At 43.0% G+C, this 115,343-nt stretch carries 87 protein-coding genes, 1 pseudogene and 1 riboswitch (1 of these 89 running past the window's edge); of the genes and pseudogenes, 82 read left to right on the forward strand and 6 right to left on the reverse strand.

The annotated features are described in order from the left end of the window. The 25 genes and pseudogenes from AB4114_RS12385 to AB4114_RS12505 form a co-directional block, all read left to right on the forward strand. Window positions 1–921, forward strand: a pseudogene (locus tag AB4114_RS12385) (cohesin domain-containing protein); the annotation flags it as partial. 154 nt (window positions 922–1,075) lie between these two features. Next, entirely contained in the window at window positions 1,076–1,315 is a 240-nt protein-coding gene (locus tag AB4114_RS12390) for a hypothetical protein (protein WP_441988741.1), read from the forward strand. A gap of 841 nt (window positions 1,316–2,156) precedes the next feature. Further along, window positions 2,157–3,104 carry an ABC transporter permease gene (locus AB4114_RS12395; protein ID WP_171632635.1) on the forward strand — a complete coding sequence of 316 codons (948 nt, stop codon included), beginning with the start codon at window positions 2,157–2,159 and terminating at the stop codon, window positions 3,102–3,104. Window positions 3,105–3,117: 13 nt separating this feature from the next. Beyond that, complete coding sequence (locus AB4114_RS12400) at window positions 3,118–3,987, forward strand: carbohydrate ABC transporter permease (RefSeq protein ID WP_441988742.1); 870 nt, start codon at window positions 3,118–3,120, stop codon at window positions 3,985–3,987. 71 nt (window positions 3,988–4,058) lie between these two features. After that, on the forward strand, window positions 4,059–5,645 hold the full coding sequence (locus AB4114_RS12405; RefSeq protein WP_441988743.1) for an extracellular solute-binding protein: 1,587 nt from the start codon (window positions 4,059–4,061) through the stop codon (window positions 5,643–5,645). 93 nt (window positions 5,646–5,738) lie between these two features. Then, on the forward strand, window positions 5,739–7,478 hold the full coding sequence (locus AB4114_RS12410; protein WP_441988744.1) for a sensor histidine kinase: 1,740 nt from the start codon (window positions 5,739–5,741) through the stop codon (window positions 7,476–7,478). Continuing rightward, window positions 7,475–9,100: a response regulator gene (locus AB4114_RS12415; RefSeq protein ID WP_441988745.1), complete on the forward strand. Its 1,626-nt coding sequence runs from the start codon at window positions 7,475–7,477 to the stop codon at window positions 9,098–9,100. Before AB4114_RS12410 ends, AB4114_RS12415 begins: the two co-directional genes overlap by 4 nt. Before the next feature lie 87 nt (window positions 9,101–9,187). Then, complete coding sequence (locus AB4114_RS12420; RefSeq protein WP_441988746.1) at window positions 9,188–11,413, forward strand: FAD-dependent oxidoreductase; 2,226 nt, start codon at window positions 9,188–9,190, stop codon at window positions 11,411–11,413. 7 nt (window positions 11,414–11,420) lie between these two features. After that, the gene (locus AB4114_RS12425; RefSeq protein WP_441988747.1) at window positions 11,421–12,629 is read left to right on the forward strand and encodes a GDSL-type esterase/lipase family protein; all 1,209 of its coding nucleotides are present in this window, start codon (window positions 11,421–11,423) and stop codon (window positions 12,627–12,629) included. 272 nt (window positions 12,630–12,901) lie between these two features. Then, on the forward strand, window positions 12,902–18,505 hold the full coding sequence (locus AB4114_RS12430) for a golvesin C-terminal-like domain-containing protein (protein ID WP_441988748.1): 5,604 nt from the start codon (window positions 12,902–12,904) through the stop codon (window positions 18,503–18,505). Window positions 18,506–18,807: 302 nt separating this feature from the next. Then, the gene (locus AB4114_RS12435; protein WP_441988749.1) at window positions 18,808–20,529 is read left to right on the forward strand and encodes a histidine kinase; all 1,722 of its coding nucleotides are present in this window, start codon (window positions 18,808–18,810) and stop codon (window positions 20,527–20,529) included. Continuing rightward, complete coding sequence (locus tag AB4114_RS12440; RefSeq protein ID WP_441988750.1) at window positions 20,526–22,121, forward strand: response regulator transcription factor; 1,596 nt, start codon at window positions 20,526–20,528, stop codon at window positions 22,119–22,121. Before AB4114_RS12435 ends, AB4114_RS12440 begins: the two co-directional genes overlap by 4 nt. Before the next feature lie 119 nt (window positions 22,122–22,240). Continuing rightward, window positions 22,241–23,590 carry an ABC transporter substrate-binding protein gene (locus AB4114_RS12445; RefSeq protein WP_441988751.1) on the forward strand — a complete coding sequence of 450 codons (1,350 nt, stop codon included), beginning with the start codon at window positions 22,241–22,243 and terminating at the stop codon, window positions 23,588–23,590. 372 nt (window positions 23,591–23,962) lie between these two features. After that, window positions 23,963–25,759, forward strand: a complete 1,797-nt coding sequence (locus tag AB4114_RS12450) for a cache domain-containing sensor histidine kinase (protein WP_441988752.1) — start codon at window positions 23,963–23,965, stop codon at window positions 25,757–25,759. Next, complete coding sequence (locus tag AB4114_RS12455) at window positions 25,731–27,167, forward strand: helix-turn-helix domain-containing protein (RefSeq protein ID WP_441988753.1); 1,437 nt, start codon at window positions 25,731–25,733, stop codon at window positions 27,165–27,167. Before AB4114_RS12450 ends, AB4114_RS12455 begins: the two co-directional genes overlap by 29 nt. A gap of 104 nt (window positions 27,168–27,271) precedes the next feature. Then, window positions 27,272–28,624, forward strand: a complete 1,353-nt coding sequence (locus AB4114_RS12460) for an ABC transporter substrate-binding protein (protein ID WP_441988754.1) — start codon at window positions 27,272–27,274, stop codon at window positions 28,622–28,624. A 101-nt stretch (window positions 28,625–28,725) separates the two neighbouring features. After that, the gene (locus AB4114_RS12465; protein WP_441988936.1) at window positions 28,726–29,595 is read left to right on the forward strand and encodes a carbohydrate ABC transporter permease; all 870 of its coding nucleotides are present in this window, start codon (window positions 28,726–28,728) and stop codon (window positions 29,593–29,595) included. A 20-nt stretch (window positions 29,596–29,615) separates the two neighbouring features. Next, window positions 29,616–30,464, forward strand: coding sequence for a carbohydrate ABC transporter permease (locus AB4114_RS12470; RefSeq protein WP_441988755.1), 849 nt, complete (start codon window positions 29,616–29,618; stop codon window positions 30,462–30,464). A 39-nt stretch (window positions 30,465–30,503) separates the two neighbouring features. Further along, the gene (locus AB4114_RS12475; RefSeq protein ID WP_441988756.1) at window positions 30,504–35,210 is read left to right on the forward strand and encodes a cohesin domain-containing protein; all 4,707 of its coding nucleotides are present in this window, start codon (window positions 30,504–30,506) and stop codon (window positions 35,208–35,210) included. 75 nt (window positions 35,211–35,285) lie between these two features. Next, on the forward strand, window positions 35,286–37,034 hold the full coding sequence (locus tag AB4114_RS12480) for an S-layer homology domain-containing protein (protein WP_441988757.1): 1,749 nt from the start codon (window positions 35,286–35,288) through the stop codon (window positions 37,032–37,034). A 241-nt stretch (window positions 37,035–37,275) separates the two neighbouring features. Further along, window positions 37,276–38,166: a carbohydrate ABC transporter permease gene (locus tag AB4114_RS12485; protein WP_441988758.1), complete on the forward strand. Its 891-nt coding sequence runs from the start codon at window positions 37,276–37,278 to the stop codon at window positions 38,164–38,166. An 18-nt stretch (window positions 38,167–38,184) separates the two neighbouring features. Then, on the forward strand, window positions 38,185–39,006 hold the full coding sequence (locus tag AB4114_RS12490; RefSeq protein ID WP_441988759.1) for a carbohydrate ABC transporter permease: 822 nt from the start codon (window positions 38,185–38,187) through the stop codon (window positions 39,004–39,006). Between the two features lie 32 nt (window positions 39,007–39,038). Continuing rightward, window positions 39,039–40,379: an FAD-dependent oxidoreductase gene (locus tag AB4114_RS12495; RefSeq protein WP_441988760.1), complete on the forward strand. Its 1,341-nt coding sequence runs from the start codon at window positions 39,039–39,041 to the stop codon at window positions 40,377–40,379. A gap of 107 nt (window positions 40,380–40,486) precedes the next feature. Then, window positions 40,487–44,539: a golvesin C-terminal-like domain-containing protein gene (locus tag AB4114_RS12500; RefSeq protein WP_441988761.1), complete on the forward strand. Its 4,053-nt coding sequence runs from the start codon at window positions 40,487–40,489 to the stop codon at window positions 44,537–44,539. A 149-nt stretch (window positions 44,540–44,688) separates the two neighbouring features. After that, window positions 44,689–45,477: a class I SAM-dependent methyltransferase gene (locus AB4114_RS12505; protein WP_441988762.1), complete on the forward strand. Its 789-nt coding sequence runs from the start codon at window positions 44,689–44,691 to the stop codon at window positions 45,475–45,477. Window positions 45,478–45,534: 57 nt separating this feature from the next. Here the strand turns inward: AB4114_RS12505 and AB4114_RS12510 are convergent, their stop codons facing one another. Continuing rightward, window positions 45,535–46,038, reverse strand: coding sequence for an Rrf2 family transcriptional regulator (locus tag AB4114_RS12510; protein ID WP_441988937.1), 504 nt, complete (start codon window positions 46,036–46,038; stop codon window positions 45,535–45,537). Window positions 46,039–46,273: 235 nt separating this feature from the next. On the opposite strand from AB4114_RS12510, the gene AB4114_RS12515 reads away from it, so the two are divergent. Both AB4114_RS12515 and AB4114_RS12520 read left to right on the forward strand, forming a co-directional pair. Continuing rightward, complete coding sequence (locus AB4114_RS12515; RefSeq protein WP_441988763.1) at window positions 46,274–46,735, forward strand: carboxymuconolactone decarboxylase family protein; 462 nt, start codon at window positions 46,274–46,276, stop codon at window positions 46,733–46,735. Beyond that, window positions 46,735–47,427 (forward strand): YjjG family noncanonical pyrimidine nucleotidase, encoded by a 693-nt coding sequence (locus AB4114_RS12520; RefSeq protein ID WP_441988764.1) that lies wholly within the window; start codon window positions 46,735–46,737, stop codon window positions 47,425–47,427. The genes AB4114_RS12515 and AB4114_RS12520 overlap by 1 nt, the downstream gene beginning before the upstream one ends. 243 nt (window positions 47,428–47,670) lie before the next feature. Here AB4114_RS12520 and AB4114_RS12525 read toward each other — a convergent pair whose 3' ends face one another. Continuing rightward, entirely contained in the window at window positions 47,671–48,501 is an 831-nt protein-coding gene (locus AB4114_RS12525) for a WYL domain-containing protein (protein ID WP_441988765.1), read from the reverse strand. Further along, entirely contained in the window at window positions 48,488–49,798 is a 1,311-nt protein-coding gene (locus AB4114_RS12530) for a helix-turn-helix transcriptional regulator (protein WP_441988766.1), read from the reverse strand. Before AB4114_RS12530 ends, AB4114_RS12525 begins: the two co-directional genes overlap by 14 nt. 168 nt (window positions 49,799–49,966) lie before the next feature. Between AB4114_RS12530 and AB4114_RS12535 the strand changes: the two genes are divergently transcribed. Next, entirely contained in the window at window positions 49,967–50,749 is a 783-nt protein-coding gene (locus AB4114_RS12535) for a nucleotidyltransferase domain-containing protein (protein WP_441988767.1), read from the forward strand. Window positions 50,750–50,783: 34 nt separating this feature from the next. Further along, window positions 50,784–52,010 (forward strand): RtcB family protein, encoded by a 1,227-nt coding sequence (locus AB4114_RS12540; RefSeq protein WP_441988768.1) that lies wholly within the window; start codon window positions 50,784–50,786, stop codon window positions 52,008–52,010. A gap of 247 nt (window positions 52,011–52,257) precedes the next feature. Here AB4114_RS12540 and AB4114_RS12545 read toward each other — a convergent pair whose 3' ends face one another. Together AB4114_RS12545 and AB4114_RS12550 are read right to left on the reverse strand one after the other, a co-directional pair. Further along, the gene (locus AB4114_RS12545; protein WP_441988769.1) at window positions 52,258–52,680 is read right to left on the reverse strand and encodes a hypothetical protein; all 423 of its coding nucleotides are present in this window, start codon (window positions 52,678–52,680) and stop codon (window positions 52,258–52,260) included. Between the two features lie 12 nt (window positions 52,681–52,692). Continuing rightward, entirely contained in the window at window positions 52,693–53,742 is a 1,050-nt protein-coding gene (locus tag AB4114_RS12550) for an eCIS core domain-containing protein (protein ID WP_441988770.1), read from the reverse strand. Between the two features lie 481 nt (window positions 53,743–54,223). Here AB4114_RS12550 and AB4114_RS12555 point away from each other — a divergent pair, with 481 nt between their 5' ends. From AB4114_RS12555 to AB4114_RS12640, 18 genes are all read left to right on the forward strand, one after another. Further along, window positions 54,224–55,507 (forward strand): glycosyltransferase family 39 protein, encoded by a 1,284-nt coding sequence (locus tag AB4114_RS12555; protein ID WP_441988771.1) that lies wholly within the window; start codon window positions 54,224–54,226, stop codon window positions 55,505–55,507. Then, window positions 55,480–56,196 (forward strand): glycosyltransferase family 2 protein, encoded by a 717-nt coding sequence (locus tag AB4114_RS12560; protein WP_441988772.1) that lies wholly within the window; start codon window positions 55,480–55,482, stop codon window positions 56,194–56,196. The genes AB4114_RS12555 and AB4114_RS12560 overlap by 28 nt, the downstream gene beginning before the upstream one ends. A gap of 2 nt (window positions 56,197–56,198) precedes the next feature. Beyond that, complete coding sequence (locus AB4114_RS12565) at window positions 56,199–56,603, forward strand: DUF2304 domain-containing protein (RefSeq protein WP_441988773.1); 405 nt, start codon at window positions 56,199–56,201, stop codon at window positions 56,601–56,603. Beyond that, the gene (locus AB4114_RS12570; protein WP_056608847.1) at window positions 56,597–56,935 is read left to right on the forward strand and encodes an EamA family transporter; all 339 of its coding nucleotides are present in this window, start codon (window positions 56,597–56,599) and stop codon (window positions 56,933–56,935) included. Before AB4114_RS12565 ends, AB4114_RS12570 begins: the two co-directional genes overlap by 7 nt. A gap of 5 nt (window positions 56,936–56,940) precedes the next feature. After that, window positions 56,941–58,023: a GNAT family N-acetyltransferase gene (locus tag AB4114_RS12575; RefSeq protein WP_441988774.1), complete on the forward strand. Its 1,083-nt coding sequence runs from the start codon at window positions 56,941–56,943 to the stop codon at window positions 58,021–58,023. Between the two features lie 42 nt (window positions 58,024–58,065). Next, window positions 58,066–58,731, forward strand: coding sequence for a class I SAM-dependent methyltransferase (locus AB4114_RS12580; RefSeq protein ID WP_441988775.1), 666 nt, complete (start codon window positions 58,066–58,068; stop codon window positions 58,729–58,731). Further along, window positions 58,724–59,572 carry a DUF3473 domain-containing protein gene (locus AB4114_RS12585; protein ID WP_441988776.1) on the forward strand — a complete coding sequence of 283 codons (849 nt, stop codon included), beginning with the start codon at window positions 58,724–58,726 and terminating at the stop codon, window positions 59,570–59,572. Before AB4114_RS12580 ends, AB4114_RS12585 begins: the two co-directional genes overlap by 8 nt. A gap of 116 nt (window positions 59,573–59,688) precedes the next feature. Further along, window positions 59,689–61,485, forward strand: coding sequence for an adenine deaminase (gene ade / locus AB4114_RS12590; RefSeq protein WP_441988777.1), 1,797 nt, complete (start codon window positions 59,689–59,691; stop codon window positions 61,483–61,485). Between the two features lie 144 nt (window positions 61,486–61,629). Then, window positions 61,630–63,456: an APC family permease gene (locus AB4114_RS12595; RefSeq protein ID WP_441988778.1), complete on the forward strand. Its 1,827-nt coding sequence runs from the start codon at window positions 61,630–61,632 to the stop codon at window positions 63,454–63,456. Window positions 63,457–64,635: 1,179 nt separating this feature from the next. After that, a riboswitch (cyclic di-AMP (ydaO/yuaA leader) is annotated at window positions 64,636–64,805 on the forward strand. 118 nt (window positions 64,806–64,923) lie between these two features. Then, window positions 64,924–65,385 (forward strand): hypothetical protein, encoded by a 462-nt coding sequence (locus tag AB4114_RS12600; RefSeq protein WP_441988779.1) that lies wholly within the window; start codon window positions 64,924–64,926, stop codon window positions 65,383–65,385. Window positions 65,386–65,599: 214 nt separating this feature from the next. Continuing rightward, window positions 65,600–66,013 (forward strand): hypothetical protein, encoded by a 414-nt coding sequence (locus AB4114_RS12605; protein ID WP_441988780.1) that lies wholly within the window; start codon window positions 65,600–65,602, stop codon window positions 66,011–66,013. A 287-nt stretch (window positions 66,014–66,300) separates the two neighbouring features. Next, on the forward strand, window positions 66,301–67,971 hold the full coding sequence (gene kdpA, locus AB4114_RS12610; RefSeq protein ID WP_441988938.1) for a potassium-transporting ATPase subunit KdpA: 1,671 nt from the start codon (window positions 66,301–66,303) through the stop codon (window positions 67,969–67,971). Window positions 67,972–68,008: 37 nt separating this feature from the next. Then, a complete protein-coding gene (kdpB, locus tag AB4114_RS12615; protein WP_441988781.1) occupies window positions 68,009–70,045 on the forward strand; it encodes a potassium-transporting ATPase subunit KdpB in 2,037 nt (678 codons plus the stop codon). A gap of 28 nt (window positions 70,046–70,073) precedes the next feature. Beyond that, window positions 70,074–70,637 carry a potassium-transporting ATPase subunit KdpC gene (gene kdpC, locus AB4114_RS12620; RefSeq protein ID WP_441988782.1) on the forward strand — a complete coding sequence of 188 codons (564 nt, stop codon included), beginning with the start codon at window positions 70,074–70,076 and terminating at the stop codon, window positions 70,635–70,637. Window positions 70,638–70,722: 85 nt separating this feature from the next. After that, window positions 70,723–73,026 carry a histidine kinase gene (locus AB4114_RS12625; RefSeq protein WP_441988783.1) on the forward strand — a complete coding sequence of 768 codons (2,304 nt, stop codon included), beginning with the start codon at window positions 70,723–70,725 and terminating at the stop codon, window positions 73,024–73,026. A gap of 5 nt (window positions 73,027–73,031) precedes the next feature. Beyond that, the gene (locus AB4114_RS12630; protein WP_441988784.1) at window positions 73,032–74,546 is read left to right on the forward strand and encodes a DUF4118 domain-containing protein; all 1,515 of its coding nucleotides are present in this window, start codon (window positions 73,032–73,034) and stop codon (window positions 74,544–74,546) included. Between the two features lie 40 nt (window positions 74,547–74,586). Then, window positions 74,587–75,285, forward strand: coding sequence for a response regulator (locus AB4114_RS12635; RefSeq protein WP_171631019.1), 699 nt, complete (start codon window positions 74,587–74,589; stop codon window positions 75,283–75,285). 439 nt (window positions 75,286–75,724) lie between these two features. After that, window positions 75,725–75,868 (forward strand): hypothetical protein, encoded by a 144-nt coding sequence (locus AB4114_RS12640; RefSeq protein WP_441988785.1) that lies wholly within the window; start codon window positions 75,725–75,727, stop codon window positions 75,866–75,868. Window positions 75,869–75,912: 44 nt separating this feature from the next. On the opposite strand, the gene AB4114_RS12645 is transcribed toward AB4114_RS12640, so the two are convergent. Continuing rightward, window positions 75,913–76,581, reverse strand: a complete 669-nt coding sequence (locus AB4114_RS12645) for a hypothetical protein (RefSeq protein ID WP_441988786.1) — start codon at window positions 76,579–76,581, stop codon at window positions 75,913–75,915. A gap of 253 nt (window positions 76,582–76,834) precedes the next feature. Here AB4114_RS12645 and AB4114_RS12650 point away from each other — a divergent pair, with 253 nt between their 5' ends. The 35 genes from AB4114_RS12650 to AB4114_RS12820 all read left to right on the forward strand — a co-directional run. After that, the gene (locus AB4114_RS12650; protein WP_441988787.1) at window positions 76,835–77,857 is read left to right on the forward strand and encodes an HD-GYP domain-containing protein; all 1,023 of its coding nucleotides are present in this window, start codon (window positions 76,835–76,837) and stop codon (window positions 77,855–77,857) included. After that, window positions 77,854–78,156, forward strand: a complete 303-nt coding sequence (locus tag AB4114_RS12655; RefSeq protein ID WP_441988788.1) for a helix-turn-helix domain-containing protein — start codon at window positions 77,854–77,856, stop codon at window positions 78,154–78,156. Before AB4114_RS12650 ends, AB4114_RS12655 begins: the two co-directional genes overlap by 4 nt. 213 nt (window positions 78,157–78,369) lie before the next feature. Next, the gene (locus tag AB4114_RS12660) at window positions 78,370–79,131 is read left to right on the forward strand and encodes a YveK family protein (protein WP_441988789.1); all 762 of its coding nucleotides are present in this window, start codon (window positions 78,370–78,372) and stop codon (window positions 79,129–79,131) included. Further along, complete coding sequence (locus tag AB4114_RS12665) at window positions 79,112–79,783, forward strand: CpsD/CapB family tyrosine-protein kinase (RefSeq protein ID WP_441988790.1); 672 nt, start codon at window positions 79,112–79,114, stop codon at window positions 79,781–79,783. The genes AB4114_RS12660 and AB4114_RS12665 overlap by 20 nt, the downstream gene beginning before the upstream one ends. Window positions 79,784–79,829: 46 nt before the next feature. Beyond that, window positions 79,830–81,113, forward strand: a complete 1,284-nt coding sequence (locus AB4114_RS12670; RefSeq protein WP_441988791.1) for an efflux RND transporter periplasmic adaptor subunit — start codon at window positions 79,830–79,832, stop codon at window positions 81,111–81,113. A 21-nt stretch (window positions 81,114–81,134) separates the two neighbouring features. Continuing rightward, window positions 81,135–82,850 carry a hypothetical protein gene (locus AB4114_RS12675; RefSeq protein WP_441988792.1) on the forward strand — a complete coding sequence of 572 codons (1,716 nt, stop codon included), beginning with the start codon at window positions 81,135–81,137 and terminating at the stop codon, window positions 82,848–82,850. A gap of 13 nt (window positions 82,851–82,863) precedes the next feature. Next, window positions 82,864–83,064, forward strand: a complete 201-nt coding sequence (locus AB4114_RS12680) for a hypothetical protein (RefSeq protein ID WP_441988793.1) — start codon at window positions 82,864–82,866, stop codon at window positions 83,062–83,064. Window positions 83,065–83,148: 84 nt separating this feature from the next. Continuing rightward, window positions 83,149–83,934, forward strand: a complete 786-nt coding sequence (locus AB4114_RS12685; RefSeq protein ID WP_441988794.1) for a hypothetical protein — start codon at window positions 83,149–83,151, stop codon at window positions 83,932–83,934. Next, on the forward strand, window positions 83,934–84,203 hold the full coding sequence (locus tag AB4114_RS12690) for a PqqD family protein (protein WP_171631034.1): 270 nt from the start codon (window positions 83,934–83,936) through the stop codon (window positions 84,201–84,203). The genes AB4114_RS12685 and AB4114_RS12690 overlap by 1 nt, the downstream gene beginning before the upstream one ends. Further along, window positions 84,190–84,645, forward strand: a complete 456-nt coding sequence (locus AB4114_RS12695) for a signal peptidase I (protein WP_441988795.1) — start codon at window positions 84,190–84,192, stop codon at window positions 84,643–84,645. The genes AB4114_RS12690 and AB4114_RS12695 overlap by 14 nt, the downstream gene beginning before the upstream one ends. Before the next feature lie 24 nt (window positions 84,646–84,669). Next, window positions 84,670–86,460 carry an ABC transporter ATP-binding protein gene (locus tag AB4114_RS12700; RefSeq protein WP_441988796.1) on the forward strand — a complete coding sequence of 597 codons (1,791 nt, stop codon included), beginning with the start codon at window positions 84,670–84,672 and terminating at the stop codon, window positions 86,458–86,460. Then, window positions 86,429–87,436 (forward strand): nucleotidyltransferase family protein, encoded by a 1,008-nt coding sequence (locus AB4114_RS12705; protein ID WP_441988797.1) that lies wholly within the window; start codon window positions 86,429–86,431, stop codon window positions 87,434–87,436. Before AB4114_RS12700 ends, AB4114_RS12705 begins: the two co-directional genes overlap by 32 nt. 187 nt (window positions 87,437–87,623) lie before the next feature. After that, entirely contained in the window at window positions 87,624–89,558 is a 1,935-nt protein-coding gene (locus tag AB4114_RS12710; RefSeq protein ID WP_441988798.1) for an asparagine synthase-related protein, read from the forward strand. Between the two features lie 14 nt (window positions 89,559–89,572). Then, window positions 89,573–89,704 carry a paeninodin family lasso peptide gene (locus tag AB4114_RS12715; RefSeq protein WP_441988799.1) on the forward strand — a complete coding sequence of 44 codons (132 nt, stop codon included), beginning with the start codon at window positions 89,573–89,575 and terminating at the stop codon, window positions 89,702–89,704. 101 nt (window positions 89,705–89,805) lie between these two features. Beyond that, window positions 89,806–90,732: an aldolase gene (locus AB4114_RS12720; protein ID WP_441988800.1), complete on the forward strand. Its 927-nt coding sequence runs from the start codon at window positions 89,806–89,808 to the stop codon at window positions 90,730–90,732. A 5-nt stretch (window positions 90,733–90,737) separates the two neighbouring features. Further along, a complete protein-coding gene (locus AB4114_RS12725) occupies window positions 90,738–91,034 on the forward strand; it encodes a lasso peptide biosynthesis PqqD family chaperone (RefSeq protein ID WP_441988801.1) in 297 nt (98 codons plus the stop codon). Continuing rightward, the gene (locus AB4114_RS12730) at window positions 91,031–91,477 is read left to right on the forward strand and encodes a lasso peptide biosynthesis B2 protein (RefSeq protein WP_441988802.1); all 447 of its coding nucleotides are present in this window, start codon (window positions 91,031–91,033) and stop codon (window positions 91,475–91,477) included. Before AB4114_RS12725 ends, AB4114_RS12730 begins: the two co-directional genes overlap by 4 nt. A 17-nt stretch (window positions 91,478–91,494) precedes the next feature. Then, window positions 91,495–92,682, forward strand: coding sequence for a nucleotidyltransferase domain-containing protein (locus tag AB4114_RS12735; RefSeq protein WP_441988803.1), 1,188 nt, complete (start codon window positions 91,495–91,497; stop codon window positions 92,680–92,682). A gap of 11 nt (window positions 92,683–92,693) precedes the next feature. After that, window positions 92,694–94,508 (forward strand): ABC transporter ATP-binding protein, encoded by a 1,815-nt coding sequence (locus tag AB4114_RS12740; RefSeq protein ID WP_441988804.1) that lies wholly within the window; start codon window positions 92,694–92,696, stop codon window positions 94,506–94,508. Between the two features lie 219 nt (window positions 94,509–94,727). Next, on the forward strand, window positions 94,728–95,756 hold the full coding sequence (locus AB4114_RS12745) for a glycosyltransferase family 2 protein (protein ID WP_441988805.1): 1,029 nt from the start codon (window positions 94,728–94,730) through the stop codon (window positions 95,754–95,756). An 18-nt stretch (window positions 95,757–95,774) separates the two neighbouring features. Beyond that, window positions 95,775–96,959, forward strand: a complete 1,185-nt coding sequence (locus AB4114_RS12750) for a CDP-glycerol glycerophosphotransferase family protein (protein WP_441988806.1) — start codon at window positions 95,775–95,777, stop codon at window positions 96,957–96,959. Next, window positions 96,946–97,362, forward strand: coding sequence for an adenylyltransferase/cytidyltransferase family protein (locus AB4114_RS12755; protein ID WP_441988807.1), 417 nt, complete (start codon window positions 96,946–96,948; stop codon window positions 97,360–97,362). The genes AB4114_RS12750 and AB4114_RS12755 overlap by 14 nt, the downstream gene beginning before the upstream one ends. A 15-nt stretch (window positions 97,363–97,377) precedes the next feature. Then, a complete protein-coding gene (locus AB4114_RS12760) occupies window positions 97,378–98,373 on the forward strand; it encodes a glycosyltransferase family 2 protein (protein ID WP_441988808.1) in 996 nt (331 codons plus the stop codon). Continuing rightward, window positions 98,370–99,476, forward strand: coding sequence for a polysaccharide pyruvyl transferase family protein (locus AB4114_RS12765; RefSeq protein ID WP_441988809.1), 1,107 nt, complete (start codon window positions 98,370–98,372; stop codon window positions 99,474–99,476). The genes AB4114_RS12760 and AB4114_RS12765 overlap by 4 nt, the downstream gene beginning before the upstream one ends. A 42-nt stretch (window positions 99,477–99,518) precedes the next feature. Beyond that, the gene (locus tag AB4114_RS12770; RefSeq protein WP_441988810.1) at window positions 99,519–100,709 is read left to right on the forward strand and encodes a glycosyltransferase; all 1,191 of its coding nucleotides are present in this window, start codon (window positions 99,519–99,521) and stop codon (window positions 100,707–100,709) included. Window positions 100,710–100,739: 30 nt separating this feature from the next. After that, on the forward strand, window positions 100,740–101,924 hold the full coding sequence (locus tag AB4114_RS12775) for a glycosyltransferase (protein WP_441988811.1): 1,185 nt from the start codon (window positions 100,740–100,742) through the stop codon (window positions 101,922–101,924). A gap of 48 nt (window positions 101,925–101,972) precedes the next feature. Then, window positions 101,973–103,526: a lipopolysaccharide biosynthesis protein gene (locus AB4114_RS12780; RefSeq protein ID WP_441988812.1), complete on the forward strand. Its 1,554-nt coding sequence runs from the start codon at window positions 101,973–101,975 to the stop codon at window positions 103,524–103,526. Between the two features lie 66 nt (window positions 103,527–103,592). Further along, window positions 103,593–104,600 carry a glucosamine inositolphosphorylceramide transferase family protein gene (locus tag AB4114_RS12785; RefSeq protein ID WP_441988813.1) on the forward strand — a complete coding sequence of 336 codons (1,008 nt, stop codon included), beginning with the start codon at window positions 103,593–103,595 and terminating at the stop codon, window positions 104,598–104,600. A gap of 63 nt (window positions 104,601–104,663) precedes the next feature. Then, complete coding sequence (locus AB4114_RS12790; protein ID WP_441988814.1) at window positions 104,664–105,803, forward strand: polysaccharide deacetylase family protein; 1,140 nt, start codon at window positions 104,664–104,666, stop codon at window positions 105,801–105,803. 255 nt (window positions 105,804–106,058) lie between these two features. Beyond that, window positions 106,059–107,351 carry a fibronectin type III domain-containing protein gene (locus tag AB4114_RS12795; RefSeq protein ID WP_441988815.1) on the forward strand — a complete coding sequence of 431 codons (1,293 nt, stop codon included), beginning with the start codon at window positions 106,059–106,061 and terminating at the stop codon, window positions 107,349–107,351. Between the two features lie 25 nt (window positions 107,352–107,376). Next, on the forward strand, window positions 107,377–109,941 hold the full coding sequence (locus AB4114_RS12800; protein ID WP_441988816.1) for a hypothetical protein: 2,565 nt from the start codon (window positions 107,377–107,379) through the stop codon (window positions 109,939–109,941). Between the two features lie 651 nt (window positions 109,942–110,592). Next, window positions 110,593–112,422: a polysaccharide biosynthesis protein gene (locus tag AB4114_RS12805; RefSeq protein WP_441988817.1), complete on the forward strand. Its 1,830-nt coding sequence runs from the start codon at window positions 110,593–110,595 to the stop codon at window positions 112,420–112,422. A 16-nt stretch (window positions 112,423–112,438) separates the two neighbouring features. Next, on the forward strand, window positions 112,439–113,314 hold the full coding sequence (galU, locus tag AB4114_RS12810; RefSeq protein WP_441988818.1) for a UTP--glucose-1-phosphate uridylyltransferase GalU: 876 nt from the start codon (window positions 112,439–112,441) through the stop codon (window positions 113,312–113,314). 11 nt (window positions 113,315–113,325) lie between these two features. Beyond that, window positions 113,326–114,492: a glycosyltransferase family 4 protein gene (locus AB4114_RS12815; RefSeq protein WP_441988819.1), complete on the forward strand. Its 1,167-nt coding sequence runs from the start codon at window positions 113,326–113,328 to the stop codon at window positions 114,490–114,492. After that, a protein-coding gene (locus AB4114_RS12820; protein ID WP_441988820.1) for a glycosyltransferase crosses the window boundary here: on the forward strand, window positions 114,455–115,343 show its 5' portion. The gene runs 173 nt beyond the window's last position; only the first 889 of its 1,062 coding nucleotides appear in the window; it begins with the start codon at window positions 114,455–114,457; its stop codon lies beyond the right edge, outside the window. The genes AB4114_RS12815 and AB4114_RS12820 overlap by 38 nt, the downstream gene beginning before the upstream one ends.

A 115,343-nucleotide genomic window follows, 5' to 3' on the forward strand; every position in this document is an offset into this window, starting at 1 on the left:
CTAAGAAATCATTTCAACGTGTTGGGGACCGCGATCAAGGCCGATAAAGGCCAGATTCTAATCATTATGGCCAGCGAGGGAAATGACACCGCGATAAGTACGATCGGAAATCTGTTAACCATACACGCCAAAACCAAAGCGGGGGTTGCAGTAGGGGAAACAACGGTGTCGTTATCCGATTTTAACGTTTCCCTCGCGGGTTCGGGTACGCCAGTTACCGGAGTATCTCTCAGCATTCAAATTAAAGATGTGGATAAAGCGGAATTGAACGCTGCGATTATTGCTGCTCAGAGCAAGCATGATGCAGCGACGGAAGGAAACAATATCGGCCAGTATTCAAACGGATCGAAAGCGATATTACAATCAGTTATTAACAACGTCAAAGCGGTACGCGATAACGCAGCATCAACCCAAACGGAAGTCGCGGATGCAATGAGTGCTCTAAATGCGGCGTTGACAACGTTCAATAATTCAGTACACACCGATYCTGGTACTGTAGACAAATCWGCATTGAGCAAAGCRATTASWGCTGCGCAAAGCAAGCATGATGCAGTGACTGAAGGCACCAAAATCGGTCAATACCCGGCGGCTGCGAGAACGGCATTGCAAGCGGCTATAACAAGCGCTAACGCAGTATTAAGCAGCTCGGCAGCAACGCAGACGCAAGTGAACACGGCGACAACAGATGTGAATACGGCACTGCAAACATTCCTGACGAAGATTGTTACGCTAGTTCCGGGTCAAACGAGTGTCACCATCAATGATCTGTCCGTCATCTCCAAGTATTATGGAACGAAGTCAACAGATGCCAACTGGATTGAAATCGAAGCAGCCGATATCTTTAATAGTGGCAAAATCGATATTCAAGTCCTTGCGGCAGTAGCAAGAATGCTTCTTGACGACTGGCTTTCGGAAAATTAATTCTTAATTCGGTTGTGGAAGCAGTTTGAATCAGCAATCATTTTACTAACAGTAAGATGGTAGTTAAAATATAAGCTGTCAGTCAGTACCCGCCTAGCCACGCGTTGACGCTGACCGCGATCACAATTTCGCTTATGGCGAAGCCATCGAAATTGTGATCGCAAGCAATCAGGCGAAGGCCGAGACGCAGCGCATGCTGCGCGCGGTGCAGCATGCGCTGCTGATTCTTCACCCGCCAGAGGAGGCAGGCGAAGAGGTGCGCAAGCTGACTCCGCTCGTGCAAGACAAGCTGCAGCTTGGAGGGCGGGCCACAGCGTATGTGTGCCAGAACTTCGCGTGTCAGGCGCCGACACAAGACATCGCGGACCTTGAAAATCTCTCCACACAACACTGATAATAATTATCATTATTGGTTACAATAAAGGTAGAACAGAAAAAGAGGCCATAAAGGCCTCTTTTCTAACTCACTCATTCATGTTTAGTTAGGTACTAGATCTTGGACTCGAATGTACGACAATCCGTTTCCTCTGGATTACGAGCTTGATTGCCACCGTGGTGACTCACGATCGAAATCGAGCTAGAGCTTCATAGGGTGGGCGAAAGGGACCTTTTTTTATACATGGAGCTAAAAATCTGTTTGCACTGCTTTTTGACTACTTAGAATCTCGGTCATTAGGGAAAATCCACTTAAGTAAATGAGGTTTATTGTGATCGATATGACACTAATCTCAAGATGAGAAAAATACAATTACAGAAGTTCAAAGGACAAGTGAAAGCACCTGATTAGGGTCGCGCTCACTCTGTCCGTTTTTTCATTTCTGGGGGTATGGGTAAGAGAAGGCCAAGCGAATAACTGGATTTTCTGCAGCTAATTCAAGCGAAATCACGGCATTTCGCAAAATAACTGGATTTCCTCCCGTTATTTCAGGCCGGTTTTGCCAATCTGGACATTTCGAGCAAAATTAGATGTAGAAAATCCAGTTAAACTCCCTAAAGGCTAGTTTTACCAGTTAATCCCCAAAAGCTACCCAGCCTGGGAAAGATAAGTTGGCTATATTTCTTGAGAAACGCTACCGTCCAATAAGGACGGCGTTAGACGTTTTTTTCATGCCAATTGTATTGGCATTCTCCATGGACCGACTACTTAATATCTTGTAAGAAATTCTAGAAATCACAGAAATTTATCCGATAGGCGGATGCTATTATACAAATATAAATAAAGACGAGGTGATGATATGCAAGCAAAACTGGCAACGGACGCCCTTCCCACCCCGAAAAAGCGGGATTCATGGATAAGAACGATAAGCAGATATAAAGTGATGTATGCGCTCTTATTTCCGGCATTAGTGTACTTTGCCGTATTCAAATATATTCCTATGGCAGGAATCATTATTGCTTTTAAAAACTATAACCTCGCCTTGGGACTATGGGATAGCCCGTGGGTGGGATTGAAAAATTTCAAAGATTTTATCAATGGCGTTTATTTCTGGGACATTATGAGAAATACGATTATCATATCGCTGTATAAGCTATTGTTCGGTTTCTCCGCTCCTATCGTACTTGCTTTACTTCTCAATGAAGTGTATACCCAATGGTTTAAGAAAATCGTGCAAACGATCACGTATTTGCCCCATTTTCTGTCATGGGTCATTGTTTATGGACTGATGGTGGCGTTATTAGCACCAGGGGATGGCCTTTTTAACATGATTTTTAAGGAAAATGGGATTCAGCCTATCTCCTTTCTAACGGAACCTGCCTGGGGTAGACTGCTGATCATCCTATCTGAAATATGGAAGGATATTGGCTGGGGAGCGATCTTATACCTTGCCGCATTAGCGGGCATTGATCCAAGTTTATATGAAGCAGCTCGAATTGATGGGGCTTCCAAGTCGAGACAGCTATGGCATGTCACATTACCCGGCATTCGAGGCGTCATTATTCTGATGCTGATCCTGAAATTAAGTCATATTCTGGACGCTGGTTTTGACCAGATATTCATGTTTGCGAATAGTTTTAACCAAGAGAAAATCGACATTATCGACACATGGGTATACCGTGAAGGGTTGGAGCGTCTGAAGATTGGTTTGGCTACGGCTGTGGGATTGTTTAAAGCTATCATCGGATTTGCTTTAGTTTTGGCTGCGAACAAGATTGCCAAAAAATTCGATGGGCAAATTTGGTGAGGTGGTTTTATACATGATTAATTTGACAGTCGGGGAAAAAATATGGCAAGTAGTCGTATATTCTATTCTTATTATACTAGCCCTACTTTGCTTACTTCCCTTTTTATATGTCGTTGCTGTATCAGTGACGCCAGAATCGGAAGTAGTAAGAAAAGGAATTGTGATTATTCCAGAAACCTTTACGTTCCTAGCCTATAAAGAAGTGTTCATTTCTCATGGTATAGGGCAGGCGTATAAAATTACGTTGTTTCGAACGATCGTAGGCACGGCGCTAAATGTGCTTTTTACGGTACTAGCTGCTTATCCGTTGTCCAAAAAATATTTGCCGGGGCGCAGCACGTTTTTAATATTCATTGTGTTTACCATGATGTTCAGCGGAGGTTTAATTCCGACATATTTGTTAATCCGCTCTCTAGGATTGCTAAACAGTCCGTGGGTATTGATTATCCCGCATCTAATTAGTGCATTTAATCTGGTCATTATTAAAGGCTTTTTCGAGCAATTGCCTGCTGAAATCGAGGAATCGGCGAGGGTCGACGGCGCAAGTGAACTTCAAGCGCTTTGGAGGATCATTTTACCACTCTCTATGCCCGTGCTTGCTACGATTTCCTTATTTTACGCCGTGGGGCATTGGAACAGTTATTTCGATGCCATTGTTTACTTGAATGATGCGAAGTTAATGCCGCTTCAAGTTGTCTTGCGCAACATTCTGCTTAACATTGCATCAGAAAGCGCTGAATCGATGGCCAATTCCGGAACGGTTAGCAAATTCGCTGTGCAAATGGCTGCTGTCGTCGTGACGACGGTTCCGATCTTAATCGTGTATCCATTTATGCAAAAGCATTTTACAAAAGGTGTGCTTATGGGATCGATTAAAGGTTAAAAGGCAATTCTTACCTAGGTTGTTACGGGGACACCGTGATAATATATATACAAGCAAAAGGAGAGGTCAATATGGAACGTAAAAAGATTACATTTACTGTTCTGGCTRCTGTCGTAGGGCTGGGAACGCTATTGTCAGCATGTGGGAATCAAGAAGAAGTTAAGCCTGCAGCTTCGAGCAGCCCTCAAACCGAGGCTAACAAGTTTGCGACCAAAATGAAAATCTCGATGTTTAACCAAGGGACTTTCAATGCTGCTGCTCCGATACCTCCACGTGAAGAAGATATTCAACGCCAAATGTTGGAAAAGGCGATGAACATCGATTTGGATATGACGATTCCTCAAGCTGGGCAGGCAACAACCAAACTGAATACGTTGATTGCAGGAGGAGATATTCCCGATTTGCTCTTCTTGAAGAGTCGATCCGATCTCGCACAATATTATGATCAAGGTGTGCTTGCGGATCTGACGCCATACTTGGATCAATTTCCGGAATTGAAGAAGCGTTTTGCTAAAGACTCCTGGGAGGCGACGTCCTATCTGGGCAAAACGATTGGAGTTCCAGGTTATGATAATGTAAACGGTATCAGTCGAAGCTACTTTATCCGGAACGATTGGTTAAAAAAGCTAGGCATGAAAGTGCCGACAACCCCTGACGAGTTGTTCGAAGTGATGAAAGCCTTTACGGAGAAAGACCCTGATGGCAACGGCAAGAATGATACGTACGGATTCATTGGCGGTATGAATAAAGAAGGCAATCTGCAAACCTACGGCTTCGATAGCTTGATGTGGATGTTTGGCGTCAATCCTCCCTCCGCCATTGATGTGAAAGATAACAAACCGGTGTACTTATTTATTGATCCTAAAATGAAGGAAGCACTCGCTTACATCAATAAAATGATGACAGCGAAAGTTGTGGATCCAGACTGGGTGACGATGAATACGCCTGATTTGTTGGACCAAAAGTTATTTAAAGGTAAAGTTGGCTTCATGATCAGAGATGCCCGCAGACTAGAACCGGATTATCAGCAGAAAATGAAAGAAATCGGCGGAGAAGTACCGGAATGGATCGTTATTCCTCCAATGAAAGGGCCATACGGCGATCAAATCGTAGAGAGAAAATCGTTCCAAGGCAATTCATGGGCCATTTCCAAGAAAGCGGATAAGGAGAAAATCATTCGGATCCTGTCTATGCTGGAATATATGTTTACGGACAAAGAAGCCTACCCGAATTTCGCATACGGAATTAAAGGAATTCATTGGGATGTCGTAGACGGCAAGATCAAAAATAAAAACTCTGAATTATCCAAGGAAGTGAAAGAAAAGTACCTATGGGTTGATCATTATAGAATGCCGCGTCGTGGCGATGATGCCGAGTACTTCAGCTTCCAGAATCCGAAGACAGCAGAAGCTTTCACGAACAATCAGAAATATGTGGGTCTTACTTTACCTGGTAACTTGTTGACGGCAGATCCGAGTGATAGCTTAGCAGCAGACCGCACACGTTTTATTAATGAAAGCTTAGTCAAATTTATGTCTGGTAAAGATCCTCTAACCAACTGGGATAATTTCCTCCAAACATTGGATACCAAGTTCGACATGCAGAAATACAAGGATACAGCAGTTAAACAATTTAAAGAAGCAGGCTTAATTAAGTAATCGACGAAGAGAGTGGCGATAAATCGCCCCTCTCTTTGTTGTCCTATACTATGCTATGCTTAGTTTAATCCAGATTTAAAAGGAAGATGACCGATGCGAAGAAGAATCAGCTTGCCTATAAAACTATTTATGATTGTATTTGCGTTTGTATTAAGCTGCATCATCTTGATAAGCCAATTGTCCTATCGCTATGTACAGAAGGAAATAAGAACCAATGACATTTATTACACAAACCAAATACTGGACAAAGTTGACCAGTATCTAACGGTTAACTTTTCTTCCTTCCAGACGATTTTGTTCTCGGTCGAGACTTCGGTGAAAGCAAACATTGCCAATACGGAAGTGATTAAAAAGCAATTAAGAGAGCTCTATGAACTAAACAGTAACTACGTGAGTAACATTTACTTGATCAATAGTGATTTATCTATTCTAGGCGGAAGTACGACTACGCGAATTTTCGATGAACCTTTATCGGACAGAAAACCCTTATTTGATGCGGCCGACAAGAACAAACGAACTACATTTGTCAGTGATCCTTATAAATCGAAGTATTCCGGTTGGACCGTTACGATGGTACGATATCTGAACGTCACTCCGACTCCTATGGCTATTGCTGTAGATTTGGATCTAAATGCGATTGAAGAAACCTTGTTTAAGATTAATAAAAAAGAACGAATGAATCTAGCTTTGATTACCACATCGGGTAAAATTATTGCTGGATTTTCGGAAAATAGAGGCCCCCTAAGTATTCAAGATCATACGTTTTCAATCGGGGAAATGTCGGCAGAACAAATTCTGGATACGACGGGAACAAGCCTACAACTCCATACCAAAGATGGCTTACCGGTCTCCATTCTGAAGAAACCGACGGAGAAATTCAATTGGTTCCTCATCTCGATGAATGATGAATCTCGCATGGAAGCTGCGTTGTCCAGATTGGAAAACTATTATCTTGGACTTCTYGTTGCAGGCTTACTACTAAGTTTGTTCATTTCCTTCTTTATTGCCAAATATATAAGGAATCCGCTCTATGCACTCAAAACAAAAATGAAGCGGGTAGAGCAAGGCGATTTGACAACGACAGTTACCATTAACCGAAACGATGAATTCGGTGACCTTTCCCTAGCCTTCGACCGTATGCTGCAGCAAATTGTGGAACTGATACGGCGAGCAGAGCTTCATAATGAACTGGAGCGGAAACTGGAAATCCAAGTGCTGCAATCTCAAATAAACCCTCATTTTCTCTATAATACGCTTGGATCAATCAGCAATGTCATACGTCTCGGACAAATAGAGAAAGTAGATGTGGTCATCGGGTCTCTAATTGCCATATTGGAATACGGGATCGCCGACGCTTCGGAGAAGGTTTCACTACGTCAGGAGTTGCGCAATGTATCTGACTATATCGCGATCCAGAACATCCGTTATAATAGGCACTTTCATCTGATTGAGCATATCGAAGAGGGGCTAATGGATTTTCCGGTTTTTCGTATGCTGCTGCAGCCCATTGTGGAAAATAGTATCTTCCATGGCTATAACGGCGGTGGAATCGAAGGCTCGATTACGATTCATGCGTACAGGAAGGGCGGCTTCGTCATGGTCGAAGTCATTGATCAAGGCGAAGGCATTCCAGCGGATCGCATACAGCATATTTTAATCGCAGACCCGAGTGATCTGGAAGTAAAAAGGAAAAGAATCGGGTTAAACAATATTCATGGTCGAATAAGACTTCACTATGGGGAGCAGTTCGGGCTCCAAATTATAAGCACGCCTCAGGAGATGACATGTGTTCGCGCTGTATTCCCTGTAGGTTCGTTTAAAGGAGATGTATGACGGTGAGAGACTACACCTGCTTCATTGTTGACGATGAAGATCTAATCATTCAACGCTTGGAATTATATTTTAGCGAGCTCTCCCATAAGGAAACGCGATTCCATTTAATCGGGAAAGCGAATAATGGGCTGAAAGGGATCGAGGAGATTTTAAAGCTCAAACCGGACATCGTCATCTCCGATATCGTAATGCCGCGAATGGATGGGATCGCCATGATTGAGCAGTTAAAGTTGGAGCTGCCTCAGACCCAATTCATTCTTCTGACCGCCTATTCGACGTTTGAATATGCACAGCGAGCTATCCATGCCAACGTCATGGAGTACATTGTTAAGGTTCCCTTGAATGAAGCAGATTTGGATCGAGCTTTGGGTAAGGCAGCTGGCATTTTGGATGAGGTTAAGAAAAAAGAAGAGGAATTTCAATCTTTAAACGTGTCCGTTCTTGAAAATAAATACAGGGTCCGCAAGCAATTTTTTAACGAACTGATTAGAGGCGAAATACCTTCTCATCGCGTATCGAATTTTGCCAATCGTATGGAGTCCCAGTTCTTTCAAGCCAACTACTGTTGCTTTATTGTTGAAATGAATCTGTATGAAAGTTTCCGAAATGAATATTCAGCGGTTGATCAAAACATTTTGAAATATGCGATTACGAATGTCATCGAAGAAACGGTGATGAATAGTGGCAGAGGTGTAGCTACAGATCTGTCCGATAATCGTTTTATTGGCTTTCTTTCGTGGGAACATAATCGCAGTGAAATGGATACGGAATTTGCTTGCCAGGAATTAGGAAGTCAGATCGTCACTCATTTACAGCAGTATTTGAATCAAAGGGTATCCGTAGCTTTTGGCGGTCCGCATCGAGGTTGGGAATCCATCAGACAAGCTTACACGGAAGCTCAAAATGTGAGTGAGGATTTCTATTATCATGCAGAAAAAGTAGTCAAAACACCCGCGCATCGGTTCCATTACCGGAATGACAAAAGAGAGGAATTCCAGCAGAAACTGGCTGATTTTCTTGTAGGGGTACAAAGACAAGTTTCCAAAGAAGAGCTGGAGAAAGAATTTGCTGAGTTAAATCAATTTGCTACGGATCATAAAATTCATAGGTCCATCATGGCACCTATGCTTCGAGACTTGTACAGAGACATCATTATGAAATTTAAATCGGGGAACACGTCGACCACGGATATAGCCGAGTTTCCTATAGAATTTATGGCATTTCGAGAGCAACTTGCCTATATTAGTGACTTCACATTCCAATATGTACACGCCGGTCAACTTTTACATCGGGCAGAAATCATGAGAGCCATGCGCTTTATTGAGAAAAATCTGAAACAGCGTTTAACCTTGGAGGCTATTGCTGAGGATGTAAACTTAGCGCCATCGTATTTTAGCAGCCTATTTAAGAAAACAATGAACGAAGGTGTAATCAGCTACATCAACCGTAAAAAAATCCAACTGGCGCTCGAACTGTTAAATGTTCAAGATTATTCGTTATTGGAATTGTGCGAGGAAGTAGGCATTGTCAATGAAGGATATTTCTGCAAACTATTTAAAGAATATACGGGTGACACACCTAAGCAATATCGGATCAAAATGACACGGTATGAATCTAAATAAAATATGATTTTTTCTTGAAATCATGTAAATAAACAGCGAACAAAAGGCTTACCATGATAGATGTATCTAATCATGGAGGTAATCAATATGGAGCTTATTAAAGCAGATGTAACCGTCGTAGGCGGGGGGATTGCTGGGCTATGCGCTGCGATTGCTGCTGCTCGTCAAGGGCTGCAAGTGTCGCTTATTAATGATCGGCCAGTTCTTGGGGGAAATGCCAGCAGCGAGGTTAGGGTTCATATCAATGGGTCGGCCTATCTTGGCAAAAGTCCATCCTATTATGCACGTGAGGGCGGATTGATAGAAGAGCTCAAATTGAAGATTTTCCACTATAATCCGTTATATAACAAAAAGCTTATGCTTTCGCTTTCAGATACGGTCTTGTTGGATATGGTTTATGCTGAGCCTAACATTTCTCTATTTCTGAATACGTGCGTGCATGAAACGGGGATGGAGAATGGCAGAATCAAATGGGTGGAGGGCCTCCAACTGGCTTCCGAAAGAAAATACCGATTTGAAAGCCGAACCTACATCGATTGCTCCGGGGACGGGGTTGTCGGATTTCAGGCAGGTGCTCACTTCCGATGGGGGAGAGAAGCGAAGCATGAATACAAGGAAGACTTGGCTCCAGAAGTGGCTGACCATTACACCATGGGAGACACGATCCTTTTCCAAGCACGCAACGTAGAATATTCGGTTCCTTACAGGAGGCCGGGCTTTGCGTATGACATTACGAAGTTGCCCTTTTTTGAAAGTATCAAAAAAGGTTTGAACCATCGTGCTTTTCCTAGAAAAATCAACGGACTCGGCGGCTTGTGGTGGCTGGAATACGGCGGGCATATGGATGTTATCGCTAATAATGAAGACATCGCATTGGAACTGCGGAAATTGGTTTACGGGATTTGGGATTATATCAAAAATAGCGGCGAATTTGATGATGTGGACAATCTCATCTTGGATTATGTTTGCCCAATTCCAGGAAAACGGGAATCAAGGCGCTTTATTGGGAACCACATGTTGTCTCAGACCGATCTTACAGAAAAGCCGCATTTCGATGATGCAGTATCCGTCGGGGGATGGTATATGGACTTACATGCTGCGAAGGGCATCTACGATGAGGGACCGGCTACAGCCTGGAATTTCGTGCCTGGCTTATACAATATTCCTTTTCGGAGTTTGTTCTCCCAAAATGTACCTAACCTCATGTTCGCTGGTCGCAATATAAGTGCTACCCATGTTGCTTTCGGATCGACAAGGGTAATGGCCACCTGCGGTTGTATGGGGCAGGCGGTTGGAACGGCCGCTTCGCTATGCCTGAAATATGAAGTAGACCCCGCAGATCTCGTCGAAGCGCATATGGGAGAGCTGCAGTCGTTGCTGCTTCGAGACGGGCAAACGATTGTAGGGCTGAAAGAGGAATTGGATCCTTACTTTGCTGACGGATTACAGATTCGTGCCTCTTCGCAGCGCAGCTATGACAATCTTCATCCAACCGAAGCGATTCCCTTGGAGCAAGGGTTATGCTTGGTTGTGCCGATTGAGACATCTGTGGCGGAAAGCGTACGGGTCAAAATTAAAAATAGCTCCGAGCATTCGGAAACGCTGCATGTGAAGTTGTTTGGCGGGGATCGGAAGGAAAACTATATTCCAACCAGTCAGTTGAAAGACTATAGCTTAGCTATTGCAGCGGGTCATGACGACTGGATTACACTGGACTTGGGCTTAGAGAAGCCGGCAGACGATAAAGTTTACATCGTGCTGGAAGGAACGGAGAGCCTTGCCGTATACGGCAATGAAGAGAAACTGACAGGAGCGGTCAGCTTCCATTATAGGCCGGAAGAGCCGTCGAAGCTAAAGAAATTCAATAAGAGTATTTGCTTTAAGGACCTACTGCCATCGCAGAATATGTATAAACCCGAGAATGTCGTTAACGGCTACTCTAGACCTTATGGTCTGCCGAACGGCTGGATTTCCGAACGTACGGAAGGACAGGAGTGGTTGGAACTCATCTTTGCAAGTCCTAAACATCTGGATGAAATTCATCTCGTTTTCAACTCACAGCTGGATTTGGAACATTTCGACGATCCGATCGAGCCGCTTATCCAAGATTATGATGTGACCTTGACCTTAGAAGATGGAACCGAGAGTGAAATCAGTATCCGTGGCAATTATCACACGTTGAATAAACATAAGGTGGATGCAAAGGGTGTTACCCAAATCCGGATTCATTTCAGCGCAACTTACGGTTCGCCTTATCATGAAGTGTTTGCTGTAAAATTGTTTGCTCCTAAAACGATCAGTGAGGTCAGGTGAAGTCGTGATGCAGGAATTATTCCCTCGAAGAGGGTTACCTAATGTCATTCAGAAGTTGGAAAATGGGGAAACGGTGACAATCGTCTATTTTGGCGGCAGTAATACGCGTTCTGCAGGATATCGAGTCATGACGGCGGACTGGCTTCGTGAGCAATATCCCGAGGCGGATATCCGCAGTGTGAATGCAGGCATTGACGGAACTGGCTCGGATTTGGGCTGTGCCCGTTTGGAGACGGATGTGCTTCGTCATCAGCCTGATCTCGTGTTTGTTGAGTTTGTCGGTAACGATGGCGGAGTGCCCGAGTCGAAAGCGCGGATCGAAGGAATAGTCCGTCAAATCCGCAAGATGAGCCGGTTTATCGATATCCTGTTCGTCTATACGGTGAAAGAGCGAGACGTGGTAGGATTTCAGGCTGGGGAATACCAGAAGGGAGCCCTCATGCAAGAGGAAGTAGCTGACTATTATGGTATTCCTTCGATTCATCTGGGCGTAGCGGTCAGTCAATTGGTGAGGGAGGGCAAGCTCGTTTTTACTTCGAAAGCAGGAGAGTCCATTCCCGGAGCTATTGTTTTTACGCATGATGCGATCCATCCAATCATTCCCGAAGGGCATCAGATTTACACAGATACGATCACCCGGTCATTTGAGCGGATTCGTGAACTTGGGGTTAGTTCGGGAAGCGTTGAACATAACCTGCCTCAAGCCACCTTGGTCCCGTCCAATCCGTGGGAGTACGCATCGATGCAGCCGCTGGATGGTAATGCCCATTTTTCGGCAGGATGGTCTTACGTGACGCCCGATGATTTTGAACTGGCCCGCAAGTACGATTGGTTGTTCCCCGGCCTATGGCGAGCAGTCGATCCTGGAGAGGCGATCACCGTGCAGTTCGAAGGCACGCACATCGGGCTGTTCGATATCGGAGGACCTGATTCCGGTAGATTGAAGGTGACGGTGGATGGTGGTGAGCCCTTCTTGGTCGACCGGTTCACATTCTATAACGATCATAATCGAAATCAGTTTGTTTACTTACCAGAGCTTCCGAATGGAAGACATACGGTTCGCTTCGAAATCGATAACGAGAAGACAGACAAAGCGGCTGTGTTTGAAGCATCCGGCAACGAGCGAAGCAGGCAGCATGTTATGGAGCATCCGGATTGGTACGATCAAACGGTGATCCAGCTTGGGAAGTTGTTGTTGGTGCAGCCGCCTGTATAATGGATAGGAGAGGCTTTGCTGCTTGGAAAACCTGCATGGTACCTGACTGCTGCCCAGCAGTCTATAACCATGTAGGTTTTTTCACTTAAAATCTTATAAGAAATTCTAGAAATCGAAGAAATTTCACAGCTAGGTTACATGCTATGCTACAAAAGACGAAGGCGATTACCAAAAGGATACGGTAAATCGCTTCGTAACGATCATTCTAACAAAGGGGGGTATTATTGTTTGTGTTGAAAGCGCTGTCAATATAGGGAGAGGATGTGAGTGATATGTTAAAAAGGAAGCTGCTTTTAATCGTTTTAATGATGACGATGATAGTGCCACTGAACTTTCTCGGAGTAAGCTCCACTAATGCGGAGTCCTTACCGAATAAGACGATCATCATCGATGATGGGAGCATCACGATTAATGGTGTTGTGACACCTGATGTGGATAACATGAATAACGGATACTCGGCTCCGAATTGGACCACAAGTACAGGTGTGAAGGGGTATGATAACTCCAGTTCCAAATATACAAGTACAGTAGGCAGAACCATAACGTGGAATCCACGATTGGACGCAGGAACGGCGAGAATATCGTTCTACAAGCTTGATTGGGCGGATAAAGCAGATAGCAATGTGAAAATCGAAATCGTTCATAATGGCACGACGGATGTTCAATTTATAGATTTGAGACCTGCATTCGGGGCGGCTGTGGGTTGGGTTGATTTGGGGGAGTACTATTTTTCCGGGATTGGTGAAGAATTCGTTAAATTGACCCGGTCTACCGGCAGTACCAGCACGATACTTACGCGCGCGGATGCGGTTAAATTCGAAGGGAATATTCAGCAAAAAGAGCCCCATAAGACGATCATTATTGATAATGGAAGCATTACGACGGATGGTGTCGTTACCGTTGATGTGGATAACAAGAATAACGGATACTCAGCTCCTTATTGGAGCACGAGCACGGGGGTGAAAGGGTATAATAATTCCAGTTCCAACTATACAGATGCTGTAGGAAGAAGCATTACATGGAATCCGCGATTGGAAGCAGGGACGGCGAAAATATCGTTCTACAAGCTGGATTGGGCGGATAAAGCAGATAGTAATGTGAAAATCGAGATTGTTCATAATGGGATTACGGATGTCATGTTTATGGATCTAAGGCCCTCATCAGGACCATCCGTCGGTTGGGTTGATTTGGGGACCTATTATTTCAGTGGTGCTGATACGGAGTTTGTCAGGCTGACACGAACACAACCTACGACCGGAACAATCATTACGCGTGCGGATGCAGTTAAGTTCGAAGGGAATATCCGGCAGCAAGCGCCACCATTGCCTCCGCTGCGCAGCCGCACATTGGCGAATCTCCATTATACGGAGAAAGGCAGCATTGAAAACGCAAACTATAAGGCGACTTTCTATGAAGCCGCTTGGGATGGCGGCAAATCCATCGTTCGTGATCTGTTCTACAAGGACACGGGGACAGGGAACTGGGTGCCAATGAATACTGTGCCGGAAAGACTTGAAGAACAATGGGTCTTATTGGATGGGAATGCGGGAAGTCGAACTAATTACTACGATACGATGAACAAACGCTGGATTACATTCGACGGGATCCATTTCCCTGATAGCCATACGGCCGTATTAACCGATTCTTTGCATGGAAGCGATTACGATTTACAAGTAAATTGGTCATTGGCAGGGGACAAACCTGATGTTTCCTTTGCTTTTACACCTCGCCGGAACGGGAATTATGTGATTGGCTATCAATCTTTCACAACAGAGCTGGTCTCTGGCATCAATGAAGTGTTAAGTGGTTTCAGGTCGCACGCGAAGATGGTAGGATCAGTTGAATCAACTAGCTTGAGGGAGTTAAGTGCTCCGATGAGTCTAGTTGAGAAGAATGATGGAGCTGGGAATGCGATATCGTATGGCATATTTGCACCATCTGAGGAGCTGCCGGTCGAGTTTGAACCGACGGGGGGCGTTTCCCAGCAACGGCTTGGCATGAGTCTTGTCAACAACGAAGGTAGCGTGCAGCCGATCCTATATGCGCCTCAACTAGGGACTTATTCACAAATGACCGCGGAAAGCACCTATCAGTTTCATATGGGGCTAATCGCTCAGAGAAGCAAACTGTATGAAGCCTACRAGGATATTCTCCGCAGTGAATACGACTATTCGGCTTACCGGGAAAATGTCGCGGATCAGTCGCTTACGGACGCGATGTTTAATATGATCGATCTGCTCAAGATCGAACCGCAGGGGGATGACTCTGTTAATTATGTCCCATCACCAAGCGGGTGGTGGAACCGTGCCAAGGGCTTCATCGATATCGAGAACGAGGATAGCGTTCGAACAACATCGAATGCGGCTCTTCTGGGGGCTTATTATTTGACTGGGGACGACCAGCTTTACAATACGAGGGCGTTGCCGTTGATTCAATACGGGGTATCACGAAATGGTATCGGTTGGTCGCCGACACAGAAGCCTGTATACAGCGTACCATCGTTATGGAAAATGGCAACATTGCCGTTCGACGTTTCAAGCGTTGCCGCTGTCAATCAAATGCTGGGCACTTCGGCAGGCATTGGGGCGCTGGGGCAGGAAGAGTACCTTGTACGAGATCCCGATCAGAAAGATCGGGGGCCTGTCATTCAGCCCCTTATGATGTATCGTATGACAGGTGATGCGCAGTATTTTCAGGCTGCCAAGGATGCAGCCGACAGCTATATCGCTCAAAATATCGATACGCCTGCATCCGTGAACGTGAGTAAAAATGAGTTTATTTATTATTATGGCAAGCTGTGGATGGAGATCTTGGAGCTGTACGAGGAAACGAAAGATTCCAAATATTTGAATGCCGCGTACAAGGAAGCCAAACAGTACGCTACCATGTTCGTTGCTCGTCCGGTTCCTGAAGGCACCGTTACGATTCCACAGCCGGAGACATATAATTACGCGGAATCGTTCCATTGGCCGGAAAGTGGCAAATACGCCTATCCTAGGAGCAAGCTCCCTGAAGATGTAGCCGGTGGCGTACAAGCGGACAGTTGGCTTGTTTCTCCCAATGGGTTGACGTTTGAAGCGGGAAGCACAACCGGCTATTATCGGATGAATGCGCAGGAGGCGCCATTCATGATGAGATTGTCGCTCTATACTGGCGATAAACTATTGCAGGATATCGCGCATAATGCGGTTATCGGACGATATTCCAACTATCCAGGGTATTACTATAAAGGCTTCGCAGTTAGTCAACTCCAACCGGATTTTCCTCTGCAAGGTCCAAGCGGGGCAACATCCATCTATTATCACCATATGCCGGCACAGCTCGGGCAAACGATGGATTATTTGATCAGCGAACAATCATTGAAATCGAATGGAAGTATTACTTTCCCTTCCGTATTTGAAACTAATTTCTTATGGTTCAAATATCATCTCTATGGGAATAAGCCAGGACAATTTTACGGCAATTCTAATGTGTGGCTCTGGATGCCCAAAGGGATTATCGAGACCAACCATCCGCAATTGAACTGGATAACGGGAGAAAGCGGAAATAAATTCTACATCAGTTTAAGTAACGAATCGACGGCTGAGGTACAGACTCCGATCGAATTGAATGCGCAAATGATCGGGTTCAACCCAGCACAAGATTATAACGTAACCATCATCCGTGATAACGGGACACCAGAGCAAGCGGTGATGAGTGGCGGAATCATTCAGGCCACGGTTTCAGGCAAGGGGATAACTGCTATCATTGTGGAGGGACTTCATATTAATGTGCCGCTGCATCAGGTTAGAACTGCTGATACATCGGATGCGAGCTATTTCTTCGATGTCCACAGTCCAATCGATGCTGTTAAAGGCATGCTCATCGTCAAGCCCGACAAAACGTCCTACGATGCTTATGTGGAGGCAAAAACGACAAAGCCAGCGACGATCCATTACTCCTTGGATGGAGGGGCCACGTACACGACTGTTCCAGATACGATCTATCCGATGGAGTGGTCGATACGGGTAAATGATTTGTCCCAAACTTTCACCTATTATGTGGAATCGGACGGAAAACAGACCCGCAAGCGGACGCTATATCTGCCAGATCACGTAGCAGTAACGCCAGTCCAACCAGAGTGGCAGGAGGAAGCATCCATTATTGTAGATAATACAGAGGCGGATACAGAAGGCGTCTGGATACGAGATACAACCGCCAATGACTACTACTATGATAACTATGTGTATGCGAAATCGACTGCGGGAACAGCAACAAGCACAATTAAATGGCGACCTGACCTGCCAGAAAGCGTCACATATAATGTGTATTACAAGCTCCCGCAAATAACTGCCACTAGCGAAAATTGGGCAACCAACGCCTCCTTTACCGTTTATTATAGCGGGGGCTCCGAGACGGTTACCGTTGATCAGTCCATAGCCAATGGGACGTGGGTATTCCTAGGAGCCTATCCTTTTGCAGCAGGGGATAGTGGGTATGTCGAATTAACGAATAAAGCCAACAAGTCACGGGTAGTTGCCGATGCCATGATGTGGGTGGACCCTAATAGGTCGCTCCAATTGGAGTCGGTGATCATCAAGTCGGATAGGGACGAATTACAGATGACGCAAGCTGCTCAGTTGAGTGTAACCGGCTACTTGGACAACGGATTGATCGGTGATTTGACCCAGGCCAATGTGCAGTATTTCGTTGACAGAACCGATCTGGCTGCAGTGGACAGTAACGGTTTGGTGACCCTTCAAAACCTAGATGGCGTAACGGATCACATCGAAGTGTGGGCCACGGTAACGATGGACGGAGTGACTTTAACTACACCACATTTGACCATAGCGATTAGGGATCTGACGATAATCGTCGACAGTACGAATACGTCCGGGTTATACACGACAGTAGGGTCTTGGAGCCAAAGTAATTTAGCCGGCTACAAAATTGGCGTGAAGTCCCGTTACTCTACGGTTCAAGGTTCATCGGCGACATGGAAGGCGCAATTCCCAGAAGGGAGATATGCGGTCTCTATCTACAAGCTCGTCCATACAACGGCAAACGATAATCATGTCAAAGTCGAAGTGAAGCATCAGTCGGTCACCGAGGTGACCTATATGGATGCGACAGTTGGCTCATCGGGTTGGGTTAATCTTGGCACGTTCGACTTTACAGGAGACGGCAGCGAATATGTTCGTTTAACTAGGGACACTCCGACTACGGTAGATCCGCCAACCCTTCCTGCTGATATGATTTACACCAGGGCTGATGCCGTCAAGTTTGAACGGCAATCCTTCAGTCCGGCATTGCATGCGAACGAGGTGCCAGGTAAACCGATACTATCGAATAATAGTGGTTATGCGTCAGGCTTATATGATGGCAATTATGAGGTTACGATGAATATGTGGTGGGGAAACAATGGCTCACTGTATAAGTTGTACGAGAATGGCCAATTGATTCAAACGAAGTCACTGGCCGATGCATCACCAGCAGCCCAGACTTCCATTATTCCAATTCAAGGTAAGCCAAACGGAACCTATGTGTATACATGTGTGTTATCGAATTTGTATGGAACGACTTCATGTGATCCCCATACCGTCATCGTGAGTGATGCGAATCCCGGCAAACCTGTGTTGTCCAGTGACAACTGGGATCAAGATGGGAACTATACCATTACTGCTAATATGTGGTGGGGGACGAACGCAGTAGCATATCGATTATACGAAAATGGCGAACTTATTGAAATGCAAGCTTTATCTTCACACACACCAAGTGCACAATCAGCAATTACACAAATATCGGGGAAAGCTCCTGGCAATTATCAGTATCGTGGCGAGTTTATAAATGGAAGTGGAACAACAGTAAGTGATGTTATACAAATTGTTGTAAAATAATCCTAAGAGCTGAGTGGATGAGAACGATCCATTCGGCTCTTTTATTACCGGCGTTCGCCCGGTCAAATCCTTGAACATTCGAAAAACGGAGAACGCTTATTGGCGATATAAACAACCTTGAAAACGCGGTCGCTCATCCTCGAAGGACTTCAATCTTATATTAAATATAACCATGTATAAACATTAAACAGCACCTAGTTATAAAAGTAATCTGTGAGTTATAATACTACCTATATAAATCATTATGGCAACCGTTCAGTGGACGGTTGCCATTGCACATTGTTTTCGAAGGGGAGAGAGGAATGACAGTAAACAAAAGGCAGTTATTTTTCTCGCTTCGACTCAAGTTTTTACTTGTATTTACGTTGTTTATTGTGGTTCCTATTTTATTAATGTTGTATCTCTACTTCGTTCAATCTGACAAAATATTTATGAGACAAATGACCGACACTCAAACTCAGGTTCTAAAGCGGGTTACGGATCGAGCCAACGATATGCTGAATCGGACGTTAAATGTTTCGAATTTGCTCACGAACGACTATGATGTTTTGCAATTGCTAAGAAGTTCGGGGCAGTCGGATTTAGATGATTATCCAACCTTCCAGAGGGTAATTGGTCTACAGAGCAAGATGGACAACCTGATCTCCTATATTTTGGACAACCATGCCATTGTTGCGGTTTATGGATTTAATGGCAGCATCTATGCGACCAATCAAACCGAAGAGATTCTTAAAGTGATGCCGGATTATGTGAAACAAGCCAAAGAAAAAAATGGTGCTCCTGCTTGGGATGTGAACCCTTCTTTGAAAGTGAAAGGCCTTGAAGGGAACCAAGAAGGTGGTTTTATTACCATGGTCCGGTTAATTAAAGGTGAGACGACAAAGGGATATGGTTTAGTCTTTATCGCATTTCCAATCAAGGAAATGTTTCTCGTTTCCAATGGCGCAGAGGAGGATTCCCCTGCCCAATTCCTGATATCCGATAAAACCCGCCTGCTTTGGGGACAGGAGGAATTGTGGAACAAGATTGAATCGGGAGAGGAACGATCCCTATTTGCACAAACCTTAAAAGCAACTGGCTGGCAATTGCGATGGATCCCCATGCAAGAACAATGGGTGCAGCAGTTGAAAAACGTACGTTCCACAACGACATGGAGTGTCATCGTTTTATTCGCATTCTTTCTTCTCATCTATGTCTTCTTTACTTTACGTTTGATGAAGCCAATTCGTTCACTCGTGCAGGCAATGGGTAAAGCATCATCCGGAAATTTCGAAAAGCCTGCGTTGGCGGGAGGAAACGATGAAATTGGACTGCTGAGCCATCACTTCAACCGTATGCTTTCAAGCTTGAAGGAGATGGTTAAGACTCTTCGAGAAGAGCAGCAGCTTAAAGAGGAAGCAAGATTTCATGCTCTCCAGGCTCAAATTTCTCCCCATTTCTTGTTTAATGCACTCAATTCTATTAAGTGGCTGGCTTTATTCTCGGGTGCTAAAAACGTTGGGGATATGATTACTTCCTTAGGTATTATGCTCAGCTACAGTATGAAGCAGGAGAGCGAAGTTGTCACACTGCGAGATGAGCTTGATTTTATAGAGCACTATTTTTCACTGCAAAAAATTCGGTTTAACGATAATATAGATTTGTTCATTAAGGTCGATGAAAGTTTGTTGTCTGCGCGCATGCTTAAATTCACCCTTCAACCTATTGTGGAAAACAGCATTATCCATGGGAACCGTATGCCTTTAATCATCCATATTGGGGCTTATCAGGAAGACGGTTTGTTGTTTGTCACGATTTCAGATAATGGTCAAGGGCTGTCTGAGAGAAAGCTTGCAGACGATGCTCTTGAGAAATCCGATCCAATCAGGCAAGGGAAATATAGTGGAATCGGACTTGAAAATGTTCAAAGTCGAATTCGCATGCATTTCGGGGAACCTCATGGGCTATTTATGCACAATGGCATGGATGCCGGCGTGGAGACGGTTATCAAGCTGCCTTGGAACAGGATGGAGGATCCAGCATGACCAAGCTTTTATTAGTGGAAGATGAATTTCTGGTGAGGCTCGGACTCAAGACGTTTATTCCTTGGGAGGAATTCGGTTTTGAATTGATTGGCGAGGCGGTGGATGGATTAGATGCCCTTACCATTCTTGCTGAAAAGCCATGTGACCTGTTGATCACCGACATTTCTATGCCGAATATGGATGGAATCTCGCTAATGGAACGGGTGAGGGAGCTATATCCGCACATCAAAATTTTAATTTTATCCAATTATAATGATTTTGGGTATGTAAGGCGGGCCTTACAGCTCGGCGCTTCCGACTATATATTGAAGCTGACTATGAGACCGGAAGATCTTCAATCCAAGCTGCAGCAAATGCAAGCGGAAATCGAGAACGAGCGTAAAAAGCAGGAGGAAACGGTACTTCTTAATCGGAAATCTGTTCAATTTCGCCAAGAAATAACCATTGAAAAGCATTTGCATGATCTCTTAACTATGCAATACTCGAAGAGGGAAGCGGATGATCTCTCAGAGGAATATGCGGATCTGCTTCCGACATTTCCATGGACGGTTTCTGTGATGAGAATCGACCGATACGAGTCTGTTGTAGATGAGAATCGCTTTAAGAGTGAAAAGCTGCTGCGCTTTTCCGTAATGAATATACTTAGGGAAATTATGCGCAAATATAAGGCAGGACACATTGTGGAATTGGGTGGGGGGCGTTTCGGTATGATATCCGGTACGGGGGAAGAGCCGATGCTTGAGGAGATGAGGGAATGTATACAACGCTATCTCAAAATGTCTGTCTACTTCGGTACTTATTCCCCTGTTGAACGAGCATACGACCTGCATGAAGCATGTAAGTTTGCTGAAGAAGCGCTTTTGGAGAGATTTTACAATGACTCGAATCGTGTCATTCGATATAGAGAACAACTATTCGTGAATCATGCTTTGCCCATTTCGTCACAGGATGAATGGCTCGATTTGATGGCTCGGCAAGACAAAGAAGCGCTTCAGAATGCTGTAAGGAATATGGCTGACGCCTATTTAGAAAACGGAGTACCCAGACCTTATCCAGATCTAGCAAGAGAACGTTGGCTGCATATTGTGCATCAATTCGAGGTGTTCCTTCAACATAAAGGTGGGGACCTTTACTCGATTGAGCCCTACGAGGGGAAGTATCCTCATCATGTCGTGAGGACATCTGAGTCCATACAAGAAATAAGCGAGTGGTTGATTGGTTGGATTTCCGTCTTCTTCGAGCATTTGCGCGCATGTACGGTTCATCAGCCTCGACCCGAAATTAGAGCCGTTCAAAGAATGATCGAAGAAAAGTACAGAACTTCCTTTAAAATGTCCGACTTAGCCAAAGAAGTTAATTTTACGGAACCGTATTTAAGCTCCTTATTCAAGAAAGAAACAGGCGAAACGATGATCGATTACATGATCCGTATACGAATGAAGAAAGCCAGGGAAATGCTTAAGGATCCCAATGTTAAAATTTATGAAGTCGCGGACGCGATCGGCTATTCGGACCCTAATTATTTCGCTAAGTTGTTTAAAAAAATCGAAGGCATATACCCGCAAGAATATCGTAAGCGCTATATTCACTAAAAGTGGATAAAATAAGACAGGTAAGATCTTAAATGAATTCATTACGCAGGAATGATCACTTTGCTATGCTAATGATGTTCCAAACGGATGAAAACAAGTAAGAGAGGGGTTTTACCTGTATGAAGAAATCGATATATTCCGCACTATCACTAACAATGGCATTTAGTTTGATGCTTTCTGGCTGTGCAAAAGGCGACAACACAACAAGCTCATCTCCCGCTGCAGTGAACGCAGCAAGCTCAGCTGTTCCTACGAAAGCAGTCAAACTTAAGCTGTGGGGCGGCATTCCCGAAGAGAGCGGACCCAAGGATGTGGTCACGAAGTGGAATAGCTCACATCCCGATATCCAAGTGGAGTATACACGCTATGTTAACGACGATAGCGGTAACACGAAGCTCGATACGGCGCTTATCAGCAACTCCGATGCTCCGGACATTTTCTTTAGCTATGGAGAAACGAATTATAATCGCCGAGCGAATGCTGGCGTCACCTATCCGTTGGATGATTTGATTAGCAAATATAAGCTTAATGTAGATGATATTATTGGTAAAGATAATGTCGTCCCATTCAAAGGGAAAACGCATTATTTACCTGCCATGAAGCTGTTATCTTCCGTTTTGATTAATCAAACGGCATTGGAGAAAACGGGAGAGAAAATCCCGGCTCAAGGATGGACATGGGATGACTACATGGCGCTTGCCGAGAAGCTGCATACACCGGATCAGAAGGGCAGTTTTATTCAGGCTCCACAGGATAATATGGTACGTTTTGCCATTCTTGAGAATAAGCCAGTGGATTCCTATTATACCGCGGATGGATTGTCCACCTTCGACAGTCCTGCCGTCAAGAAGGGCTTGGAATATCAAAAAGCGCTGCAGGACAAGGGATTATCGGTCAAGTGGCCGGAAATTATCGCCAACAAGCTGCTTCCTCCCAATGAGCTGCTGACCGGTAAAGCGGCAATGATCTTCGGAGGCACACATTTGCTAAGGAATGTGAAAGATACCAAGAGCTTCCCGCATGAGTTCAAAACTATATTTGCCCCTGTGCCCCAGTTGGAGAAGAGCGGCAAAGTGAATACAGCAGGCTTCAACGACTTTATGTCGATAAACAATACGTCCTCGAACAAAGACGAAGCCTTTCAATTTATCTCGTGGTACTTAACTGAAGGCAATCTTCTCATGATTCCAGGTGGACGTTTGCCATCTTCCAAGAAAATTGATGTGGATAAAGTGGCTGAGCTTATGGTCGGAGATGCAGCAAACCTAATAAACGTGGATTCTCTGAAATCGCTAATCAAGGGCGATTATACGTTCCCAGTTCAAACGATTTCCACCGCTTTACCGGAAATGACCAAAATTATTAATGAAGAAACAGAGAAATATGTCATGGGTGTGCAGCCTTTGKACAAAGCTATACAGAATATGAAAACAAGAGCGGATCAAGCGATTAAGGCTGAGAAAAAATAACGGTTGTGTTAGAAAAAGGACCTGGCGGACTTCAATTTGAAGTCTGCCAGGTCCTTTTCTGAGTTAGAACGTAATACGTCGATGCAGAATCTCCTTGAATGGAAATAACGGCGAGGCATGCTCCAACTCCTAAGAATTGTTATATGAATGTACAAGTTTTGAATCTACTGGCACCGTCTCTTCGTGTGATACAATCGAATTCAATAACCCAAAACTGGCGATGGTTTTGGGCAAAGCGCCTCTTGTTCATGACAGAGGCGTTTTTGCTTGTTCGAGAAATCCGGGCGATTCTTTTGGAGAACGTATACATGCCTCCGTCAAGTTTCGTATATTGAAGACATCCGATTACGTTTAGGGGAGTGAATCATTACGATGACAATCTGGCGCTACTTGCTTCCGAACACCTTGAAGTTCAGGCTTATCATGGCTTATATCACCCTGCTGATGGTTCCTTTGTGCGTTGCCATTTTTTATTTGTTCCAGCATTTCGAATCCATTCGCCAGAAGGACATGATGGACCAAATGTCCGAGCGTATGCAGCAGGTTCATGTGTCCTTGACGGATATGATGGCTTTCGCCTATAAGGCGAACATCATGCTGAGCCAGGACGAGAGTCTGATCCAGATTATGGACAATCCGGACAAGTATGATCCCCTTGAGCGAAAGAAAGTGATTGAAAGCAAAATGTTTGGAATCAACAACAGTTTTTTCTTCCATCAGACGGAGTTGTATTTTAGATTCATCGACCGGAAGGGCAATGTATACACCTCCTATGCTCCCAACGGCAAGTTGTCCAATGGGCTGAAAGAAATGCAAGATTGGCAAAATAAGCTGAAAAGCGGTTCTCATCCATACCGCTGGGTGGCAGATGATTGGAATGATGTGAACGGCAGCCAAGGGAGCAAGCTTCTGAGCCTGTACACTATCCTGGACGACCAACTACGGGGGAATTTCGGACTGGCGCGCATCAGCATCAATATCAAAGAATGGTTCCGCAGCACGTTAAAGGATAGCCCGGCCAACCAGGATCTGACTATCTTTACCGGCCAAGGAGAGGTTGTTCTGCAAAATAAGGAACCAGCTGTCAGCAGAGATATGATGCAAAGGATCATGTCTGCACGGGCGCAGGAAGGACATTTCGAGGACGAACGCGCCTTGTCTCTTGTCAATTACAGCTATCTGGAGGAACTGGACTGGTATGTGGTCAGTCAAATGCCTTTAAACGAGCTGCAGCAGGAGATCCAGCGGTTAAGGCTTATCGTTTTCCTCTTTCTGACGATTCTGGTCATCGCCTTCGTGCTTGTAACCATCTTCCTGTCGGCTCGCATGACGGGGCCGCTGTATGTCTTGGAGCGGAGCATGGAGGAAGCATCGGACAAGAAGCTGAATGTCAAAATATCCGTCGGCAAGGGTGCAACGGACGAGGTGCGCTCCCTTGGCGAAAGCTTCAACCGGATGATTGATGATGTCGTCGTACTCATAAACAAGCTTAAGCTGGAGGAGCGGCAAAAGCAGGCGGTTCGATTCCAAATGCTGCTCTCCCAAATGAACCCGCATTTTCTGTTGAACACCTTGAACACGGTCAAATGGATGGCCAGAAGAGAAAAACAGGAAGCGATCGCGGGCATCTGTACCTCTTTGGGGTTCATTCTGGAGGCAAGCCTCAGCTCGGAAATTGAGCTGGTCACCCTTAAAGAAGAAATCAAACTATTGCGCTCCTACGAATCCATACAGGAGTTTCGCTTCAGGGATCATTTCACCATCCATTATGAAATGGATGAGTCGGTTCAATACGCTCTGGTTCCAAGGTTTAGTCTGCAGCCTCTGGTGGAGAATTCCATCGTCCATGGCTTTGACGCAGCCAAAGGCTGCTGCACCATCTGGGTCAGGGTCAAGGCGGAGGGAAGCGAACTTATTCTGGAGGTGGAAGATAACGGCATCGGCATGGAAGAGGCCGCCCGCAGGCCGGTAAGGCGAAGCGGACACGGGATCGGACTAAGCAATCTGAAAGAAAGGCTGCAACTGCTTTTTAAGCGGGAGGGCGCCATAGAATTTGTATCCGGCGCGGAAGGGACCCTGGTCCGGGTCCAGCTGCCATTGTTGATTGCGACACCTTATTCACAGGAAGGAGATAGTGGGCATGTGGACGGTTTTGCTGGTGGAAGATGAAGGTTATGTTCGGGAGGCCATCCGGGAAACGGTGGACTGGGAACGCCACGGCTTTTGTGTTGCGGGTGAGGCGGGTAACGGAAGGGAGGCTTTGGCGGCTATCCTGGAGTTTAGGCCCGATGTCGTGATTGCCGATATTGTCATGCCGGGCATGGACGGGATTGAACTGCTGAAGGAAACGCGGAAGGCGGGAATTCGCAGCCGGTTTATTATGCTGACGGCCATGAGCCACTTTGATTACGCCCGGGACGCCCTTCAATACGGCGCCTTCAATTATCTATTAAAGCTGTCTTTAAATGATGATGTGCTGTTGGAAAACCTGGCGCGGATCAAGGGGGAATTGCTTGAAGAGCTTCGAGATGCGGGAGAGGCGCTTTATCCTCTGTATCACCGCACCTGGTCGGGCATCCGGGGAACAGGCGCATTGGTTCATGAGGATCAGGCCGGAACGGCAGCGGCAGCGGAGAAATTCCGTAGTCTGAGGCTTGATATTATTGCCGTGCTGAACGGAGCCGTTCCCGCTGCTGCGGATCAGGCGGGTATCCGGACGGAAGCGTATCTGTTGGTCCAATCCTTCTATGAAGGGGGACAGACAACCTTCTTTTGCTGGAGCTTTCAGAAGAAGGCAGACCATGCCCGTTGGAACAAGCCGAACTGTCCGGCTGGACTGGCAGCCGGCAGCAGTCTGGCCCGTCTGTCCCAGGATTGGCGCTCTGCGCTGAATCAGTTGAATGGCGATTGGTACGGCCGTGAGGCAAGCCCGATGAAGGATCGGCATGAGCTGCCGCCCGTCGCGGAGCTGGAAGCCGAGCTGATCCGCTGCTTTGAAGAACGCAATGAAACCAAATGCGCCGAGGTGGCAACTCGTATATGGGATATCATGGAATATTCCTCATTCTCTCATATGGAAGTGAAAATGCTGGCGTCCCATCTTCTTCATATGGTGGCGATGCTGGCAGGACGGAAATCGGAGGATCATGAGGGAATCAACTCGGCTATAAGCCATGAATCGTTGCTGGCGCATGTGCTGCAAACCATTCGGGAGCATATCCGGCAGCTGAAAAAGGAACATGTCAGCTTTACGGACCATCCCGAGGTGAACCGGGTGATTCAATATATGCTGGAGCATTACAAGGAAAATATCAGGGTTGCGGATTTAGCCAAACTGGTAGCTATCAATGTGGACTACTTAAGCACCGTGTTTGGCAAAAAAACCGGATTGACGCCTATCGCTTATTTGCAAAATATCCGGATCGAACAGGCGAAACGCTTGCTGCTGCATGCCAAGCTGAGTGTGGAGGAGATCGCCTTTCAAACGGGCTTTGCCGACGATGCCTACTTCATCAAGGTATTTAAGCGCTTGGTTGGACAAACGCCCAGCTCCTTCAGGCGGGAGAACAATATCTAAGTTTTGTACTATTAACCTGCAAGTTTCGCCTCTTAGAAGCAAAGGCGTAGCTTGGTATAGTTGAGATGAATCAAACATCCGATTACAGGGAGGTTACAGGTAAGATGAGAAACAGAAAATGGATGACAGCAGGGCTGGCAGCACTTGTGGCAGTACCTTTAGCACTTGCAGGCTGCGGTGTAAACGGGGGCAGCAATCAAGCGGAGGGGACGGCCTCGCCTACGGCAAGCACGGCGCCTAGCGCTGCAGCGAATAAGGATCCAATTAAGCTTACCATGTGGGGAGGCGTGCCGCCTGAGAATGGTCCTCAAGCTGTTGTAGACAACTGGAACAAGCAAAATCCGGATATCCAAGTGGAGTATGTGCGGTTCGTCAATGACGATGCCGGAAATCTAAAGCTGGATACTGCGCTTATTTCCAGCCAGCCCGTGGACATGTATATGAACTATGATTTCAGCCTCTATGAGAAGCGGATCAAATCGGGCAACGCTCTTGATCTGAGCAAATTCACCGACTACAATGTCGACGAAAAAATGGGCACAGGCGCCTCCTTGTGGAAGGTGGATGGTAAGTATTACGGTGTTCCTACCCAGAAAGGCATGTCCTTTGTCTGGTTGAACAAGGATATGCTGGATGCCAAGGGTCTTAAGGTTCCCACGGACTGGGGTATGGATGAATTCAGGGATTATGCCAATAAGCTGAAGGGGGACAAGGTGTGGGGAGCGGCGCAATCCGATTATTACTTTAATGTGCCCATCAATGGCTCCATGGTGAAACAAGATTTACAGCTGACTAAACCGGACGGCACCTCGGCCTTCGATAATCCGCTGACGGTCAAGGACCTTCAGGTGTATTCGGACATGATGTTCAAAGACAAGAGCATTATGCCGCATACGGAGCAGATCACCTCGAAGCCGGCTCTGGATCAGATGTTTGTGAAAGGGGAAGCGGCAATGCTGTTCTCCACCAACCAGATTTTCAGGACCACTAACAATGTGAAGGATTATCCCCGTACCTTTAAGGTAGCTGCAGCACCGGCTCCCAAGGTAAACAAGGATCAGAAAGACTATATCAACGCTGGAGGGCTGGGCGATGTGCTCTCCATTAATCCCCGTACCAAGAAGCCGGAAGCAGCCTGGAAATTTATGAAGTGGTATTCGGATATGGGGATGCTGCCGATGGCGGCAGGCGGAAGAGTGCCATCATCCAAGGACTTTCCCGCAGATGAGGCAATCGCTCTCATGTTCAAAGGCGTGGAGAATACCTATGACATTGATTCCATCAAGCGGGTTATGTTCGGAAGTCTTCCGCTTGGATTAAGCCGTCTGGACAAGAAAACGGGAATCGAGCAGCAGGTCATCTATGACAAGGTTTTCACTCAGAAGCTGACTCCCGAAGAAGGTGCGAAGGAACTGGCCCGGGTGCATAACGAGAATTTGCAAGCGGCCAAAAAGTAGAGAATCTGAAAACCAAGGGAGAGGCAGGGACATCCGTGCCGCGCTTCTCCTTTACCATAAGCCCATATTATAGAGAAAGGTGGTGACCGATCGTGAACTGGATGAAACGGCAGAGGCTGCTCGGCTATGTATTCATCGCCCCTAATCTTATCGGAATGATGATTTTCATGCTGATTCCAGCCCTGTTCTCCTTTTATTTGATGTTTACGGATTGGGTATTCGCTAGCGGGAAACCACCGCATTTTATCGGATTGGACAATTTCAAGATGATGGTGAGAGACGACTTATTTACTGTTTCGGTCAAAAACACCCTTTTGGTGTTAATCCCTGTGCCAATTTCGATTATGCTGGGTTTTCTGATCGCAGTCATGTTAAACAATCGCGTCTATCTCCAGAAGACGCTGCGGGCCTTCTTCTTCGCCCCCTATTTTACAAGCGGTATCGCAATTGCGTTCGTCTGGATGGTGCTGTTCCAGCCTGCAAACGGTCCCATTAATGCCTTCTTAAGATCCGTCGGTATAGCGGAGCCTCCCAAATGGTTCGCTTCTCCCGATACAGCGATGTATGCGGTGCTCATTATGATGATCGCAGGCGGCATCGGATACAACATGATTATTTATTTGGCCGCCCTGCAGGAAATATCCTCGGAGCAGCTGGAAGCCGCCAAGATGGATGGAGCGACGTTCGGGCAATTGCTGCGTCTTATTATTTTACCATTGGTCAGTCCGACGACGCTTTTCCTGATGATTACCGGTTGTATCGGATCCATCAAGGGCTTTGGCATGATCTATGCCATTACTCAGGGGGGGCCCGCCAACAGTACGACGGTTTTCTCCATTTTCGCCTACAAGAAAGCATTCAATTTTTATGAAATGGGGTATGCGTCCGCCGTTTCGTGGAGCATGTTTCTGCTTATCTTATGCATTACGCTAATTCAGTGGGCAGGTCAGAAAAAATGGGTCCATTACTAGGGAAGGGGGAAAGACGCAACATGAATGCAAGAAGTACCAGAATGATCAAGGAGCGGCTGGGCAAAGGCTTGAATACCATCATCATGGCCCTGTTCAGCTTGCTTTTGCTGTTGCCCATGATCTGGATGATCAGCACTTCGTTTAAGAAACCTAAGGACGTCTTCACCTACCCTATTCAGTGGATTCCACTTGACCCGGTGTTGATCAATCACATCAAGGTCTGGACCACTGGAGACGGATTTCTCCTCTTTTATCTAAACTCTCTGAAGATATCGGTGTTTCTGATGATTGGAGCACCGCTGCTCGCCGCATTGGCCGCATATGGATTCAGCCGCATTGAGTTCAAGGGCAGGAACGCGATTTTTCTACTGTATTTATGTCTGATGATGATTCCGCAGCAAGTGCTGTTTGTCCCGAAATTCATCATGTTTGAGTGGATGCATATTTACAATACCCATTGGGCGCTGATTCTCCCGGGCTTGTTTACGGTATTCGGCGTATTTATGATCCGGCAATTTTTCATGAGCATTCCGCATGAAATATCCGAAGCTGCCTTCATTGACGGGGCAGGGCATTTCCGGATTTTCGTGCAATTGTTCCTGCCACTCTCCAAACCCGTATTGGCCACCTTCGCGATCATTGATTTTACATGGACGTGGAACGATTATGAGAATGCGCTGATTTTCCTGCTGGACAAGAAGCTATACACGGTTCCGCTTGGCATGCAGAACTTTATGCTGGAAGCAGGCGTGGATTACAACTTGATGATGGCTGCCGCCACAGCAGGCGTCGTGCCTCTGCTCATCGTATTTTTCTTAGGTCAGAAGTATATTATTCAAGGCTTCTCAAGCTCGGCAGTCAAAGGATGATAACGGATACCCGTTAGAATAAGGAGGAATGAATGGCCTATGATAAAAAAGTTGGGTGTAATCCTTCTCGCAATTTGTTTGTCTGGCATTTGGAACGGTATTGGACAATGGAATACGGACCGCGTGTATGCAGCTGAAGAAACGGAATCTGTACAAGAAGCAGTTATGAATACGGGACAACCAGCTCTTGCAACAGCGGATTTTAACTACGTAATCAGTGATTTTGAGCAAGGAAAAGATGAATGGAATTTTAGTCTCGGCGATACGCCGACCGTAAAGGGAAGCTTCAATGTAATCGAAGCGGTTTATAGTTACCAAGGGAACTATACGGGGCAAATACTAGCGGATTTCAGCAAAAGCCCTACAGGTTCGCCATATGCGTCTATAAAAAAGACAGTGGATGACCTGGACATTGAACAACTTGCTCTCTGGGTCAAAACTTCGGATCTGAAGTCCATCCGCATACGAACTACAGACTCAACGGGGCAAACGTTCGAGCAGCGACCTACCTTGCAAAATACATCCGATTGGCAGCAGATCGTACTCAGTCAAATGGGATCGAAGGCGTTTACGCACTGGAACGGCGCCAACGACGGCATATGGCATAAACCTGCCAGAAGCATATCGATATTCTTCGATCGCTTTGACATTAAGAATGGTGCGTTAACGGCTATGGTGTTGGTAGACCAGATCACGGCTCAAGTAACGGTTCCGCCGAAGGATTTTGATCATGTAATCAGCGGCTTTGAGCAAGAAAATGATGAATGGCTCTTTAGCTTCGGTGATACGGCTGCCGTCAAGAGCAGCTATAAGGCGATTCAGTCAACTGAAAGCTATAAAGGGAACTATACGGGGCAAATACTAGCGGATTTCAGCAAAAGCCCTACAGGTTCGCCATATGCGTCTATAAAAAAGACGGTGGATGACCTGGACATTGAACAACTTGCCCTCTGGGTCAAAACTTCGGATCTGAAGTCCATCCGTATACGAACTACAGACTCAACGGGGCAAACGTTCGAGCAGCGGCCTACCTTGCAAAATACATCCGATTGGCAGCAGATCGTACTCAGTCAAATGGGATCGAAGTCGTTTACGCACTGGAACGGCGCCAACGATGGGATATGGCATGAGCCGGCTGGAGCCATAACAATACTCTTCGACCGTTTTGACATTAAGAATGGCGGGTTAACAGCCTCTGTGCTGGTTGATCAGATTACGGCTCAGCTCGGCGGCTGGCTGCCAGAGCTGAAAATTCAACAAACCGCGCTGGGCAATGTTTTTCTGGATCATGAGCCAAATGCCTTTATTGTCAGATCTGGCAGGCCGATACTTAATTGGACCGCTTATGATATTTATGGCGCGCGGGTCGCTTCGGGAAGCGAGAGGACGAACGCCGGGGAGGCCCGGATAACAGTGCCTTTCAGTAAATTGGGCTATTTTACGCTGGAGGTTTCTGCTGAGCAGTCCGGTAGTGAACCGCTAGTCCGAAAAACAGCTTACACGGTCGTTTCTTCCGCTTTGCCGTCCGGTAATGGCAACTCGCCATTTGGCGTCAGCACGCATATGGGCTGGACTGCCTCTGGATGGAATAAAGAGCTGAGCAAGCTTATCCGATACATGGGCGCATCGTATGTCAGGGATGGCATGGAATGGACCAGCATTGAGAAAGAAAAAGGCGTCTATACCTTTGCTCCTACACCGGATGACTATATGAAGAAGCTTGCGGAGAATGATATCAAGATGCTCTTAGTGGCTGCGTTCAATAATCCGTTCTATGACAACAATGGCACGCCCTTTACGGATGCGGGAAGAAGGGGGCTTGCCGAATACGCCAAGGCTTATGTGGGGCGTTACAAGGATCAACTTATCGGGTTCAACGTGTACAATGAATTCAATGGTGGGTTTGGCAAAAGGGGCAACAGTCCTGCCAATTCACAACCAGACTATTACTTCAAGCTGATGAAAGAGACCTACAATGTAGTCAAGCCTGCGTACCCTGATGTGCCGGTTGTTGGCATTGTCTCAGGTGGTGTCGACTTGAACTGGATTGAAGGTGTACTGAAGGGCGTGGGACAAGGCGAGGATAAAAATGCCGGCCTCAAATATCTGGATGCGGTATCTGTGCAGACCTATATGGATCCGAATGCTCCTGATGAGGTATTCGCCAAACTGGGAGACCTGAAAACTTTGATTAAGAAATACAATGACGGCAAGCTTGTACCCATCTGGGTGACCGAATTCGGCTCGCCGACACATCAATCTGCCAAAGGGGTCGACGAGAAGACACAGGCCAATTATTTGCCGCGCGGATTTGTTAAGGGACTGGAACTCGGACTTGAGCGAATGAACTGGTATGATTTCATGAATGACGGACTTAAAGCTGATTATAATGAAGACAACTTCGGTTTGGTTCGGCATAAAGATGACCCGATGGGGGCTTATACACCAAAGCCTGCCTATGCGAGCTATGCTGCCATGAGCAGGCAGCTGGACGGCGCGACTTTCGAAAGGATCGAGCCATTCAGCGACCCGATTAAAAGTAATTTGTTCTCCAAAGCCGGCGAAGCTCTCAGAGTCGTCTGGGCATCGGAGGAAACCCAAGCCGTGATTGAAACGGGCAACATAGTGGAAATTACGGATTTTATGGGGAACACAGAAATTTACACACCGCATAATGGCAAGATCTATATGACGCTGACAGGAGAACCTGTTTATATCAAAGGAGTCATAAGCCGGATCGTAAAGGACGACACGTTTGCTGTCTTCGKGGAGCAAGGGGCTGTAGGTGATCCGCATACGTTCACATTAACAGTGAAAAACGAGACTGAGCCTCAGCTCGCTATAACAGCGAAAATGGAGGAAAGCAGCTATCCAATTGCAGCTATGCGAGGACAAATGACAACGCTTTCTCTCACTGTCGGCGAGACGCGGGATGGCTTCCGCTCGGTAGCGATCCACTTGTTGGACGAAGCAGGCAATAAGATAGGCAAGCTGCAGCATGAGGTAGTTACGGGTAAGCCGAACAAGGTTACTGTCAGACCTGTGATGCAGCAGACTGAAGAGCCATACAGTCAAATGCTGAATGTGGATGTAGAAAACTTTAGAAAGGCCGCAGGTCTTACTGTTAACCGTATAACCTGGCGGATTGGAGGACAGTCTGGCCAAGAGCTTGTCAACACGAACGTGCTCCCGGGCAGTAAACAGCAATTCAGCATCCCGCTTAGCCCGATCGCTCTTGGAGGGGATCTGCCGACATCCATCCGCGTCGAGTTTGCGGAGCAGGAGCCATACGTTTATGAAGGAAATCTCAGTTTTAATCCGGTCTACAGGGGGGCGATTGCGGTCAATGACCATATAGAGCCGGAAATTTCCGCGTTAGCGCCTACCATCGATTTGTCACAGGGCAAGCCTGTCCTGCTCTCCGGTCAAACCGGAAATATTGGAGTGAGCGGGCAAATCTGGCTCCACTATGATCAGGATCATTTGTACCTGACTGCAAAAATAAAGGACAATGTTCATGCGGCGGCGGCCTCCGGGGCTAATATATGGAATAATGATGGCATTCAGTTTGCTTTGTCACCTGGAATTCCTGGCGAAAGTCTGGGCTGGTATGAGTATGGCGTTTCGGATACGCCCGATGGCCCGCAAATATACCGCTGGACAACGATGGGGGGATTGCCTGCAGGGCCTGTGCATAATGGTGAAGCAGCGGTAACAAGGGATGAGGAGCAGAAGCTGACGATCTATAAGCTTGCTTTGCCATGGTCGGAGCTAACGCCGATTCAGCCCATACGCGGAGATGTTATGAGCTTCTCTCTGCTCGTGAATGAGAATGATGGCAACGGAAGAAAAGGCTATGTGGAATGGGGCTCTGGAATTGGCAATGAGAAGAGGCCAAGTCTGTTCCGGTCCATGCAGTTCCAGATGGACAAAACCTTAAAGGAAGGCGTTATATTGACTGGACCGACCTCCGTAAGCATCGGGCAATCGCTGGATTTGACTTACAGTCTGGTTAACGTCACATCAAGCGTATATGCGAAATCGGTAACCGTTCATTACGATCCAGCGCTGCTTCAATATGTCGGGGTAGAATCCATGCTTGAGAAATTTACGGTTGTCGGCTCCACGAATGGCGCAGGAGAAATTAAAATTTTGGAAGCAGGTCTAAATTCCCCTGTCACAGGATCAGTGGACCTGCTGAAGCTGCACTTCCGAACTTTGGCCRATTCGTCAACGGTGACAACCAGCGTCTATGTCACTGACGTTCTCGCCTCCGACCAGTTCGGACACGAAATTGCGCTCAACATCGGGCCTGCATTTAGTGTACAGATGGTCGTTGACAAAACGGCGCTGCATACAGCGATTGCCGGTGTGGAAGCTGAGATCCTTGCAGCTGCAGCGGTTAACAGGAACCTTGGCGAGCATCTCTACGGCCATTATCCCAATGCCTCTATCGATGCTTTAAAGGGGGCTGTCGCAACCGCAAGAGCAGCGGCCGCCAATTCCGAAGCAACTCAGGCGGCTGCCGATTTGGCCAAGCGGAAGTTGGAGGATGCGCTCAGCACGTTCCATATGTCAATTCATACGATCATGAGGCTTGGCGATTTGGGCGTTATGGCGGGCCGTTACGGCGAATCGGCAGCGACTAACAGCCTTTGGCAAGAAATTTCCATGTATGATTTTGACAAAGACGGAGTGCTGGGCATTAACGACCTTTCGCATCTGGCGAGAAATATTATCAACTAATAGATGGGAATACAGAATGGGGAAAGGGCTTCCGCGCCTTTTTCCCATCTGAATCTGAAGAAGGGGGGGCCTGCAGTGACACATAAATTATTGGCTATTTATCTCATTCTGGCACTATGCACTGCTATGATTCCTGCCGGGGTGGCTGCTCAGACAGAAGAGAATGTGTTCAACCTCATCCCGTCAGCCTCGACGCTGAAAGTGAACGATACTTTTATTGTGACATTGGAAGGGAAAAATCTGACAGATCTATATGCCCATGAAGTCACGTTGACGTATGACCGCAATCTCCTTCATTATGTGGACACGAAACAAGTCATTGAAGGTTTTCCTGTACCCCCGGAGGTTAAGGAGAACACGATTCGTTTGGCTTCTACATTAACGGCTCCCGCAACGAAGGGGAAAACGGGAGATCAACTACTATATCGGCTTACCTTCAAAGCAATCGGTAAGGGAAGCGCGACTGTCAAACTGACCAATCTGGCGTGGCTTGATTCGAAGGATGCATTTGTCAAGCATGATGGTACGAAAGGTGCGGCAGCTAATCTCGAGATTCGTTCGCAGGATTCGCCATCCCCTGGCGGCGATTCACCTTCGTCGAATTCTACGCCAACACCTTCTCCACTACCTTCTCCACTACCTTCGCCGAAACCGACGACAAAGCCTTCTATTACTGTGGTAGTAGTGAAAGCGCAGACTGATGCCAATGGCGTTGCATCCGCCTCCGTCAATGCGGAGGAGCTGCAGGAGGCAATCGACAACACGAAAGAGAATACGATCCTTATCGAAGTAAAATCTGTGGATGCTGCAAGGGAAGTAAAGGTGCAAATTCCACTGAAGCAGGTCCAAGCAGCCCAAGACAAGCAGATGATATCGATTGCGGTTGATATCGGAGCTGCAACGGTCTCGATCAACCCGAATCTGCTGAAGAAGCATGTCAGCGAAACAGGCGGCAATCTGGAGCTATCCGTCGCCAAAGCGGATCTTTCCGCACTGCCAGCGAAAGTTCGGGAGAAGCTGGGTGGCAGCCAAACCGTATACGATTTCAATCTGAGCATAAACGGGAAGAAGCTTGATAAATTCGACGTTAACGATGTGAAAGTTGAGATTCCCTATACGCTGAAGCCCGGAGAGAACCAGAACAAAGTGATCATCTACTCCATCTCCGATGACGGTAAGCTGGAAGTGATTAAGAACGGCAAATATAATCCTGTAACAGGCAAAGTGGCGTTTAAGCCGAAGCACTTCAGCCAGTATGCAGCTACATATGCTAATGTTGCTTTTCAGGACTTTGCGGGAGCGGATTGGGCCGTGGATGCCGTTGAAGGCTTGGCGGCAAGAGAGGCGATCGATGGCGTTAGCATGGGAAACTTTAATCCAGGGGGGGAAGTGACCCGTGAGGAGTTCATTGCCATGCTAATGCGCACATTCGATCTTGTTGATCCCGAAGCAGAAGCGACGTTCCATGATACGGATCCAGATGCCTGGTATTACAGTTCTGTCGCTTCAGCACAGAAGCTGGGCATTGTGAACGGCAAAGAGGATGGAAGTTTCGGCATCCATGACAAGATCAGCAGGCAAGATATGGCGGTTATGATAGTTAGAGCTGCCGAAACGCTCAATGCCGGATTGACGCAATCCGAACCGGATGCTCCGTTCGCAGATCAAGCTCAGATTTCTGGCTACGCCTTAGAGGCGGTAACTGCTGTCCGGCAATCCGGCATTACCAATGGCATGAGCGGCAACATCTTCGCGCCGAAAGCTCCATCCACTAGGGCACAGGCCGCTGCGGTCATCTACAGGTTATATCTTCGAGCGAGCTAATAAGAAGAATCCAAAAAAATCCAGTTGTCATCTGCGTATGYAGATAACAACTGGATTTTTGCTGTTTGCTGCCTCGCGCGGATATAAGGGAACTAAAGTGCACTATTTCTTAAATTCGTTTCCCTACATCTTAAAATCAACGCTGTAACAACCTAAATCACGCCATTCCACTCTGATTCGCTACTGTTTATGATACGGGTATGGGTTGAATATAGCTAAATGAGGTGGCATCATGCGACGAGTGTCCAAACATAACATGAAGGAACAATTGGCGGGTTATTTGTTTATTTTGCCGAACTTTCTCGGCGTTTTTTTCTTCGTCATTCTACCTCTGCTTTTCAGTTTTATGCTGATATTTGCAGATTGGGATTACTTAAAGGGCTTTGCTGGGCTGAGTTTTGCTGGACTAGGAAATCTTGAAAAATTAGTAAATGACGTTTACTTATGGCATGCACTAAAGAACAATTTTATTTTGACAGGCGTAACGGTGCCCAGTGCAATGGCGATTGGTTTGGTTGTAGCTGTGCTGCTGAATCGACATGTTTATGCCAAAGGTTTATTGCGAACTTTGTTTTTCCTGCCCTATGTCAGCAGTTTGGTGGCTGTTTCTGTGGTATGGAGCGTGCTTTACAATGCTCAGGATGGTCCCATCAATGCCTTCCTAAGATCACTAGGGGTTGCCAATCCTCCTGAGTGGTTGGGGAGTACAGCGTGGGCATTGCCAGCTATCATCATTATGGTCGTGTGGACTTACATCGGATACACGATGGTGCTGTATATGGCGGGATTGCAGGGGATTCCAAAAGATTTATATGAAGCGGCTTCGATTGACGGGGCCACAGGGATGAGGCAGTTTTTCAAAATCACGGTCCCCATGTTGAAACCAACGACCTTCTTGATTGCTATTACACTGATTATTTCCACCTTCCAGGTTTTTGCGGTTGTGAATGTGATGACACAAGGCGGACCGGTCAACTCTACGATGGTTATTGCTTATCATATTTATCTCACTGCCTTCCAGAATTATAAAATGGGTTATGCGGCAGCAATGTCATGGGTTTTGTTCGTCATCATCTTTTCAATTACTTTAATTCAATGGCGCAGTCAGAAGAAGTGGCAGCAGCACTTTTAATGGAGGAGTGGGTTCGTAGTGGTATCTTTGCGAAAATTAAGCGTAACGCTTGTCATGTTGGTTTTGGGTGTATTGGTCTTGATCCCGTTTATCTGGATGATTTCTTCATCTTTCAAAATCCAAGCTGATTTATTCAAATACCCGATCAATTGGATTCCCAAAAATCCGATTCTCTCGAATTATGAAGAGGTTTGGGGTGGCAAATATAAATTTGCTCTGTTTTATTGGAACTCGGCCAAAATCACTTTCTTTACGGTTGTTGGCTCCATCATCACCAGCTCATTGGCTGGGTTCGCGTTCGCTAAATTGAACTTCAAGGGAAGAGATCTAATCTTCCTGATGTACTTGGCCACGATGATCATACCTGCTCAGGTACTGCTTGTCCCTAGGTTTATCCTGTTCGATCGCGTTGGCTTGGTGAATACCCATTGGGCCGTCATTTTACCGGGAATTTTCACCGTATTCGGAACGTTTCTGATGCGGCAATTTTTCAGTACAATTCCGAATGAGCTGCTTGAAGCAGCAAAAGCGGATGGAGCGGGATTCTTCCGGATCTATTGGCAAATTTGCTTGCCATTAACGAAGCCTGCCATCGTGACACTTCTCATACTGACCTTTACATGGCACTGGAATGAATATGAGAATCCGTTGATCTTCCTGCGTTCGAGTGAATTGTTCACACTACCGATAGGTCTTTCCAGTTTTGTAGATGAGTACGGTGCAAATTATTCGCTGATTATGGCTGCTTCGGTATCGGCGCTGCTTCCTCTCATCATCGTCGTAGCCATCTTCCAAAGATTCTTTGTTGAAGGCATTGCCAGCAGCGGCCTGAAAGGGTAACAGCAGCGAAATTTAATAAAGGAGTGATATCCGTGAATGAATTTACAAACGATTTTGATATTGTGATTGTTGGGGCAGGAGTAGGTGGCATTTGTGCAGCTTTAGCTGCTTCTAGATTAAACAGTAAAGTGCTCCTTATTGAAAAAATGAGTGAGATTGGCGGAACAGGCGTCCATGCCGCTATAGCTTTAGTATGCAAGTTTCGTGATCATGATGGAAGATGTGTGAACACGGGGATTCATAAGGAATTATTCCCGCAGGCCTACCAGAATACGGGCTTGACCTTTGATGAGGAAACGGTATCCAGCTATGATGAACAGGAATTAAAAGAAACCTATCATCGATTAATTCAAAAAGAGAAAAATCTGACTGTATGGACGGACTGCGAAGTGGACGCTGTACAGGTGGAAGATGGGAATATTCGTTCAGTGACGATCACTGGTTCTAAGCAAACGCGTGTATGTGGTCGCGTGTTCCTGGACGGGACGGCTGATGGGAATTTATCTGCATTGGCAGGAGCTGAGTTTCAAAAGGGGCGAGATAAAGATGGAAAGATGCAGATGGCGACGGTTACTTTCAAGCTGACTGGATTCGACCCCTCGCTGTTCAAAGTAAAGGATGTCACAAGCTGGGGCTGCTTTTTTTGGCTGGAAGAGACGCTCAAGCCCTATTATGTTGCGATGAAACAGAGAACGAACAGCACGAATATGCGTCAGGGCGTATTAGCATTTCCTTATCCAGATGGGAAGGCATTCCTGTTTAATTCGACTGCGATAAGCGATGTTGATCCCACGATTCCAGGATCCGTTGAACGTGCCTTTGAAATTGGCAAAGTTCAAGTGTATGAATTAGTTGAAGCGATCAGGGAGCACCCAGCATTTCGGGATGCGAAGATTGAGACTATTTTTACGAAGCTAGGGGTACGTGAAGGCCGCAGAGTTGTCGGCGACTACATGTTAACCGGAGAAGACTGTCTGCAAGTTCGCAAGTTTGATGATATGGTGGCGGCGTGTGCTTATGATGTGGATGTCCATGATCCAGATGGAAATAAAAATCACCAGGAGTATATGACGATTTTGCCGAGCCCAGGGTATTATCATATTCCTTATCGCAGTCTTATTGCGAAAGGATTTGGCAATCTGCTATTAAGCTCGCGCTGTATTAGTGGTTCTTTTGAGGCCCACGCTTCTTACCGTGTCATGTCAGGAATTAGCGCTATTGGCGAAGCAGCAGGCACTGCAGCAGCCTTAACCGTCAAATCTGGCTTCAGCGATGTTCGTATGATTTCTGCCGAAGAGATACGTTATATCCTGCAAACGCGAGGCCAATTCGTAGAAGGTCCTGTTAAGGAAACACATGTGTTGAATCAGTAATGAAAAAAGGTATATACGTGGCGCTAAATAAGGAAGGAGGTGACTTTATAGACGAGGTGTCGAGTGTTTTTTGAAAACGATTTACATTTGAAGGGAGATGCAAGGCAATGAAAAGAGTGATAAGTCGTCTAAGTTCTGCATGTGTGGTGTTTGCTCTACTAGCAACGTATGGGTTCACCCTGATCTCAGGAAATCAAGTGGCCCATGCAGCATCATTAACCATCGAACAAACTACAGTTGGGAACATTTTTTATGAAAGCGATGCCAAAACGTTTAAAATCAATACAGATGGGGACTCGATTGATTGGGTTTATTCCGATTATTGGAATAACACCGTACAGTCTGGAAGCCAAGCGGTAAGCGATGGAACAACCCTGCTAACCGTTAATCCTGGGAAAAAGGGATGGTTCAACTTAGTTATTACAGCCAAGCAGAACGGGAACGCTATTGCTTCCAAAGATACCTCGTTTGCGGTCGTTTCCAGTTTCGATCTGAGCCAAGTGGCGGATTCGCATTTTTCTGTACAAACGCATGCTGCTCGAACCGATCTTATTGCTCAAGATTCTGCTGCGCTGATACCGATTGCCAAGAAAATGGGAGTTAAGTATGTCAGAGATGCCTTGCGCTGGGGGGACATCGAGGATACGACGAAGGGGATTTATAACTTCAAATCTTTCCATGATGATTTCATGTCGCGTGTGGCGGCGAATGATCTCAAACCTTATATCACTCTGGCGTTATATAATAATTTCTATGACGAAGGAAATGCACCCACAAGTTTGGAGGGGAGAATGGCATTTGCTGAATATGGGAAGCAAGTATTGAGCAGATATCCCCAGATCGGACAGGTGGAGGTTTGGAATGAACCAGACATTCCTTCGTTTGGGAAGGGACTTAGTACTGAGGCAGAGAAAGCGGATTTTTACTTCAATTTGTTAAAAACCTCCTACGAACAAATTCATCCCCTTTTTCCGAATGTGAAAATAACAGGATTTGTCTTTGGTGAACTGGGATCAGACTCATTTTTGGAAGCGCTTTATCAAAAGGGTGCGCTGAATTATATGGATGAGTATTCGTTTCATTCGTATACGAGGAATCCTGAGGATTTTGTTAAAGATATCAACAGGCACAGAAATATGATGAAAACCTATAACAACAATCAAACCATACCTATCAATCTTTCGGAGACAGGATTTAGCAACTTTAATTTCGATGAGCATGTCCAAGCCAACTATGTGGCTCGAAGAATTGTCACTGCCTTGGCAAATGGGATCGAAAAAATTAATATTTATAATTTGCAAAATAAATCTACGGTTCCGAATGAATTTGAGGGAACGTTCGGCTTGATTCGGAATCCTGACGATGCCAAAGGTGCTTATGTTCCTAAGCCAGCCTATGCCGCTTATGCGACCATGACCCGTGAATTAACGGGAGCGGATTTCTTAACCACGGAGGATGTTGGACCTGGCATTTATAGTCATAAGTTTCATAATGCAACAGAAGATATTAGGGTCATGTACGCTCCTGCGGGAGCAGACCTCAAGCTGTATACTCACAGCAGCCTTCATGTCACGGACATCATGGGGAATACGGTGACATATACGCCAACGAATGGTTATGTACGGCTGCGGCTGGATGAAAATCCGATTTATGTAATGGGTGAGTTGGAGGCTCCTTATATCGAAGAGATTCCGCCGACGATTACCAATCCGATCACTCTATATAGTGGTTACAGCATGGGAGGCTATGCGGAAGTCAATGGGCCGCTTGGAACAGCGACTAATAAATGGGTAACCTCTTCCGTACTCAAAGGCTATAACGGCGGCATTTCGCGAGCAATTACGAACCCAACGGGCGCATCGGCCAAATGGACACCGAATGTGTCTGCGTCCGGACGGTATCGGGTTTCAACGTATCTTCCTGGAACGCCCGCCACTCCGGTGAATACCACGAAGATGGCTGCGTATTCAATCTATATCAACGGATTAAAACAGGAAACGAAAGCTGTTGATCAATTCTCTCAGCAGGGATCTTGGCAGGTATTGGGTACCTATGAGTTTCCAAGGGGAACAAGCAGTTATATCCTACTCGAAGACACAAGCACCGCACACGATCGACCTCTTCGGGCGGATGTCATCAAGCTAGAAGCCATTCCTGCAACAGGAATCGCTATGGATACCGATTCACTTAACATGAGTGTAGGAGATACGCATGCCTTCACGGCTGTGTTTACGCCTGCTGGGGCTACTGACCAAACGCTGGTTTGGAGCAGTTCGAACAGTCAAGTCGTGACTGTCGATGCCGAGGGGCATGCGAATGCGACAGGAGTTGGAGAAGCGGTGATTCGTGCCACGAATCCGTTAACTTCCCTGTATGCCGAAGCGAAGATCCAAGTAACGATGCCCGTCATACAGCAGGTTACAATCTATAGTAGCTATGGCACAAACGGAGGATACACAGAAGTGAGCGGGCCTCTGGGAACCGCTACGAATAAATGGGTGACGTCTACGGTTCTCCAAGGTTATAACGGCGGCATTTCGCGAGCGATTACGAATCCAACGGGCGCGTCGGCCAAATGGACGCCGACAATCACCCAGCCCGGACGATATAGGGTATCGGTTTATTTGCCAGGAACGCCTGAGACTCCGGCGTATACGACGAAAGCAGCCGAATACTCGATTTATATCGATGGCGTAAAGAGCGATTCTAAGATCGTCGATCAATCTACACTGCAAGGCTCATGGCAGGTATTGGGCAGCTATGATTTGCCGCGAGGAAGTGCCAGCTACATCACGGTCGAGGATGCGAATTCAGCTCATGACAGACCGCTTCGTGCGGATGTGGCCAAGTTCGAGTTTATTCCCCCTACGGGCATCAGCTTGAATACCCAGGCGCTTGATTTGCAAATAGGAGATACGTATCTATTTACGGCGGGGATAACGCCGAGCGATGCAACGGATCGAAATCTTCTTTGGAGCAGCACGAACAGCGATGTGGCAGCCATTGATGCCCGAGGACAGCTGCATGCTCTGACTGTTGGCAGTGCCGTGATCCGTGTCACGAATCCATTGACGTCCCTTTATGCTGAGACTGAGGTGAAAGTGACGTCGAATGATAAGACACCTCCAACAGAAGCAACCCTATCGGCAGATGTGATGTCACCAACCAATACCGATGTCATCGTAACGATCAGTTATCCGGCTGATGCAGTGGCGAATGAATACAAAATAGGAACAAACGGCACATGGACAGTGTACACAGACCCAGTTGTTGTTTCCGCAAATAACACGGTGTACGCAAGAGGAACCGATGCCGCAGGCAACGTATCCAATGTAACTCATTATGTAGTCAGTAATATCGATCATGCATCACCAACTGCAACAGTGGCATATAGCGTGGTAAACGTACTCGGTGTGATTGCCACAATCACACCGAGTGAAGCGGTAACGATTACGAATAATGGGGGTTCAAACAGCTATACGTTCAACTTTAACGGCAGCTTTACCTTCGAATTCGTCGATGCAGCAGGAAATCATGGCACGGCAACGGCAACTGTGAACAATATTGCAGCAAAAAGTAAAGCTAAACCGGGTACAGTGGAACTATCCGATGACAATGGGTATGATACCGGACTTCTGGACGGTAGTTACAATGTAACGATGAACATGTGGCACGGAGAGAATGGTAGAATTTACAAGCTTTACGAGAATGATGTTTTAATTGATACGCAAATTCTCACGGATAATTCACCAAACGCACAAACGGTAGTAACCGCAGTTTACGGCAAAAAGAATGGGACCTATCGTTACTTTGCGGAACTTACTAATGCATTCGGCACAACGACGAGCAGTACGCACGTTGTAACAGTTACGAAAGCAGCGCCGGATAAACCAGTTCTATCCCACGATAACTGGGATGGTGATGGCAATTTCAAAGTCAGCATGAACATGTGGTGGGGAACCAATGGCGGGGTGTATCATTTATATGAGAACGGTGTTCTTATCTATACAGAAGCACTGACCAATCATACACCTAATGCCCAATCATCAGTAATGACCGTGACAAATAGAGCAATAGGCAACTATGAGTATCGAGCTGAGCTTGTCAACTATGCCGGAGCCACATCCAGTGATACGATGATTGTAAAAGTAACGAAGTAAGCTTGATATAGGAACATAAGAGCTGAGTGGATGAGAACGATCCATTCGGCTCTATTATTTCTTTTTGCTAAGAAAATATTGACAATTAGCACGCAAGTGGTATTATATTCCAGCTAGTGTCAATTTATATGAATTTGGGAGGTATGTATTTGCAAGAACAACTGTCAACGGCGAACAAAATGGCATGGGAAACGAAAGCTTATCAGGCATGGGTTCATACTTATGGAACACCAGAAGAACTTGCAGAAAAATTGAAGCTAGAACACAAGCATTATTTGCGTTACTGGTTAAAGTACATGGGTGATCCAGCGGGAAAGCGTATGATTAACCTGCTTGGCTCACACGGTCGAAAGGCAATTTCTTTAGCATTGTTAGGTGCGGAAGTGACGGTGGTGGACATATCGGAAGAAAATCGATTGTATGCGATGCAGGTTGCTGCTGCTACGGGTGTCAAAATTGACTATATCTGTTCAGATGTATTGGATATTCCCAACGAAGAATCGCTAGGCCAATTTGATATCGTGTTGATGGAGTTTGGTGTTTTGCATTATTTTACAGACCTTCATGCTATTTTCAGCGTTGTCAGTCGTAGACTAGGGAAAAATGGTCGGTTTATTTTGACTGACTTTCATCCTTTCGCACGTGCATGGCTGAACACATACAACTTGCCGCAGCCAACCGGTAACTACTTCGATGATCGTATTAAAGAGGGGGAAGTTGCCTTTGCGAAATTACTGCCTGAGGATGAGCGCTCTGATTTAGGCAAGGTTTTAGTACGAGGTTGGACAGTCGGTGAGATTATAACTGCGATTAGCGCAGCAGGACTATGTATACGAACATTTGAAGAGATCGCCAGTAAGGCAGATCCAAGATTTCCAGAGTTCTACACGCTAATTGCTGATAAATTGGATATGGAGTTATCTCCGTTGTATCGTTGAAACCCACAGCCTATTGCTGTGGGTTCCTTTACGTTATTAGTCATTATATTTTCACCACTAAATATGGTTGCTATTCGCAAAATATTCACGCGTATCTTTGCGGGATTGAGGAGTTAACACGCGATCAAGTTCTTCGTTTAACCAAGTAAGCGACTTGTTACGGAGAACATTGCGCATACTATCTTCAGCTTCGCGCATGGTTAAGTTAATCAAACAGGGAGAAGCTTTAGCACATGCGGCGTAGTCTTCATCACGGCAAAGATAGCTATTATTTTTGATGTTCTTGCATTGAAAAATCGGAGTAGCACCTTCAACAGCTTCAACTACATCCCAAAAAGAAATATCCGCAGGCGACTTGGCTAATTTATAGCCTCCTTTTACACCAGGGACAGAGATTACGATGCCAGCTTTGGTTAATTTGCTAAAAATCTTCGAAAGATAGGTTTCTGAAACGCCTTGAAAAGCGGACAGCTCTTTAATCCCTATGGTTGAATCAGGAGGAATATCAATGAGATATACCAAGCAATGCAGTCCATATTCGACGCCAATACTATACTGCATCCCAACACCTGCTTTCAGTTCTATATAAAAGTTGCTATTAAACATCTTAGGTTGATTTAAACCCCTTGTCAAATAGGGGGATTTGGTGTTTTCAGCTAAAAGACCCATGATTTATCGTTGACAGTCATACGCGAAATGGTTATATTGTAGATACAATTAATCGACGATTAATCTTATCGGTGATATGACGAAGCTATATTTTATATCAACTGAAAATAAAGGAGTGTACTCACACATGGAAATCAGATTCGACTATACGAAAGCACAACCAGAGGCTTTTCAAACACTTTTAAAATTGGAAGGATACGTTAGGAAAAGTGGTCTTGACCACACATTGTTGGAATTGATTAAAATTCGCGCCTCGCAAATTAATGGATGTGCCTACTGCCTGGATATGCATACCAAAGATGCGCGTGCGATGGGGGAGACAGAGCAACGATTGTATATGCTCAATGCATGGCGTGAGGCTCCTTTCTATACAGAAGCAGAGCGGGCCGCGTTAGCATTAACGGAGGCTGTAACCAAAATTTCGGAGGCTGGCGTTCCGCAAGAATTATATGCGCAAGTTCGCAATCATTTCGATGAAGGCCAATTTACCAATTTAATTATGGCGATTAATGCGATCAACAGTTGGAATCGAATTGCGATTTCAACGGGTATGGTACCAGGAGATTATCAACCAGCGGCTCATAAATAATGAGATATCACATACTTCTATTTGATTTAGATGATACGTTGTTAGATTTTGGCGCTAATGAAAAAGATTCATTAAACAAATTGTTCCAGCAACATGGATATACGCTATCGGATGAGTTGTTTCGTGTATATAATTCCGTCAACAAACAGCTATGGACTGACTATGAAAATGGCAAAATTGCTTTAGATGATGTGCTAAACGCAAGATTTTCAGAAACGATGTTAAAGCTGGGGCACGTTGTGGATGGCGTTGAATGGGAAAATCAGTACAGGGAACTGTTAGGTAATGGAAATCAGCTTATGGAAGGTGCTTTAGAATTATGTCAGAGCCTATCTGCCTCCCATAGACTGTTTATTATCACCAATGGCATTACCCAAACTCAGATCAAGCGATTGAAGCTGTCAGGCTTATATGAATTTTTTGAAGGTATTTATGATTCTCAAAGCATTGGATTTGCGAAGCCAGCAAAGGAATTTTTCGATTACGTGATGAGTCAGATTAAAGATTTTAATAAAAAGGATGCACTGATTATCGGAGATTCATTAAATACCGATATAAAAGGCGGAATTCTGTCAGGCATTGATACCTGTTGGATGAACACGAAGTCACAGAAATACTCTACAGAAATTCAAAGCACGTACACGATCAAAAGTTTAGTGGAATTATATGAGATATGCACTCTTGCCAAATGATTGGTTACAGTTCATAGATTAAAAAAGAAGCTTCCAAAACCACACGTTCTGTGGCTTTGGAAGCTTTTGTATGTTAACAATGAGTAATCTCACAAATCTGTGTTAAAAAATGTTCAATGGAGAGCCACATCAGGAACAGTCCTCCTGAAACAATAAACACAGCGCCCGCAATAGCGATCCATATATGCGACTTTGATCTTCCGATTTTGTTTTTATGACCGGTATCCMATTCATCCGCAGGTTTTATATAACTCCCTCCGTTTCCTCATCGACCGAACTCACCCCGTACCGCGCCAAAGCTTTCGTCGCCGACTCCAGCATACGTCTTTTCATAAAATCCCCCTCAATAACACGAACACGCTTTCCGAGAAAGCGGATCTTGGAGAGGAGATACTCCATTTCATCGCCAAGAATAACTACCCTGACTCTATAGATATCATTCTCTGTATCATACGCAACGTCTTTCTCAAAACTGGAGAGGGCATATAGAATACGCGACAGCTCTCTATTGTAATCACGAACGACTTCAAGGACGGCTTCGCCTTTCCGAGCATCCAACGCATTTTTAATTTTCACCTGGATGCTGTCTGCATCCATAGTCTGCAAAGCCTCTGCAGTGACACTTGTAATCTTATCTAGTTTAGTACGCATGATCATGTGATGCCGAAAATCATACCAGAGCAGGTACCATTCCCTTTTGACCATGGAATATTCTAATTTATAGGGCAGCCCGGATTGGTCTGCATGGATGCGTCCGCGTTTAATCTCATAAGTTAAGCGTATTCCACTTCTCTCCGTAATAAACCTACGTAAAGTTCGCAGGAGCGGGTGGTAGACCTGTTTCTCTCTACTGCGGGCTTTTTCAATGAGATGGTCAGAGGTATCCATGACCGGATCTTGTTGCAGGATAGCGCGCAGCTTACCCAACGTATCAGGTGTGAAAGCCTCATCCGCCGCAGGATGACAGAGCATTGTTTTCAGCCACGCTCTCTCGTGCGAAGTGACCATGAACGTACCGGAATCCTCTAGCCGGGAAATAATTTGGTAATTAAAAATCTTCTCAAACAGATTCATAATAAGCCTGAATCTCCTTCCATTCGGCGATCATTTCCCTGCGGAACTGAACAGGCTCGAGTATTTCACAGCTAGACCCGAAGCTGCGCAGCCAAGGCTTAATTTCTGTTGTCCCGTTAACTAGGATCTCATAGATGAAAGAATGCTCATCCTCCTGCACGATTTGTCCCCATTGGCCCTGCAGCAGCACCCGCTCCCGAACAAAGTTAGGCGCAGAACCTTCTGGGTTGTAAAATCGGGCACGAACCGTCACAGGTTGCCCCGTGTCAATCAGCCAGCTATACTGAATTTTCGCATGAAGCTCGTTCAACTTGTACTCAAAGACATCTTCGTCAACGGATTCATCTTCTTCGATTTGCGTGATCCCTTCCAACCGATATTTCCGAATTCCCTCTCTGCCATTTGCAAGAAGATACCAGCGTCCGTATTGATGATCGTAGACGACCTTCAACGGGAGCGTTTTCTCCACTTTTCCGTTCGTATCCTTCTCGAATAACGGGTTGGTGTTCTTGGAGGCGTAGCTTTTTTCAGACTTGGGTGAAAAATATAAGAAACGTACCTTACGACGGTTACGGATCGCACTCAGGATCGTGAACAAATGCGCTTCATCTAAGATTCGGGAATAATAGTGATACTTATATAAAAAAGGCTCAATCGCCAGCTTCTCAGATTGTTGTCGAAGAATATGCTTCTTCAAGCCATCGCGCAGCAAATAGCCCTGAACAGAAGGGACTTGCGTGTTCGCCATGACATMAATGAAATCATATACATCATAAAGCTCTTCGTCCGTCAGTCCGTGGATCAAATCGTTTTGGATGCGATAGCGATAGGGACGAGCACCTGTTTGCCTTGAAATGACACCAACTTCTTCCAAATACTTCAGATCAGAACGGATCGTTTTCTCATCGGGTAAGGATAGATCGGAAGACTGATTGGTGCAACAGATGTCTAACAGTTCCATGGCTGTTAAAGCTTGTTCGTTCATAGCGGCCAGCAGCAATGAGATTCTCTGAGATTCCGATTCCTTCAGTGACTTGGCTCGAAACAAGAATAGGAGCATCGGATCGGTGGACTCGTAATAGCTGAAGCGAATCGTTTCGGCGAACTCCTTGCGCTCCTCCTGCGGTAAGTGCTGGTACGTGGAGCTTACGATTTCTTTTAACCGTCGGATCGTCTTGTCAAAAGTATGGATAGAAATGCCCAGTCTCTCTGAGAACTGCTGTCTGTTGTAGGCACCACTCGTCAGCACGAGCATGCGCAGAAACTGGATTTCCTTATCAAAGCTTTCCTTAGCCACGCTACTCCTCCGTTCAATTTACATCATATTTCCATTGTAACAGGGGATGGAATTGGGCGAAATGGTAAACTTTCTCTGTTGTCGTAATACTTTTGCCATGTTCGGAGGGGGAGAAATGAGCGAAAATAAGTACATAAGAGGGTTACATGTACCAAAGGAGGAAGTCAAATGTTAGATGTCCATCAACAAATCCTAGAAGAATTGAAACGGATCGAGAAGGACGAAAGCGTCCGCATCTTGTATGCCTGTGAATCAGGCAGTCGAGCATGGGGATTCCCCTCTAAGGATAGCGATTATGACGTAAGATTTATATATATAAGACATGTGGAGTGGTATCTGTCCATTTATGAAAAACGGGATGTCATCGAGCGACCGATCAGCGATATGTTGGATATCAATGGCTGGGACTTGAGGAAGGCTTTGAATTTGTTTCGTAAATCGAATCCGCCTTTACTAGAGTGGTTACAGTCTCCCATACCGTATATGGAGAATTTCACGATAGCGGAGCAAATCCGTGGCATTTCGCCACTCACTTTTTCGCCGAAATCTTGTATGCATCACTACCTACACATGGCCAAAGGAAATTATCGGGAATATTTGCAGGGTGATCATGTCAAAATCAAAAAGTATTTCTATGTTCTGCGCCCGATCTTGGCCTGTGAATGGATTGAGAGAAACAACACCATGCCGCCCATCGAGTTTCAGGAACTTGTCGATAGCCTAGTGCCGGCGGGCAGTCCGCTGAAGGCGGCTATTCAAGAGCTGCTTGTTCGTAAAATAGCAGGTGACGAGATGGATTATGAGCCAAGAATCAATCCGATTAATGAGTTTTTAGAGGCGAGAATCGCCTACTATGATCGTACCGCATCCACGATGCAGGTTGGTGAGGGTGGTCAGGACGGGCAGTTGGATGAGTTATTTCGTACGGCATTGAAGGAAGTATGGGGATAGGGGTTACAATCTTGGAATAGAGGAGCTGAACAACATGGCTTATCAAAATATTAACGGTGTACGCGTCTGGGGGCAGCCTGATGAGGGCGCTTTGTCACAAGCAAAAACATGTTCAGAAACAGGAAGAGTCGTTCAGACGCTTCTTATGGCTGATCATCATAAAGGGTATAGCCAGCCGATCGGCGGGGTTGTTGTTTACGACGGTCAATTATCGCCATCAGGCGTAGGTTATGATATTGCTTGCGGGAATAAAGCCGTAAGAACGAATCTAATGGCTACTGATATAAAGCCTCGCATGGCAGGCATGATGGATCAAATTGCACGCAAAATTTCATTCGGTATCGGGCGTGTGAATAATGAAAAAGTTGATCATGAATTGTTCGATGACTCAGATTGGGATGTTTTTAAAGCAATCGGTAAACAGGAGCACGACAAGTTGAAGGCATTAGCTCGAGATCAACTCGGTACAGTCGGTAGTGGGAATCATTTCGTAGATGTATTTGAGGAAATGAGCACGGGCCGAGTGTGGGTGGCGAATCACTTTGGCAGCCGCGGGTTCGGTCATAAGACAGCGAGCGGTTTCATCAATCTGACGGCTGGCCGCGACTTTCTGGGTAACGCACCAGGTGAGAAGATGGATCAACCACCGATTCTTTTGGATTTGTCGAGCGAGCTGGGAGACATGTACTACAGAGCCATGAAGCTGGCAGGGCGCTATGCCTATGCGGGGCGAGACTATGTGATGGAGCAAGTGTTGGCTATTTTAGGAGCAGAAGCGGATTTCGCGGTGCATAATCATCACAATTTTGCGTGGAAAGAGGAACATGGTGGTCAAGAGACGATAGTAGTACGTAAAGGGGCTACGCCTTCCGCGCCTGGGCAACTGGGTTTTATCGGTGGCAGCATGTGCGATATCTCGGTGATCGTCAGAGGGAAAAATACAGAGGAGAATCGGGATGCTTACTACAGCACGGTGCATGGCGCCGGCAGGGTGATGAGTCGGACGCAAGCTGCAGGTAAGATGAACTGGAGAAACCGCACCCGAAGCGGCGGACAAATTTCACCAGATCGCATGATGAATGCGGTCAAAGATTACGGCGTGGAGCTCCGCGGAGCGGGAACGGACGAAAGTCCTTTTGTCTATCGGAAGCTGGAAGATGTGCTGGGCGCGCATGAGGAGACGATTGAGGTGCTGCACGTGTTGAGGCCGATCGGTGTTTGTATGGCTGGAGCGGATGAGTTCGATCCGTATAAGGATTAAGAGGAAGGCCGGTGGGGAAACGGCAAAGTTAAATGCTGTAACGGCAGATTGAACGAGACGAATTCGACGCAAGTGGTGCTGTTAGTGATGAAAAACATCACTACAGTAGATGGAATGGGGCGAATTCGACGAAAGTGGTGCTGTTAGTGATGAAAAACATCACTATAGCAGATAGAATGGAACGAATCGCCCTCTCACTAACGAAAAAAGGCAGTCCCCAAGTAGCAACCTACTTCGGGGACTGCCTTTACTTATTCAACGCATCCTCTAATTCCCACGTATCACCAATACCGCTCACCTTGTAACAAGAACCCTCTAGCGAAATGCAAGCTTCCAACTGGAGCTGCGGAAAGGTTAACAACCAGCTCTCCTCGTTGTTCTCATACTGAATAGGAAGCACCTCATGCAGGTGCCGGATGAAATCGAAGACATTCGTGTCATCGCCTGTCCCCCGCTTGAAATCAACCCAATGACCTGTGACCTTTCGATCGTTCACCGCGGTGAGGAGATCCATAAGCCAAGAAGGAGCTGACCCCGCTTCATCAAGCTCGTTCTCCGTAATGTGTTCTGCTAGAGCTTGCTTATTGATCTGCTGAGACTCGTCAGCAGTCAATGCAACTGCCAGCTCATTTAACACCTGACTCAATTTGTTCACTGCAGATGACTCCATGCCATATACCTCCTAACTTACTGGAAACATCGTATTGATTTTCAATTTGCCATTGTCTGGCTGAATATCTAATTGGACCTGATCACAAGTGACCTCTGTGCCATCGCGGAGATAGCCGACCCCTGCACCTGGAACGCTGATGATGGTACCCATGCCGACGAGTTTTTGTTTCGGTGCATTTTTGCTCACCAAAGTACTGTAAGCACTGGTGAACGCGGCCTTATGTTTATCATCCGAAACGAATTTCGAAGCGGCTTTGCCCGTTGGTACTTTACTCACCCGACCTGAAGGTGCGGTACCGCTTTTCAACCGTTCACGTTGTTGCTCTTCCGTAGTATGTGCGCCGTGATCGGCATAGGAATGCCCACCACCAGCATCGTATGTACTCGGATCATTAGCATCCAATCCGTCGTATAGGGTGGCAGCCACCTTTTGAATCGTATCCGAAGAGGTTGATGCTTCTCCACTTACTAAACTATCGTTGTCCGATCGCTGCATTTGCATACGTTCTCCGCCCAAATCAGATGCTTTCGCTCCCATATGATCGGCTTCGGATTCTAACCCGTGATCATCATTTATGGCGACCCCGCCAGCTTGCTGCGTAGGTGCGACTCTGCCTTGACGCTGTTGGACAACATGCCAAGCCTCATGCGGCAAATGCTGCTCTTGACCAGGTCCTACATGGATGTCATTCCCTTGTGCATAAGCTAAGGCTTGCAATTGAGCAGGTTTATCGGAATTGTAATGGACTTTAACGGAATCCATGGACATACCAGATAGGTTTTCAACACCTGATTTGAGCTGATCGGGCATGCCTGTATTATTTTTTTTAGTCTGAATAGTCTTCTCGGATGGTGTTGGAGATTGAGATTGAGACTGAGACCTAAATAATTGAGCGACGGCGCGATTTCCGATGGTTCTCTGTAGTTGTGCGATATGTGAAGTGGAAAAAGGGGACATGCGATCCGCTGATCCAGTTTGTTTAACGGAGCTGTTCGTTGTGGTCTGTTTATCGTGTTGTTCGGACGATTGGTTATTTTTCAATTGTGACAGATAACTCATGAATAAATTCACCGCCTTAGATAAATTACCTAACTTCCAACAAATTTCCTTTAGTTTCCTTTTTATTTTAAGGGGAAAGTTACCATTGGACAACAGTTCTAAAGTTGCGTTTATTCGAGCGACGATGTGCTGCTGCTCTCGGAAAACAAAAAAAGACTATCCTTTGGGGACGGCCAATTTCATTTAACAGGAAAGCAGGAGATGCTCTGCTGTGGGCAATTATATGTTGTTTTTTCGGCAAATTCAGACAGCGGACCTCTGGGAAAGAGCACAATTATAGATATCTCAGAATTTTCAGAACTGAGCAAATACTCCCTTGAGCACCGCCTCGAACAAGCTAATATAAATATATTATGAAATAGTCCAAAAGAAGCAGGAATTTCTCAGAGAATGTCGAAAATTTAGTTGTTTTCACATTTACATCACACTTTTTTTACAATTCGTTCACAATTATGTTTACAGATATGGAGTTGTTAGCAGAGTGTATCTTATCGACCGAATTAATCGAATCTACCAGCGATACAAAGATTACGAATGGGTCTATATTCTCCCCCTTGTTGTGCTTTCACTTAAGAGGAAATTAGAGTACTTTTTCTTTATCCTGCACTCGGAGAAGGGACTTCCGAAATCGGAAGATTCGCAATGGTATCTGAATTACGCCCACTCCCTATTAACAGATTTCAAGCTTGGCTTACATATGAATGATCTTCTTTACTTGGGCTATAACCTCATTCTCGCCATATTAATAGGTGTGTTTAAGGAAGAACATATCGTTGTTTTTATACAAGCTGTAACAACTGCATCGTGTGTGATCTTGGTTTATCTCATCACACTTCGCTTATTTAACCGAATTACCGCAATTGTAGCTTCGTATTTCTATGCAACATCTTGGCACATTACGGTTTGGTCGATGTACATTCTTTCGGATAGTTTATTTATGAATTTAGTCCTGCTGAATGTTTTCCTTCTTCTAAAAGCACTTGAGAATAACAATAAAATCATGGGTTCGTTATTCCTCTTATCTTCGCTCCTCATGCTCGTATTCCGGCCAACGGGTGTCCTGACACTTGCATTTATTTTCATCTATATCGTGCTGAATATGAAGCGAGATCAGCCTATCGCTTTCCTTAAGAGGCATAGATATAAGTTTGTATGCGCTTTACTATTCGTTTTCGCAGCTATTGGCTTTCTTATATTTGCAGACAAATTGAATCCACTTCTCACATCTCTTCAATATAATGCGAAGTTGGTTTTATACAATATTTATGCCAAAGGGTGGATTTATGATAACCCTTCGGGTCATGACTACGCCTATCGTCCCGATTATCGCATTGATATTTTCGGTAGTTTGATCCTAAGCTTTCTTATTCATAATTGGGATCATGTGTTGTTGTTATATGGCAGAAGAGCGATCGCGTTTATTGGCTGGTGGGTATGGAAGACGGATATACAGAGTCTGGCTGGGATGATTAAATTTTGCAAGGATATCGTCCCAACCCTTCTATTTCTATTCGGGACTTACGCTGCCATCAGGAACAACATATTCCGAAAAACATCGATTGTTTGGTTAGTTATTGCGTCGATATTCCTATTTTGCATGGTGTTGTTCATAGATAGTATGTATCGCTATAAGCTGCCTGCGTTGCCCTTTATTTGTATCGTCTGCGGGTATGGTGTCGAGAGACTGATCCGCATAATCCTATTCTTCATTAACAAATTTGGGGGGAAGTTGCTTCAATGGAACAGAAACAAGCACTCATTGTGATCCCGGCCTATAATGAGCAGAACAATATTCTAAAAGTAATCAGGGATGTACGTGAGAATCTTCCTAGCTACGATATTCTCGTTATTAATGATTGCTCGAAGGACAACACGTCTGCGATTGCCAAGCAAGCAGGAGATGGCGTCAAAGTTGTGGACCTCTCCTATAATTTGGGGATTGGCGGCGCGGTGCAAACGGGCTTCAAATATGCCGAGAAGAACGGTTATTCCTATATGGTCCAAATTGACGGCGATGGTCAGCACCTTCCCAGCGAGGTGAATAAGTTATTTACCTATATGACGGAAACGGGGGCTGATATGGTCATCGGCTCAAGGTTTCTAGATATTAAATCGTTCCAAACGACGTGGACAAGGCGCCTTGGTATTAAAGTGTTCTATTATTTATTTCGCTTGTTAATTCAGACGAAGATTACTGACGGAACCTCAGGGTTTCGTATGTATAATCGCAAGAGCATAGAGCTGTTAAGCCAATTCTATCCTGACGATTACCCAGAACCAGACGCTATTATTTTGATTAGCAAACATGGACTTCGCATCGGCGAAATCGGCGTTGAAATGAGAGAACGTGAACACGGTGTCTCATCCATAACCCCGATCCAAAGTCCCTATTATATGACCAAAGTGATTATGTCGATCTTATTCTCTTTTACAAGGACAAGGACGAGGTGGTAGGGATGCTAACGAGTGAACATCATCTGTATAGTGTGCAATTAATGGGTGTCGTCTTCAGTTTAATTCTCATGAGTACCGTATTTATGATGGTAAGGGCTAGAAGACTTCGGGAGAAATATGCACTGGTATGGTTTGTGATTGGCATATTTACGTTGATTATGTCCATGTTCACGAATTTGATGGAGTGGTTCTCTAAACTACTGGGCATCGATTATGCGCCATCTGCATTTTTTGCCATTCTGATCGCTTCTGCCTATCTGCTCCTGCTGAATACGAGTATAAGTATCTCAGGTTTAAAACTACATAACAAAGCGCTTACCCAAGAACTGGGACTAACGAAGTTAAGGCTAGAAGAGCTTGAGAAGAAGAGCAATGAGGAGGAAAGATCATCAAATATATCATGCTAGTTGCTAGTGTACTCATGACCGTTGTGGCGAGTACCTTGCTTAAAATAGGTGGTCGAGCTGTCAATTTCGAAGGCGGGATTATGGCTATCGCGATAGGTTACATGACGACACCGTTGATTATAACCGGCTTTGCTTTTTATGCGCTGGCGGCCTTCATCTGGATTTATTGCCTGTCCCAATTTGACCTCAGCTATGTGACTTTCGTGTCAAGTATTCAATATATTTTTATGATTCTCGTTTCAATTATGATTTTCCATGAACAGATTAGCGCCATGAAGTGGGCGGGATGCGTGTTTATTATGATTGGTGTCATTTTATGGTTGAGAGGATAGTCTGCATGTACCGTTGTTTGCCCTATACCGAAGACATGAAGGAAGACTGGGACAGGCTGGCATGGTCTCAGGGGACCATTTTTCATACGTTGTCATTTAGGCAGATTCTGCTCGAGACGTTTGGTTATCAATGCTTGTATCATGCTGTGGTTGATCAAAATGGCCAGATCTGCGCGTTAATTCCATTAACGAGCGGTCGCAACTTAGGACTCAAGCAGGTGGGCGTTTCACTGCCCTTTGTCAATTATACAGATGTGTGCGCTCTGAATGAGGAAGCCTCGCAATTTGCGATTGCCGCAATCGGGCTGCTGAAAGAGAAATATCGTCTCCATTACATCGAGTTGAGATTTAAGAACGGGACGATTCCAGGCGAAGGCAAGCAACTGTCTCAGATGTTGACGCAATTGGATACAGCCCATGGTCAACGAAATGAGATCAATCACACCTTCGTGCTGCCATTAACCAATGAGGATGAGGTTCTATGCCTCTCCACTCGCAATAATCGAAACCATATCCGGAAGGTTTACAAGAACAACTGGTTTCAGGTTTCTTATGATAAAGGGAATCTAGCACGGTTTCATAAGGTGTATGTTCGGCGGATGAAGCAGTTGGGTTCACCCGCGCAGGATATTCGCTTTTTCCAAAGATTCCTCGACTATTTGCCCGATCATGCGGTGCTGCAAACTGTCCTAGATGCAGAGACAGGTGAGGTAGCTGGTGGGATGCTGCTCTTAATAAGTCCGGGGGACTCCACACTTTATTATCCTTATGGTGCGAATCTGACGGAGTTCAACCACAAATATCTGAACAACTTTATGTACTGGGAAGCCGTGAAATTGGGGATAAGAAGCGGGCTGAAGCAGCTTGATCTCGGTCGTTCACAAACCGGTTCAGGCACGTATAAATACAAAGAACAATGGGGGGCTGCTGCCGAGCAGCTCACATATGTCGTGATGGGCAGCACCAATAAAGAGGCGGGGCCACCAGATAAAGAAAAGCTTCGCTTTTTCATCGAACTCTGGAAGATCATGCCTAACATGGTGACGGAGCCAGTAGGTAAGCAGCTCATTAAGTATCTAATGCCGTAACGAACAAACTATAGGAGTCACTACAAACGGGGGAAATAGCGCATGGCTAATCTTAGCTGGAAGCAGTATTTTGACAAGAGGGCAGAAGTTCATGGAGCTTCCGTACAATCCTCTGACTACTATAATGAGGAAAGTTTCTTTCTGCAGCGAAATCATACATTAGGTTGGCTTGGAGAGCTTAACGACAAAGAAATTTTGGATGCCGGCTGTGGCGTAGGTGCATTTAGTGAGCCTCTTGTTGGGTCAAATACGGTCTATGGGGTGGATTTTTCGGAGAGAAGCCTTGCCTTTGCTGCGGAAAGAGGTCTTCGTACATCGTCGGATGACCTAACAGCGCTACACTTTGAAGAGGGGAAGTTCGACCTCGTGCTGTGTATTGGTGTTATTCAACTGATCGAACAGTATCGGGCGGTTATTGCGGAATTGGCTAGGGTGACGAAGCCGGGAGGGACGCTGCTCATTGAAACTTTGCACCGCAAGTCATGGCAGAGGAAATTGCTCCGATTGTTCGAGAAAACCAAAAAATTCGATCGCATGTACGCTATGGATGAATTAAAGAAAGTGTTCATAGAGCACGGATTTGAGCATATAGAGTTCTTAAAGATTTATCATCCCTTCCMCTACGTTTCGAAAGGAAGCGCAGAGTGGAACGTGCACGATCGGTTGTGCACATCATTCGCCATCAAGGGGAGTAAGAAGCATGTCTAATTCTTCCAAACAGATCACAAATCTACTCACTTTTGACATTGAAGAATGGTTTCATGCGAATTATGACCACGTGACACCAGATCGCACGAAGGGTTCTAGTTTCCGAGCCCATATGGATACCTTGCTTCAGATGTGCAGCGATGCGGGCTGTAAAGCGACTTTTTTCACACTTGGCTGTATTGGAGAGGATTACCCGGATATTGTGAAGGCCATCGCGCGTGAAGGTCATGATGTCGCCTCGCATGGGTATGCCCACGAATTAGCCTATAAGCAAACCAAAGAAGAGTTTCGTGCGGATGTCCAGAAATCTCTTGATATTCTCGAGAATCTAACAGGTACGAAGGTACTCGGATATCGGGCGCCGTCATGGTCGATCGTTGAAAGCAACCTCCACTACCTTGAAGTATTAGAAGAGCTGGGCCTCGTGTATGACGCTAGTATTTTTCCTGTAAAAACGTTTCTTTATGGGATCCCTTCAGCAAAGACGGAGATTCATAAACCAATCGTGAATGGTAGGGAACTTAATCTCTACGAGGTTCCGATGTCTGTGATGCGCATTGCTGGTAGAAATGTAGGATATTCCGGCGGTTTTTATTTCAGATTTTTCCCCGAATTCATTATTCGCAAAGCCATTCAATCAGCCAATCGCCGAGGGAAGAGTTCCATTGTTTATTTGCATCCACGCGAAATTGATGTGAGGGAACATAAGCTGGAGCTTCCCAGCAAGGAGCATTTTATTCATTACTACAATATCAAAGGTACCCAAACTAAGCTTGCAAACATGTTGGAGGCCTTCTCTTTTACGTCCATTTCGGAGCATTTGAACAATCAGTATAAATGATGAATATATAAGGTATCCGTTAGAAGAAATAGTTACAAGTTGCTCAGACATACATTAAGGAGTACATTTATGTATTGAAATGGATGCTCATGTAGGAGTAAAGGAGAACGAAATCTATGACGTATACCTCTAATCGAAATAAATTAACGGACGTTAGCCGCACTCTGGCTAGAGTTGCAATAGGAGAAGAAGCTGCCCATCTTGTTATTCAAAATGGTACCTTAGTCAATGTGCATTCCGGTGAGCTGATTGCCCATATGGATGTCGCGATTGCTGCGGGACGAATTGCTTTCATCGGAAAAGCTGATCATACGATCGGGGACAAGACGGTCGTAATCGATGCGAAAGGGCAATACATGGTGCCGGGCCTGCTGGACGGCCACATGCATGTGGAAAGCACGATGCTTTCCGTGACGGAATTCGCCAAAGCGGCGATCGTCAAAGGGACGACGGGGATTTTCATGGACCCGCATGAGATTGCGAATGTGTTTGGCTCAGAAGGGGTCAGACTTATGCATGAAGAGGGGCAGCAGCTGCCGCTCAAAGTGTTCACGACCTTCCCTTCTTGTGTGCCAGCAACGAATGATTTGGAAGATGGCGGCGCTACCTTAGAGGTCGCTGATATTCAAGCGGGACTCCAGTGGGACAATGTGGTGGGACTAGGTGAAGTGATGAACTTCCCAGGTGTTGTGTTCGGGGACCCCAAAATGTTCGGAGAAATCGAAGCTACACTGCAAAGTGGGAAGACCGTTACGGGACATTTCCCGAGTGACGATGATCGTATGCTGCAAGCCTATATCGCATCTGGCGTTACGTCGGATCACGAGACGGTAACCCGAGAGCAAGGGCTGCATAAAGTTCGCATGGGGATGCATCTCATGATTCGGGAAGGCTCTGCGTGGCATGATGTCAAAAAGGTCATCAAGATTGTCACCGAGGATGGTGTTAATACATCCAATATTTCGCTCGTTACCGATGATGTGAATCCGCAAACACTCGTGAAGAAAGGGCATCTCAACCATGTGGCACGACGCGCGATGGAAGAAGGCGTTCAACCAGTCACGGCGATCCAAATGGTCACGATCAATGTGGCGCGATATTTTAAGCTGGAGCATGATGTGGGATCGATCACACCTGGGAAATGTGCGGACATCCTATTGATGGAAGATCTGCGGAAGATGGAGCCTTCTCTGGTCATTACAGATGGTCAAATTATTGCGGAGCAAGGGGAACTGGCTGTCGAATTCCCTGTGTTTACGTACCCGGCTCATATCCGCAATTCGATGAATGTGAAGCGGGAGCTGACGGCGGAGGACTTTAAGCTTAGGGCGGCTACGGAGCAGGAGAAGACGAACGTCAATGTGATCCGTGTGATCGAAAATAGTGCCAGAACCGAGAAGATGACAGCGGAGCTCGCGATTCAACAAGGGATCATCCTGCCGGATGCAGCGCAAGACATTGTTCGCCTGGCTTGTATCGAGCGGCATCAAGGTACAGGCCAAATTTCACTTGCTTTTGCCCATGGCTTTGGCGTGAAGTCTGGCGCGGTGGCCTCTACGGTGGCCCATGACAGTCACAATCTGCTCGTGATGGGGATGGATGAAGCAGATATGGCGTTCGCTGCGAATGAGCTTGTGAAGCTCGGCGGCGGCATGATTGTTGTGGAAAATGGCAAAGTGCTGGCCCAGGTCCAGATGACCATCGCTGGCCTGATGTCAGAGAAAACACTGCCTGAAGTCGTCAAGGAAGTCGCCGAAATGGACAAAGCGTGGCAACACATCGGCTGCTCCATGAACGCGCCGTTCATGACGTTTTCCCTCATCGCGCTGCCAGTGATTCCGGAAATTCGCATTTCGAATCGCGGGCTGGTGGATGTGACTCAGTTTAAGCTGATTGATGTGGAGATCGTCTAACAAATCAATACAATTGGAAACCCTTTCTGAACATTAGAGCATTATTCTAATGTTCTTTTTTCTATGGCGTTTCCAGTATTTATAATGGATTTCAAGAAATAGGGCAAATTAAAACGAACTTATCACATCAAGGTGGTGTACACATTGTTGACTGATTTGAAGCGTTTGTTAATAGGCCAGCCCTTGAAGTCCCATGAATTAGGCGAGCAGAAGTTAAATAAAAAGAAAGCGTTGGCTATTCTTTCCTCCGATGCACTCTCCTCGGTAGCTTATGGCCCAGAGCAGATTCTAATTGTCTTAATAACGATTAGCGCTGCGGCGTTCTGGTACACCATCCCTATCGCTTGCGGTGTTCTGTTTCTCTTAGTAGCTCTCATATTGTCCTATCGACAAATCATATTCGCTTACCCGAAAGGGGGCGGCGCCTATGTCGTCTCGAAGGAGAACCTCGGCATGAACGCCGGGTTGTTTGCGGGTGGATCCTTACTGGTCGATTACATCTTGACTGTAGCGGTTAGTATATCCGCGGGTACCGATGCGATCACGTCAGCTTTTCCAAGCTTGCACAGTTACACAGTACCGATTGCACTGGCGCTCGTATTGTTTATCACGATCCTCAATCTGCGCGGAATCACGGAATCGGCCTCCATTTTGGCATATCCCGTGTATTTATTTGTGGTCGCGTTGTTTATCCTGATTGGTATTGGCTTGTTTAAGATCCTTACAGGCCAAATTTCTCCCGATTTGCATACGCCCTTGGGGACTCCCGTTGCGGGCATTTCCTTATTCATACTGTTAAGAGCCTTCTCCTCAGGCAGCTCGGCATTAACGGGGGTCGAGGCGATATCCAATGCGATTCCCAATTTTAAGACACCTGCCCCGAACAATGCTTCCAAAACATTAATGGCCATGGGCATGCTATTAGCGATTTTGTTCGCAGGCATCATCTATTTGGCCTACTACTACGGCATTGCGCCGCGAGAGAAGGAAACTGTCGTTTCTCAGATTGCGTCGGTGACATTTGGCCGAGGTCTGATGTATTATATCGTCCAAGGCACAACAGCGATGATTCTTGTGCTCGCCGCGAATACGGGCTATTCCGCATTTCCTTTGCTCGCGGTGAATTTGGCCAAAGATAAATTTATCGCTAGAATGTTTACGATGCGCGGCGACAGATTGGGCTATTCGAACGGGATTATCTTTCTAGCTGTGACCTCTATGCTATTAATTATCGTGTTCAAGGGGCAGACCGAACAGTTAATCCCGCTCTATGCTGTCGGGGTGTTCATCCCATTTACACTCGCACAGACAGGTATGCTGGTGAAATGGTTTCGGGAGAAACCGAGAGGTTGGCTGCTCAAATTAACAGTTAATTTGGTTGGGGCCATCATGAGCTTCATCGTCATGATGATCTTCTTTATCACCAAGTTTGGACAAGTGTGGAGTGTGCTTATTTTCCTGCCGCTTATCGTGTTCATTTTTCATCAAATCAAAAAGCATTACGATGCGATCGCTGAACAATTGCGACTTTCTTCTTGTGAACCTGCCCTCCCGATTGAAGGGAATGTCATGATTGTACCTGTAGCCGGCTTCACACATGTGGTAGAGAATTCGTTGAACTATGCCAAGTCGCTGTCACCCGATCAAATTATTGCGGTGTATGTGGCCTTTGAACGGGACGATGAGAAAAAGTTCGAGGAGAAGTGGCAGAAGTGGCAACCCGATGTGCGCTTAGTCACGCTGCATTCCCATTATCGAAGCATTGTCCACCCGCTGACCAAATTCATTGATACCGTGGAACATAAGGCCTCGGAATCGAATTTCCGGGTAACCGTGATCATCCCGCAGTTTATTCCCAAGAAGAATTGGCATAACATTTTGCACAATCAATCCAGCTTGCTGATAAGGGCGTTCCTGCTGTATAAGCGGAACTTGGTTGTAACGACCGTGCCGTATCATTTGAAAAAGTAGCGCGGGTGCTGGGTAGGAGGGCGCCCCGGAAGGCGTGTAAGTCGATTATTTCGACTTACACTGCCTGGATTCCACCCTGAGCACCACTAGTCCGAAAATATCGGACTAATCTCTCTACCGCTGGCAAAAAATCTACATTAGTCCGAAATCGCCGAAGTAAATCGCCCCAAACACCCCTCACACAGGGAAACAGGCGAATTAGTTCGGCAGAATCGGACTATTTACCATTTTTCAGCAGGAATACTCGGTTTAATTCGGTAGAATCGGACTAATGCTGAAGATGAAACGAAAAAGGCAGTCCTTACTTCACAGTAGGGCTGCCCTTTTTCATCAATGTTTCCATCTGATGCTCTTCACTCACCCGCTTCATGAACGCATGAAGCTCTCCCTCTGTTTCACATACGGCAGCATGTTCCAACCAAACAAAGAATTTTTTCTTAAGTATATGGCTGAAGCATGCAAGGGGTATGTGTCCCGTGACTTGATAATATACAATCCTGAGGAAACTTCTTTCCACGGTGAATTAAAAATCGTACGGATCGATAATCGAGTCCGCGTCTCCCAATCCTGTTTTTTTTGCTTGTTTCTTATCGACTCATACATTCTCATAACAATCGGATAATCGGATGTTGGGGTCCATTTTGAAAAACCGGTTTGGATAGCGTTGTGAGTAATCTCGGACTCTTCTTTAGTAAACCAGTACCCAACAATAATAGGAAAGCGAATTCTCTGCTTCTAGCCATAAGACACCGAACCATTCGTAATCTAAATCAACCGGATTCAACAAATGAGGTAGTATCCCTAAATAATATCGGGGGGAGGAAGTCATGGCAGTTCTCCTTTTTGACGTAAACTCAGAAGTCAGTAGTGACTGAATATATGACATAATTGTATGTTTGAGCCATATAAAAAGGGGATAAAGAATGAATAGCAAACGTATAAAAATACAATAAAAATGAAGTTCCTTTTCGTTTTCTCATCGTCATTGAGCTAATGGACCCTTCCTGAAAAGTGGCAAAAAAGGGAGTAAGCTGAAGCATTTCTATTGAAAATGCATGCAATTTATCATTAGTTGCGCTTTCATAAACGCCAGATGCCACAGATTGCGAAATAAGAATCTCCAGAACATTTTACATTCATGATCAATCGGCGTAACATTCGGTTCAACAACAGATCATGTTAAGCAAAACGCTGAGTTCCTGTAAGGGAAACGGGGGAACCAATAGAAGCCGATTGGATACAGCATCGGTTTCTCGGGGTGAATCTAATGCAAGCGCAGCTTGCTAAGGTAGGGCACTTCCAAGCCCGAATCCGACAGCTAACCTCGTAAGCGTATTGGGAGAGAACCGCCTTCTTTTCGTGCCTTCCACAGTTCGTGTATTCACGCTGTTCCGAAGCTCGAGAGTAGAGATTCTCTGCTCTTTGGCTTCTTTTTGTTGTTCACAAATGGAGGAGAGTGAATCTATTATGTATCCTGAACCCCTGACTCTAGTAAGAGAATCAGATGTATGTACGAAGGAATGCAAGATTACCCGCATTGAATGTTTTCAATTCGATTGTGAGCTATCAGATAAGCTGCTACCTGGGCATGGCACGGATTGTCATTGCGGTTTACTGACGATTTCAACGAATCTCGGAACATGTGGATTAGGGCAATTCGTGATTCCATGCGGCAACCTGAAAGGGGATTTTGTTCAATGGGCGTCAGTATTCCAGAAGCTCAAAGGTCTAACCCTTAAGGATGGTTTGCAGTACGTTCATCAGAAACAAGAGGCATGGGGAGAAATACGATCTCATTTAATGGCATCTGCACTAACGAATTTATCTGAAAAGCTAGAGAATTTATCAACTGCAAGTGAGCAAGAACTAATTTTTTTATCTAATCGCACTTATTTATTTGAGCATTCTGGGGCGTATATCTCTTTCTAAGAGTGACGTTTGATAGTAATGAAAGAGCACCTCTACCACTCGGGATTCGAGTGGTAGAGGTGCTCTTTGTCTTAATTAGGATTGGCCGGTATCTGGATCGAGCAATCGAAAATAAGCAAATTTTTATGTTTTTTTTATACGAACACAACAGTTTCTTTACCCCCTTTTTATACGKAACGGCGTTACAATGATTCAGGCAAGGAGGACGGTGTGCATGCAAAGTGATTTTTTGTTGATAGCTGCGCCAACCAAGGCGGGCGAGGCCTTTATGAAACAAACAAAACTGGTTGGCCTTCCTTTTGTTGCATTGACGAACAACAAGATGGAGAGAGTCAAGTTAGAGAGTCAAGGAGTGAAGCAAATTATCCAAGTGGATACGATGGATCCAGGCGCGTCCATCATTCCTGACTATCCGATAGGGCATATCGTTCTGTTCGAGGAAAGCTTACCTCTAAGTTGCAGGTATATCCAGATATGCCGTAGTGGGACCTCCAAATCCATGTATGTCATCACGCAGAGCGTAAATCCACGATTGATTTATAAAGGTCTTGGTGCTGATTATGTCATTTATTCTAAAAATGGTGACGTCAAGTTTTTACTATCATCTCTAAAAGCAAACAAAATATAGGCTCTGTTTGATTTGAAGGAGGTGTGTCCGTGTACAACGATGTAACGATGATTTTATTATTTGCGATAACCTTTCTAGGGTTTTGGGGATTTGCTAAATATTGTGAAAAGGCTTGAGCTTAAACTTTCGAAGTCGTATTTCAAGAAAATAGGAGGCAATCATATGATTGTTATTGGACTCATTGGGTGTGCCATTATGGGTTATCTCGGTTTTGTTCTAGTAAAGCCAGAGAAATTTTAATTGTAGAATATGAACTTATGTAAGCAGGGGGAGAACCTACTATGGGTATGGGATTGTTACAAGTAGTCGTCACACTAGGGATTATCATGCTTTTGGTAAAGCCAGTGGGCAGTTACTTGGTCAAAGTGTTCGGCTATGAAAAGAGTGGCCTTGATCGTGTTTTTGGTCCGTTCGAGCGTGTATCTTATCGGATTATGGGCGTTAAAGAAGACGAAGCCATGGGTTGGAAAAAGTATGTAGGAGCTGTTCTGTTAGTTAACTTTGTCATGATGCTACTTATGTATGCTGTATTTCGGCTTCAGAAATACTTACCGCTTAACCCTGATGATATAGGTAATATGCCTCCGGCACTTGCTTTCAATACAGCCGTTTCATTCATTACGAATACGAACTGGCAAGCTTACAGCGGTGAGAATACACTTTCGTATTTGTCACAAATGGTGGGTATTACATTCCCAATGTTCACATCCGCGGCAACAGGATTTGCTATTGCCGTTGCATTTACACGCGGCTTAGTTGGCCGTCAAGATAATCTTGGGAATTTCTATGTCGATATAACAAGAGCGATCACACGTGTATTTCTACCACTAAGTTTTATTGTTGCTTTGGTTTTAGTGTTTCAAGGTGTTCCACAAACCCTACTAGGTGCCGTACAAGCTACAACCATTGAAGGTGCTGGGCAAACCATTACCCGTGGTTTAGTTGCTTCTCTGGAATCGATTAAACACATCGGTACCAACGGTGGTGGGTGGTTCGGTACGAACGCCGCGCATCCATTTGAAAATCCAACGCCTGTCTCGAATTTAATCCACATTATTTGTATGATGCTCCTGCCTACATCGCTGGTGTATGCATTCGGACTCATGATCAAGAACAAAAAGCAAGGTTGGACGATCTTTGCTGCTATGGGGATCATCTTCATCGTGATGTTATCCACGGTTTTTTACGCCGAATATAAAGGAATTACGGCAATTGATGCGATGGGTGTCCATAGCAATATGGAAGGCAAGGAAGTCCGATTCGGACCGTCCGAATCAGCTTTATTTACAGCAGTGACCACGGCAGCAACAACAGGCAGTGTCAATAATATGCATGAGTCACTTACACCACTTGGAAGCATTGTACCTTTTGCAGAAATGATGTTGAACAATGTGTTCGGAGGTAAAGGTGTAGGCTTATTAAATGGTTTACTTTACTTGATTTTATCCGTGTTTATCTGCGGGTTAATGGTAGGGCGTACGCCAGAGTTTCTAGGTAAAAAGATTGAAGGCAAGGAGATTAAGCTAGCGGCCATCGCGATTCTTATCCATCCGCTTATCATTCTCGCACCGACAGCTTGGGCGCTGATTCGTCCTGAATCTATTCATTCCATTGCCAATCAGGGCACGCATGGTCTCTCTGAAGTGCTGTATGCCTTCACGTCAGGTGCAGCTAATAATGGATCTGCCTTTGGTGGTTTGACGGCTAATACAAACTTCTACAACTTGGGTATTGGTATGGTCATGTTGTTTGGCCGTTACATTTCAATCATAGCGATGCTAGCCATTGCGGGTTCGCTTGCAACGAAGCGAGTTGTTCCTGTTACGACGGGGACACTGCGGACGAATACGCCTTTATTTATGGGAATTATGATTATGATTATTCTAGTTATTGGTGCTCTAACGTTCTTCCCGGCGCTGGCATTGGGGCCGATTGCTGAACATTTGGCGGCGCGTTAAAAGGTAGACGTAATAGAGATGGAGGATTGATTGGACTGTGGAACGTAAAAAAACATTAACTAAAGACATTATGAATCAAGCAATTGTTGATTCGTTCAAAAAATTAAATCCTTGGATCATGATCAAGAATCCGGTTATGTTCGTTGTTGAAATCGGTACGCTGATTACACTGTTGCTTTCATTAGCACCAGAGTTATTCGGCAGTTCAGAAGTAGGGAGTGATTATAATATCGCGGTATTCCTGATCTTGCTGTTCACCTTGCTATTCGCTAACTTCGCTGAGGCGTTGGCGGAAGGTCGGGGTAAGGCTCAGGCTGATTCCTTGCGAAAGACGAAATCCGATACGATGGCTCGCTTGGTTCAAAAGGATGGCTCTTATAAGCAAGTATCTTCGACTTTACTCCGTAAGGGAGATGTGGTACGCATTGAAATCGGCGAGCTGATCCCTTCAGATGGCGAAATCATTGAAGGCTTAGCCTCTATTGATGAGTCTGCGATTACAGGTGAATCCGCTCCAGTCATTAAGGAAGCAGGCGGCGATTTCTCATCCGTAACAGGGGGGACACGGGTTGCTTCAGATTATATCGTTGTCAAAGTGACCACTGATCCTGGTGAATCCTTCTTGGATCGCATGATCGCACTCGTCGAAGGTGCCAAACGGCAGAAAACACCGAACGAAATTGCGTTAACGACGCTGCTTGCTGTATTGACGCTGATCTTTTTAATCGTCATTATGACCATGGTTCCGATGGCATCGTATTTAAACGTGAAATTAGAAATTTCCACGTTGATTGCACTGCTTGTTTGTCTCATTCCAACAACCATCGGTGGTCTCTTGTCAGCGATTGGTATCGCCGGCATGGACAGAGTAACCCAGTTTAACGTACTGGCGATGTCTGGTAAGGCGGTTGAAGCTGCTGGCGATATCGATACCATGATCCTGGATAAAACGGGGACGATTACCTTCGGGAATCGGATGGCTTCCGAGTTTGTGCCAGTTGGTGGCAGATCGGCGAAAGACATTACGTTTGCTGCACTGCAAGCATCCGTGAAGGATGAAACACCAGAAGGACGCTCCATTGTTGAGCTTGCGAATAAACTTGGCGAGTCTTGGCAAGCTGATCATTACTCGGATGCAGAAGTCGTGGAGTTCACCGCAGAAACGCGGATGTCCGGGCTAGATTTAGCAGACGGTATCAAATTCCGTAAAGGTGCGGTAGATGCGATTAAGAACTACGTTATTGCGCAGGGTGGCAAAATTCCTGCTGAATTAGAAGCGATAACGAACCGAATCGCGAAAGCCGGAGGCACGCCACTCGCGGTTGCGATTAACGAGCGGATCTATGGCGTTATTTACCTCAAGGATACGGTAAAACCGGGCTTGAAGGAACGATTTGCGGAGCTTCGCGCCATGGGTATCAAAACCGTCATGTGTACAGGTGATAACCCTCTTACGGCTGCGACGATTGCACTCGAGGCCGGTGTGGATGAGTTTATTGCTGAAGCGAAGCCGGAAGATAAAATTGCGGCGATTAAGAAAGAGCAGCAAGAAGGCAAGCTCGTCGCTATGACAGGAGACGGCACGAATGACGCTCCTGCGCTTGCGCAAGCGGATGTAGGACTCGCGATGAATTCAGGGACGATGGCGGCCAAAGAGGCGGCTAACATGATCGATCTGGATTCTGATCCGACCAAGCTGCTATCTGTCATCTCCATTGGTAAACAGCTGTTAATCACTCGCGGAGCTTTGACGACGTTCTCGATCGCCAACGACATTGCCAAATACTTTGCGATCATTCCTGCGATGTTCATTCTTGCTATGCCGCAGCTGCAGGCCTTGAATATTATGAATCTGGCGTCGCCAGAATCGGCTATTTTATCCGCCTTAATTTTCAATGCCATCATCATTCCGCTGCTGATTCCCATTGCAATGAAGGGTGTGAAATACCGAGCAATGTCAGCAGATAGACTGTTGTCTCGCAATATTTTGATCTATGGTATCGGTGGTGTGGTTGTGCCATTTATCGGGATTAAAATCATTGATATGGTGCTTCACGGCTTAAACATTGTATAGAGAGAAAGAGAAACGAGGAGATCGCGTTATGAAATCGGTTATGATAGCTGTTCGTGTGTCGTTATTGTTCATGATCGTCTGTGGACTCATTTATCCGCTTGCTACGACAGGAGTGGCTCAAGTTTTATTTCCCAAACAAGCAAACGGCAGTCTCATAGAATCAGAAGGTGTCGTGATTGGATCTGAATTACTAGCGCAATCGTTCGAGTCCCCGAAGCTATTTCATCCAAGAGCTTCTGCAGCCAAGTATGATCCTACAGCATCATCTGGCTCCAATACAGTGGTAGCTTCCAGCGATTATGCAGCGACGATGGCAGCAAAAATTGCAGCCTGGAAGTTAGAAAATCCGAAACTAACGGATATCCCGGCTGATCTCGTCACAGTTTCTGGTTCCGGATTCGATCCAGACTTGTCTCCAGAGGGAGCGAAAGCCCAGGTACCAAGAATTAGTAAGGAAACGGGGATCACCGCAAACGTGCTCAATGATTTAATTGACCTCATGTCAAAAAAGAGACAGCTAGGCATTTTCGGTGAACCTAGAGTCAATGTGACTGAATTGAATATGGAACTGCTCAAACAAGTGAAATTGTGAGAAATTCTTTATCGAGCAGGCAACCACTCACGTTTGTCGAGAGTGGTTTCTGCACATTTTAGAGGGAGGGGAGGAGGTTGCAAGTATGGATGGTTTCAAAAGAAAAACACCAGAAGAGATCCTATTATCCATCTCCAAACTGCACCGTGGCAGCTTTAAAATTTATATCGGGGCAGTCAGCGGATCTGGTAAAACCTATCATATGCTGCGAGAAGGACATAATCTCAAGGGGCAAGGGATCGATGTGGTGATATGTGCGGTATCGACACTCCAACGACCGGAAACTGTGGAACAATTAGGGGATCTGGAGCGGGTACCCAGCATTCATTGGATAAAAGACGGCGTGGAACAAAAGGATCTGAATTTGGAAGCCCTACTCGAAAGAAATCCTGAAGTCGTTCTCGTTGATGGTCTTGCTCATCACAACCGAGATGGCGCGCAATTTCCAACTAGACTCGAAGATATTAAATATTTACTCTCGCACGATATTAGCGTGATCAGTACGGTGAATGTCTATGAGTTGGAAGGGGCGATGGAGGTTGCTCATAAACTGACTGGCATTGAAGTTGGCCACTGCGTCCCCTCTGATACATTAGAGCTGGCTGATGAAGTGAGACTTATTGATGCAACGCCGGAAACAATATTAACTAGGCTAGGTGAGGGGCATTTAAAGGGGAACAGAGATGCAGCCTTATTTAAACGAGGTAATTTAGGCGTGCTGCGTGAATTGGCCCTCCGCCTTGTTGCCGAGGATGTGAACGATTCTTTGGAAGCACATCGTGAACAAATGGGGTTTCAGGGGCCGTCAGGAGCAACGGAGCGTATTCTGGTTACAACGCAATATCACTGGAATGGATCCATTTATGTACGCCGAGGTCAACAAATCGCGAAGCGATTGAATGGCGATCTGCATGTCGTCACGCTGCGTAAAAAGGGCAAAACGTTTACCAAAGAAGCGGCTGCATTTCGAAGATCAATTATGAAGCTTGTAGAGAAAATAGACGGGAAATTTGAAGAGCTCCCGATTTCTTTTCGCCGCTGCATCCCTCAGATTTTAGTTGACTATGCGAATGCCAATTATGTTACACGCATTATATTAGGGCATTCCAAACAAACGAAATGGCAAACTTTTCTGCAAGGCTCGGTTATCAATGGCGTGTTAAAAAGAACCAAAAATATCGATGTGTTTCTGGTGGCTGATCGAGCTTCTCAGGAGGGAGAGCGTATTCTGCCTGCTCATATTCACACACCCAAGGAGCCTTACAAATTTAGACGTCTGAGCAAGCAGGAAGTGGAAGCGAAAATTGAAAAAATCAAACGCGGCAGATTCAAGGTTTATATTGGCGCTGCGCCTGGTGTCGGTAAAACGTATACGATGCTGCGGGAAGGTAATGATCTGCTCAAAAAGGGGATCGATGTGAAGATAGGTTTGCTTGAAACCCATGGAAGAATAGAGACGACCCAGCAAGTGGGTGATCTTGACATTGTGTCGCGAGCTGTAAACCAGTATCAAGGTATTAACTTGATGGAGATGGATACAGAAGCGATCATTCGTCTGCGACCTGAGGTGGTTCTGGTTGATGAACTTGCGCATTCCAATGTACCAGGAAGTAAGAATAAGAAACGCTATGAAGATGTGCTGGAGATTCTAGAAGCGGGCATTTCGGTTATCTCGACTGTCAACGTTCAGCATTTGGAAAGTCTGAATGATGCTGTTGAGCATATTACGGGTATTCGCGTGCGGGAAACGGTACCAGATAGTATTTTACGTGCTGCAGATGAAGTACAGTTAATTGATGTTGCCCCAGAAGCGCTGCAGCTTCGTATGAGAGACGGCAAGATTTATGCGATGGTAAAAGTGGATCAGGCGCTGAACAATTTTTTTAAAACAGGGAATCTGATCGCCTTACGTGAATTAGCGCTGCGTGAAATCGCGGATGATGTTGATGAACGATTGGAATCCATGGAGCGTAAGAGCTCCCTACGTGGTCCGTGGCGGCGGAAAGAAGTCATTTACGTCTGTGTGACAGAAATTTCGCAGGCCGATCGCTTAATTCGGAGAGGGTTTCGCATTGCACATCGGCTTAAAGCAGTATGGCATGTAAGCTTTATTGTGGCTCGGCATACGAATGACGAGTGGAAGACAAAATTAGAGACGCTAGAGAAGCTAACCATTCGCTTGGGAGGCGAATTTTCGTATCAAGAGGTAGTGAATCGTAACCAAATTCCACGCGATTTTGCAGCAAAAGCAAAGAATGCCGGAGCTACGCAAATCATCGTTTGGAAAGACGCTATCGTCAAAAAGCTTATACCGCATGCAAGCACAATGGATGTGCTTATTGTTGCTGGTTATGACTCGTGGCAAACTCCGCGAAATAGGGTAAAATAAACAATATGGAAACTCAAAAAAAAGAACATGCAAACTGGCAATCGTATGGTTTAACTGCACTTTTTATMGTCTTGTTGACGATATTTTTACAAGGTTTTAAATTTTTCTTTGATCTCGTCAATATCTCGCTTCTCTATTTATTTCCGGTTTTGTTTAGTGCTGTTCGATGGGGAAGAGGGCCCTCTTTCTTTGCTGCGGGACTAGGGGTGTTAGCTTTTGATTTCTTATTTGTTCCACCAACTCTCAGTCTAACCGTTGCTGATTTACGTTATGTCCTAACCTTTGTTGTGTTCTTGTGTGTGGCTGGTCTTACGTCAAGCCTTGCTTCAAAGCTTAGAAAGCAATTCCAACAAGCGCAGCAGAAAGAGGCGAATACCGCTGCGTTGTATGCGTTAAGTCGCAAGATTACAGCCATTTCAGACTTAGACATTTTGCTGGAGCAGATTGTTCAACATGTTTCTGATACGCTTAATGCGAAGGCTGCGATCATTTTGCCAAACCCAGAAGGTGAACAGCAGGTAGAAGCTTTTTCGAAGGATAGTGGAGAATGGGCGGGCGAGGAAGCCCACCTATCTATCGCCGGATGGGTGAGCAGCAACAATACGATTGCGGGTCGAGGGACTCGCACATTAAGTGAATCATCGGATCTGCATGTCCCCTTAGCGACAGACCAGCAGGTACATGGTGTGCTTGCTGTACAAGTTGGCGATCGATTAATGTCCGATATGCCAGAGCTTATTCGGATCATTGAAGCGCTCTCGGATCTTGTTGCCGTTGCAATATCCCGGGTTAAGCTTGCGGATAAGGCCAAAGTGGCACAATTGACTGCCGAATCGGAGAAGCTACGTACGGCTTTGCTGGATTCACTCTCCCATGAATTGCGCACGCCGCTGGCTACAATTATTGGCTCTGTCACGGGATTACTCGAGGGGGAGGACGTCTTTGGCCCAGAAGATCGGCGAGAGTTATTGTTAACGACGCGCGAGGGAGCTACTCGCATGAATCGACTTGTGGGGAATTTGCTCGGTATGGTTCGGATTGAAAGCGGAATGTTACGCTTAAATAAAATGTGGTGCGGGATCGAGGATGTTGTCGGTGTTGCCTTAACACAGTTGAAGGATGCGCTGCAGGATAGAGTCGTTAGTGTCGTTCTGGATCCGGATCTGCCATCCGTTCCACTGGATGAAGTTCTTATGGAACAAGTACTGATCAATGTGATCAGCAATGCCATTAAGTATTCGCCTGAAGGCAGCGAAATCCGTCTTGAAGCTGAAAAGGATGGCGATTGGTTGCGCCTGACAATTACAGATGAAGGAGCGGGCATTCTCCCATCTGATAGGGAACGGATATTCGAGAAATTCTATCGGGGAAGTCGTACCAAGCATATTCCTGGTACAGGGCTTGGACTCGCTATCTGTAAGAGCATCGTGGAAGCGCATGGTGGTTTGATAAGCGCTGGTGCGAGGGGGGACGGCAGTCAAGGCACTGTTATCCAACTAAAATTACCTTTATCACCGTAATCGCTTGTATCACAGTTCGCTAAGAGGGACGGAATGAAACATGACAGCCACAGGGGCGAAAATTTTAGTCATTGATGATGAGGCACAAATACGGAAGTTATTGCGGGTCACTTTGACCGCACACGGGTTCGAAACGGCAGAAGCTGCAACAGGTCAGGATGGTTTGCTGCAGGCGGCGATGTTCCGTCCGGATCTCATCGTGCTAGATTTGGGCCTGCCGGATCTGACCGGCATGGAGGTGCTGGACGGCATTCGTGAGTGGTCGAATGTGCCCATCATTATTTTAACGGCGCAGGATCAAGAGCCAGACAAGGTCGCTGCCTTAGATCGCGGCGCAGACGATTATGTGACGAAGCCATTCGGCATGGGCGAATTCATGGCCCGCATGCGTGTGGCTCTTCGGCATATCGCCAAAGCGCCGGATGAGCCTGTGCTGAAGCTCGGCCAGCTTGTCATTGATTTGGCCAAGCGCAGCGTAGAGCTGCATGGTGAGAAGCTGAAGTTAACGCCAACCGAGTATGACTTGCTCAAGGTGCTTGGCGTTAACGCTGGACGTGTCATGACACATAAGCAGCTGCTTAAGCAAGTGTGGGGTGGTCAGCAATATGAATCTGACAGCCAATACCTACGCGTATATGTAGGACATTTGAGAAAGAAGATCGAAACAGATCCTGCGAGACCTCAATATATATTGACGGAGCCAGGGATTGGGTATCGGTTTGCTTGGCAAGAGAATTAACGAAGTGGGCTCAAGGATAAGAGCATCCAACAGGCAAGGAAAAAGCTTCTATCCCCACGTTGGCGTGGGGGTAGAAGCTTTTTAAGATTTATGTGAGGCTGTGGGTTAAGCGAAGCTTACCCCAGATTAGTGGGGCGCTACCATAATGCTGGTTGTGAGTAGAGTGGGGTTGGACGAGTAGAAGTAGTGTGCTGTGTGCTCATTTAAGTAGCTAGCTTTCAAATAAATGTAAAACATACAGCTAAAATCGCCGTATCACCTAAGATTTAGCGAATAGATGGAAAAAGTACAGCTAAAATGAGCGAGATCGGCTGATTGGTGGATTTTGGTGAAAATTAACTGCAGGAAATCCATCAAATGCTCCAAAAAGGTGAGAATCAGCAAAATTAGCTTCATAAAATCCATTTAACTTGTTTAGTAGGCGGCGGAGAAAGGCTGGATGGTAGAAGCGGCATATAGAGTAGAGGTAGAGATAGAGGTAGAGGTAGAGGTAGAGGTAGAGGTAGAGGTAGAAGTAGAAGTAGAAGTAGAAGTATTGTGCTGCGTGCTCATTTCAGTAGTTAGCCAGCAAAAAACCAGTTAACATCCGCCAAACCGATGTTGACTGGTTTAATTTGTCGTGAAGAATTAACAAGTAAAGGAGTCAATAAAGCGCAAATCAATCCCAAAGAACATCCAGGAGAATCCGGTCCAGCGGAATCCAGAAATTGATGTCCGTCCAACGAACACTGGGAAATACCAGTATTGTTGTCCGTTGCTTTGCCAGATATATGTGAATCTGAACAAGCAGCGGGAGATACCGCCCGGATCTACGGCGTAAACACCAGGTGCTTTAAGCGGCTTAGTGGGAATCTGGGATGGGGGTGCAGAGGTTGGTGGTTGATATCCACCTTGACCTGTTCCAGGTCCTGGAGGTGGATATCCTGGTCCGGGTCCACCTGGGAAACCGCCAGGTCCGCCAGGAAATCCACCAGGTCCACCCGGGAAACCGCCAGGTCCGCCAGGGAACCCTGGTCCTCCCGGGAATCCACCAGGTCCACCGAAGCTGCCTTGCCCACCTGGGAAGCCCGGCATCATGCCGCCAGTCCCTGGGAAGCCAGGTCCACCGAAACCACCTAGTCCACGCGGATCATAGGCAGGTACCCAGCCGTAGTATTGAGGTACGGGATAGCCGTAAGGGTATGGCGTATCTTGTGGATAATAAGCAGTTGGATAGTTTGATTCCGTTGCCGCGCTTGGTGAAATCTCCGTTTCAAGCTCTACGTCACGCAGTTCTTGCTTTTTGTTCGAAGCCATTCGTGAAGTCCTCCTTAGGTAAAAGCGGATTGTCGATACTTACTATATGCAGGGGGATAGACGGATGTCACGGATAGCAAATAACAAAAGTAAAGGATCGCTAGTCCTATATGGAATGGTATAATAGAAGTAACTGGGAAAATTAACCTAGATAATTTTGTCGAAATATAGGTTATTTCTCCCATATATGCGAAGACGCATGTCGTATATAATAGAAATTGGTATGATTTTGAAATTAATGGAGCGGGATATCTTGAGAGACCTACTGGGTAAAAGATTAAGATATGATGTGACAACAAGTTATGGGCTAGTCTTAGTTCCTATCCATACCGTTCTCAATCAAGAGCATTTGGACTTATTTAAGCAGCATCGCATTGATACGATGGACATCGTAACCACGAATATGCCTGATGGCCAGACGCAAACTACACCTGCTCATGACACTAACCGTCTTGTTCAAAAAGCGACAGAATATGCCAAAGACTTATTCGAACGTATTCAGACGCAAAAGAAAATACCACTGCTTGAGATTAAGTCAGAATTAATTCCTATCGTCCAGCAAGCGGCAGATAATCCGGATCTCTTTCAATTATTTCAAGCCGTCAAAGCGAAGGATGAATACACCCATCAACACAATATTGGCGTGGGCATTCTTTCGACACTCATTGGCAAATGGATGGAGCTCGCAGATACAGAAGTGGCGCTATTATCTTTAGCAGCGACCATGCATGATGTGGGTAAAATCAAAATTTCACAAGAAATTCTAATGAAGCCAGGCAAATTAACGACAGAAGAATATGAAGAAATTAAAAAACACACCATTCTAGGCTATAATATGCTGCGTGAAACGGTAGGCATTAACTATCGTGTAGCTCTGGTTGCCCTGCAGCATCATGAGCGAGCAGATGGGACGGGATATCCCTTGCAGCTGCAAGATAGTCAATTGGATAAAATGAGCCGTATTGTAGCTGTTGCAGATGTGTTCCATGCGATGTCATCGAAGAGGCCCTATCATGAAATGATGCCTTTTCACGAGGTCGTCAGCCGCTTAAGGAAAGGTTTCTTTGGCGAATTAGATCCGCATATTGTTTCCGTATTTTTGCAAAATATCATCTGCAATCTCGTCGGCAGGCAAGTGCTCCTCACAGATGGCCGTTGGGGCGAAGTCGTCTATATTAATCCAACGGATGATACGAAACCGCTCGTGAAAATCGAAAATACCTTTCTTGATCTCAGTCGAGAAAGACACATTCATATAAAGGAAGTTGTCATATGAAGCCAATGATCTCAGAAAAGTCAGACGTTTTACTTCAATTTTATTCCAACTATGGTCTAACTCAACGTGAAACCGAAATCCTTTCTTTACTTGCTACATATGGATATACCAACAAAGAAATTGCTGATAATTGCTGTATTAGTGAGAAAACAGTGAAAATTCACCTTGCCAATATTATGGGTAAAATCGGTATTGGCTCCATGCGGAAGCTGCTAGCCTTACTGTTGCAGCAAGCTCTGCTAGTTTCAAGATTAGGCGCGGGTGAATCCGTCCGCGTAGCATCGATGGGAATGAGATAATTTGGGAGTTTTACCTTGTAAAAGCAGCCTATCCTCTAGGGGGAAAGTGCTGCTTTTTGCATTCTACAGCTCGTTTAAATATGATACGATTTGGAACTATAAAACGATAATATTGTGTTGACATGATACGAAAAGTATCTTAAAGTAAGAGTAACTATTAAGATACAAATAGTATCATAGCAAATCGAAATAGTCTTCTATTGGAGGGGAATCATGGAAATTAATTTTAAGGAATATCTGATGGTTATAAAGAAGCGATGGTGGCTTATCGTTATTGTCGTTTTTATTTGTACCTTCCTCACAAGTATGTATACAACTTCGAATTATGTTCCGATCTATCAGGCATCAACGAAATTAATCGTGAATAAAACATTTGAGCAAGATCAACTGGGAACGGAGCAGATCGATTATGGTGCGATCGGTGTGAATATGGCACTGATCAATACCTACAAAGAAATCATTAAAACACCAGCTATTATGGACAAAGTCGTCCAACGTTACCCTGATTTACGAGTATCGACAGATCAATTAATTTCCATCGTCAACGTGACCAATTTAAATGATACGCAAGTTATGTCGATTGTAGTTAGACATTTCTCACATGAAAGAGCTGTTGGTATCGCAAACGCTGTCTCCGATGTGTTTCAAACAGAAATCCCTCATATCATGAAGGTTGATAATATTACGATTCTGAATCGAGCCAAAGTTCAGGACAATCCTACCCCAGTGAATCAAAAGTCGAATCAATACATTATCTTAAGCTTTTTTGCTTCCTTGGCTGCTACAATTGGTATCATTCTGCTGTTGGATGCGTTAGATGATACGTTGAAAACAGACGCAGATATCCGAGAAGTATTCGAACTTTCAACCTTGGTTCACATACCGAAAGCTAAGTACGGAAAGTTGAAATTGAAACAGCGAAAAAATAAAAGTAAAAATGATGAGGATATTCCATATGCGAAAACTATCTACTAATTCGACATCAGTCGCCTTGAAGCAAATTATACATAACTCCACGACCTCAGAAGCATATCGTTCATTGAGATTTAATATTGAATGCTCCGTATTCGGTCGTGAGGCCAAGACCATTACGATCACTTCAGCAAGTCKGGGTGAAGGCAAGACAACAACTGCGGTTCAATTAGCTGTCGCCTATGCTCAGATTGGAAGTAAGGTCATGCTGCTTGATGCGGATTTACGAAATCCATCGATTCACTCGGTATTTGGCGTTGAGCCTAGTCATGGGTTAACGAACTATCTGGAAGGGCAAATTTCCATTAATGAAATCGTACGAGAGACGATCGTAGAGAATCTCGAATTAATCCCGTCGGGATCGAGGACGCAGAATCCTTCGGGATTGATAGCCTCTAAGTTAATGGATACCCTACTCGCAACGCTGAAAGAGAACTACGATATTGTCATTATTGACTCCTCCTCGTTACTGACAATTACGGATGCCAAAATTATGGGATCCAAGAGTGATGGTGTCCTGCTTATTGTTGAACATGGCAAACTCAAACGTGACATTGCGAAGAAAGTGAAAGAAGAGCTCATGTTAACGAATATGAAGTTGATTGGCGTTGTACTTAATGAAGTGAAAGACCATCAGGCAGATGCTTATCTCTAATCAATTCTTTTGAAAAAATAAAGTAAGGGGAGAGAGTTTATAGCGAATGAGACAAAAAAGAAGAAAGCCACAGTCGCGAACTGTAAGAATTGCTTCTATTTTAACACTCAGTATTGGAATTTTGGCGGGATGTTCGGACACCGCGATTGTGAATACAGACGCAAATTCAGTCTACACTGATCAATCGCAACAACCGGTTAGAGTGTTCAAAGTGATTCCACAAAAAATTGGAGACTCGCCAGAGCGCGTCGCAGAAGTACAATTTTCTGCTCAATTTAAAATAATGTCTAAAGCAACCGGTGAAATTGAGCAAATTATGAAGAAGCGCGGCGATATGGTTCAAGAGGGCGATGTCATTCTGAAGTTAAAATCCAGTGAAACTCTTGCAGGGCGGGAAGCAGCTGCTGCAACCGTTCAATCGCTGCAGGACGCGATTGAAAAAGCGAGAGTAAGAGGAAAGAAGGAAACAGAAAATCAGAAATCTGAATTAAGTAATAGCATTCAAAAAATGGAACTGGGGATGACCTCGCTTGTCCGCAGCTACAATAAAATGAAGAATGACTTTGATATTGGACTCGCAACCAAAGCTCAGCTGTACCAAATGGAAACACAGATGATGAATGCTCGGATGGATCTAGATCAAATGAAGGTTAAATTACAAACATTTGACCCCATTGATATGACATCGGAAATGGATTCGCAACTAAAAGCAGCTAAGCTTACCTTGCAGCAGGTTGAGCAATCGATCCAGAATCTTGAAGTAAAGGCTACCGTCAGCGGTCTTATGACGGAGATGCCATTTGAAGCTGGAATGGGTATTCAGGCAGGAGCCCAGATTGCCATGATTCAAAGGTTGGATCCTATCAAAATTAAGTCTCAGCTATCCGATGAAGAGATGAAGCTAGCCAGTGGGAAGAAGGAAATGTCGTACTTACTTCCTAACAACAAAACCAAGTATCAAGGGGCTATTAGCTACCTCTCCAAAGTCATGGACCCTGAAACGAAAGCATATGAAATTAATCTTGAAGTACCAAACAAGGATCTTAGCTTAAAGCCAGGTACAAAGTTGAAACTGCAACTGTCGGAGGAAAAGGATCTCATCGTGTTGACCGTACCGACCTATAGCATTGTTAGAGAAGGCGATAGTGCTTATGTATATGTAGTCTCGGGTGATACCGTAGAGAAACGTAACATTCAACTGGGCAGATTAAACGAACCTAAGCAAGAGGTGCTTTCTGGTCTTAAGGAAGGCGAGATGGTTGTGAAATCCAATCCTAGCGCTTTAACGGATAAAGCGAAAGTTCAAGTAGCGGCAGTTGAAGAGCAATAAATAAAAATGGAGTGACTTTATTTGAAAATACATTGGAAAAAAACAACGATAATGTTCATCCTAGCCGTTTCTCTGGTCATTCCATCGGCATCCTTCCATGTTGCTGCTGATGAGAAGTATTCACAATCCTACACACTTAGTCGTTACCAACTGACGGAATCTCTACAAGTTGATGTTAAAAGCGTATTAAATGAACCTACTTCAGAGGGAACCAGAATCGGCGCTGTTGTTCGTTACTATAACGCTGGTGAGCGCTTAGTCGGTGTCCCTGAGTATGAAGTTCGTGTCAAAACGAACGAGGGTTTGGAATACATTATGCGTCCTAGTCAAGCAAATGCGAGAAATATTCAGCCGAAGGAAACCATCGAGCTCAGCTATTTCAATGTCGTAGATCGATATGATGTATTTGCCTTAGATGAGCTATCATGGTCGGATGTGGATGAATTCGTCTATCCGAAGGTGGAAAAGCGAATTATCTCTCTGCCTATCGCGGATCTGGAGTGGAAAGGGGATAAAGCAAACCTTTCAGACCCAGCTCAAATCAAGCAGTGGCAGGATACATTCACCATCCCTATGCTTACGGACAAAATTCAATATCAACCTGTGAGTTTGAATGAACAGAATACGGCCAATGGGATCAAAACAGTCGTCGGATTCCTTGCAACCAACATTGGAGACAAGCCCATCACTGTGCCTGATTTTCGAATAAATGGGAAGTCAGGGAATAAAGTATTTATTGGTGAAAGACTAGAGCAAGATGAGCTGATACTAGATCCTGGTGAGAAGAATTATGTGCACTACGCCATACCGGTTAAGAGCCGAGCGGAGTTGAAAAACTTAACAGTGCTAACGCCGGAGGATTTTGTAGCAGATGATAAAACGCATACCTCTTACACCATCGGTAGATTGATGATCAATTTAGTAGGTGCAACCAATTCAACTCGATTACTGAATCCATTAGGGTCTTATGAGTTGAATAAGCCGATTCAGTTCGATCCCATCAGTCAATTGATTCGATCGGATATTGAGGTATCCATGGTTGACCTGAATATGAGCGAGAGCGCAGGCGGCGGTTTCAAAGCCGTGGTTGCCAAGTTTAAATTACTGAATAAAAGTGGCGATTCCGTCCCAGTTCCTTCCTTCCAGACGGTGCTGACAATTGCTAATGGTAAAAAGTTCTCAGGTACTAGGCAGGATACGAAGGTAGATTTGCTGATCCCCAATATTAGCTACGTTATCTACTATACGTACATTGTGCCAAACTCAGAGACAGGTGAGCGTCTAACGATGGAGATTCTTGATGGCAAAAAGGTTGAGCCCTATAACTTCACCATCGCTGCGTTCAAGACGAAAGTTATGGATACAACAGACAGCACCCTAGCTTTCTATCCATTTCAGGTTAAAATAAATGACACGTCATTGCAAAGAAGCTTCAATGTAGGAAACGGACCTAATTATTCCTATAAGTTAGGTGTGGCCTTTGATATTAAACTGCAGGATGAGATTGTCGTGGATCAGAGCTTTTCCAAGCTGAGATTAGAGGTAGCGGATGCCTCAAACCGAATTATGACATCGAAAGTATATTCGTTCGTGGGCGAGAAAAAGCTGGTGACGGGTACAGAAATCCTGACCTTCGATGCAGATACTTTAGAAGCTACGTTAACCCTTCGTCTCTATGAGGTGATAGATACCCCATTCGGAGAAGTAAGAAAACTAGTTCAAACGTTGAAAGAATAGGAGAGAAGAAAAGATGGAAAATGAGGATCTGAAACAAAAAGTGTATTCTCCACCCATGGTGTTAAGCCAGCAACCAGTCAGGTTTGAAACAGCCCAGAGTTGGAATAAGGGTCATGGTAATCTAAATCATCCAGGGAACGGTAATGGTGGCATTAACTATCCGAATCCTCCCTACACAGGGCCGCATAATGGAAAGGGCAATGGAAAGCACTAGAAAAAGCTATTCTGTGGAGGTCAATGAGATGCTGTATGGAGCAAGTTGGCCTCCCCTATTAATGAAGTCTCGAGGGGTAGAAGCATGGAACACATATATACGATAATTGGTGAGCATTGTATTCAAGTGCAGAGTCAGTCGAAGAAGATCATAGATTGGATCCGGAGAAATTTCACAATTATACCCGCGTCACCGTCTACCCCTCATCTAAGGGTTAGGCTTCATGAAGGATATGGTGTTCCGTTTGTAAATTATGAGGTATCCATCAAACAGGAAGAGAACAATCAAATTGTCTATCGAAGGTCTGATTACCTCATCGTGGTTGATAGTGATTATCGTGAAGCATCGATCTCTGTGCACAATGAATTAGCATTAAAGCATGCGTTCATGAATCTTTACAGCTCATTTCTCGTGCATACGCAGTGGGGACTACTCATTCATTCGTCTTGCGTGATCGAGAAGGATAAGGCTTATTTGTTCGCTGGTCACTCTGGCGCTGGCAAATCAACCGCAGCGAAATTGTCTAATCCTCGTGAGCTTCTCTCCGATGAAGCTACGATTGTCAAAATTACACCAGATACCATAACGGTGTTTGATTCACCTTTTCGAAGTGAATTATCTCGATCAGGCAGTATGGAAAAGAGTTCACTAGCAGGTATTTATTTATTGAATCAAGCTTCCTCTAATCATATGGTCACACTTAGCAAGTCAGATGGTTTTCTACAACTTGTTAATAAAGTATTTTATTGGTCACATAGCTTGGAAGAAACGGTTAATATCCTGCATTTGTTACTGGATTTAGCCAAAGCAGTCACGATTTGCGAATTGCATTTTCAGAAAAATGATACTTTTTGGGAGTTGATCTCGTAATGACGCAATATGTACGAATGAATAATTATGAGTCTATTGAGCTGGATATGGAATGGATTATTCTCAATACGGATGAGTATACGTTAACGAAGCTGAATGGTGTGGGTGGATTTTGCTGGTCTCTTCTCGGCACGGCACAGTCTATAGATACAATTGCTGATGCGGTACGCAATGAATTTCAGTCGGTTCATAGCGATGTTGAAACAGATGTCGAAGTATTTTTGCATGATATGATGAATCGGGGTCTTGTTCAGCTTGCTGGATCATAAGGACATCGATCAGGTCATTGCACAAACCATGGAGAAACGAGGTTGGATTGATCTGCCTGCGCAAGGTATGAGCATGTATCCTTTTATTAAGAAGGGGGATATTTGTAGATTTGTGCGCATAGAAGCATCACATATGAAAAAAGGAGATATTCTCTTATTTCGCGCCCGAGACGGTCATTTGATCGCCCATCGGTTGTCCCGTATCGTGATGAACAATCAACAACCACAATATCTGTGCAAAGGTGATACGAATGTAACGTATGACGAATGGATTGGACAGGATCAGATCATCGGAAGAATGATTTGGAAAAACCGCAATGGCCGGCTTATTCAAATTACGAATCTAGCTTCAAGTACATGGGGCTGGGCTATACTTACACTCCCTCAGTTATCGCGATTAGTTCAATTCTATTTGGTTCGAAGCAAACTGGCGAAATCGTAGAATGAGTAATGGAGTGTCGATGAAATGAACGGTTTATTGAAAATGAAAGAAACCCGCAGAACGTATAACGTTTTGAAGCCCTACATCAGGAAACATCGCAGATCTTACATAGGTCTCCTCCTCTTACTCTTCGTTGAAATTATGCTAACTATTGGATTCTCATGGTTTTTTGGTTCGATCACAGATGCAGCAATTCATAGTAACATCTCACGGATGAAATGGTTAGTACCTCTTGGTATCGCACTTGTTCTACTTAGTATTACCTCCACTTATCTGAATACCCTTTGGGAGACGATTGCCACCAATGCCGTTAAAAGGGACTTCTCCGAGCACCTATTCAAACACATTTTACAATTACCAGGCAAACAAGTAGATCGTATTCATTCTGGCGATTTATTAGCTCATTTCACGAATGATATTCATAACTTAGATGGCATTATTGGCAGCAGCCTAATAAATTTGATTAAGTTACCTTTTATTTATGGTGCTGTTCTCATTTATTTACTGCACATCAATTGGAAACTAGCGCTTATATGTGCATGTGTAGCACCAGTGGCCATGGTTTCTGGGGTTATCTTTGGCATATTACTGCGAAATAATAATCGGCGAATTCAGAATTTAGTTGTTCAATTCAATGTGCTGTTAAATGAAACATTTCAAGGCTTTTTCGTTATTCGCTCCTTTCTTATGGAGAAAGCCGTATTTACGAAATATGCAATTAAAAATAAGAAGCTCTATGCGTTGGAACTGAACAATGCCAGGCTGCGTGGATGGTTTTATGTGGGGAGTCAAGCTGCCGCTTCAATAACATTTCTAGTCAGCTTATGTTTGGGTTCCTATTATATCTCCATGGGTCTGTTATCTGTAGGAGCTTTACTAACTTTTATCAACCTCGTCAATCATTTGGTGTATCCATTAACCGAGTTCGCCGGACAATGGGCTGGCTTGCAGAAATCGATGTCTGCAATGGAGCGAATATTTAAAGTATTGGAGATCAAAGCGGAATCAGATGATTTCCCAGCAGCGATGAAAGTTGAACCCTTTGTGTCCTCCATTGCCTTCCACGATATTACGTTCCAGTATGAGGGGCAAGCCACTTTATTTGAACATCTGAATTTACACATTCCAGCTGGGAAAATCGTTGCCATAGTAGGTTTAAGCGGAGCTGGGAAGACCACTTTGTTCAATTTGCTCCAGGGTTTCTATAAACCGCAGGCGGGTGAGATTTCAATTAATGGACGCCAAATTTCATGCCTGTCGCTTTCTGAGCGAAGAAGTCTGTTCGCTCATGTTTCTCAGGAAACGATGCTGTTCAGTGGTACTATAAGAGATAATTTGCTAGTTGCGCGGCCTGATATTACCGATAGGCAAATGATCGAAGCGACTAAAATGGCGGGAATTCATGCCTATATTTCATCGCTGCCTCAGGGCTATGATACAGAAATTGGTGAAAACGGGATGAAGTTTTCGGGTGGACAACGACAACGGTTGGCGATCGCAAGAGCGATTTTGAAAGATGCACCTATACTTTTATTAGATGAGGGCACGTCAGCCCTAGATAGTGAGACGGAATACCATGTGAAAGCGGCATTGGATCGCCTAATGCATAATCGGACCACGCTCATTATTACACATCGCCTAGCTTCCATTCACAAAGCAGATTACATTATCGTGATGGACAAAGGGGAAATTGTGCAAATGGGACGACATGAGGAGATTATGCAAAAGGAAGGGGTATATCGTCGTTTACATGGAATGGAATCAATGAGGGGGGAGTGGGGCTATGCTGATGCCTTTAATCAAAGCGTTGTATGATCCCCAAGCTTCTCTTCCGGAGGAGTCGATATTGTATGAGAAGGCACTCGAGGAAATCAAACGATATTCCATAGGGTCACAAATGTATGGTTTAATCCATCAGCAGGGAAAATGGTCCCAGGTTCCTACCTTTTTTCAGGAACGTTTAATGCAGTTCTCTGATGAGACGCGTTGTCTTAATTTTTTCATCAAAAATCAACTTGACCAAATCCTTCGACAGTTTGAGACATCGCGTATTTCCGTCATTCCGTTAAAAGGTGTTCGTTTTGCTGAAAAGTATTTCGGCCATTTTGGCGCTAGAGCGACTTCGGATATTGATGTATTAATCCAGAAGTCCGATTTATATACCGCGATTCGATGTCTAAAATCTCTCGGATTCGACATTGAGGAGCTGAGGTCTCCATCTCATTTCCATTGGAGTTTCTCCAAACGATTGCCGTCTAGTCCGATTCCAATGACCGTTGAGCTTCATTGGAATGTACTTGTGGAACAAACATCCAATATCAATATGAGTGAATTCTGGGAGCATGCGACGCCATTCGCATCGTATCAGCATGTGAAGGAACTTTCCGTCTATCATACGTTCTATATGATTTGCTTGCACGGTTGGAGTCATTACATGGACTCGCCTAAATATTATATGGACATTATGCAAATGCTCCATCGGCATCCTGATGACATTAACTTTGAAGTGCTCTTTAAAGATGCTGCATCTCATCAAACGTTAAGAAGAATACACCGAACCTTAGTGAACGTGTACGGCCATTTCCCTCATCTAGGGGATATTAAAGAGCTGCCTGTCTCTTATAAGAAGGCAAGTAGTACGTCTGGCAGCCGTTATTGGGTGGCTTTAGCGAATAAGATTCATAACAAATTCTTTAACTTTGATTCGGCTTCGCATACCTGGGCTGCGCTGATCMATGCCTTCTATAACTTGGGAAATTCAAGGTTTTCTAGCAGAATAAAAAAGTTTTAGAAAGGCAGTTGACAGTGCAGATTGAAGGTGATATTCTGATATTGTTCTCGATAAAGAACGGCAAGTGATCGAAAGAGAATCTTACTAATGAAATGAAATTTCCTAAATATAAAGTTAAATTGCATAGGAACGTTCTTTAATAAGAACTTTGAATAAAGATGATTCATTAAGTGAAGAGGGTGAACTGATGAGTGCCATTGCTGGAATATACAACTACAATCAAGAGCCAATTCAAATCGAGAATGGATATCGCATGATGTTCGATTTAGAGAAATTTCCAGCAGATGACATTCAAACATGGCACCAAGATCACGTATTCCTCGGCTGCCATGCACAATGGATAACGCCAGAATCCGTCGGTGAGCGATTGCCCTACTATGATTTTGCAAGAAAATTAGCCATCACTGCGGATGCAATCATTGATAACCGAGATGAGTTATTTGACAAATTACAAATTGAACGCGAACGAAGAGCGAAGATGCCGGATAGTGAGCTGATCTTGCTGGCGTACCATAAATGGGGCGAGGAGAGTCCAAAGCATTTAATTGGGGATTTCGCTTTCATGATATGGGATGAGAGAAAGCAGCGAATGTTTGGGGCTAGGGATTTCTCGGGGAGTAGGACGTTGTATTTTCAACGAACCTCGAATCGGTTTATCTTTTGTACCATAATAGAACCCCTGCTTTCTTTACCAGGAGTTGAGAAAAAACTTAACCAACAATGGGTTGCTGAGTTTCTTGCTATTCCTTTGACTACAGATGCATTGGATTGCTTTTCTACCGTATATGAAAATATAGAGCAATTGCCACCTTCTCATTCAATTACTGTAGCAAATGGAAGAGTGCATTTTTCAAGGTACTGTACGTTAACTAAAGGAAAAACATTGAAGTTAAAGTCAAATAACGAATATGAAGAAGCATTTCGTGAAGTTTTTAGCCAAGCGGTAAGAGCCAGGATACGAACACACCGACAAGTCGGCGCGCATCTAAGCGGGGGGCTAGATTCCGGGTCAGTTGCTAGCTTTGCTGCAAGAGCGTTAAAAAATGAAAATAAACAATTACATACGTACAGCTATGTTCCAGTTGATGATTTTACGGATTGGACACATAAAGGTAGATTTGCTAATGAAAAACCGTATATTCAATCAACTGTTGACTATGTGGGGAATATTAAAGAAAACTATCTGGATTTTAAAGGGCTTAGTCCATTATCTGAAATCGACGATTGGCTCGATACGATGGAGATGCCTTACAAATTCTTTGAGAATTCTTTTTGGCTGAAAGGGATTTACGAGAAGGCTCACCAGGAAGGCGTGGGTGTTTTGCTCAACGGGCAGCGAGGCAACTGGACCGTATCTTGGGGGCCAGCGCTTGATTATCAAGCTATTCTAATGAGAAAAATGAAATGGATTCAGCTTCACCATGAAGCCAAACAGTATAGCTTGAATATGGGGACTGGAAGGAAGCGAGTCCTTTCGTTGGTAGGAAAGAAAGCTTTTCCATTTATAGGGAGAATGATAACACCTAAAGAGGCCGAATTTCCGAGTCTAATAAACCCGGATTTTGCACAAAGGATTAATGTTCACGCAAAAATTCATGAGCATGGTTTCGATAGGATGGATTACTCCAATCAAAGTGCGTATGAAATCCGAAAAAACCAGTTTGAACAACTTTACTATTGGAGTTTGAACGGTACGATTGGGACGAAATTATCTTTACGCTACTCACTCTGGGAACGGGACCCGACTAATGACTTAAGGGTCGCTCGTTTTTGTTTATCTGTACCAGAAGAGCAATACGTTCAAAATGGTGTTGATAGATCATTAATCAGGAGAGCAACCAAAGATTATTTACCTGACAAGGTGAGACTGAACCAGCGAACGCGAGGTGTTCAAGGTGCAGATGGTGTTCACCGGATGGCTCCATCGTGGGATGCATTTATTCATGAGCTAGAACAGCTTATCCAGAATCCTATGGTTTCAGAATATTTGAATATGAAAGAATTGCAATCTGGACTCGCTGCAATAAAGTCAGCAGCTAAACCTCAATATGTATACGAATTTGGTTTTAGAATATTAATGCGAGGCTTAATATTTTCTCGTTTTATTAAAAGTTTCACATGAGAGGGGGTGACTAAATGCAAACTAAAAAAGTATGGGAAACTCCGACAATAGAAGTGCTTGATGTTAAGATGACAATGGCAGGGCCTGGGAAGGCAACCCCTGACGCTGTTCAACCTGACCCGGATGAGATAACTCATTTCAGCTAATCGACTTATAATTAATTAGGTAGTACCAACTGCCCTTATACAGTGACAGGTATAAGGGCGTTTATTAAAAAAGGAGCATACCTAAACTTGGAGTGAAAATAATGATACAAACGATAAATAAAGTCGTTTATAAAGCATTTGGATTAAGTATAAGTAGTGAGATCAAAATGCCTGAATTAATAAAGACGGTTAACCCTGATGAGCAAGTGAACGTTTTCATTCAAATAACAGACCTAACTGATTTGTGGAACAAATCGATTATGCAGGGTGAAATCTATGTCGTAAGAGAGAATTTATTTATGTTTCAAGTACCCGAGACAGCTATATTCGCTATACAAAACGGGGATACCATTCATGTTTCTCCCATGATAGGAGCAGATGAATCCCAAATACGGCTATTTATTCTCGGCACCTGCATGGGGGCGCTTTTAATGCAAAGGAAGATACTCCCTCTCCACGGTAGTGCAATTGCCATTGGTGGTAAGGCATATGCCTTCGTAGGTACGTCAGGAGCTGGTAAATCTACACTTGCATCGGCTTTCATATCTAAGGGGTATGAATTACTAAGTGATGATGTAATAGCCGTGACTTTTTCTGAAGCTCAAGTTCCTATGGTGATGCCTTCCTATCCGCAACAAAAACTCTGGCAAGAAAGCCTAATGGAATTTGGGATGGAAACAAGCAGCTATCAACCTATATTTCAGAGAGAAACTAAATTTCTAGTTCCAGTTTCTAACCAGTTTCTAACAGACCCGTTACCCCTTGCAGGCGTGTTTGAACTAAGTAACATGGCAAGTGAAAAGGTTGAAATTCAGACAATCGAAGGGCTAGCGCGGTTAAGTACTTTATTTCGTCAAACTTTTCGAAGTTCACTACTAGAACGACTACAACTAATGGAATGGCATTTTGAAACTACTGTGAAAATATTGAACAACATTGATATCTTTCAACTGCGTCGACCAACTGCCGGATTTACTGCTCCGCACATGGTATCCTTAATATTAAAAACCTTACAGAGAGGGGAATAACTATAATGATTATTCTAAATATCCCATTACATTACCAATTTGTTCAAGGGAAGGGTAACATTGTTAGTGACATGGACGGCGATAAAGTATTAATGAACATAGCGAATGGTAGATATTATAACCTAGGCAAAATAGGTGGTCGGATATGGGAGTTAATCGCTACCCCTAATTCTGCTATAGAATTAGTAACTAAGCTATTGTCAGAGTATGATGTAGAACAGACCATTTGTGAGGAGCATGTAATATCTTTTTTGAGGCATTTATTGGATGAAAAGCTTATTTATGTTGGTGAAAATCTGTGAATAAGGTAAGAGTACTTATTTCTCTTGATTTTAAAACAAAGTTGTTACTGTTTGAGGCCTTGATTTACCTAGGGTGGGCACGTATTCTTGTAATTTTGCCGTTCTCTAAAGTAGCGCCTTCTTTGGGAACTCCCATGCAGGAGACTTCAAATATGAAATTGGAAACAAATAGAATAACCCTTAGGGAAATAGCCAGTGCAATTGATCTAATGAGTAAGTACACGTTCTGGGAAAGTAAATGTCTAGTAAGGGCTATCGCAGGTATGAAAATGCTCCATCGACGTCAAATTGAAAGCACCCTATACTTGGGGGCAGCTAAAGATGAATCTATGAAGATGATTGCTCATGCATGGCTGCGAAGTGGACACTATTATGTAACAGGCAAGGAAGGCATGGAACGGTTTACAGTTGTGGGGAAATTCGCAAAGATGAGCGGTAAATGAGATAAGGGAGACATGGAATGAATACAGATGTGAAGTTAGATCTAACCGACTTATCGAAAGAGTTGAAACTGCTGCTCGAACTCGTGAAGTGTGAGAACGACGGAATAACGCTTTCTGACCAACATCCATTGATGAAAGATACAAATTGGGATATCTTCTTAGAATTATCAAGGCATCATCGCGTATATCCCTATATCTACAATCAAGTGAAAAGAATGAATAGCACTGCGATTCCATTTTATGTTATTGAAGCTTTGCGCAGGGCATATCAACAGAATACATTTCAAATGCTTCACTTAAGCGGTGAGATGGAGCAAGTATGCCAATTGCTAGCTAAGAATGAGATCCCAGTTTTGTTGCTCAAAGGACCTGCGCTCGCGGTGGATCTCTATGGAGATCTGTCCAAGAGAACTTGCAGTGATTTGGATGTGCTCATTTCTTTAGATCAGTTAGAGAAGGCACATGATCTCCTCATCCAACTTGATTACGTGAAAGATGACTACTTCTCAACGGTGTTGAATGATTGGCAGTGGAGACATCATCATGTCACCTACTTCCATCTTCACAAAAAGATAAAACTTGAAGTTCACTGGAGACTCAATCCTGGGCCTTCGTATGAACCAACCTTTCAAGAATTGTGGGACAGGCGAAGAGTAAGCACAATGGCTAGCCAACCCGTATTTATGCTAGGTTATGACGATCTCTTCCTATTCCTTGCTTCACATGGCGCTCGTCACGGCTGGTCAAGATTTCGCTGGCTAGTAGATGTCGATCGCATTATGAGGCTTCAACATGATTGGAGCAATGTGTCTTGTTTACTGAAAAAGTATCAAATGAATCATGTTGGCGGTCAAGCACTCCTCTTATCCTCGCAATTGTTAGGTACTCCCCTAGGCAAGGATTTATACACGGTAACAAGTKGTAAGCGACCGAGGGAACTAGCGCAAGACGCCCTGTTTTATTTGAAACAGATGATTCATCTTCATCAAGAGCCTTTACCTGCTGATGTTGCTAGCTACCATAAATGTTACTTATTCTCGTTAATGTCCTTTCAGTTGAAGCTTCTTTATATCATTAGTTTCCTATATCCGTATCCCATGGATGTGGAAATACTTCCACTGCCAAGGAATCTACATTTCCTGTATTTCCCACTAAGACCTGTACTGTGGGCTTGGAGGAAAACAAGGAATCACGCATGGCAATAGGGGGAAAAGACATGGAGTACGTCTTACATTTTACCAAAAGACTGTATGCATTTACTGGCAATAAATTGATGTTTAGTATTCTGGGAATGGTATTGATTAGTCTATTAGAAGGAGCAGGGGTATTCTTATTGCTTCCAATTATCAGTGCAGCCGGCCTTATGGATGTCAATACAAGCGGTTCTCCTATTTCGCGATTCTTGGCCTTTTTTCAAGAGTTTCCCATGGCACTAGGATTGCCCATTATTCTTGGCATGTTCGTCCTATTGAACATAGGGCAGAATATGATTCAACGATCTCTCAGTTTGCGAGATACCCTCATACAACAAAATTTTCTCTGTCATTTACGATTGGAGATCTATTCGGCATTGATGCAATCAAATTGGATTTTTTTTGTGAAGCATCGAAGATCAGATTTAATTAATTCATTAACAACGGAATTAACTCGTGTAGGGTATGGAACTAACTTAATTCTTCAATTTATTGCGTCTATTATTTTTACGTTGATTCAAATTGGCATAGCTTTCTGGTTATCTCCGACGATGACGGTTTTCGTATTAACATTTGGCATTATTCTTACCTTCTTTTCACGCAAATTTATTAAAAAGGCGAAATCAATAGGTGGTCAAACCTCCCAATTGTCCCAAAGCTTTCTGGCAGGCATTACGGATCAACTTGGTGGTATGAAAGATATTAAGAGCAATACACTGGAGGAATCCAGGCTAGCTTGGTTTCGCTCCCAAACTCAGAAATTAATGAGCGAGCAGATCAATTATGTCAAGTTAAGATCTGATTCTCAGCTATTCTATAAAGTGTCATCCGCAATGTTGATTGCTGCTTTTATGTATCTATCCTTTACCTTATTTCAAACCAAAGTAGAGCAATTGCTTCTCATAATCGTCATATTTTCTCGATTGTGGCCACGCTTCACAGGTATTCAGTCCAATTTAGAAAATATCTCTTCTACGATTCCCGCGTTTCAATCAATCATTAAGTTGCAGGACGAGTTGCGGATTGCCCAGGAGTTCCATATCGCCCCTGATTCCAACCAGCAAGAAGTGCAGCCAATAGCTGTGCATGAGCACATTGAATGCCAGCATTTGTATTTCCGATATCAGCCTGACGAAGAGACGTTTGCGCTTACGGATATTAATCTTCAGATTAAATCGTTGCAAACAACAGCTATCGTGGGTCGTTCAGGTGCCGGTAAAAGTACGCTTGTTGATGTTATTATGGGGCTCATACAACCAGAAAAAGGGCAAATACGGATAGATGGAGTACCGCTCCAGTATGATCAAATTCGCTCATTTAGAAGATCGATTAGCTATGTGTCACAGGATCCCTTTCTCTTTCATACAACGATTAGGGAAAATCTGCTTATGATAAGCCCAGACGTATCTGAAGAAGAGATGTGGGAAGCACTGGAGTTTGCGGCAGCAACTGAGTTCGTTGCCAAATTACCGCAAGGGCTCGATACGGTTATCGGCGATCGGGGAGTCCGATTCTCAGGAGGCGAAAGACAACGGCTTGTGCTAGCCCGTGCAATACTAAGAAAACCGGCAATTCTTGTTTTGGATGAAGCGACGAGTGCACTTGATACAGAGAATGAGGCTGGGATTCAAGCGGCACTGGATCGTCTAAAAGGAAAGACTACAATTATCGTTATTGCCCACCGACTATCGACCATTCGAAATGCGGATCAAGTCATCGTGCTGGATCAAGGGAAAATCATTCAACGGGGTGGGTTTCACCAGCTGGCAAAAGTTGAAGGCGGATTATTTTCTGATTTATTAGGAAATCAAGTTTGGGATGCGACAGCGACTGCATAAAAACAATTATGTATTGACTTGTTCTTTATAAAGAACTAAAATAAAGACAAAGAATAGTTTATATTTTTTTCTTACAAAGTTCTTTATAGAGAACATTATTGAAATGCTTAGGTTTAATTCCCCATGTTTATTAAAGTTCTTAACTATGTGGTTTTCTGCGAGAACACTATAGTTAAGAGCTTTAAGCTTAATAAATCGACGAGTTAGGCGGATAAAACAATGTTACCAAAAGTGAGTGTTGTAGTTCCTATCTATAAAGTTGAAAAGTACCTGAGCAGGTGTGTAGAAAGTATTATGAATCAATCTTATTCCAACCTACAGATCATATTGGTAGATGATGGGTCTCCAGATCGGTGTGGGGAAATGGCAGAATGCTATGCTAAGGCAGATCCCCGGATACAAGTTGTCCATAAGGAGAACGGAGGATTGTCCGATGCCAGAAATGCCGGTATTGAATATGTTACAGGGGAATATACATTGTTTGTTGATAGCGATGATTGGTTAGAAAAAGAGATGGTTGAGGAAATGGTTAACAAAAGTATTCATTATAAGGCAGATATTGTGCAAACCGCTTTTTACTATGCTTTCGATGACCATTTACTAGTAGATAATCGTCATTACTCAAGTACGTGTAATCCTATTCTTTTAGATAATAAACTTCTTATGTTTGAGTTAGTGATAAATGAAAAGGTTAAAAACTTTGCATGGGGTAAGCTGTATAAAACCAATCTGGTTAAAGATATTCCTTTTAAAAAAGGCGTTCTGTTTGAGGATGTTTATTGGGCGCATCAAGTTATGCACCGTGTTCATAACTACGTTATCTTGCATCAACCGATGTACTACTATTACCAGCGCACTGATAGTATCGTAGCTACCTATACACCAAGAAATCTGGACATAATTAGGGGGGCGAAAGAGAGACACCATTTTATTGAGAAGTATTACTCTGAACTAACGAATGAATCTTATAAAACAATCCTGAAAATGTGTCTCATACATTATTCTCTTCTCTTGGTGAACAGAAAAAAGGATACAGGTGGTTTATATAGGAAAGAGATATGTTTATATGTTAAAGAAATTAATAGCCAATTAAAAAAGGCAGTCCAAACTGATCAACATTTAAGGAGAGAATTGTTTTTATTCAATCTACATCCTTACCTTTATGTCAGTTATTTATTGGTGAAGAAGATATTAAGAAACTTAAAATTACTGCCGCGGCCGATAGGACTGAAGAGATTAAATCTCTAGATAAGCAAGGAGACGCATATGTACAAACTTATTGCAAGGCTCAAAATACTTACTTCATTCGCTATTATTTATTTTTTCAACCTTTTTCCGATAAGGAAAAATAAAATATTATTATTTAGCTACTATGGGAGTCAATTTGGATGTAGTCCTAAATATATAACGGAATACATTGTTTCAAACTTTCCTAAAGATAAGTTCGATGTGGTATGGGCCTTTAATGACATAAAGTCGAAACAGCATTTAATTGGATTTAGAAAAGTAAGGATCATGTCCTTAAGATACTTCTATGACTTATGTACATCGAAAGTCATTATTACAAATTATAGATCAACAGATTTGTTCGTAAAAAGAAAAGATCAATATTATATCCAAACCTGGCATAGCTCGTTACGGTTAAAGCATATCGAAAAAGATGCGGAAGATGTTTTGCCTGAACACTATGTGGAAATGGCTATAAAGGATTCTTTAAAGTGTGACCTATTATTATCCGGATGTAAGCTCAGCACAGAGATATTTCAGAGATCATTTTGGTATAATGGGGAAATTTTTGAATATGGTACTCCTAGGAATGATATGTTTTTCCGAAGAGGTGTTGGTTTACGAGATGATATTTTTAAGAGGCTTAACATATCAATTCAAACCAAGGTAATCTTATATGCTCCTACATTTAGAAAAGATCATAGCTTAGAAATATATAATTTAGATTACGATGAAATACTTAAATCACTAAACCAACGGTTTGGAGGGGAATGGATATTTTTAGTGAAATTACATCCCCATCTGATATCCAAATCTAGTGAGTTACCTTTTGGTATACAGGTGAAGAATGTGACTGACTATGATGATATTCAAGAACTATTGAACATTTCTGATGTTCTAATTACAGACTACTCCTCCCTTATGTTTGATTTCTCCAACACAAGACGTCCATGTTTTCTATACGTGCCTGATAGCGATGACTATATTAAAAATGAAAGAAAATTATACTTTGATTTAAAAGAACTTCCATTCATAAATACTATTAACAACACTGATTTACTACATAAAATCGAAACATTTTCTGATGAAGCATATCAAAGTAATTTACAAGAGTTTTTAGCACAAATTGGATCCTTTGAAGAAGGTAATGCATGTGAAAGGCTGCTTAAACGTATAGAAGAGGTTTGTAATAGAAAAGGGAGGTTTATCCATGAAGCCGTATAAGATTGGCTATACAACCGGTGTTTTTGATTTGTTTCATGTTGGACATCTTAATATCATAATGAAAGCAAGAGAGCAGTGTGATTACTTGATTGTGGGAGTTAGTACTGATGAGCTAGTGATGAAGTATAAAAACAAATGGCCCGTAATTCCCCAGCAGGAGAGGATGGCAATCGTAGAATCGCTTAAATTTGTTGATAAAGTTGTACAACAGACCAATCGCGATAAGTTCTCAGCGTGGGAACACTTGAAATTTGATGTCATGTTTGTAGGTGATGATTGGAAAGGTAACTCCCTCTTTAATGAACTGGAGAAACAGTTTAATCAAGTAGGTGTTGAAATCGTATATTTCCCGTACACCGAAGGCGTTTCATCTACGATGGTGAAGCAAAAAATAATTTTATAAGGAAACGATAAATATATGAAACCGGCCATCAGTATCATTGTTCCTGTATATAATGTTGAGTCGTATCTTAAGCAGTGTCTAGAAAGTTTACTTGCACAAACTTTTACGGATATAGAAATTATTCTTATTAACGATGGATCAATGGATAAAAGTGGAGACATTTGTGATGAGTATGCAAAACATAATAGTCGAATAAAAGTTGTACATAAAGAGTATGGGGGAGTCAGCTCTTCTAGGAATGTTGGGATTAAACTAGCTCAGGGTGATTATCTAGGTTTCGTAGACAGTGATGATCGAATTGATGTAAACATGTATAAAGAGTTGTATGAGTTATGCGTACAATCGAAAAGTGACATATCTATTTGCATGTTGGGCCGAGAAATCAATGGTGAACTATTAAATAGAAATGAAGAAGAGATTATAAAGAAAGAAATGAATAATACGGAGGCAATGAGAGAGTTGTTTAAAGGGGTTTTGTATAGGTTCTCTTTATGTAATAAATTATTTAGAAAAAGTTGTTTTATTGATATAACATTTCCAGAAGGCCGTATTCATGAAGATTTATCTACTACCTATAAGTTATTTGCTAAATGTAACCGTGCAATCTTTACAAATTATATTGGGTATATTTATATTAAACGGGAAAATAGTATACTAACAAAAAAATTTAGCGATAAAAGGTTAGATGCTTTTATTGGCTGGGGGGAAATATTACCCTTCATGAATGAAAAGTATCCCCAACTATCTAGAGAGTTTTTATCCTGTTTCGTATATGGGTGCGTGGATAATGTAAATTATATATTAAATCAAGTTGAGAACAAAAAAGATCAGGAAAAGTATTTAAGCAGTATTCAGCTACTAGTTAGAAAATATTTTAGAGGAATACTAACAAATAATGCCTTGTCCATAAAATATAAATATTTGATTACATTGCTAAATTGCAATATCGGTTTTTTAATAGAAACAAAAAAAATAAAAGCATACATAAAACGTATTGAGGTGCTGAAATGAAACCTAAAGTTCTTGTACTTGCATATTTTGCTATGAACTTTGGAGATGATTTGTTTTTAAAAATATTATTTGATAGATACCCTAATGTGAAGTGGGATTTATTAACGGCAAATAGGAATTATAAAAAAATATTTAGCAACTATAAAAATGTAAATATTCTATATACATACAGAGATATAAATATAGAAGAAAATAAATATAATCTGTTTTTCAAAATAAATGACCTTTTTTTCGATTACAAAAAATACAATGCTTTGGTGAATATTGGTGGTTCAATATTTAAGCAAAGCCCAGCGTGGGAAATGAAACTAAGAGAAAGGGAATATTTAAATAGCAAATTTAAACAGAAAAATAAGAAGACATATGTAATAGGTGCCAATTTTGGACCATTTTATAATGAATTGTTTATAGATAAGTACAGACAATTGATTGCTGAGTTCGATAATATTTGTTTCTGGGATCATTATTCTTATAATCTTTTTAAGGAACTTAATAACATACGGGTGGCACCTGATATTATTTTAACATTAGACGTTGGAGAATCTGAACAAATCGCAAAAAGTGTATGGTTTTCTCTATTAGATGTAGACAATATAGAAGGTTTAGAAAAATACTCTCAACAATATTATGAAAAAATGATTGAACTTATTTGTATTTATTTAGAAAAGGGATACAAAGTTAAATTATTTTCCTTCTGTCTTAATGAGGGTGATTTAAAAATAAATGAATTGATAAAAAGTTGTATAGAGACCAAAAACCATAATGATTTGGTGATAGTTAATTATATTGAAAACATAAATGAGTTTTTAAATGAATTTAAATCATGCGAAGTAATTATAGGAACTAGATTTCATTCAATAATATTAGCATTCTTATTTAATCAAAGTGTGTTCCCTCTTATTTACAGTGATAAGACATACAACATGCTTAAGGATATGAATATGGAAAACAATTATTGCTGCATAAAAGATATATACGATCTTGATTTAAATGAAGTTATAACTAAGGCATCACATAATAAATTGAAAAATAGAAATATACTGAATGAAGCTCACAAGCAATTTGAAGAATTAGACGAATATTTAAAAGTTTTTTGTTTGTAAATGATGTAAGAATTAACCGACAAGCGAGGTGACATTAAAAAGATGAAAAAAAATCTATTGTTTGTAATCGACTCATTAGTTTGTGCAGGTGCAGAGAAGAGCTTAATAACATTACTGACATTATTAGATTATTCAAAGTATAGTGTAGATTTAATGTTATTTACACACGGTGAATTACTTGAGGGATTAGTTCCGAAAGAAGTTAATATTTTAAGACCATTAAAGTATACGGATTTTTCGAGGTTACCTTTAATAGAAGCTTTAATGGATACTGTGAAGAAAACGGATATTAAGATGCTTTCTTCAAGAATGAAATACTCCATTGGGATTCGAGTGAAAAAATATTCTAACGCTCAAAAAGCAAGGATTTACTGGGAAAGTATATCAGATGTAATAGAACATAATCCTAAAACCTACGATGTTGCGATAAGTTATGCTCAGGGAATTCCTACATTTTATGTAGCAGAAAAAGTAAAAGCAAATAAAAAAATTGCCTGGGTAAATGTTAGTTATCGATTGGATGAGCGAGAAGAAAAGTTCCAGAAAAAATTTTATGATCTATATGATAGGATAGTTGCTGTGTCTGACTCAGCTAAGGAGATATTATTAGAAACATTTCCATATTATTCAGACAAGGTCGATATTATTTACGATATTAATGATCCTGATATTATTGCTAATATGGCTAATTTAGGAGATAAATATGCTGATGACTTTGATGGGATCAGAATATTAACCATAGGAAGACTCGCCCACCAAAAAGGATATGATATTGCTCTGGAAGCTTGTAAAAAATTAAGAGAAAGTGGAATTAAGTTTAGATGGTATGTACTAGGTAAAGGCCCTTTAAAAGAAGAAATTGAAGAATATATTAAAAAAAATGATTTATCGAGTCATTTTATTTTATTAGGAGTTACACCAAATCCATATCCATTTATTAAAGAAAGTGATATATATGTGCAGACATCAAGGTTTGAAGGTTTTGGTCTTGCTATTGCTGAGGCCCGAATGCTTAATATACCGGTTGTCACAACAAGGTTTGATGCTGTATTCAATCAAATGATAGATGGGGAAAATGGAATTGTAGTCGATATGGATGCCGAAGCTGTTTGTAAGGGGATATTGAGAATGATGAATGATACAGTACTAAGGGAAAGTATTATTAAATATTTACAACTCGAGAAAAAAGGAAATGTTGAAGAAATAGAAAAATTCCATCAATTAATGAAATAGTGAAGCACTATGAAAGTGAGTAGAAAACTAATGAAAAAAAAATTATTATTCATGGCGATAAACATGAATGTGGGCGGAACTGAAAAAGCACTGCTTAATATGTTATCAGAGATTCCAAAAGATAAGTACGATATAACAATATATTTATTAGAGGAGTATGGTGGATTTTTAAATTTTATCCCAAGTGGAGTTCAAATTGAATATTTCAAGAATTATAAAGACATAAAAGAAACACTAAATAACCCACCACAAAAAACTGCTTTAAATTATTTCAAGAAAGGTAAATTTATAAAGTCCGTTACGATAATACTTCTACACATAATTTCCAAGATTAACAAAGATAGAAGTATCTTTTTTAAATATATTTTAAAGAGTTATCCATCAATAAATACTGAATACGATGTTGCTGTAGCTTATGACGGACCAATGGACTTCATAAGCTACTTTGTTATAAATAAAATAAAAGCAAAGAATAAAATTCAGTGGATTCACTTTGATATTACAAAAATTGGATTTAACAAGCAGTATGCATCTAAAATCTACAATAAGTTCAATAAGATTTTTGTTGTATCTAAAGAGGGTAGAAACAAGCTAATTAATGTGCTACCAATTATTAGTGACAAGACTGAGGTGTTTTCGAACGTAATATCATCAAAAATGATTTATAGTCAAGCCAAAGAAGGTAATGGATTTAATGATAAATTTAATGGTTTAAGGATCTTGACAGTAGGTAGATTGACGACCGAAAAAGGTCAAGATTTGGCAATACGAGTACTAGCGAAATTAATTGAAAATGGATACAAAGTGAAGTGGTACTGTGTCGGTGAAGGAAGCTCGAGAAGAGAGTACGAAAATTTAGTAAAAGCATATAATTTGCAAGATAAATTTATTTTTTTAGGTACCGACTCAAATCCATATACTTACATTTCACAGTGTGATTTATATGTGCAACCATCCAGACATGAGGGATACTGCATTGCACTTGCAGAAGCAAGATGTTTAAAAAAACCTATTGTAACTACTGATTTTACTGGAGCGAAAGAACAGATTAAAAATAGGGAAACTGGGCTGATTGTGAAGTTTAATGAGGATGAAATCTATGATGCTATCACAAATTTGATTAACAATAAAGAGATGTGTATTAGGTTTTCTGACAATCTTGCAAAAGATAGATTTGACTACACACTTGAAATGGAGAAAATATACAATATTTAGTGTTTTACTGTCTACTTTTATAAGTTTATTGAAAAGGATTTGTTAGAAATGAGAATAGAGAATTCGATAAAAAATATCTCAATTGGTATTATCTCCCAATTAGTTATTGGGGTATTAGGTTTTATTTCAAGAAAAGTTTTTTTGGACAGTTTGGGTGTAGGGTATCTTGGAGTTAACGGATTAATTGATAATCTTCTATCTATGCTTTCATTAGTGGAAAGTGGTATAGGAGTAAGCATTGTATATAATCTCTATAAACCGTTAGCCGAGAACGATAGGCCTAAGATTATAGCACTAATACAATTATATAAAAAAGCTTATACTGTATTAGCAATCATTATTTTTGTTTTAAGTTTAATTCTCTATCCATTTTTAGAAGAACTAATGAAGGGTAGCGAGTCAATCCCGTATATCACCATTGCATATTTTATATTYGTGGCTAAGAATATGATTTCATATATGAATGCGCACAAAGTATCTTTAATTAATGCAGATCAAAAAGGTTATGTATTAAGTAGAGTGAATTTCTTTTTTCAAATAATCACAATTACTTCTAGGATATTGGTTTTAATTATAACAAAAAACTATATTTTATATTTATCGATAGAAATTGCCATTTTTTTCATACAAACTATTTGCAGTAGTAAAATAGTTGAAAGAAAGTATTCGTTTATCAAAACTAAAGTTAGATATTCGATCGATCAACAGGAAAAAGATAGTTTAATTAAGAATATCAAAGCACTTTTTTTTCACAGTATAGGTGGATATTGTGTTTTCGGAACAAATAACATATTAATATCCTCATTTATTGGTATTGTAACAGTAGGACTTTATTCTAACTATACAATGATTTTGGGACAACTAACAGCACTTATAGCTCCCATATTAGGTGGAGTTGGAGCTAGTATAGGAAATTTAATTGCTGTAGAGAGCAATGATAAGAGTTATTCGGTATTCAAGGTATTGTACTTAATAAATTTTTGGATATATTCAGTTTGTGTAATATTTTTATTCAACTTATTAGAACCCTTTATTATTTGGTGGCTTGGGAAAGGGTATTTGTTAGACTCGTTTACATTTTTAATTATAATTATTAATTTTTACATAAATGGGCTAAGATCATCGGTTCTAACATTCAAGGTAAAAGGAGGCATATTTGTTCAAGACAAATATATGCCTTTAATAGAATCCGTAATAATTTTAGGAGCATCATTAATTTTAGTAAAATATTTTGCATTAGCCGGGATTTTTTTAGGAACAACTATAAGCATTTTAAGTACTGTCTTTTGGAATGCTCCGCGGCTAATATATAAGAAAATATTTAATACCMCAGTAAGGTCATATTTTTATAATTATGTATTTTATGCTGCTTTGACAATTTTTTCTTGCATCATAACTACATATGTTTGTAATGTACTGGTATCAGGAAGTAGCTTTATTTCTTTAGTAGTAAAAGGGAGTATCTGCTTAATTATTCCAAATGCAATTTATGTTCTTATTTTTTATAGAAGCAAAGAATTCCAATATATAAAGAATGTGTTGACCAATGTATTAAGGGGATTAAAATTAAAGATATTTCAACAAATTAAATTTGAACAGTAGGTTGATTTTGATAGCCTATAATATCTGCTGGTAATAGTAAAGAAGAAATAAAGGGATGGTGTCTTAGTGTATATTTTACTTGCTATTATCACTCTTATTTTAGTGATTTTTCTGAGTAGATTAATTAAACGAACAATAACTGTTGGTATTTGGTCAATAAAAGTATTTAATTCTGATAAGTTAATTTCTGCTCCGCCGCATGAGAACGTCTTGGAAAGTCCAACGTTACAGGCCCTAGATGTTACTGATGTGCCAGCTGAATTTATTGCAGACCCGTTTATTATTTCTCATGACTCTAAGTTTTCAATGTTTTTTGAGGTTCTTGATAAATCCTCAGGTAGAGGAGTTATTGGACTAGCAACAAGCTTGAATGGGGAAAAATGGAATTATGAAAGAATTGTTCTAAAAGAGAACTATCATCTGTCTTATCCATATGTGTTTAAGTTTAATAATGAGTTTTATATGATTCCAGAGTCGAGTGAGGCGAATCAAGTAATACTTTATAGAGCCAAAAATTTCCCTTACGAGTGGGATGTGGTTTGTGAATTAATAAGTGGGCGATACGTAGACGCAAGTATATTTCAATATAACAATAAGTGGTGGATGCTCGCTGGAAAGAGTGGTAAATTGCACTTATTTTTTTCGGATAGACTTGAAGAAGGCTGGGAAGAACATCCGAAAAGCCCTCTAATAACTGATAATCCAACTATTACTAGACCTGGTGGTAGAGTAATCGTAGAGAAGGATGACATATTTAGATATACACAAGATGGAAAACCCCATTATGGGAGTGCAGTGAGAGTATTTAGAATAAAAGTACTTTCAGAGACAGAGTACGAAGAAGAGCAGATTAATTTAGTTTTAAGTGGAACTCAGAAAGAAATTGATTGGAGAAAAGATGGTATGCATACTATCGACCAAATAAAAACCGCGGAAGATAAATGGCTAATTGTTGTTGATGGCCATAGATTAGAAAAACGTAATTATCTATTATGGAGGATTGACTCTATCTTATGCAAAGGCTCAATTTTGTTAAAAGTGTTAGGATTAAAAATGAAAATAAGTAGATTGTAAATTTTATTAAGGGTATATTTGAATGAGATCTAGCGCTATTAAAGAATTTAAGAGGGGGATAACTTGATATTATTGGATAATAAATTTATGAGTGCACTTAGATCCTATAGAATGAAATCTTTTCAACATAAATATTGGAAAAGCATACTCAAAATCATGGAGAGACAAAACGGGGAATTTTATGATAATACAATTGAGCCAATGCTACCTTTTATTAATAAACCTGGAATTGCTCTTTCTTTTGATGATAGTTTTAGAGTGAACCATTGGTATACTTATGGAAAAGACATATTTGGATATTATGATGTTAAAGTGACATTTAATATAAATACATTTCACCATTTTGAAAATCAAAGAGAGCATTCACAGAAAGAAATAGATATGTTGTTAGAACTGCAATCAAATGGCCATGAAATAGCTCATCACGGTTTTAAACATACAAGGGCTGCAAATTATTCTAATGAATTTGGAATAAGTAGATGGGTAGAAGAAGATATACTCCCTCTAATTAATTGGATGGAAGAGCAATCGCATTCGAGAACCAATGAGAAATTCAAAAAGCCAGTAACTTATGCGTTTCCATTCTTTAATTATAACAATGATAACATAAAGGAGTTAGTCCCTAAATATTTTAAAATTATAAGAGGTCATCTATACGGAGATAATCTAACGGCGTTTAATTATACTGGTTTTGCTCCTTCTATTTGTATTGATAATAATAAATTATCTGATGTTAAATATATTATAAAGATGTTGAAAGTCGCTAAACAAACAGGGAGAAATATCATCTTAACTTGCCACTCTATTTTACCTGAAGAGGCTGTCTGGGAGGATTCCGGCTGGGGATGGGAGAAAGCTGGGGAGTGGAGAATATCGCCGAAAACTCTTCAGACATTTATAAATGAAGCAAAAAAAAATGATATGGAATTTTATACAACATCTGAAATTGCTGGAGTAGCTACTTTCATTGATCGCAATTTGGAAAAATGCATTAGAGAACATATTTCAAATCCAATAGAACCGTGGGTGAAAATATCGGATTTAAGCTCAATCAAAGAATTAGATCTTAGTAATAAAAACATATCTAACCTGGATGGATTGCAGTATCTTGTAAATCTTGAAAAAATAAATCTAAGTAATAATAATATAGCTGATCTTAGATTATTAAAAAAACTTCCAAAGTTAAAAGATATTAATCTCTAATAAAATATAACTCGATTACATTTTACAAGGTCGAATATCGAACGGGCGAATCTCAATTGGTTCGTCTCTTTTTGTTTATATCATTTCCAAAAAAGTAATGCAATTATTTCAAAACTGGCTGACAGTTTCAAAATGAGTAAGATAGTCAGGTGCATTCATACAAGCGAAGTATCAATTACTAAAATATAATATAATTGGGTGAAGAAAGGGAACGGGAATTAAATTTATATGAATATGAAGTGAGAGGGGAGTGGGATGATGTTACTCTTTGTGTCTCAATTGTTTGGTTATAAAGGCACATATGATGCTTCTACTAGTTATAAAAAGGGCAATATCGTTTTAGATCAAGGTGCTTCCTTTATATGTATTCAAGATAGCAGCGGGATTCCAACAAGTAATACTTCGTATTGGGCTTTTTTAGGTAGTGAGTCTTTTCTAATAGATGATATTAATTTAAGTAGCACAACTACTACGTTGTCAGCTTCAAAATTAGTTAGTCTATTATCTCAAAAAGCTAATGCAACTCATTTACACAGTATTGTGGATATAAATAATTTACAACCAATTCTGGATGGAAAGGCACTAACAAATCATTCTCACACGCTGAGCAGTCTCACTGATGTTAATGTGGAAGACACTCTACCTGTTAATGACAATGTATTAACATTCGAAAATAATAAATGGGTACCTAAAGCTCCATCATATGGAGGAGCGTCAATAACGTTAGAGAATTGGAATGTAGGTGCAGGTGAAATAGTGGAGTTGTTTGATGACATACCACCAGCAGATGTATCAGGAGTTAATATAACTTATTTGGATAAAACCAATTTAGTCTTAAATTGGACAGAGAGTCTGTCTTCAGATACCAAAGAATATAACATATATAACGGAGCAACTTTGGTAACAACAGTACCAGCGACCGCCTCTAAGTTGCAGCCTTTAATGTACCAAGTAACTGGACTAATCCCGGCTACTAATTATACTTTTTCAATTAAGGCAAGAGATTACTCTAACAATGAGGCAATTGGTGTAGGAATATCAGTTAGAACATATGGAACTTACACCATATTAATGAATGGTACTACGGATTTTATTAAATTGCCTAGCCTAACTTTTGACACCGTAGAACTAACTTGTCAAGCTAATCCAGGACCTGCTGGTGTTTGGTACACTTATGTAGATGCTCGACCAGGAGTTTCTACATCCTTTTTTTCAATTAATGATAATGGAAATATACAATATGGTCCCGTATGGACAAAGATTTTAATAAATGAAGTATCACCTATTGATATTAATTACGTGAAAAATAATAAAATAACACTTACTTTAGGTCTTTTTTCCACTGCTACAGACGAAATAAACATTTATTCGGATTATCAGAATAATTCTAAGATGCAGGGTAAGATCTATTCAATTAAAATACTGAATCGTGGTAATGTCGTGGCATTTTATAATTTGACTGAAAAATTTACAGGGACAGCCATTGTAGATGCAAGCGGAAATGGAAAGACTGCCACACTTACTGGAGGTACTTGGGCAGCGGGATAACTAAATTGGAGAGGAGGGGTAAGATATGAAGGGGAGAATTAATAAGTTAAAAGGATCGAATGGTGACTATATATATCCAATAACAGTATCAGATGCTGTTTACGTTGATCCAACAACCAGTCTGAAGGATAAGTTTCTCGAACTAAGCAAAGTGATGGGGAAAGTCCTTGGTTCATACGTGCTCGACCTTAGCCGATGGGAGTTGAACAATACTTCTGTTGACTACAATGATAAAAAAATAGCGAAAGCTAATTCAATTGGTATTAATGCCGCGATTCAATGGGCCTCAGGGCAGGGATACTCAGAAATCATCTTTCCATTGGGGACCTATCTTCTTGATGAATATAGTGCAATAATTCCAAGTAGTTACATGACCTTGAATTTAGGTGGAGCCAAACTAAGAATAAGAAATAATGGTTACTCGAATTATCATATTATAGATATAAAAAATCAAGTAAATGTACGAATCATGAATGGTAGTATTGAAGGTGATAGAGAGTATCATGACTATTCTAGTGGAGGCACACATGAAGGCTCTATGGGGGTCAACATAGGTAGCAACTCCGTTGTCGATAATTTAGGAAACCCAGAATATATCATTTTGGATAACTTAGAAGTATACAATTGTACAGGTGACTCCATAGGGGTAGGTATGACTCCAAATTTCCAAAGCGGTTATAACATGTCAGCTTGGGAACAGGGCAGTATTAATCTCACAAATGGTACTTTGCTAACGGATACAACTAAAATAAGAATCGCGAATAAAATCATGCTGAATAAGCCTGATATGATTAAATACGGATATTTCTCAATATGCGGAAATGGTTGGGGCGACTTTGGGAGTCAGATAAATACTACTGTTTGTGATGTTATCTTTTACAATAGTTCAGATGCGTATGTTTCATCTCTCAAAACTGTTAATTTCTTCGAGGACGTCCCTATCCCATCAGGTGCTGCTTATGCAAAAGTAGTATTATACCAAAGCAATATTCCAGTAACATCTGTGTCTGATAGCGTTGTTTTAAGTATAGGCGTTCCATTATATCCTAGAAATGTGTTTATTGAAAAATGCAATTTGCATCACTCAAGAAGATGTGGAATAAGCGCTGGAGGAAAGTACATTTATATTAGTAACAACAAGATACATGATATTTATGGAACACCTCCACAGGCGGCCATTGATATTGAAGATGGTTACGGCTTGAATCAGTTCTATATTATTGAAGGAAATCATCTTTATGATTGTAAGCTAGGTATTAGTTTAGTTTATACACAACATGTAATCTTCTCCAAAAATGTTATGGACAGACTTGGACCTAGCCAAATTTGGAACGAATGCATTGATATTATTATAGATAGCAATCATGTATTAAGATCAGGGTTTACATTGGATGGAGAAGTTATATTTACAAACAACGTACTGCATCTATGTGAAATATCCTCGCGTAATTCTACGGAGTGCGTAATTGGAAATAATTATTTCCATAATAGCTCTCTAAATTTGACAAAGACCTTACCACATAAGGTATCTGTGAATAATTGCCATTTCTATCATGATGCTGATTCTTCTCTTATATCTAATCAACAACCAACAATCTTCTACGGGAAAGAGCCACAAACAATTTCTAACTGCGTATTTGAGGGCAAGACTTCGGCAGCAAATACATTTTCTGGGCAAGATGACGCTTACGAATGGCAATTAATAAATAATACTTTTATCAACACTAAATCACTTACACTACCAGCGGGTTCTATAAGGGGATGTGTGTTTGATAACTCGATGACTTTCGGTTTACTTAAAAATTCCGTGTATGATTTCGTGGATTGCCTTTTTAAAAACTGGGATAGTAATAACAACCTCTTTTTCCTCGCGGCTACTGATAATATGGAATTAATCAGAATTAGGAACTGTAAATTTATAGGGAAAAATAAACCTGCAATTTATCTGCGCAATATTCAAGGGAGACTTGAAATAATCAATAATTTATTTGAATATAAGGTTGCAACAACGAGTTTTAACATAATAGATTTCTTAACTAGCACGTTTACTTGTCAATATTTAATTGTCGATGGAAATGAGTTTGTATCTAATCAGCCTTTAACAGCAGTTAACTTAAATAGACAAATCACCACAAATAAAATATTTTTTAGAAACAATATATTAGATACAGTAATTCAACCTATCACAAGTGATATTGTATTTACTTCTAATAACTACATTAATGGGGTTTTGGAGCCATTTAAAAGTATTGTCACTGTTCCTACAACGGGTAAATATTTGTTAGGGCATACATTTAATAAAGCTGTCCCTATTGCTGGTGGAAATGTAGGCTGGGTTTGTACAACAGCTGGTTATGCTTGTGGGTCATTGTGGAGCTCAAGTGGATCGTCATCAGGATATTATAATAAAGGTGATAGAATAACAAGCAATTCTCGCGTGTACGAAGTAATAACACCGGGGAATCCTGGTGCAACTAAACCTAATTTTACAGGTTCTCCAGGAGAGCAAGTACAAGATAATACAGTAACTTGGAAAGAAATTGGTGCTTTAGCAATATTTAAGGAATATGGATTAATTTCGAACAATTGAAATCAAATGTAGAATTTAAATCCCCAAATTCTTTATTAAGAATAACCGACTCTTAATAGTGTGTTTGGGGATTATAATGATCGCTTTTCGCAAGAGCGAGTCCTAATTAATTCTTAATTCGGTAAGAATAGTTGTTCTCAATAATGGAAAAAATGACGTTGACATGTTCATTATAAAGAACTAAAATGAAGGTATAGTAAATATTATTCAAAGGTGAATGTATACAATTGGATCGCATAAAAATCCAGTACACAGCCACAAATGTTCTTTATAAAGAACATTTGGTTTTTTTCTTTTAAGATTAGTCTAATTTATAAGTATTGGGCAAGATCACCTAGTGAACTACTAATGCAGCAAAACMGATGTAATTATAAAACAAAGGAATTTTTATACTTCAGAGTTCTCTATTGAGAATAATTTGTTCCCTAGCTGAAGATAGATCTCATTCTTAACTATAAGTTCGGTGATGTCTCCTTACCGCTATCAATGGAGGCACTCGATCATGCTGTGGGTTGAAATATACCTTAGACGCGAGTCGTCAAAAGTGTGGTGCGAGGAAGGGTTAGATGCCCTATTGCTTAAAGGGTTTAATTATAAGGTCTTTTTTCAAAGGCCCTATACTTAAGAACTTTAAAGAAAGGGTGGATTTATTTGTCATATAGCCAACGGTTGTCACTTTTAATTATAGCGGACTCCTTTATTGTATTAACCTCTATTTTCTTTAGTAGATTTCTATTGAGCGCAGAGCTAGGAGTCATTACTTTACCATTAGTTGTAAGTTCAATTGCCCTGTTAGTAAGTCATCATGTATTTTCACTCCGCTACAAACTTTATAAAAAAGCGTGGGAATACGCGAGTATAGGCGAGTTACTAATTGTTTTGAAATCCGTTTCATTCACCATTATTACGGTTGCTTGTGTTCAGCAGGTCGTTGTTCAGGATGTTTACTTCCGGCTACTTGCTGTTACATGGATGCTGCATGTTCTTCTAATTGGCGGCTCTCGCTTCTGTTGGCGATTACTACGCGGCACGTTGATTAAGAAGTCAGACAATAAGAAGCGAACGCTGATTATTGGCGCTGGATCCGCAGGTACTATGGTTGCAAGACAGCTAATTAAGAATAGCGAAACTGAGCTTCTGCCGGTTGCGTTTATTGATGATAATGTGCGTATTCATAACCTAGATATTATGGGAATTCCAGTTGTTGGAGGCATTAGTCGAATTGAGAAGACAGTCGACGAGCTAGGCATAGACAACATTATTATCGCGATTCCTTCCTTAGGAAGGAAAGATCTGAATGTGATTTTCCAAGAATGTGCCAAAACGAATGCCAAAACACAAACCTTGCCTATGCTAGAGGATCTTGTTACGGGCAAACTTTCGGTCAATCAATTCATGGATGTTCATGTTGAGGATCTATTGGGTAGGGAGCCGATTGAGCTCGATATCGCAAGTATTTCTGAGTTTGTCACCCACAAGGTGGTCTTGGTAACGGGAGCAGGAGGCTCTATTGGCTCTGAAATTTGCCGTCAGGTTTCTAAGTTTCAGCCTAGCAAGCTCATCTTATTAGGGCACGGGGAGAACAGTATCTACTCCATCGAAATGGAATTGAAGGATATAAGCGAATACGCACAAACGGAATTTATTACGGAAATTGCAGATATTCAGGACTCTCGTAAAATGATGGCTATTATGAACCGACATCGCCCTGATGTCGTGTACCATGCGGCAGCTCATAAGCATGTACCGCTGATGGAACGCAATCCCGAAGAAGCGGTTAAGAACAACGTGATTGGAACGATGAACGTTGCGATTGCTGCAAGTAAGTATGAAGTGAACACCTTCGTCATGATCTCAACGGATAAAGCCGTGAATCCAACTAGTGTCATGGGAGCCACGAAGCGTATGGCCGAAATGATTATTCAAGACATGGATAAAAGTAGTGCTACGAAGTTCGTAGCCGTTCGATTCGGCAATGTCTTGGGAAGCAGAGGCAGTGTCATTCCAAGGTTCAAGCATCAAATTGAAAAAGGCGGTCCTGTATCTGTTACCCATCCGGATATGATTCGCTACTTCATGACGATACCGGAAGCCTCTCGGCTCGTTATGCAAGCTGGTGCATTAGCCAAGGGAGGAGAGATTTTTGTCCTCGATATGGGTGAACCTGTAAAAATTGTTGATTTGGCCAAAAATCTAATTAAGCTTTCGGGTAACTCGGTGGAAGATATCGGTATTGAATTTACCGGCATGCGGCCTGGAGAGAAGCTTTATGAGGAGCTTTTGAAGGCTGATGAAATTGAAGAACAACAAGTATATCCTAAGATTTATATAGGTAAAACAGCGGATCTATATATGGAAGAAATCAAAGAGATCATTTCTATTTACAACACGTTAGATAAAGATAGCTTAAGAGAGCATTTGCTCAATATTGGAAACAGCAATGTTCTTCTGTTATCAAAGAAACTATCATCTGTAGGCTGAAAAGGAGCATTCACTTATGAAAGTTAGAAAAGCAATTATTCCAGCTGCTGGTCTAGGGACAAGATTCCTACCCGCAACCAAAGCAATGCCAAAAGAAATGCTACCCATTGTTGATAAACCGACTATTCAATATATCGTTGAGGAAGCTGTTGAATCGGGCATTGAAGATATTATCATTGTGACGGGTAAAGGCAAAAGAGCGATTGAGGATCACTTTGATAACTCCTTCGAGCTTGAGCAAAATTTATTGGAGAAGCAGAAGTTCGAGCTGCTATCGGAAGTGAAAAAGTCTTCTAATGTAGATATTCACTATATTCGCCAGAAGGAGCCTAAGGGCTTAGGGCATGCGATCTGGTGTGCACGCAAGTTTATTGGCAATGAGCCATTCGCTGTATTGCTCGGGGATGATATTGTTCGAGCGGATAAGGCTTGCTTGCAGCAATTGATGGAACAATATGAATATCACGATGCATCCATTATTGGCGTGAAGCACGTACCTGATGAAGAGGTATCCCGATACGGGATCGTGGATGGCTTTGAGTTGGAGAACCGCCTACATAGCGTTAATCATCTTGTTGAAAAACCACTTAAAGAGTTAGCACCTTCCAATTTAGCGATCATGGGGCGTTATATTTTAACACCTAAAATTTTCGAGATCCTTAATAACCAGCAACCAGGAGCTGGAGGCGAGATCCAGTTAACCGATGCGATCGCACAACTAAATCGGATTGAATCGGTGTATGCGTACGAATTTGAAGGTACCCGTTATGATGTCGGAGAGAAAATGGGATTCATTCAAACGACGATTGAATATGCGTTGCAGCGTAAAGATTTAAGATACGGACTATTGAAATATCTTTCCGAACTCATGGAGAAAGAATTAATTAAATAGGTGATGCCACGATGTCTAGAAAAGTTTTGTTTTGCGCAACGGTCGATTATCACTTCAGAGCCTTTCACCTGCCTTACTTGAAATGGTTCAAGGATCAGGGCTTCGAAGTCCATGTTGCTGCTAGTGGGAATATCGAGCTTCCCTATGTCGATGCGAAGTTTGACATTCCGATACAGAGATCGCCATTTCATCTGAAAAATGTGAAAGCATACTCCCAACTCAAATCCATTATCATTCAAAATAATTATGATATCATTCATTGTCATACCCCAATGGGTGGAATGCTTACACGATTAGCGGCGAGAGGGGCACGGAAACGTGGAACAAAGGTCATATACACAGCGCATGGGTTCCATTTTTGCAAAGGCGCACCTTTTAAAAATTGGTTGCTGTATTACCCGATTGAGAAGGTTTTTTCAAATTATACGGATTGTCTCATTACGATAAATGAGGAAGATTTCGCCTTGGCAGTAAAGCATCGGTTTAACGCCAAAAGAATCGAGCATGTTCATGGCGTTGGGGTTAATACAGAGCAGTTTCAACCGATTACTGACTTGCACAAACAAGAACTGAGAAAAAGCTTCGGATATGCACCAGATGATTTTCTTTTGTTCTATGCAGCTGAATTTAATGAAAACAAAAATCAGCAACTGCTCATACATGCATTAGCTTTAATTAAAGAAAAGGTTCCCTGTGCAAGGTTGCTATTGGCCGGAAGTGGTCCATTACTGCAAAGCTGTCGTGATCTGACGATTCGTCTTGGTGTTGAGAACATGGTGGATTTTCTTGGATATCGAAATGATATCTGCAAGTTATTACAACAATGTGATGTAGCTGTTGCGTCAAGTCTTCGTGAGGGTTTACCAGTCAATATTATGGAGGCTATGGCGTGCGGTTTGCCGATTGTAGCAAGTGAAAATAGAGGACATGCGGAGCTTATTAAAGATAGGGTGAACGGTTATATCATTACAGAGCTAAAGAGCGATCAGTTTGCAATAAGGCTGAACCAACTCTATCAGGCTAAAAAACTACGAAAAGAATTTGGGATTGCGAGTGTACAAAGAGTAAAACGATACTCAATTGATCAAGTTGGAACTGAACTCATGGGGATATATACAAATTACTTTTTGGGGGATAAGGATGGGACCAAAGGTAAGTATAGTAGTGCCTATATATAATGTTGAAGGTTACTTAGGTAGATGTTTGGATAGTATATTATCTCAAACAATGCAGGAGATTGAAGTCATAGCCGTAAACGACGGTTCAACCGATACAAGCGGCGCGATTCTCGATCACTATGCTGTTAAAGATACTCGTATCGTAGTGATTCATAAGAGAAATGGCGGAGTATCCGCGGCTCGAAATGATGGGATACGGTTGGCAAGAGGAGAATATATTGGATTTGTTGATCCAGATGACTGGATTGATCACGATATGTATGAAGTTCTGTATCATAACGCAATGGAAGAAAATGCTGACATTGTGATGTGTACGTACATGCGCGAATTTGGAACACACTCCAAGGAAAAGAAATTTAATCTTCCCAATAAGGTGTGTTATCGGAACCAAGAAATTCGGTCCAATGTGCTAAGACGTTTAGTTGGACCAATTAAGGAAGAAATGGCGAATCCTGAGTATTTGGACGCGTGGGGAACTGTTTGGTCCAAATTGTATCGAACTGAACTTGTTAAGGGAAATAACCTCAATTTTATCGATCTTAATGTTGTGGGTACGAACGAAGACTCTCTATTTAATATCCACATCAGTTATTATGCAAAAGTGTTTGTTCTACTAAATAAGCCGTATTATCATTACTGGCGGGTAAATACGACATCGTTAACATCCAGTTACAAACCCGAGTTGCAGGACAAATGGTTTAAACTCTATAGTTTTATGGAAAGTTTCATAAAGGAAAAGGAACTGCCTTCTGAATTCTATGAAGCTTTAAATAATCGTATTTGTCTTAATATGTTAGGACTTGGCTTAAATACGATAAGTAACTCAGAATCCGCATTTTTGAAAATAAGTA

Origin of the sequence: Paenibacillus sp. 2RAB27, assembly GCF_052115445.1 — a bacterium.
GTDB lineage: Bacteria > Bacillota > Bacilli > Paenibacillales > NBRC-103111 > Paenibacillus_E.

What these genes read in the sequence shown, in the direction of transcription:
- AB4114_RS12395 (WP_171632635.1), top strand. Translation starts at nt 2,157, where the DNA reads ATGCAAGCAAAACTGGCAACGGACGCCCTTCCCACCCCGAAAAAGCGG.
- AB4114_RS12400 (WP_441988742.1), top strand. Translation starts at nt 3,118, where the DNA reads ATGATTAATTTGACAGTCGGGGAAAAAATATGGCAAGTAGTCGTATAT.
- AB4114_RS12415 (WP_441988745.1), top strand. Translation starts at nt 7,475, where the DNA reads ATGACGGTGAGAGACTACACCTGCTTCATTGTTGACGATGAAGATCTA.
- AB4114_RS12420 (WP_441988746.1), top strand. Translation starts at nt 9,188, where the DNA reads ATGGAGCTTATTAAAGCAGATGTAACCGTCGTAGGCGGGGGGATTGCT.
- AB4114_RS12425 (WP_441988747.1), top strand. Translation starts at nt 11,421, where the DNA reads ATGCAGGAATTATTCCCTCGAAGAGGGTTACCTAATGTCATTCAGAAG.
- AB4114_RS12435 (WP_441988749.1), top strand. Translation starts at nt 18,808, where the DNA reads ATGACAGTAAACAAAAGGCAGTTATTTTTCTCGCTTCGACTCAAGTTT.
- AB4114_RS12440 (WP_441988750.1), top strand. Translation starts at nt 20,526, where the DNA reads ATGACCAAGCTTTTATTAGTGGAAGATGAATTTCTGGTGAGGCTCGGA.
- AB4114_RS12450 (WP_441988752.1), top strand. Translation starts at nt 23,963, where the DNA reads ATGACAATCTGGCGCTACTTGCTTCCGAACACCTTGAAGTTCAGGCTT.
- AB4114_RS12455 (WP_441988753.1), top strand. Translation starts at nt 25,731, where the DNA reads ATGTGGACGGTTTTGCTGGTGGAAGATGAAGGTTATGTTCGGGAGGCC.
- AB4114_RS12460 (WP_441988754.1), top strand. Translation starts at nt 27,272, where the DNA reads ATGAGAAACAGAAAATGGATGACAGCAGGGCTGGCAGCACTTGTGGCA.
- AB4114_RS12465 (WP_441988936.1), top strand. Translation starts at nt 28,726, where the DNA reads ATGAAACGGCAGAGGCTGCTCGGCTATGTATTCATCGCCCCTAATCTT.
- AB4114_RS12470 (WP_441988755.1), top strand. Translation starts at nt 29,616, where the DNA reads ATGAATGCAAGAAGTACCAGAATGATCAAGGAGCGGCTGGGCAAAGGC.
- AB4114_RS12500 (WP_441988761.1), top strand. Translation starts at nt 40,487, where the DNA reads ATGAAAAGAGTGATAAGTCGTCTAAGTTCTGCATGTGTGGTGTTTGCT.
- AB4114_RS12510 (WP_441988937.1), bottom strand. Translation starts at nt 46,038, where the DNA reads ATGCAGTATAGTATTGGCGTCGAATATGGACTGCATTGCTTGGTATAT.
- AB4114_RS12515 (WP_441988763.1), top strand. Translation starts at nt 46,274, where the DNA reads ATGGAAATCAGATTCGACTATACGAAAGCACAACCAGAGGCTTTTCAA.
- AB4114_RS12520 (WP_441988764.1), top strand. Translation starts at nt 46,735, where the DNA reads ATGAGATATCACATACTTCTATTTGATTTAGATGATACGTTGTTAGAT.
- AB4114_RS12525 (WP_441988765.1), bottom strand. Translation starts at nt 48,501, where the DNA reads ATGAATCTGTTTGAGAAGATTTTTAATTACCAAATTATTTCCCGGCTA.
- AB4114_RS12535 (WP_441988767.1), top strand. Translation starts at nt 49,967, where the DNA reads ATGTTAGATGTCCATCAACAAATCCTAGAAGAATTGAAACGGATCGAG.
- AB4114_RS12540 (WP_441988768.1), top strand. Translation starts at nt 50,784, where the DNA reads ATGGCTTATCAAAATATTAACGGTGTACGCGTCTGGGGGCAGCCTGAT.
- AB4114_RS12545 (WP_441988769.1), bottom strand. Translation starts at nt 52,680, where the DNA reads ATGGAGTCATCTGCAGTGAACAAATTGAGTCAGGTGTTAAATGAGCTG.
- AB4114_RS12550 (WP_441988770.1), bottom strand. Translation starts at nt 53,742, where the DNA reads ATGAGTTATCTGTCACAATTGAAAAATAACCAATCGTCCGAACAACAC.
- AB4114_RS12560 (WP_441988772.1), top strand. Translation starts at nt 55,480, where the DNA reads ATGGAACAGAAACAAGCACTCATTGTGATCCCGGCCTATAATGAGCAG.
- AB4114_RS12565 (WP_441988773.1), top strand. Translation starts at nt 56,199, where the DNA reads ATGCTAACGAGTGAACATCATCTGTATAGTGTGCAATTAATGGGTGTC.
- AB4114_RS12570 (WP_056608847.1), top strand. Translation starts at nt 56,597, where the DNA reads ATGCTAGTTGCTAGTGTACTCATGACCGTTGTGGCGAGTACCTTGCTT.
- AB4114_RS12575 (WP_441988774.1), top strand. Translation starts at nt 56,941, where the DNA reads ATGTACCGTTGTTTGCCCTATACCGAAGACATGAAGGAAGACTGGGAC.
- AB4114_RS12585 (WP_441988776.1), top strand. Translation starts at nt 58,724, where the DNA reads ATGTCTAATTCTTCCAAACAGATCACAAATCTACTCACTTTTGACATT.
- ade (WP_441988777.1), top strand. Translation starts at nt 59,689, where the DNA reads ATGACGTATACCTCTAATCGAAATAAATTAACGGACGTTAGCCGCACT.
- AB4114_RS12600 (WP_441988779.1), top strand. Translation starts at nt 64,924, where the DNA reads ATGTATCCTGAACCCCTGACTCTAGTAAGAGAATCAGATGTATGTACG.
- AB4114_RS12605 (WP_441988780.1), top strand. Translation starts at nt 65,600, where the DNA reads ATGCAAAGTGATTTTTTGTTGATAGCTGCGCCAACCAAGGCGGGCGAG.
- kdpA (WP_441988938.1), top strand. Translation starts at nt 66,301, where the DNA reads ATGGGATTGTTACAAGTAGTCGTCACACTAGGGATTATCATGCTTTTG.
- kdpC (WP_441988782.1), top strand. Translation starts at nt 70,074, where the DNA reads ATGAAATCGGTTATGATAGCTGTTCGTGTGTCGTTATTGTTCATGATC.
- AB4114_RS12625 (WP_441988783.1), top strand. Translation starts at nt 70,723, where the DNA reads ATGGATGGTTTCAAAAGAAAAACACCAGAAGAGATCCTATTATCCATC.
- AB4114_RS12635 (WP_171631019.1), top strand. Translation starts at nt 74,587, where the DNA reads ATGACAGCCACAGGGGCGAAAATTTTAGTCATTGATGATGAGGCACAA.
- AB4114_RS12640 (WP_441988785.1), top strand. Translation starts at nt 75,725, where the DNA reads ATGGTAGAAGCGGCATATAGAGTAGAGGTAGAGATAGAGGTAGAGGTA.
- AB4114_RS12645 (WP_441988786.1), bottom strand. Translation starts at nt 76,581, where the DNA reads ATGGCTTCGAACAAAAAGCAAGAACTGCGTGACGTAGAGCTTGAAACG.
- AB4114_RS12655 (WP_441988788.1), top strand. Translation starts at nt 77,854, where the DNA reads ATGAAGCCAATGATCTCAGAAAAGTCAGACGTTTTACTTCAATTTTAT.
- AB4114_RS12660 (WP_441988789.1), top strand. Translation starts at nt 78,370, where the DNA reads ATGGAAATTAATTTTAAGGAATATCTGATGGTTATAAAGAAGCGATGG.
- AB4114_RS12670 (WP_441988791.1), top strand. Translation starts at nt 79,830, where the DNA reads ATGAGACAAAAAAGAAGAAAGCCACAGTCGCGAACTGTAAGAATTGCT.
- AB4114_RS12680 (WP_441988793.1), top strand. Translation starts at nt 82,864, where the DNA reads ATGGAAAATGAGGATCTGAAACAAAAAGTGTATTCTCCACCCATGGTG.
- AB4114_RS12685 (WP_441988794.1), top strand. Translation starts at nt 83,149, where the DNA reads ATGGAACACATATATACGATAATTGGTGAGCATTGTATTCAAGTGCAG.
- AB4114_RS12690 (WP_171631034.1), top strand. Translation starts at nt 83,934, where the DNA reads ATGACGCAATATGTACGAATGAATAATTATGAGTCTATTGAGCTGGAT.
- AB4114_RS12700 (WP_441988796.1), top strand. Translation starts at nt 84,670, where the DNA reads ATGAACGGTTTATTGAAAATGAAAGAAACCCGCAGAACGTATAACGTT.
- AB4114_RS12710 (WP_441988798.1), top strand. Translation starts at nt 87,624, where the DNA reads ATGAGTGCCATTGCTGGAATATACAACTACAATCAAGAGCCAATTCAA.
- AB4114_RS12715 (WP_441988799.1), top strand. Translation starts at nt 89,573, where the DNA reads ATGCAAACTAAAAAAGTATGGGAAACTCCGACAATAGAAGTGCTTGAT.
- AB4114_RS12720 (WP_441988800.1), top strand. Translation starts at nt 89,806, where the DNA reads ATGATACAAACGATAAATAAAGTCGTTTATAAAGCATTTGGATTAAGT.
- AB4114_RS12725 (WP_441988801.1), top strand. Translation starts at nt 90,738, where the DNA reads ATGATTATTCTAAATATCCCATTACATTACCAATTTGTTCAAGGGAAG.
- AB4114_RS12740 (WP_441988804.1), top strand. Translation starts at nt 92,694, where the DNA reads ATGGAGTACGTCTTACATTTTACCAAAAGACTGTATGCATTTACTGGC.
- AB4114_RS12745 (WP_441988805.1), top strand. Translation starts at nt 94,728, where the DNA reads ATGTTACCAAAAGTGAGTGTTGTAGTTCCTATCTATAAAGTTGAAAAG.
- AB4114_RS12750 (WP_441988806.1), top strand. Translation starts at nt 95,775, where the DNA reads ATGTACAAACTTATTGCAAGGCTCAAAATACTTACTTCATTCGCTATT.
- AB4114_RS12755 (WP_441988807.1), top strand. Translation starts at nt 96,946, where the DNA reads ATGAAGCCGTATAAGATTGGCTATACAACCGGTGTTTTTGATTTGTTT.
- AB4114_RS12760 (WP_441988808.1), top strand. Translation starts at nt 97,378, where the DNA reads ATGAAACCGGCCATCAGTATCATTGTTCCTGTATATAATGTTGAGTCG.
- AB4114_RS12765 (WP_441988809.1), top strand. Translation starts at nt 98,370, where the DNA reads ATGAAACCTAAAGTTCTTGTACTTGCATATTTTGCTATGAACTTTGGA.
- AB4114_RS12770 (WP_441988810.1), top strand. Translation starts at nt 99,519, where the DNA reads ATGAAAAAAAATCTATTGTTTGTAATCGACTCATTAGTTTGTGCAGGT.
- AB4114_RS12775 (WP_441988811.1), top strand. Translation starts at nt 100,740, where the DNA reads ATGAAAAAAAAATTATTATTCATGGCGATAAACATGAATGTGGGCGGA.
- AB4114_RS12795 (WP_441988815.1), top strand. Translation starts at nt 106,059, where the DNA reads ATGATGTTACTCTTTGTGTCTCAATTGTTTGGTTATAAAGGCACATAT.
- AB4114_RS12800 (WP_441988816.1), top strand. Translation starts at nt 107,377, where the DNA reads ATGAAGGGGAGAATTAATAAGTTAAAAGGATCGAATGGTGACTATATA.
- galU (WP_441988818.1), top strand. Translation starts at nt 112,439, where the DNA reads ATGAAAGTTAGAAAAGCAATTATTCCAGCTGCTGGTCTAGGGACAAGA.
- AB4114_RS12815 (WP_441988819.1), top strand. Translation starts at nt 113,326, where the DNA reads ATGTCTAGAAAAGTTTTGTTTTGCGCAACGGTCGATTATCACTTCAGA.